Below are 115343 nucleotides of genomic sequence, written 5' to 3' on the forward strand. Positions count from 1 at the left end.
CGGTTCCGCTCTTGAAGGTCTTGGCGGGTGCCGCTTCGACTTTCTTCGTAACGGCCGTCTTGCCCTTGTCGTACAGCATGGCCTTGTGGAGCAGCTTGATGACCGATGCGTCGACGATATTGTCAACGTCATTGGCTTCCAGGCCCTGTGAGACACCGTATGCCCGGATGGAGCCGTAAAGCTCATCGGACCAATTCGGGATGTCCCGCTTGAGGGTCTCGACGGCTTCCATTGCGCGACGCTGGGTTTCAGCTGTCTGGCGCGTCTGGGTGTCCGTAGTGAACTCCTGGGCCTTGCCGAGCACCGTCTGGTACCGCTTGTTCGCCTCAACGGCCATTCCGCGGTATGCCTTGAAGTCTTCAGGCGACAATTCGGTCTGGAGAACCAGCCAATCTATGCCTTCAAATTCCTTCAGCTGTGACTGCGCGTCCTCGAGGGTTGCCTGAAGGGCTGCCGCATAGCGACCTCCGATCTCATCGGCTTCCTTGCGGACTGCCGCGACTTCCTGCGACTTTCGGGTGAGTGAGGCTTCCTGTCCGTAAAGGCGCTTGAGGTCCTTGATGGGAACGGTGACATCCTGGCCATCAACGGAAATCGTCACGATGTGGTCGTCGGTAGCCTGGGGCGCCTCTGACTTATCGGACTTCTCGTTGCCGGCGGGGTCTTCTTCGTTCGCATCGGTACCTTCGTCTTCCGGTTCCGTGCCGTCCTCGTCGTTTGCATCATCGGCCTGGATGGTGCCTTCGTCTTCTTCGTCCGTTTCGGACTCAGTGGCCTTTGAGGTCTTCGAGCTTCCGGTGGTGCTGGTGGCCTTTTCGGCGCCTTCCCAACGGGCTGTCAGTGCTTCAATTGCAGCATCCTCTGAGAGGGCGCTGTCGTTCGTGTTGGTGTCGTCCAGTGAATGGATAGACATTTAATAGGTATCGCTTTCTTGTTCGGCCGGCTCCGTCTGGAGTTGGGCCACTATGGAATCCTTCAGGGCAACGCGGGCTGTTAGCTCCGCTTCGATCGCCTGGAGGCCTTGGTGTTTGTAATAGAGACGCTCACGACCTTGCGGATCGTCAGGCGCCGTTTCGAGCATTTGCACCGCTATCTCGAAGGACAAATCCTTGAGGAGCTTTGCGAAGAAAGGAGTGTCAAGCAGGACCTGGGCTTCAAGTCCCGCTTGCACATCCCGGCTCTCACTTTCGGAGAACGGGTTCATTTAGTTCCTAGCTGTTTGGCGAAATGATCGTCGCGACCTTCTCGTTTGCGGGATCGGCCTGTGTGGCCACATTCGTCGCAATCTCGAGTTCGGCCATTGCCACGTCGATACGGTTCTCGGTTTCCTTGTCCTTCCGATCTTCAGCACGTCCAGCAAGTGCCAGGCGAATATCTTCGATCTTCTGGTTCATCTCGAACTGCATGGTTTCCATCTGGGCCTGATGCGCCAGCTGTTGTTCACGCAGAGCAACCTCCTTGTCCTCACGAGCCGTCTTCTTGATGAGGGCATCGAGTTCCGCCTGGGCCTTGGGGTCCGGAGCGGGCGGTTGGAGTGTCGTGGGATCCACCAGGTAGTCCTGGAAGTTCTTGATGTCCTTCAGCTTGAAGACCGTCGACATCAGGTTGTACTTCTGTTGCTCGCCGTACATGCGGGCCATAGACTCGTCGGAACCCATGATCTTATGGGCCGTGAGGTATTCCTCGACGACCTGATCGCGTTCACCGAAACCGAGCTTCAGGTCCACTGTGACATGGCGCCTTGAGGTCCACTGGCCAGGAGTGACCGGAACGAACTCGCCGGCCAACTCGAAGACCTTTTCGGACTTCTCGTTTTCGATGACCAGCTCGTACACCTTGAGGTACAGCTCCCTGAGGAACTGGATGGCAAAGTGCCTGGCGACGACCTTCTGGCGAACCTGTGAGTTCGACGTCAGTTGCTCCACGAGGCCCTGTGAGTTCTGCTTGGACATGGCGTCCTTGCTGAGACCCTGGGAGAGCCTCGAGATGCCGGTAATGTCCTCACGGTCGCTGTCCGTCATCTGAAGGACCTGGAATGCCTGGGGAGGCAACTGGCCTTGAGGCATCGGGAGGATGCTTTCACGGTCCTTCACGTTCACGATGCCACCGTTACGGGGATCGAGAAGTTCGCGAGGGTTCGTTAGGCCACCTTTGACCACCTGCCACCGCGGATTAGCTGCGTTGACTGTGAGCTCGAGGATCGAACGTGTCAGCACGGTCTTGGCGTTTGCGATCGGCATCACGTTCTGGGCGTAGTTGGTGCCGTAGAACGTGTGAGGGATCGGCAAGGGACGGAAGGCGCAGAAGGGGTGAGACTTCACCTTTTCCTTGTGGAGAATGACGCCACTTGCATGGACCACACGCCACAAACGCTGCACGCCGGCACCTTCAAGGTCGATACGGAGATAGCTGTCGTAAACGGTGACCTCACGGCCCGCTTCGTCTTCAGCATCATCGCTGCCCCAAAGGACACCGTCTTCCGTTGCCTCATGGCGCTGTGTGCGCTCCATGTTGACGTTAAGGTCGTCATCATCGCCACCGATGGAATCCACCAGGTCCTGATCGTAACCTTCTTCGACCAACTGGCCGAGCGTCTTCAAGGCCCGATGGGCGCAATAAGATGCCCTGCGGAGGTCCTTGGTCCGGCTGGCCACAATGAACTCTTCCGGCGGAATGGTATCAATGCGGACCTGGCTCGTGTCGACCATCTGGTTCGCAAAGCCCGTATAGAGCTTGGAGCCGTCGGGGCCGATTGTGACTTTTGGCTTCGCTTGGAGTTCGAACCCAGGGTGCTGCATGACACCGATAAAGTGCTCTTCAGGCATCTGTTCGAACGCATGTTCCGCTTCGATCTCTGAGGACTTTTCCCAGTAGACCTTGGCGACACCGACACGCGCCGTAAGGCCATCGTGCATAACGTCACCGAAAATCTCCAGGCCATCGTTCAGCCGGAAAATCTGATAGTCCGTGTAGGACGATGCGATGCGGGCCATTGCGGTGTCGTTGGCATTCTGCGGGGAGAACTGGACGATGTTGTTGCCGGCGGCAAACGTCTCGAGCAGCTGGCCCTTCATGGCCTCTACGGCGTTGTAGACGTCCCTGGAGATGTACTTCGAGCCGCCTTCGCGGACCGGGAGCGGCTTCTTGCCGTTGTAGGCATCCGTGATGTCCTGGCGTTCGCGTGCCAGCTTGCTGTCGAGAATTCCGACACCCTGGGATGCCTGACGTTTACAAGCTGACAGCAGCTGAGCGTCCGATATTGCTTTACGCTTTGACTGCGCCATTAAATTGATCCGAAATATGAATCCTCCGGGACCTCGATGGGATCGAAGCGGCCTTCATGGATGTGATTGGTGATTGCCAGGGCCATGACGGTATCGTCGTGGGAGCCGTACTCAGCCTCCATGCCACCCGTGTTTGGGTTGACGACGAAGGTCATGAGTTCCTGGATGGTTTTCTGGTCGTTCAGTTCGATGGTGCCGTCACGGATGGCTGCACGCAGTTCGCTGATGATGAGGGGTTTTGATATCTGATCGGTTTTGAAGCCGACCTTTGCGACCTCTTCGTCACGCATCTTGTCGTACTGGAGGCGCCGATAAAGGTTCGGATAGTCGAAGTCCTTTTCGAGCCTGGTGTTCGGCAAGATACCCTGGTTGTTCACTTCAACGGCCAGAAGGGCGTCATTGTAGTAAAGGCCCAGGTGGTAAACCGTGGTGGCCCAGAAGTCCGGATCGACGTGTCCGCGCCATACGGCAACCTGACGTTTCCGACTGTCGAAGACCTGAGCGACCGTATAGTCGCCTTCGAATTCCCCATTGGACTTGCGAGCCCCAGGGATGCCTTCAGCGACGTCGGAACCGATGGTGTAACTTTCGGCCGGGTTGTGTTCCCGATAGACCAGGAGCTCACCGCGAGGGTCCGGCATGAATTCCGGCTTGGGACCTAACTGAAGGCCCAGACGGTGAATGATGTTCGGACAGACTGCCAGGCGTTCGTGAAGCTTCTCGAGGTTGAACACAGGGCGACCTGAGGTCAGGAAGGCTTCCATCGCGTTCGACGGGTATTCCTGCTTGAACAGATCGAGACCGTCGGCCGCAACCTTCCGTCGGCGCCACATGAGCTGTCCGTCCGAAAGGCCATGCTTTTCCGCCAGTTCCTCTTCGTCCAGGGTGCGCGTGAAGCCCTCGATGGGTTCCTCACAGTATTCGTCCTGGATAAACCACGGGAGGAAGACCTGAATGAACCCGTTGCCTTCAGGGTCCAGGGGATCCAGGCGGGCGCCTTGCCAGTATTCGTAGAAGGGACCTGAGGTACCTCGAGCGGTCGATTCGATCGCAACGAACGTGTCGTCATTCTTTGGGACGGCCTGGAGGAGACCGTTCAGGATGTCTGCGGCTTTACCTTTAGGCCAAAGGCCCAATTCGGACGCATGGACCAACTGGAGGGTTTCACCGCGGCCAACCGTATCGGAGCCGGCAGTACCCACCATGTACCCAGAGTCCAGGATGTCGAACTTGAGTTCCCGTACGGACGATGCGCCACTTGAGGGCTTGCAGGGGTGGCCAGGCTCGATGCTGTCGTAAAACCGCTTGGTCATATCGAACAGCGCCTTGGTGCTATCCGTCTTGTGCGTGATGACCATGGCCTTTTGGCCTTTGTGCTGGGTGGTCCACCAGAACATGAAGGCGCCCCAGAGTGTCGACAGGCCCATCTGGCGGGCCTTGAGGACAACCACGCGGACCCTGCCGGTCTTCTGCCACTGGTCCAGGATTTGTTCGAAGAACTGCCTCTGGGCACGGTTAAGCTTGAAGGGGAGGGTCTCGCCGGTTTTCGTTCTGATCTTGAGGATACGCGGGGCGTAATACTCGAAGTCGTTCAGGAGCCTGAGGCGGGCGGCCTTGCGTTTCTTCTCGAGGGCCTTCTGGGCCAGCTCGTCTGCAGTCAGGGGCGCAACGGCCATAAATTACTCGTTGTCTGTGGCCTCATCGTCATCGTCCAGGAGCTCGTCGAGGATATCCTCAGCGGTCCGTACGGTAACTTCCTTGATGGCGACGGGTTTGGATTTCGTGAAATCGAGGATCAGCCGGGCTGCGGCGATCTTGTTCGCGTCGGCTGTCTGGCTCTTCATGACCGTCAATGCGGTCTCGAGTGCCTGGACGGCGCGTGTGTCCTCAGGGAGAATGCCCTGCTTCTTCATTTTGCTCATGATAATCTTGACCTCGGGGCGAGCCTCTTGAAGCACGATGGCGTGCTGCTTGGCTGTCAGGTGATAGGGAACGCCCGGTTTACGGCCGCAGTTCTTGAATGATTCCGGAGTGCGCTTCGCGGCGTTTGCCTTTTGGGCTGCCGAGCGTTCCTCTGGTGACATATCGGTGTATTGGTTCCGATAGTTTCCTTGTCGTCTCTTCGGTTTCACAACCACCGGTGCAACTCGAGGCTCCTTGAGCGCCTCTAGGGCGAATAGGACCACGGTCTTCGGTTTGTTCTTCACGCCAGGCGGGCGACCGCGAGGGTTGCCGGTACGCTTGGTAGGCATGAGGTATCCTTGAAATTCTGTGGGGTCTCAGGGGCCAGGCAGGTCTGTTGGGAGCCTGCCTGGCCTTGAGGTTTCGTTTAGTATTGCCCGTTGGGGACTTGCTGATCGCCCTGGGGCCCGTAGGCGCTAGGGTCCTTGTTCCCAAGGAACGCAGGCGCCAGAAGGTTTGTCTTCTGGGACATACGGCGAACCATCTCAGCGGCACTTTCGGCACCGGCTGGACGTGAGGTCATTGCGTGACGCAAGGCTTTTTGACCGGCCTGGCTGTAGGCCATACGGCCCGCAATGATTGTTGCTGCAAGGGTCGGATTGACCATACCGGTAACGGCGCCAATTCCGGCCGCAGGGGCCGCGCCTACGCCGATAGCCTTCATGATTGCTGCGTTCAGAGGGGTGCCGCTATCTCCGACTTTCATCGGAAGAACATCCTTACCGGCATCGGCCAGGTCAGACATCAAGGCAACGCCTCGCGCTGTGGCGTTGTGGCGCGAACTTCTGTCGCCGGCTTTCACCGCAGCTTGAAGGCTGTTTGGTGTGAACAGCCCGTTAGTGGAGCCTGTTCTGGAAGCAGCATCCTCAACGCGTGCGAGCATTGCAAAGCCGCTTCTGGCCTTCTGAAGTGCAGCAGTTGTCTCAGGTGAGTTCTGACGCTCCATAGCGTCGCGGACGGCGCCTTGAGCTTCTTGCAGATAGTCCTTCTGCACAATCATGTGCGGATCGGTGGTTACACCACGGGCACTGATATGTTTACCAAGCGCCGAGTCAACGCGATTGGCGTCAGCACCGGAAAGGTGATTTCCCGCCCGTGTGAGCGAACCATCAACTGCCTCTGTGACAATCTTGGTTAGGTGCTGGGCTTGTTCCGGCGGGAGGTCGATAGCCGCCCGATCGAAAATATCTGCGAGATGTCCGTACAATTCGCTATCCGGCTTCAGTTCAGCATGAGCCAGAGCTTTGTCGTATGCGCTGGAAACGACATCATGAGCGCTCTGGACGTTCGTTCTATCGAAGCCAGGCGTATACTCCAGAGGGGCTCCTACAGCTGTGCGTACACGGTTAGTTGCAGCACGAGCGTAGGATTCTGCGCCACGATTGTATGCATCAGCCACACCTGTTCCAGGAACACGGCTAAGGGCATTTTCGACTTTCTGCAAAGCTCCGCCGGCGATCTGACCTGGTGTGAGCTCGACGCCTTCAGCCAGCAGTTTTTTGACGTTCTCTCGGGTTTGGGGACTGACGACACGCGATAACGCACCCATCGCCTTATGGCCCACACCGCTCAATGCGCCGCCTTCGAGTGCAGAAACTGCACGGTCCTTCAGGTCACCTTCACCGGACCCTAAACCGTATGCAGCACCATCAAGCACCGCAGTGCCCAACTTGCCGACGGCTGCAACGGCCTTGGCGCCTTGGAGAGCCCTTGAGGCAGGATTGATGAAACCGCCGGCCAGTTGGCCAACAAGCCTCCCGGCGCCTGATTCTGCATCACGCTTCCGGTAGACCTTCAGGTTGTCGTCGTAACTTGATGTGCCACCAAGGGCCCCACCGGCGACCGATTGGGCACCTGCAGCGATCTCATCGGCAAAACCAAAAGTTGCACCATCGGCAACCCCACGCACCACATCGACCGCAGTGTCTCCCCAGGTGCGGGAAGGCTTTTCGGTTTCATGTGGTGCCGTGGAGTTTTGCTCTTGGGCTTGAGGGGCGCCCAGGTGACGGTCGTGTACGTACCTAATGGCATCTTGCGCTGTAGCGCCTTCCGGAACGTTCACTTTGAAATTACGTCCGTCCGGTGACGTTACGTTGAAAGATGGCATTATGTGTTATCCAGGTGTTGCTGAGTACCCAGCGTATGGGTCGTTTGTGTTGGTGGATGTCGCTGCGTCCACACCCGTTTTAGAATAGCCAGATGCTTTATAAGTCGCCGCAAGGCGATCTCTCACACGCTGCGTTATTCTCGTGCGGGCTGCGATGTTTGCTCTGATGACAGAGGGCGACATTCCAGGATCGATTGAGGTTTTATCCCATTCTGCGGCTTCGACAGGTGTTAGAGCGCCACCAAACAAGACATTACGATCCACGTTGTTTAGTGCATCTGCGCTCTGCCAGAATTTGGCCTGGTCTTCCTTTTTGTCGACCCCATGGCGCCCCATGAAGTTGGCGATTCTACCTGTGCCATATTGGCCGGCGAAGTCGTCCCTAAAAGTTCCTGTCAAATCTTGCAGCTTCGCGACAGTTTCCGTCGGACCTGTCAGTTCCTTAATTGCACCAGACGTGAGTCTTGCACCAGCATCCGCGGGGCCCCCAGGAATTGCTTCCATGTTCCCGTTGGGAAGCATGCGGTATCCCGAGGGAGCATCTTTGTGATATGCATTGTACCTTGAGATCGCGGTGTTTTCACGAGCATTAGCGTTTTGAGCATTGTCGTTTTGAACAGTATGGACAAACCTACGATCACCATCCATGTGACTGTACTTCTGGTCATCCTCACGGAGACTGAAGTCCCTATTAGAGTTAATGACGTTTTGATCTGAGTTTATCTTCAGTAGACCGTAGTTACGATCCCCGTTGGATTCGACGTAGTCCTGACCACGCTCGGCTAGGCCAGCTGCGCGATCACCATTCTTCTCGACGTAGTTCTGACCGCGGTCGAGACGAGACTCTTGGCGGTTGAAATGCTGTTCATCGCTTGCGACCTTCTTGGCATCAATCATAGCCCTGCTGAAACCTGCACCACCCTTTGAAAGGCCGTCGGCAAATCCGTTGCCGGACAGAAGCCCAGAGCCCAAGGCAATAAGGCCTTCACTCACACCTGGACGGTGCAGAAAGCCCTTGATGCCGCCTTCAGCCTTAATGCCGCTGGTATCCTGGAGTATGGAGGCCGTGTTTAAAGCGCCGCCTTCAGGACCTACCGTCACGAGGGGTTGCGACTTGAGAATACCATCCGACAGGTGGGGGACTTCTGGTGTTTCCGGCAGACCTGGGGCCGTTGAGACATTGAGGTCCGCCGGGTTTCCCGGTGCATATGCGAGCGCGTCGGTCGAAAGGGAGCCTTGTCCAATCCTGGGATTGCGGCCGATCATGGACAAGATTGCCATTTATATTTCCTTGAGATTGTTATTTGAAGCCGCCGTAGATACCGGCAGCGGTCGAAGCAGCTCCGAGGAGACCACCAACGAGACCAGGGTTCTTGGTCGCCTTCTCGGTGCCCGTGGTGTTGACCTTTTGGCCCCACTGGTTTGCGCCAATTGTGCCGTAATAGGCATCGAGCAGTTTCTGCTGACGAACGTCGTTTTCGTCCCACTGGCTCTTTGCGGCCGTGTCGTAACCCTGACGATCCGCCTGGCCCAAAGCAGCTGCCTTGGTGGCTTCGTCATAGTTGCCGTACGTCGCATCAAGACCTGCACCGATAGTGCCGGCGCCTTGCGAGACCTGGTTGCCGAAGATGCCGGCAGAATTGCCCATAGCGGACAGATTGGTGCCTCGAGCCTGTTCGGCCAGAGAGAGACCACGGTCGTATGCCTGGCCCCGAATGTTCGCCGAAACGTCCGCGATGGAATCTGCAGCACCGCGTTGAGCGATACCGGCAGCCACACCGGCTCGGCTGGAGTTGATGTTGCCTGAAGCCGTTGCCTGGCGATCTATGCCCGGGAGCGTGCCCTCATTGAGATTGCGGGTGACATCGCGTGTTGCCGCGGTGACCATGCCGTCAATTTCAGGGTTATTCGCATACGCCCTTGCGGCCGCAATGTTCCCTGCAGTGGCATCGGTACCGGCCATGCGTGCATAGGCATCCGCAGAGCCATGAGCGCCTTCAGCTGCACCATCCAGGAGCGTTGAGCCTGCCTGGCCAATCCGGCTAGCAGCACCCATACCGGCGCCTGTGGAATACTTACGGAGGGCATCAAGCGTCTGCTGAGCCTGGCCGTCCATACCGGCATAACGTTCGCCGCCATAGGCAGCCGAGCCGGACTTCTGCTTGAAGAGGTCCTGAGCGCCGTTGAAGGCGGTCTGCAGGAAAGGCTTCTGGAAATCGGAAACCTGGGAGTCTGAAGTGCCTGTTGAAGAGGTCTTCGAGGTCGACTGGAACATTTTGCCCATGGGCGTGAAGTCTTTCTAAAGTGCCCGATGGATTTCGGTGAGTTCGCCGGAAACCCGGTCGGTATAATTGGTGACGTATGTGAACCCGCACATCCCAAGGAACTTGAGGTGCTTTTCGTCGCCTGGTTCATGAAGGGCGTAAATGGGACCACCGTGGAGGTCCTTCAGGACATCAAGATCGCGCAGGAACGCCTTCTTGACCGTCGCGGACCATCTGACACGCATGGTGCAGTGAATGAACGTGAGGTGCGGAGCCGCTTGCTCGAGGTACACGGTGTACTCATGCCGGCGAACGACTGGGACTTTGAATTGGTGGTCTGAAACGAAAGGGATCACTCAAGGCCCCTCTCGTTTCTAGATGTTTGGTTATGGTGACGTTAGTTGAGCGTCCAGGTACTGGCGGACGACGTAGAGGTCGCTGACGTTGCCTTTGGCCATCCGTTCGATTGCACTCATGCCTCCGAAAGGCGGTGCCTTGTTCGGCCGGCGCATCCACTCATCGGCCCTATCGGTGACCGGCAGGATCGTGTTGATCGCCTTGAAGACACCGATGACGTACGAAATGCGCTCGAGGGTGTCCCGGCTGATCTTTTTGATCTTACCGCTCTTCCAGTAGGTCACAGTCGAAATGCTGGACTGTCCTAGGATGCGCATCTGCTCAGCCCTGGACAATTTCCAAGCGGCGGCGATGTTGAAGAACGTACGCAGGGCAGGGCCGGTGAGTTCGGCTTCAGTCATCAGGAGCTCCGTTATGGACCCTCTAGAACCGCGATGCGGGCCTCGAGTGACGCTATGATAGCCTCATAGTTCGCGAAAGCGTAAGCGATCTTGATGAGCTCATCGTCGACGAATTGCGGGAAGCTTTGAGGCATCGCGGGCCTTATGCCCTTACGATACCCCGCAGCCATTTTGATTGTAGGTTCCACGCTCATCGCCGGCCCCTAATGGTCATTTCGATGTCAAAGCCCGAAAGCTTGAAGTCCGAAATGCCCCTAACGCCGAACCGGTACCCAAGGTACTTGCCGGCTTCGTTGATGTCGATTTTGCCGTCAACATCTGGGTCGAAAGGCATCTCAACGGACCACTGCGGCTCTTTGCCCACAAGGTCGTTGGCGCCGAACTGCCAGTAGATGTCCTTTGCGTCATCCGCATAGACCTGAGGCCACATGGCCTGCAGGCGAACGTACTGGGTCAGGTGCTTCCCGAGGGCGTCGAGGTCTAGGCCGGTACGCTCGAGGAACGCAGGGCGCAAAGCCTCAGGTTCCGGAGGGATCGGCAACCGACCACCCGTCAACGTGTCGAATCCGTAGAGACGATCAGCCGAAAGGCCCTGGTTGGTGTCCATACGGCTCACGAGGAGCATATGGGACGCCTCATCGCCGCTAACCGAAGTCCAGGAGCCCCCAAGGTCATCCCAAGAGGTATCGCCGGCGTCTTCCCAGGTCTTCCCGCTGATGATGGCGGCCTTGGTTCCTGAGGTGACGTTCGGTACGTCGTAGAAGCTCCAGGTCTTGGAGCCATAATTGTAGACAGCAGCACGGTTGCAACCGGTTTCCGGGTTCGCAAAGCCAACCAGGCGGTCAACCGACGGGTACATGAAGCGCACTTCGGTCAGCTTGGCGTCGTGAGACACAAAGCACAGATTGGCCTTCGAGTAATCCAGGGCGTCGAAGATGAAATTCTTCACCTTCTGGTCCGCTATGGACGTCTTGGTAGCACCGTCATGAATCCAAATGTCGTTCTTGTCGAAAACGTAGTGCATCCCATCGACCTGGACGACGCAGTTCGTGTTGATGACACCGCATTCGTCGTAGAGTTTCCGGAAGTCGAACAGGAGGTTCCCGCCGATGTAATTCATGGTCCACACCGAGCTGGTGCAGTACAGAATGAAGCTGTCGCGCAGGGACGCACCGTCGACGATGGCGTGTTGCATTTCGTTGACGATGTTTTCGCCAGCTGAGTTTGTTGTGATCGTTGAGTCCCATGAGGCCGGCGGTGCGCCAAAGCCTGTAAGGTCGGACCATTTGACCATCGTGGGATAATAGGCACCGCCCTTGGTCACCCCGAGGGCGATCAGGAAGTCCTTGTAGGCTCTCAGCGACTTGCAGCGCCATTCCGGAGCCCAGTCGGGCAGCGAAAGGTACGTGCCGTCACCTGGGGCCTTACCCACTGGGGCGTGAGTGTCCCGATTGATATACGAGACGCCACCCAGGTACGTGCTGGTGAACGTGGAGAGCCCATCGATACCTGTTTGACCAGGAGGCGTGAGGTCCTCGTACACTAGGCCATTTAGGTGCAGGATGGATCCGAAATCGTGCGAAACGATAACGATCTCATCGTACCCAGCGGCGCCAGGTGGGATCGTGAGGACGTGCCCGGGACTGATCGGCAACGTGGCGACCGTGCGAGCAACTGGAGCCCTTGAGGCCCTGCCGTTACTGAAACGCACGTTGACGCCTGCCGTGAAGACCGCGGGCTCCTCGATGTCTGCAGGGTGCATATCGGCGACGATACCAGCCGAACCGAGCCGGCGGACTGGAATGGTCGCCATATGTTTTAGACTTTCATGATGTAGTTCAAGGCCATTGAGGGCTGAACGGAACTTGTGGTGACCGAATGGCTATGGCCCGCAACGCCCGTGACGGTAACCGCATGGTTATGGGCGCCGGCCGGTGTCTGATCGATCGTATGGGTATGAGCCGTGCCGGAACCGACTTCGGACGTGTAGCCCTGGAAGCCGCCATGCGTGTTCGTATCGATACCGACAGCCACAATGGCCGTCTGGGCTTCTCCGCCGTAAACGAACAGGCTTGAGGCGCCTGCAGCACCATCGTCCGAAATGCCGTTGAGATGCTTATGGGCCGGCAGTTCCGCTTCGGTCAGCGAGTGACCTACGGCCGAAACGCTATGCGAGTGGTTTGCTGCATCCGCCAGGTCGACGTCATGCGTATGGCCACCGCCGGCACCTGCGGTAACCGTGTAGCTTTCCTGGCCGAACATATCGCCAAGCGCATGGGCCACTGAGGCGCCAACAGGCACACGGTTCTGCATGTCCGGCGTGGTGACCGTACCGGAACCATCGGACTTGGCGACCGTACGGCCATCGCAGATCGCCCAGCCCGTCGGAGCCGTATCGCCCGAAAAGAGCATGATGGCGCCAAACGGAACCAGGTGGACCGCGATGTCATTCAGGAAGGTCGACGTCAGGTTCATGGCGCCCGTGAAGTTCGGGAAGGTCGCCTTGATGGCTGCCTTGAGGAGCCGAATGTGGTCGTCACCTTCACGCTGCATGTCGGTGCCGGAAGGATACGAGGGGTTTAGTTGATGAAGATAAGAGGCAGTCTCGAGGGACATCTGGTTTCCATGAAGGCGACGTACAGGCCTGGTGGTTGCCCAAAGGCCCTTGCGGGCTTGAGGACACTCCACCAGACGGTACTTGAGGTTTTGTGAAAGTTTCCATCGAGGGAAACACTATTAGGACTTTGGGAAACGAGAGGTGCCTTCTTGCCTAAAGGTACCTTTAAGAACCTTAAGGTTTCTTCTTTAAGTAACTACTACAAGGTACCTTAAGGCACCTATAGGAGGACCGGGAGGAAACCAGCCGTCACCGCATCTGTTCACATATGGGCAGTTTAGAAACCAGATGGGTGATACAGTAAGGAAATCAAGGGCTTACAGGCGAAATGAACCATGGGCGAAAAGGTGCCTGAATGGTTATGAAATGTGTCCTCGAAAATGATCCAAAAGGCAGCGATCCGGCCAACTGGTACGGGGGGTACCTGGGTGAAAACAGGGGACGCCGCACGGTGTGCTTGCTGGTACCATTTCGGCATAAAGTTTCCGGGCAGAAACCTGGGGTGGGGGTATCTGAGGGAAAACCACAGGGCCTCTTTTAGGCACCGATTGGGCTTGGAGGCGTGGTGCGCCCTGGGTTTTCTAAAAGTCGACGAGAAGGGCCTTGTGGGGCCGGAATGTGCCAAAAATAATCGGGTAGGTACCTGGGGAAAACTTGGGGCTTTAAGGCCTGTCTGACCATAAAAATCAAAGGGTCAGCGAAGCCGTCACTTTTGAATTCTCTAGGCTAATCAGTGCCTTATGGTACCAGATCGCCCTGGGAGGGACCCTAAGATTGACCTTCGTCCCCCACGACTTCCCGCCCCCACGTCCATAAGTCCTTGAGTTCGCTAGGTTTCCTTCAGGTGTTACACCTGTTGCACCTGCTAGTCACCCCACGACCAGGGACATACAGTGCCTCGAGTGTACTATCATGGCAACACATTGGGACATTAGGCGACATTCAGGCCATGCGCTCACACACGGCGCATTTGGCGTCATTTAGGCGGGTAGGTCATCGGGCCGCAGGGCTGCAAACAGGCGACGATATGGGCCGTGTGGTGCGATTGCGGGGCCTTCTAGCTGCTAGCGGGCTGCCGATCGGTGACTTTGCGGACATATCGGTCCGTGGGGCCGGGGAGGGCGAGAGGCGCGGGAGGGACAATAGGAAACCCTCAAGCGCCTGGGAGACCGACTGGCCTGGGAGTATCCTCGACGCACCACCTGGCCCTCTCGGCAACCTTCTAGTTCACCATCGGCGCATCAGGCCGGGAAGCCCAGTCGGTTGCCTTATAGTCTCTAGTCACCTTCTAGTTCACCATAGGCGCACTAGGCCCTGATCGCCGTGGGGAGCCTTCAGTTGACGTATAGTGGCCTTATGGCCTGGGAGGACACCACGGCATGCAGTTGCCTCGAGGTGCCTCCAGTCATCGTTCACGTATAACCCAACGACAGCCCCATGGCGCCTCAACGCCTTCATGCCTGGTAGTCCTCAACGCCAGCCGGCAGCCGTTGGCATTAAGTTCCAGGTGACGATTGGCGACGATATCGACCGGACCAAACAGCCCTTAAGAACAAATCGTGGTTAACAAGTAATTTATTTCTGCAAGTCCCCAAAAATGCACCGTTGTACCATTCATGGGCGGCACGATGCCGGCCAGTAACTGAAAGGAAACAACATGACCAACGGACACTTCATCAAGTTCGGCCTGTCCCGTGAGACCTCGCAGGAAGTCCTGGAGGCGATCTTGCAGGTTGCCGCAGGTAACGAGACGGTTGCCGAACGTATCTGGGAGACACCCACTGCGGCCGAAACGCTTGCCGTTTGGAACATCCTGCAGACGAACGGCACCGACGAGAGTGGCTACCACTGGGGCGCTGAGGGCATCAACTGGGCGCCCAAGGCCTAACCGAAACAAACCGAAACCCAACCAGCACCGAGAGGAAAACATCATGAACACACAGTCAATCAACAGCAACCCTACGCCCCGCGGTTACATCTCGGACGCATCGTCCGACGCAGTCCGCACGTTCCTGTTGGACCTCTACGCACAGCCTGGCGTCAAACGGGACGTCATGATGGCCTTCTACACGTCCGCATCGCCCAACGAGGCCTTCACGTACCAAATGCCGATCGCCAATCGGTTCTTCCAGGCAACCCTGCAGGTCAACCGCCGGAACGCATCGGCCGCCCAGTTCGCCTTCGAGACCGAGCTCGCTGGGATGGCCGTGCGCCGCTTGGGCCTGGAGAGCTGGGAGGCCGCAATCGACGCGGGCATCGAGACCAACTGGGACGAGTGCCGTTACCGTGTGGCCGGCGAGATCGTCGAGGTCGAGTTTGACTCCTCAGAGACCCTGACTGGGCCAGTTCGCACCGTCGAGTTCGAGGGCCGCTGAGCCTTGCTGCAACCATTTTGACCTAGAAAGGAACGCATCATGAACACCACAAACGTCGTCAACATCCTCGAGGCACCCTCAAAGCGCCTCAACGTCGCCGCCTTGCTCCCGCCAGACTTTCCGTTCCAAGAGGATTTCGGCGGGGCCTCGAGCCTCCTGGCATCTATCGCCAACGAGAATATCGTCGAGCACCTGGGGCTGATTGGCGGTGAGCTGGCAGTCCTGGCAGACCTCAGGCGCCAACGGGCATCGAGTGACTGCACGCCTGGCGCGTTTATCACCCTGGCCCTCGACGCAGACATCAAGCGCTCTCAGGAGAACGTCACGCTCCTGCAGACCTCTATTGCCGAGATGACCATCTGGGCACGTGAGGCAGTTAGATTGATGCATGAGGCGACTGATTGGGCATATAGCGCCGCATGAGTTTAGCCGCTAAAACGAGATGGCTCGAGGTGCCCTAGAGGCGTTTCGGGCCATTTTTTTTTGTGTAATTGAGGAATTAGTTATCACTAGCGTAAATTCGGACGGGTTCACGATCCTAGAGCGCCTACCGCGTATCGTCACCATTGAGACTAGTGGCCGCGACGCCGACGACAGGACCAAACGGCGCCTGGAGTCAGCTGCAGGGGCGTTTGATGGCGCCGATCTGGTCATGGCGTGGGCCCTGCAGGACGCCGTCTGGTCCGTTGCTGATAGGAACACAGGTGACGTCAAGATCACGATCAGCGGTTTCGAGTTGAGCGTCACCGATTTACTATCTCTGCGCCAGTGGGCACACCAGGAACTAACTGGAGAGTCTGATTTTGGAGCAGTTGCCAATCGTGTGAGCGCTAAAATGAACTCACGATTGAGCCGGGTTGAGCCGCACCAGGCGGGCCGTGACCTGACGACTATTGCTCGCCTGGAGTTGTCAGCTGCTGACCTGGCTACGTTGCCGGTTCCGTATCTGCGTGAAATCCTCGTTCGCCTGGCGGAGCAGCTCGAGGAGGATCAGGCACTCGATATCAATACGCCACTGCCTATCGATGAGCGTGATGTTTACTCCGACGTGGTGACGATTTCGACGGTAATTGAGGCCTTGAAGCGCCCGGCAGACGCCATTAAGCCGAATTATTTGCGATATTAACGGGAGTCTGTTGAATTTAAGGGCTTTTCAGTCTACATTAACACCATAACGCCACTGAAAGGCCCTTAAATGTTCGACGATATGTTCAAAATATTCGATGCCAGGTTCGCGATCTTCACGTTCCTGCTGGTCCCGATGATCGTGCTGGGCTTAGTTGATCCGACGAAGTTCTACTGGATTATCGGCATCCTGTCGGCGTGTGTCGTGGTGGCCAGCGGCGGCCTGGCGTTCGCCTGGTACCGCTCGCGCTATTAAGGCGTTCACGCGTTACACCGATGGCGGGAAATCAGGTTAATTTTCGCTAATAACGATTTTGAAAATAAATACTGGTCGAATTAAAACCACGTTCCTATAATGTTCCCTAGGCCATAAAAACATGTGGCGACGAACCGGGGCAGGGCCGGAAAGCCGCGCAGGAACTAGCCTGTGTCGCATGGTAGGCGAGAAGCCGACCAGGACCTGAGGTCTAAACACCCTTTGTGACCTGAGAGTGCCTATATGACCCTGCCGGATACCGACACGACAGTTTTGTTTTCCTGCCCTGAGAGTGGCGTGGTTCATATCACGCAGCGCGATGATGGCGGCGACCGGAATGACCTGGTCCTCACCCGTGCAGACCTGGTCGCGCTGTTAGCCCTGATCGACGCCTGAGCCCGCTACCAGAGCCTCAGGAAATAAATTTCTTGTTAACCAACAATGTTGCCTAAACATTTCAATTAGGCCTTGAGCCTCGTAGAAATACGGTTTACATGTGTGGACGTTCTGGTGTCGGGTATAGTCCCCACTGGTTGATACGAGAGGAGTTTAGCCATGACTGACGATTACAAATCAGCGCTGGTGAAAGCCGATAGAATCCTGAGTTTCTTGCGTACCGCGATTAGCCCGTTGCTGCCTCTCCAGGTGGCTCATACGTTCGTGATGGTTGCCCGAAACGAAGGAAAAAACCTCACGGAGATCACCGAGTTGATGTCCTCGAAAGTGTCGACGGTCAGCCGTCACCTTTTGGACCTGGGAGACTACACCCGCAAGATGGAACCCGGTTACGGACTTGTGGAATCCAAGACGGCCCCTACGAACTTGAGGACCAAACAGTTCTACCTGACGTCGCGCGGGAAACTGGTGGCCCGTGAGCTCGCAACAATCCTGCAAGAATCGTGAGGTGCCATCATGGCCATTTACGCCGACAAGAATTCGAAGGGTCAGTTGACAGGCCGGTGGCGCGTTGAGCTCCAGTCGGGTGGCAAGCGCTATCGGGAACGTCACGATACCGTCCAGGCCGCCAAGGCCGATGAGGCTCGTGTGTCCGCCGCTTGGGCCGCAGGGCTCGAGGTCGGGAAGGTCGTTAAGCGTATCGATACCCGCCAGGGCACCAAGGCCGTCGAGACGCTCCAGGAAGCCCTCAAGGCGGCCCGTGGGCATCTCTGGAGGGGTATTGCGTCCGAGCAGGGTTGCTGGGCTCATGTGGAGCGTATCGTTCGCCTTCTGGGACCTAACCGGAAACTCAACGACCTGGTGACCACTGATATCGATGACCTGATCGTTTCCCTGGAGATCGGCGGGGACGTGGCGCCTGGGCGAGTTTCCAAACAGAAACCTTTCGTCTTCAAGCCGGCGAGCCAGTCGACCATCAACCGCTACCTGTCGTCATTCCACACGTTTATCGACTGGTGCACCTCGCGGGGCATGCGGCCCACTGGTGCCAAGCTGGAGTTCGCCTGGCGCGATGAGGATGCCGGCCGTATCCGCTGGATCACTCCGGACGAAGAGGCCTTGCTTTACGAGTTGCTGCCGCCGGCGATCGGTAAGTTCGTTCATGTTGCTATTGAGACTGGATGCCGCCGTGGTGAACTGAGGACCGCGCAGGCCCACCAGGTGCAGCTGAACCGCTTGAACTTGTGGGATACCAAAACGGACAAACCCCGGCCGGTGCCCATCACGCCTGCCGTCTCGCAAATCCTGCACGAACTTATCGCCACCGGCATGCCGACTTTCAGTGAACTTCGGTACCACTGGGATATCGCCAGGGAAGCCATGGGCCTGAAGGATGACCCTAATTTTGTCCTCCACGCCTGCCGGCATACCTGCGCCACAAGGCTCGTTGAGGCTGGCGTCAACATCAGGGTCATTCAGGCCTGGCTGGGACACGCTCGGATCGAAACGACCATGAGATACACGCAGGTTCACGACACGATGCTGAATGGCGCCCTCGAGGCCCGTTTACAGCACTCAGGTGCAATCTGTGCGCGTAAAAGTGGGGGCGCAATGGCGTGGGGTAGCAAGAGGGCCAAACGGCTCGACAACAGGCGTTCAGGCAACTATGTGACCTCACGATTCCCTGCGGGCGTGGCGGAACTGGTAGACGCGGCAGGTTTAGGTCCTGTTGTTGAAAGACGTGGGGGTTCGAGTCCCTTCGCCCGCACCAAGTTATTGAATACGAACTGTTTTTTGACATTTGAACATTGAAAGACTTTAACGATGCGTATTGCCGAAACGATGAACGATGGCCTCAAGCGCGCCTATAGCGTGTCGATTCCCGCGAGCGAGCTCGCAGCGCGTGTCGACAAGCAGCTGGCGACGGTCGCCAAGCAGATCCGCATGCCGGGTTTCCGCCCCGGCAAGGTGCCGCACAACCTCGTCCGCAAGATGCACGGCGCGCAGCTGCGCAGCGACGCGCTCAACGAGGTCGTCCAGGAAAGCATGAACAAGCTGATGGCCGACCACGCACTGCGTCCGGCGACGCAGCCGCAGGTCGACCTCGCGGCGATCCCCGACGAAGGCCAGGACGTTGATTTCAACGTCACGCTCGAAGTGCTGCCGACCATCGAAACGCCGAACATCGAAGGCATCACGCTCGAAAAGCTGACCGTCGAGCCCGGCGATGCCGAAATGACCGCGGCGCTGACGCGCCTTGCCGACCAGCAGAAGTCGTTCGAAGCCGCCGGCGCCAAGCACAAGGCCGCTGCCGGTGACCAGGTCGTCATGGACTATGAAGGCCGCGTCGACGGCGAAGTGTTCGAAGGCGGCAAGGGCGAAGGCATGAAGATCGAGCTCGGCTCGGGCCAGCTCATCCCCGGCTTCGAAGACCAGCTCGTCGGCGTCAAGGCCGGCGACAAGCGCACCGTCAAGGTGACCTTCCCCGACGATTACAATGTCGCCTACCTCAAGGGTAAGCCGGCCGAGTTCGCCGTCACGGTGACGGCGGTCGAAACCCCCAAGCCTGTCGTCATCGATGACAGCCTGGCCACCGGTTTCGGCATCGAAAGCCTCGAAGCGCTCAAGGAAATCCTCAAGGATCAGGTCGCTGCCGAACTCGGCCAGCTGACGCGCACCCACATGAAGCGCAAGCTGCTCGACAACCTCGCGTCGAGCCATGACTTCGCCGTGCCCGAATCGATGGTCGAAGCCGAATTCGGCCAGATCTGGGCGCAGATCGAAGCCGAAGCCGAAAACCTCGATGCCGAAGACAAGGCCAAGCTCGAAGGCGATCGCGGCGAATACCGCCGCATCGCCGAACGCCGCGTCCGCCTCGGTCTGCTGCTGTCGGAAATCGGCCAGGCCAATGGCGTGCAGGTCACGCAGGCCGAAATGAACCGCCTGATCAGCCAGGAAGCCAACCGCTATCCGGGCCAGCAGCAGCAGGTCGTGAAGTACTTCCAGGAAACCCCGATGGCCGCCGCGCAGCTGCGCGCGCCGCTGTACGAGGACAAGGTCGTCGACTTCCTGCTGTCGAAGGCATCGCTGGTCGAACGCATCGTGACGCGCGAAGCGCTGGTTGCCGAAATCGAGAACGAGGACGAGACCCCGGTCCACGTCCACGGCCCCGATTGCGACCATGACCACGATCACCACGGCCATGACCACAAGCCGGCGAAGAAGCCTGCCAAGGCGAAGGCTGCCAAGGCCGAAGCGCCAGTCGAAGCCGTAGCCGAAGTCGCTGCCAAGCCCGCCAAGGCTAAGCCGGCGGCCAAGAAGGCTGCACCTGCCGAAGCTGCTGCCGCACCTGCCAAGGCTGCTGCTGCCAAGCCGGCCGCTGCCAAGGCTGCAGCAAAGCCGGCCGCCAAAAAGGCAGCTGCCAAGCCCGCAAAGTAAGCGGCACCAACGCATTATCCCGCCCCGGCACCGCGCCGGGGCGGCAAATGCGCGCAGTTCGGGGACGCGGCTCCAACTCTCCCCTTGAAACAAACTGCAAAACGTCCGACCTAGGGACGGTAGCTTAGGGAGCCAACATGATCGATCCAGTCGCCGGCCTCGTGCCAATCGTCATCGAGCAATCGAACCGCGGTGAACGCTCGTTCGACATCTTCTCGCGCCTGCTGCGCGAGCGCATCATTTTCGTGACGGGGCAGGTCGAGGATCAGATGGCGTCGCTGATCGTCGCGCAGTTGCTGTTTCTCGAATCGGAAAATCCGAAAAAAGACATCAACATGTACATCAACTCGCCCGGCGGCGTGATTACCGCGGGCATGGCGATCTACGACACGATGCAATACATCCGCCCGCGCGTCGCAACGACCTGCATCGGGCAGGCCGCGTCGATGGGCAGCTTCCTGCTCGCCGCTGGTGAACCCGGCATGCGCACCGCGCTGGCGAACGCCCGCATCATGGTCCACCAGCCGTCGGGCGGCGCGCAGGGCCAGGCCACCGATATCGAGATCCAGGCGCGCGAAATCCTCCGCGTCCGCTCGACGATGAACGACCTGTACGTCAAGCACACCGGACAGACGCTCGACACCATCGAACGCGCGATGGAACGCGACAAGTTCCTCAATGCCGAGGAAGCCAAGGCGTTCGGGCTGATCGACGCGGTGGTCGACAAGCGGCCGACGACGCTTGAAGGCGACGCAGCCAAGGCCGCGTAGGCGGACAAAACTGAAAGCGTCCGCTTAAGGACCGTTTTTTACGATAACGCGCGCTTGTGGCACGCGGGCTTGCAGCATCCCCCACTTGCCCGTTAGACTGTCACAATCGCTCTGAAAGGAAGCCCATGACCAAGTTGACGGGCGGGGACTCGAAGAACACGCTCTACTGCAGCTTCTGCGGCAAGAGCCAGCACGAGGTGCGCAAGCTGATTGCGGGCCCGACGGTGTTCATCTGCGACGAGTGCGTCGAACTCTGCAACGACATCATCCGCGAGGAAACCAAGACGGCTTTGGTCAAGACCAAGGACGGCGTGCCGACCCCGCGCGAGATCTGCAAGGTGCTCGACGATTATGTCATCGGCCAGAGCCACGCCAAGCGCGTGCTCGCGGTCGCGGTGCACAACCACTACAAGCGCCTCAACCATGGTGCCAAGGGCGCCGAGGTCGAACTGGCGAAGTCGAACATTCTTCTTGTGGGCCCGACCGGCTGCGGCAAGACGCTGCTGGCGCAGACGCTGGCGCGCATCCTCGACGTGCCGTTCACCATGGCCGATGCGACGACGCTCACCGAAGCCGGCTATGTCGGCGAAGACGTTGAAAACATTATCCTCAAGCTGCTGCAGGCAAGCGACTACAACGTCGAGCGCGCGCAGCGCGGCATCGTCTATATCGACGAAATCGACAAGATCAGCCGCAAGGCAGACAACCCCTCGATCACCCGCGACGTGTCGGGCGAGGGCGTCCAGCAGGCGCTGCTCAAGATCATGGAAGGCACGACCGCGAGCGTCCCGCCCCAGGGTGGCCGCAAGCATCCGCAGCAGGAATTCCTCCAGGTCGATACGACCAACATCCTGTTCATCTGCGGCGGTGCCTTCAACGGCCTTGAACGCATCATTGGCGACCGCCTGCAGGGCAAGTCGATCGGTTTCGGCGCGCATGTCGCCGGCCCCGACGAGCGCCGCACCGGCCAGATGCTGCGCCAGTGCGAGCCCGAGGATCTGCTCAAGTTCGGCCTGATCCCCGAGTTCATCGGCCGTCTGCCGGTCATCGCGACGCTCGAAGACCTCGACGAATCGGCGCTGATCACCATCCTGACCGAACCGAAGAACGCACTGGTCAAGCAGTACGCCCGGCTGTTCGAGATGGAAGGCGTCAAGCTCGAGTTCTCGGTCGATGCGCTGTCGGCAATCGCCAAGCGCGCCATCGAACGCAAGACCGGTGCGCGCGGGCTGCGCTCGATCATGGAGAGCATCCTGCTCGACACGATGTTCGAATTGCCCGGCATGGAAGGAGTCAGTGAAGTCGTCGTCGACAAGGACGTCGTCGCCGGCATCAAGGAACCGATGCGCGTGCTGGCGAAGGAAGAAGCGGCCTAAGCCCGTCGCGCAACGACACCAACCTTCAAGCAAGGGCGGGAGCGGCAACGCTTCCGCCCTTTGTTTTGCGCGGTGTCGGCGGACGACATTTGCGACACAAACCGTGCAAATTTCTGCTTGCAATCGCTGCCCTCTGGGATGATCCTGCAGATCCCTGAAACAGGCGAAAGGAGGTGGTCTAGTGTCTCATTGTTCCACGTTGTGCACTGGTAACTTGGGTGTTGTGGTCGAGATCGCAACGGAATAGCCCATCTCCGGTTCGCAACCGGCAATGTGGGAGCCGCCCGGTCAAGCCGGGCGGCTCTTTTCATTTCAGTGGCTTAGTCAGGTGGCGCTTAGCGACCCTTCCACTCCGGCTTGCGCTTCTGCGCGAACGCCAGCGGGCCTTCCTTGAGGTCTTCCGACTTCCACAGCGCCTGCACCGCCGGGTGCTTCATCTGGCCCGAATAAGCTTCTTCGAGCGACGGCGTATCGAGTCCGCGCATCACCACCTGCTTCGACGCGCGCAGCGACAGCGGCGACAGCGTCAGCATCGTATCGGCGAGCGCGCGTGCGGCAGCGGCGAGTTCGGCCGCCGGCACGACCTGGTGGACAAAGCCGAGTTCCTTGCCCTCGGCCGCGGGCACGCTGCGGCCGGTCAGGATCATGCCCATCGCGCGCTTGAGGCCGATCTGGCGCGGCAGCCGGTGCAGCCCGCCGGCGAGTGCGGCCAGCCCGACCTTGGGCTCGGGCAGCGCGAAAGTGGCGTTGTCGCTGGCGATGATGATGTCGCAGGCCAGCGCGATTTCAAAACCGCCGCCCATCGCGACGCCATTAACCGCAGCAATGACCGGCTTGTCGAGGTCGTAGCGCGAGGTGATGCCGGCAAAGCCCGACGGCGGCACCGTCACGGCATTGCCTTCGGCCTGGTAGCGCAAGTCGTTGCCCGCCGAAAACGCCCGGTCGCCGGCGCCGGTCAGGATGGCGACCCACAAGTCGGGATCGGCAGCGAAATCATCGAACGCCTGCGCCAGTTCGGCGTTGGCCGGCGGATGCAGCGCGTTCATGCGGTCGGGACGGTTGATGGTGATAGTCAGGACGTGGCCGTCCTTTTCGACGGTGCAATGTTCATAGGCCATGATGGCACTCCCCGGTGAAGGCCGCGTTTTGCGGCGGATTGGACCGACGCGGTTTCGGGCAATTCTCCGCGCGGTGCAAGCGCGAAGCCAATTGCAGTGCGGCATCTTCGGACGGTGACGCGCGGCGTTCGACTCGCTAGGTTGCGGCGATGACCGTAGCCGCACTTGCCGACACCGACACCATCGCGCTGATCGAGCGCCTCGACGAGCGGCTGCGCTGGCTGAGTTCGTGGACGATCCACAATGCCAACCATCTGCGCAACAGCGACGACGGCCTCAAGGTCGGTGGGCATCAGGCGAGTTGCGCGTCGATTTCGGCGATCATGGCGGCGCTGTATTTCCACGCGCTCGGCCCCAACGACAAGGTCGCGGTCAAGCCGCATGCCGGGCCGGTGCTGCACGCCATCCACTATCTGCTGGGCCAGCAGAGCCTCGACCAGCTGCAGCGCTTCCGCGGGCTGGGCGGCGCGCAGAGCTACCCGAGCCGGACCAAGGATCAGATTCCCGTCGATTTTTCGACCGGCAGCGTCGGGCTGGGCGTTGCGGTCACGGCGTTCGCGTCGCTGGTGCAGGACTATCTGATCGCCCATGGCCAACTCGCCCCTGCCGACGCCGGGCGGATGATCGCGCTGATGGGCGACGCCGAACTCGACGAGGGCAACATCTACGAATGCCTGATCGAAGCCTATAAGCACGACGTCCGCAACTGCTGGTGGGTGGTCGATTACAACCGCCAGTCGCTCGATGCGACGACCGCCGACCGCATGTTCCGACGCTTCGACGACATCTTCGAAACCTGCGGCTGGCGCGTCATCACCTTGAAGCATGGCAAGCTCCAGCAGGCGGCGTTCAAGCTGCCCGGCGGCAAGGCGCTCGAAGACTGGATCGACACCTGTCCCAACGCCGAGTTCGCGGCGCTGACCTATCAGGGCGGCGCGGCGTGGCGCGCGCGGCTGACGCGCGACATCGGCAGCAAGCGCGGCGTGGCGGCGCTGCTCGCCGGTTATGACGACGCCGCACTGGCGCGGCTGATGACCAACCTCGGCGGCCATTGCATCGCCAGCCTGATCGAGGCGTTCGACAGCGCGCAGGACGACACGCCGACGCTGTTCATCGCCTATACCGTCAAGGGGCAGGGGCTGCCGTTCGCCGGGCACAAGGACAATCATTCGGGTCTGATGAACCCCGGCCAGATCCACGGGCTGCGCGACGCGCTGGGCATTGCGCCGGGCGACGAATGGGCGCTGTTCGGCGGGGTCGGCGACAATGAAGCGGCGCGGCTGCAGGCGTTCGTCGCGGCGTCACCGCTGGCGCGCGCGCACCGTGCCGCGCCCGCTGCAGCCGTGCCGGTGCCGGCGCGGCTACCGGTGCCCGACGGCGCCGAACAATCGACGCAAGCCGCCTTCGGGCGCATCCTGCTCGACCTCGCCAAGGCCGAGGATGCCGACAGCGCAGCGCTGGCGGCGCGCATCGTCACCACCTCGCCCGATGTCACCGTTTCGACCAACCTCGGCGCCTGGGTCAACCAGCGCGGGCTGTTCCGCCGCGCCGACATGGCCGATGTGTTCCGCTCGGCCGGCATCCCCAGCCCGCAGAAATGGTCGGGGCATGCCGCCGGCCAACACATCGAACTCGGCATCGCCGAAAACAACCTGTTCCTGCTGCTCGCCGCGCTGGGGCTGAGTGCCCCGCTTTTCGGCACGCGGCTGCTGCCGGTCGGCACCGTCTATGACCCGTTCATCGCGCGCGGCCTCGATGCGCTCAACTATGGCTGCTACCAGGACGCGCGCTTCCTGCTGGTGGCGACGCCGAGCGGGCTGACGCTCGGGCCCGAAGGCGGCGCGCACCAGTCGATCAACACGCCGCTGATCGGCATGGGCCAGCCCGGGCTGACGGCGTTTGAGCCAGCGTTCGCCGACGAACTGACCGCGATGATGCGCTGGAGCTTCGACCATCTGCAGGCCGACGACGGCGGCTCGGTGTATCTGCGGCTGACGACGCGCAACATAGCGCAGGTGCCGCGCGACACTGCCGACTGGGAGGCGCAGGCGCTCGCCGGCGCCTATTGGCTGCGCGCCCCGGCACCGGGCGCCAGCGCCGCCATCGTCTATTGCGGTGCGATTGCACCCGAAGCCATCGCCGCGTGGGAAATGCTCGCCGATGACCTGCCCGGCCTCGGCCTGCTCGCGGTGACCTCGCCCGACCTGCTGCATCGCGGCTGGAGCGCAGCGCGGGCGTCACGCTGGGGCAGGGGTGCGCATACGCTAAGCCATATCGAAACGCTGCTCGCTGACCTCGCACCCGGCGCCGGGCTGGTCACCGTGATCGACGGCTCGCCCGCGGCGCTGTCATGGCTTGGCGGGGTGCGCGGGCAGCGTGTCAGCCCGCTCGGCGTCGACCGCTTCGGGCAAACCGGCACACTCGCCGACCTCTACAGCCGCTACCGCCTCGATGCCGACAGCATCGTCGAGGCCATGGCCGAACTGCTGCTGCCAATCTGACCCTCACAGGAAAACACGCATGACGACCCCCAAGGGCCTGTGGCTGATGAAGTCCGAGCCGGTGAAATACAGCTTCGACCAGCTGGTGCGCGACGGCCGCACGCTGTGGGACGGTGTCCGCAACAACCAGGCGGCGCTCTACCTGAAGGCAATGCGCGTCGGCGACCTCGGGCTGTTCTACCATTCGAACGAGGGCCTCGCGGTGGTCGGCATCATGAAGGTCGTGCGCGAGGCTGAAATCGACCCCGGCGATCCCAAGGGTCGCTTTGTCGCTGTCGACGTCGCGCCGGTGCGGGCGCTGGCGCATCCGGTGACGCTCGCCGCGATGAAGGCACATCCGGGCCTCGCCGACATGACGATGTTCCGCCAGTTCCGCCTGTCGGTGACGCCGGTCACACCCGCTGAGTGGGCGATAATCGAGGGCCTCGGCGCCTGAAGCGCTTGCGTGCGCGGCCAATCCCCTCTACGGCAGCCCTCGTCGGGGAGTGGCGCAGCCTGGTAGCGCATCTGGTTTGGGAGCAGCTATCTGACCACCCTGTAAGTCCTTGTAACAGTTGAAACTTCTGCTGAATCGTGGGGATTTGGTTCGGGAATAGTTCGGGATTCCGTCGTTACCATCGCTGCAAGTACGTCGTCGCCTGTAACGTGTGCATACCGCGCGGTTGTGTTGATGGTCGAGTGACCCGCGAGCTTCTGGGCGATCTTCAGGTTGCCGGTGGCGCGTGTAATACGAGTGAGCGCGGTGTGCCGCATGTCGTGAAATCGAAAATCCTCGATCTCGGCGTTAGACAATGCCTTTTTCCATTTACGTTCCCAACCCTGAGGGGTCATGGGATAACGCTCGCCCTTGATCCTGCGTACCCTATCTAGGCGGGGTGGTGCCGACCTCTCGCACATATAGGTGAACACCTGAGGACAAACTTTCGGCCGTCCCTTGATGATCGCTATCAGACGAGGTGGTAAAGGAAATGAATGCCAATCGTCTGATTGTGCTTTCAGTTTGATCTTGGCCGTACAGTTGTTGAAATCTACGTTTCGCCATAGCAGCGTAACGACAGCAGTCCGACGTTGGCCCGAAATCATGGCAAACTCTGCGACCGCCGCGATGTCTTCTGGTAGCTCCGCAAAGAGCCGCAGTTCCTCGTCGGCCAGGAGTTCGCGCACCCGCTCCTTGGGTTCTGGAAGCATCAATTTGCCCCATTCGATGTCATCGCCGACATCGAATTTTCGCCGAGCGGTGTAACGCCAAATTTTCCGTGCATGTTCGATTTCGCGGTTAACACTCGCGTTAGACACGGCCTTTCTCCGGAGGGCGACATAGTCGTCGAGTTCGGCAAAGCCGACGTCTGAAACTCTGTTTGATTTACCCAGTCCATCGACCAGGTTCGCTAACTGGTATCGTGTGGTTTTGGCGCTACGCTGATACTGCCCTTTGTTCGCCCACCACGTGCCAATCGCGTCATCGATTGTAACCTGGGGTTTTGCCGTATTGCCAAAAATTATATTTCGCCGCGCCTCGGCTTCGACGCGTTCCGCATCTCGCTTATTCGTGCAGCGCGTCGAATCTGCGTACCGCTGGCCATCGATTTGAAAATCGTAGTGCCAGTATCGAGATCGCTGATGCTTGTAGACGGTCATCGAGGCACCTGCTGCGACGTGAAGCTTACGAGGCCACTTGATCTTGCCCGCGCACGACGTGGCTTCACAGGCGGATTGTATTCACTCGGCGGCCCAACGCTGCCCTCCTGTCGGCTTGCAAGGAATGCTGCGACATCTGACAAACGCATACCCCAAATTCTTGGTGTGATTCTGACCCACCTGAAAACGCGAGCAGCCTTCATTCGGCGCAGCGTTCGTTCTGATACTCGCATTGCCCTTGCGGCCTCGCGCGGGATCAAGACAGGGTCATCGATGAAATCGCTGACGTCGCTTCGATCGCATCCGCCACTGGCGGCGTCCTGGCATCTGATCTGCTGGGCCGGCAAGTTGCGCTGCGCTAACTGATGGGACATCGCCGGCAGTTTATCGTTTGTGCTGGGCGGTCCCAGGGTTGAAGGTAAATTGTTCATTTGGGGCTTGAGGCTACGTTGTTTCTTACCCGCATTATGATTGTTTGCGGGCGTCAAAGTCGATTTGATTCGCGCGGCCGGCTCGAACTTTATTTCTACAAGCCTCTGAAAAAGATATGGACTTTTCGCAAAACTAGGGCAGGCGTCTGCGACGCAAATACAATTGTTGACCGGCTGGCGTCTCCCCATCACCGAGAGTTGGCTTCCTACGTGGACCTTCCTGAAGGTGTACGTCGCTCACCAACCTGACACTCGCCGGCGGCAGAAAATGGCGTTCCGCCGGCCTCGTCGGTTGACGCAGCACGCATTGATCGCACATTGGCTGGCTTCGACCTGATCAGTGCCGGCTTGGCGAGTAGGAGGGTCCTGCAGGACCTCTGCTGGCGGCCGGCCGAATCATTTCCAACCCACTCGCCGACCGACAGCCATGCCGGCCGGCGCCGTTCGCGTCCGGGCCGGCCGCGAACTTTCACGATGGCGGCGCCGAAGTTGCCTGCGCTGGCCGGCGCGGTAACGGCATGCCCTAGGTGTTTGACAATGCTCAAAAAACGACGTGAAATACATTATGATATCGATTGCCAGCCATCAAATCGCTAATGTTGCTGTCCGATGACCGACGAAATTGATCTCGATGAAGACGCCGTTGCTGCATGGCTCGCGGTCCATGGTGATGCGATGGAGAGTATCATTGCCGAGATCATTTCGACCGAAGGCAGCACCCCCTATGAATTGGATTGTGGCGAACGACCGTTGGTAAATTTCCTGGCCGTCCAACTGCCACCTTACCCCGGTACTCACATGATCGATGATCTCTTTAGCTTGTCAGGACAGACTATCCATTGCGTCCGATCAATCCCCGAACTCGCCGGCCCTTCTGTGCTTGGTAGGAGAGAACGCGCTACCATTCGTTCCAGAATTTGCTAAACGCGTCCAAGTAAGTTTGGAGATTTTCTGCTCTCCATGTCACTGGAGAAGTCGGGTTCAAAAGATAATATTGTTCATTTGCGCAGAGAAGTTTTGATCTATCGGATTTCATAATCCAGTTAATAGTATTGGCTATAGTTTCCGCATATGATTTGCCGAATAAATATGTCGGTGCGTTGTAAAGCATGCCTTCTAGAAAATATGATGGGGCAATTCCTTCCGACAAATATCCACCCGCTATCATCGAATTACGTGAATTTTTAAGAATTCGTACAGACGGCTTATACCATCCTGATGCAGATTGGTGCTTTGCAGTGCAATTTGCAGAGTGTTGCTTTGGATAGTTAACAATCTTCGTACCATCTGTAGTCCAAAAGCATATACCGGTATCGTATGAATTATCAGTCTGACTGTTGAACTTTCTATAGCGACGAAATTCTACCGCAGGCAGTACGTCTGCATCGCGACGATTGCCAGAACCTTCGATAAAAATTGCCTTGTTACCGGGTTTTACTGACGATCCGAATTTGTTTATCAAATGGTTCGAAACTTGATTTTTGAAGTCGCCATAAGAAAAGCCTCCCTTGATAAAAGCCGAGGCGTAAGAGGCGCGTTCAGTCTCTGAGAGATCGCTCGTATCATCGTAGTAGATTGATTCAGTTGATATAACAACATCGACATCGCTATCTGCATAAATATTTGTATCATTTCCGTATGAACCTTGTAGAAAAATTGACTTAGATTTTTCTGCGAATGGAGATTCGTTTGCTTCCAAACAGGACTTTATCGAGGCATATGTGTCTTTGGATTGAGTGATCGAGCCTTGTTTTGCCCAAACATCCAACTGTTGTTCCGGTATTGCCATCGTCTATCCTTGGAGAAGTAATTTTATGTCTGCTTCCCGAGAAGCAAACGACTCGACACCTCGTTGACGCAATAGATTCAGCTTGCTCAGATCATATTCGAAAAGATCGGTAGCCATTTCAGGACGCTCAAATGTATCGCTGATTCGAATGGTCGGCACATGCTTGAAAAGGATGGCTCTGAGCTGGTCCATCGAGTGCGTGTTGATCTCCAGAGTTTTTTGCAGAAGCTGAACGCTCATAAGGTACTTTGCCCAGCGCATCTTACTAAGCATCGACGCATGTGGCTCAGGGTAATTCCCTACACCCACGCTCACTACCCGAAGAGATTCAGGTGGGTGCCCGAGCGCTCGGGTGGCATCTGCAATGGCGTAAAGGGTCGGATTATTCGCGCAATAACCGCCATCCACCAGTTCCACGTCATCACCGGCCGCCGTATGTACGATCTTTCGATCGAAAAAAGGATAGGCAGAGCATGAAGCTTGGACCGCATCGGCTATCGATACCCCGAAGCCAGGCACGAAGGTTCCAACTCGACCATGAGCCTGCTCCACACTGCCCTTGAAAATCATAGGTCTTTCAACGACCCATTTGGTTGCCACAATCCCTATGCCGGTCTTCACACTACTAAACGCAGCGTCGTCAAAAACTTCCTTCGCCAGTTCAGCGAGCGCCTTAGATTTTTCATCGGGCCGCTTGCGGCGCATGATGCGGGGTACATGCTCCTTATACAGCCGATGAATTTCGTCTACCGAGTAACCTTGTGAAATCAGCGCGGCGATGATCGCGCCCGTGCTCGTCCCGAACACTAGATCGAAAGCTTCGTGGAGCGGCTTCGCAAGCATACCTTCTATTTCACGAAGCACGCCAAGGCTGTAGAAACCTTTGGCACCTCCACCATCCAGGCTCAGTATTCGGAACGGCTGGGAAGGCGTGGGCGAGCTATGCACGCTTTTCTGCGCGCTGAATTGCTGCCCGCGAAACACGGTACTGCTTGGCAAGCGTTCCGAGAGACAACCCTTCTGCGCGCCGGTCACGGATGGCAGCTTGCTCGAAGGCGTTCAGCTTCGAGGGGCGGCCAAGAATCTTCCCTTCGGCCTTTGCCCGAGCGAGACCTGATTGAGTTCGTTCGACGAGTAGATCGCGTTCAAATTCTGCCACTGCCGCAATCACGGACATTGTCATTTTTCCTGCCGCACTGGTCAAGTCAACGCCGCCGAGCGCTAGGCAATGAACACGGACGCCAGTTGATTCCAATCCCTCAACGGTAGCGCGCACGTCAATCGCTGATCGACCGAGCCGGTCAAGCTTGGTTACCACCAACACGTCACCAGATTCGAGCTTGTCAATGAGCCGGGCAAATCCCTTTCGCTGCGATGCAGATACTGAACCCGACACAGTTTCCGAAATCAGGCGCTGCTCCTCAATAGCGAAGCCGGCCGCCTCGATTTCCCGGCGTTGATTGTCAGGGTTCTGCTCTGTTGAAGAGACGCGGCAGTACGCAAATGTTCGCGCCATCTCAATCTCCGCATCGAAAACCTGCATCTTTAAGCAGCATGTATCGTAACTATGTCAAGTATATTATTCGATACAAACGAAATAACAGCATCGAATACGTTCGTTTCCGATACAAGGCAATCGCCGGCTACCGTTGCCTTTTGGGCGGATTGGGTGTCGACCGATAATCCTTCCTCGTGATCACCGTGGTGTCATTTGACTGGTGGTCTCGTCGGGGATCGATTGATTGCCCCAGACGGAAATCTTTGACGCGTTAGAGTGCGCGACCTGCTTTGAACCCCAGTACACAGATCGTCACTCTTCGCGTTTGAACCACGGATTGCCGTTCGATTCCGCCTCGACCTTGATTGATTTCACCCGATAGGGCGCACAACTCGCAACCTCGACCGCATTAAGATCGAAAATGGCGATGTTGTAGCCAAGTCGCTCGCCGTCATCGCCGAAGTGGCTCTTGTAGGCGATCGCATCGTAGCCAGCGCCCCTGAAGAGTTCGGCAAGGATTTGCGTCGGTGCATAGTCCGCACGGTCGTCCGACGTCGTCACAGGCTCAGAGAAGGCATTGTCGATATCGATCCAGACGGCCTTTTCCTTCTCCTCCCGAGTTAATTCGTGTCCGCCCATCAGATGCCTGAAAATGGGGCCGGCGAATGACGACTTTCCATGCCCCACGGAAAGATCGAGTACGCGCAACGGCCGCAAAACCTTGCATGTAGCAACAGATACATCCGCACCGACCCAGGGACGCACTTCTGAGATTGCCGTTAGTTTGCTCGTGCCAACGTACAGAACGGGGATGCCAGTTGGGTTGGCACGCCCTTGTTTTGCACGGTCGGTAAGTGGCTTCATACGCGAAGCGCTGTATCCCCATGTGTTCTCGCCAATCCAATTCCCGTCGTCATCAGTTTGATCAACGCAGTCGACCCCGAGTTGGGCGCGATAGAGATAACTTCCTCGTTTCAATTCCGCGTCGCGATTCCTGATTGTCGCCAACACCGTCTCCAGGAAGGAGCGAACCTCGTCGTCCCATACGAACCGACCGGAAAACCGCACGTGCTTTGCGAACCGCGAGTAGCTGTTCCACGCCGCGAATTCCGGTTTGGAAGCCTCAAAATTGCCCATTGGTCCCCGTGATTTCCTTCAATATTCGTACGATATTCGTTACGCGATCATTGGCTACAAATTGACGGACAGCTCGCACCCGTTCCACCCGGCCCGGAGTAACAAGGACCACCGGGGCCCGCGTAACAAGCCCCACCGGGCCCCCGATTTGCAGGCCCACCAGGCCCACCATGAGCGGGACCACCTGGCGCCTTAGAGCTGGGTCCGCCTGGGCCACTATATCCCGGCGCTCCTGGGGCGCGGCTCGCCGACCCGCCTGACCCAGTGTAACAGACCCCGCCTGGTCCTCGATATGCGGGACCACCAGGGCCATCATACGCCGGCCCACCGGGGCCGGAATAGCAGGCCCCGCCCGGCCCATCATAGCCTTGGCAATTGCAAATCGCCGGCGTCTGTGCGGCCGCCGACACATGCACGGTCATCGCGAATACCACGGTGGGAAAAGTCGCATTCAACTTGTTAACCATATGCACCCCCAATACCGCGAATGGGAATTCACGGAAGGATTCACCCATCGGCCGGCGAGTGCCCCTTTCCCGCAGAAAATGCCGCCACATAGGCCGTATCAATTGCCGCCATCTGGTCGATCGTGAATGCCAGCACGTTCACGACGTTCTCGACATTTTCCATTTCGTCGAGCGTCAACACGCGGCCTTTCCGTGCCTTGAGATATTGACGTAGCACTTGGTAGCCGCCGATGGTGAATGCCCAGATTTCCGGTGATACCTTCCCGAAATATTGCGTTGCATTGATCCTAATTCGCGCGCTGGCCGCGTCATATTCGAAGAATTCGACGTGATTGTCGCCTTTGCCGTCGAAGCCGCCAACGCCACCCTTGGGCACCGTCTTGAGTAGATGTGCCGCAACTAGTGCTTCCCCAAGGTCGGCGAGCGCAACGAATTCGGTGTAGTTCTCGGGGAACGGTATGCGCGGAAAATCGCTGCTCAGGAAATCCGAGTATACATTGCGATATGCCGGCGCATGAAGCACTGCATAGATATAGCCGAGCAATGCCTCGGGTTCGAAATGTATCTTGAATCGTCCTTCAAGCCACGTTCGAAATTCGGGTGCGATGTTTTCGACGCGGTCCTTGTCGGCGAATGGGTCAGCGGCTTTCTCACCCATTATACTGTGAAGGCCACCTTCTTCGGCATGTCGCCTAGATTTTGAAACCTTGGGAGCACCATATAGGTACAGTGGAAAAATAATTTGCCCACCTCGACGAAATGAATTGAAATCTGCTGGAAGATTCAGCGCCAGTGCGGCATCAAAGGTTGGGCTTCCCAATACAGCGGACTGTGGGCTCACCGAAATTGCGAGATTCGGTTTAACAAGATGCTTTGAAACACGCTCTCGTAGATGCACAGCGATTTGTGAATTCCATATCGTCCAACGCTTGTCAAAAGGCCTATACAAGATTTCTTGGGCAAGACTATTCAAGTCCATTCTGGGAATTTGTGACTTGGCGATTTCGTATGACCACTGCTTTTGTGTGCATAGGCGAAATTTGCTTCGTGCCTGTTCCTCGTCGGACGTTGCTGCGAGAAATTTTGCCTTTCCGATTGCTTCGTCCTTGGTGTGTGAAATCGCAAACTCGTCGTGCGTCGTCACAATGCCGGGCGCAGCGTCACCCTGTACGTTCAGGATGTCGCTTATCGACCAAAGCAGGTTGTAATGTGCGGCAAGGTGGTTATCGCGCGGTCGAAGTAGCCTCTGGGGAGGCAGAGGGTTTAGCCGCTTCCAATCTACCGATTTCAATGCAGTTCTTGCTGACCATTCATATTTTTCCTGTCGAGAACCCCAGACGTCGACATGCCAAATTCCACGCTCGATGCCCTTCTTTTTTACCAGCAGGCTAATTGCCACTCCCTGTTCAATATCAAAGATATTTTTGTCATCAGACCCACCAGGCGCTTTCTCCTTCTTTTTCGTATTACCGTGCAGATCGATGACACGGATTTGATCAAAGCTTTCCATCAACGATTGGCGCATACCGCGAAACGTGGGGTTATCGAGAAAGCTGTGACTGGTTATGATCGCGACTATCCCCACGCCCGCTGCATCGACCTTTTGTTGGGCGAATCGTATAAATTTAACGTAGTCGTCTTGTAGCCATTTGCCCTGACCTGGCTTCGACAACTCGGGGAAACCTTCGCGATAGGCAGCGACCGACCCCGTCGCCACCGGGCCATTATTTTTGCTATGCCCGGCGTATGGCGGGTTCCCGGTAATCACCAAAATAGGCTTCGTCTTGATTATCTGCGCTGCTTCGGTCTCTTTTGAAAGCGCGGGCAGCAGGAAATTCGATTGCGCCGCCATCGGTTCGACTGTGTTGGTAAGATACACTTGAAAGCGCGCGCCGTCTGGGATGCTGAGCTGCGCTTCCTTGAGATACTGCGAGAGCTTGAGATGCGCGATTGTGTATGGCGCGACAAGATATTCAAAGCCGTAGAGGTTCTTGAGCAAGTGCTCGTCGACATAGGCTTGCGCTTTGCCGCCGCCGGCACCACCGATTTCAGCGAAGATTTGTTCCATGACCTCGACCAGGAACGTACCGGTACCACAGGCGAAATCGAGCAGGGTCACGCGGTCCTTGTCTGCTAGACCGGTGGGAATATCGAAAGTGTCTTTAAGGATGTCGTTGACCGCGCGGACGATGAAATTGACCACTGGCGGCGGTGTGTAAAAGACGCCGCGCGCCTTTTTCGTCGCCTTGTCGTATTTTTCGAGGAAGTCTTCGTAAAAATAGATGAACGGGTCACGGCTGAACAGCCGCCATTCGGCCTCGCTACGGCTCTTGCTGCCGCGCCGGTCAACCTTGCGGTTGCGGAAGCTCAAATCTTCGTGGATCGCTGCGAGCTTGATGCCATTGACGATCGACAGCACTTCATCAACGACCCATTTGATATCGACGTACGCCGGCGCATCGAGCTTGCCGAGAAAGCCAACCAATTCGCGCAAAAGAGGTACGGCTGCAGGGATGAAATCCTTGGCATTGTGCAACGTGACCGTGATGGTTTCCGCGTTGAGCTTCGCAAGGAAAAGCCCGTAGGCCAGCGTCTGTGCATAAGCGTCGGCGAACTCCTGAACCGTCAGGTCGCGACTGACTTGTTCCTTGAATGCGTGATACAGCCCGGTCAATTCGTCGCCGCTACCGCTTTTCGCCTGGGCGATTAGCGTCTCGGTCAGAAACTCACGCAACAGATGCGCACGCACTGCAAGTGCCTGCGCCAAATCGCGCGCCCGGCCGATGCCCTGGGGCGCCTCACTGAGCATGCGTTTGAGCAGTGACGACAACTGGGAGACATTGTCGGCCCTCGGTGGGTGTGGCTTGCCTTGTAGCAGCGCCGTTTCGCCCAAGCGCACGGTCGTTGTGTCGAGTTCGGTTATCCAATCAAAGCGCAGATAATCGGTCAGCAGCACATTGGGGCAGAGCTGGCGATAGCGCTTGATTTGGTCAGATTTCGCCACCGCATCCAAGTTTGCGCCAATGGCTTTGGTCTCAACATAAGCGATGATCTGGCCGTTCACCGAAATCTTGAAGTCGGGTGCATTGCCCTTCACGTGCTTGGCTTCGTGGGTAACGACCGCACCCTTTGGCCCGTAGTCGGCAATCATCGCGTTCAGTAGTGTTTCCAACGCACCGCGACCTGTCATCTCCGTATGATCGGAAAGCGGAGTTTTTCGCAGTGCGAGGATGTATTGATCAATCATGTAGCCATCGTAGTGGGTGCGTTCCGACACGCAAGATGTGACTGAGCATTCCACATCTTCTGCCCACCCGGCCAATTTTGCCGGAATCCGAATATGCGTTCGCCGGCGCAGATTTCACGACGCCGGCGAAGGCAATTCATTCTAACGGGCAATAGATGGGACGTCCTCTATGCCGCTTCGCTAGTGGGCCAAAGCTGTGACCGGGGGAGTTCGATACGTGTGAGCAGATTGGCAACCCGCGTAAAAATGTCTTCGTCAGACCGGGTCAATCCTCGCGTGGCACATGCACCATACTTCTTGTCATCAACAGGTATGCCCCTTGGTCTTCGCAGCATGTCGTTGTCGGCCATAATCGCCCAGATGGTGCCATCTGGCAGCCGGACTTGAAACATCTCCAGTCGGCCTACCGGGTCTGCAAAGTCAGGAAGACCACGGTCTTGTCCGAATACCACGGGGACAGCATACACCAACGAATGATGAACGACCGATGCGGCGCTTACCACCGACCACCCGTCAAGCACGAGTGCTGCTGTTGCTAGAACGTCCTCATAGTCGAAGAAAAGCTCCGGAATATGTTCGTAGGTATCGTGGCACGACCATACGCAGAGTCCGATCTCCGTTCTATTTGCGAATTCAATATTCATAACGCGAGATATTTGCTTTGTGCTTAATGACATAAATTATCCTTTCTAGATAGGTCATGAACCTATGTTAGCGGATCGCATTTCACGAAATCTATATCTTTCTTCCGTTCCACATGAATTCGCAAAGATTCGGTTTCGGCCACATCGCAGAACCGGCCTGCCAGAAACTTCGATCATTGAATGAAGGAAGCGAACAACAGCACAATCTATCTATCAGCGTGTATCTGACTTAACCTATCCTGGCTGACAATTTGTCGATCAATTGCTGGCGAAATGATGGCGACAAATCGTCACGCGCTAAAAGCCTTTTGTAGACCTCAATGAAAAAATCGTTCCAATTCAATTTATGTCTCCTTTGTAATTGGCCGGCTATTCTGCCAATGGTATCCGAAGCAACCGCTTACTGCGGCGATGCGGCCAGCGGACGGCCGGCATGGTCGAGTTTCGCGAGCATCAGGGCGTCTTCCCGAAGCGATCTGAGAGCTATTATCGTTCTAATGTCGGCTTCCGTTGGCAGAGGATTTCGTAGATGATCTGAAATCTTTTGGAGACGCTCTGCGAGAAGTTGCAAAGACACATTGCAGCATTTCACTTGCGTTGACCGCATCCATGCGAAATATCCAGACGAACGGCCGAGCCAATTGATTGAAAAGTCAATTTGATTTTTACACAATCCGCGACAATGTAACTCATTGTAAATATCATTTAAATCCATTGAACTCCTGTTTTCGTGTATGATGTACGCTAACACTATTTATAATTTGCATGTAACATCAGCTTCTTTATATTTTCATTTGCAAATTTGGCATTAATAATACTTTACCCAAAATCGTAATGATGGATATATTTGTGAACTGCAATATTCGAATCGACTATTGTTCCTGCTGAATGCAGCCCGGTCAACAATTGTCGGTATCGCCAGATTTATACCAACTGGGGGTAAAACAATATTTTTTCGCTGAAGTCCGGGCGCCAGGATTCTTTCGTGATGTAGTCTGCCCACTCGCTTGCGTCTCTGAGAAGATTTACCTCGTACGTGCCGCCTGGTGATATCCTTGACCAAGGATCGGGGCGAGCATCGTCACTTGATGCAGGAAATGCGTCGGTGACACGGGTCCAATATTTTTGAGGCACCTTGAACATTCCATGGAGATGGCCCGCGTCAGGCAACCCCTCGACGACTGCGACCGCCGTGATCCGATCGTCGATGCGTGACGGTCGGTGGTAATGGCTGCCGAGCACCCGGCGGTTAAAATAGACCATCAGTCGCATAAACAGCGATGAAAGGCGGACAATGCCAATTGTCGGCGCCATTAGATACTTCCCGGGTACGATTTGCGTTACCGGTGACACCTCTCCCGTTTTCGGCTCGATCCGCATCGGACGCAAACCACGCGGTCGACCGGGATGATTTGGCTTGAGCGTGAACACGTGAGTTGCATCAAATTGCTCGAAAAATTGTCGGAAGTTTTCTCGGGTAGGTTTCAATTCGTTCTCCTAATGGGATTATTCAGTAGCCGGATAACGAAGGTCTTACGCCGTAATCCGAATGTATTTAGTCAGACGCCGAAATGTGCACGGGCCACACCGTTAACTGTATTGCGGTGCCGACCAAAACGGCGCGTGACCGCTTCAGGAGCCCGCCACGGTTCCGGACGAACCCCTGGTAGTTTCATCTGGGTGACCCCTGGGACACCCCGACGTGTGTCGTACTTTCCGTTCCTTGCTGACATTGGGATCGAAAGGAGAACAAAGTTCGGGGATAGTTCGGGATTTCTCTGTCCACCACATGTCATCGGTGACCGGCAGTGGCAGGATCGCGCGCATTGTCCTTGCCCTTACCTTGGTGTTCCCGTAGGGGAAACTCTGTTCGGGGAGTGGCGCAGCCTGGTAGCGCATCTGGTTTGGGACCAGAGGGTCGCAAGTTCGAATCTTGTCTCCCCGACCATTCAAAAAATCCCAATCGCCACGCAGCCATGATTTGCGGCTTGTAGCTGGTGCCGTCGTTGCGGCATGGCAATCGGCATGAGCGACACCATTCCCTACACGCAACTGCTGGCCGGCGCGCAAGCGCGCGACGGGCGGCTGCATATCGACATCCCCGCTGACTGGGCGCAGGGCCGTACCGCCTATGGCGGGCTGACGGCGGCGCTGTGTGTCGAGGCGGCCGGTCTGGCGGCCGCTAACCTGCCGCCGCTGCGGTCGGCGCAGTTCGCGTTTATCGGCCCGGCGGCAGGGCAGTTGCATGCGACTCCCACCGTACTGCGGCGCGGCAAATCGGCCACCTACATCGGTGTCGATCTGGCGGGCGACGATGGTATCGCGACACGTGCACTGCTGTGCTTCGGCGCCGCGCGGCCGTCGCGGCTGACCTATGACGCATTGCCCGCACCCGAGGTGCCGGCGCCTGAAGCCTGCGCTGAATTCTTCCGGGGCGGCATGGGGCCGGCATTCGCGGTGCATTTCGAAAGCCGGCTGGCGGGCGGGGCGCGGCCGTTCTCGCCGGGTGAAAAGCCCGAAATGATGTTGTGGATGCGCCACCGCGACATCGGCGCGCGCGACAGCGTTTCAGGGCTGGTGGCGCTCGCCGATGCGCTTCCGGCGGCGGCACTGGTGCTGTTCCCCGAACGCGCGCCGTTCAGCACCGCGACCTGGTCGGTCGACCTACTCGTTGATGCCCCGCACAGCGACAGCGGCTGGTGGCTGCTGCACAGCGTCGCCGACAGCGCTGGCAACGGCTATTCGACGCAGGCGATGACGATGTGGAACGACCGCGGCGAAGCGGTGCTGGTGGCGCGCCAGAACGTCGTCGTCTTCATTTGAAACGGCAGCGGCGGGACTGCGCAAGTCGTGCTCTGCCAGTAGACCGGCGATTTTACGGGTGTATAGTCACCCCGTTTCATCCCTCTTCCAACAGAAGGCACATAGCAGATGCGTGAAGCTGTCATTGTTTCCTACGCCCGCACCGGGCTGGCGAAGTCGGGTCGCGGCGGGTTCAATATTACCCCGCCGATGACGCTGGGCGCGCATGCTGTGAAGCATGCCGTCGCCAAGTCGGGCGTCGAAGCCGATTTCATCGAAGATTGCTACATGGGCAACAACGCGCACGGCGCTGCCAACATCGGCCGCCAGGTGGCGCTGCTCGCCGGCATGCCGGTGACGACCGCGGGTGTGTCGATCAACCGCTTCTGCTCGTCGGGGCTGCAGTCGATCGCGATGGCGGCGAACCACATCCGCGGTGACGGTGCCGATTGCGTCGTCGCCGGCGGTGTCGAAAGCATCTCGATTCCCGGTGGCGGCATGCCGCGCGAGGCGATCGATCCCGAACTGGTGAAAATCGCGCCCGCCATCTTCATGGCGATGATCGACACCGCCGACATCGTCGCCAAGCGCTACGGCGTCAGCCGCGAAGCGCAGGATGCCTATTCGCTCGAATCGCAGCAGCGCATGGCGGCCGCGCAACAGGCCGGCCTGTTCAAGGATGAGATCGTGCCGATGGCGACCAAAATGAAGGTCGTCAACAAAGAGACCAAGGAAGAAAGCATCGTCGATGTCACCGTCGACCGCGACGAATGCAATCGCCCCGACACGACGCTCGAAGGGCTGGCAAAGCTCGCGCCGGTGATGGGGCCGGACAAGTTCATCACCGCCGGCAACGCCAGCCAGCTATCGGACGGCGCCGCTGCGGTGGTGCTGATGGAAGCCAAGGAAGCCGAACGCCGCGGTCTCGAGCCGCTCGGCCGCTTCGTGTCCTGGGCGGCGGCGGGCTGCGAGCCCGACGAAATGGGCATCGGCCCGGTGTTCGCCATCCCCAAGCTGCTCAAGCGCCAGGGGTTGACCGTCGATGACATCGACCTGTGGGAACTCAACGAGGCGTTTGCCAGCCAGTGCCTCTACAGCCGCGACAAGCTCGGCATCGATCCGGCAAAGTACAACGTCAACGGCGGCTCGATCGCCATCGGCCACCCGTTCGGCATGACCGGCGCGCGACTGACCGGCCACATCCTGCAGGAAGGCCGCCGCCGCAAGGCAAAGTGGGGCGTCGTCACCATGTGCATCGGTGGCGGGCAGGGCGGCGCCGGGCTGTTTGAAATCTACAGCTAGAGCTCAGCGCGCCAGCCGGCGATAGGCGGGTGCCGTCAACGCCAGTGCGGCGGCGACGGCAAACGCCGGTGCGGCACCGTACAGCATCACCATCCGGCACGTCGCAAGCGCGTCGGGCGATTGCAGCGCGCGCCCGGCGCCGCTGACAAAGCCGCCCGACGCCAATATGCCGGCGACGACGGCGGGGCCGAGCGCGTAGCCGATGCGTTCGCTGGCGGTCCACAGCCCGGTCATCGTGCCGCCGAGCGCCACGCCCTGCTGTTCGGTCAGCCGGTCGATGGCTTCGGTCAGCCCGGCGAGCCCGGTGATCTGGATGCCGCCCGCGCCGATGCCGAACAGCGCGCCGCCGCCGAGCACCAGCGGCCAGCCGCCGTCGTGCGCGCCAAGCGCGACCAGCAACGCGCCGCCGATGCCGCTGCCGAGCGCTGCTGTCAGCGTCACCGGAAAGCCGAGCCGTGGCAGCAGCCGCCCCCAGGCCGGCATCGACACAAACGACGCGGCGAGCTGCGCGACAAGGAGCGCCGCGACATCGACTTCACTGCGGCCCAGCCCCTGCACGATGAAATAGGGCGCGCCCGACATAAACGCGCTCATCCCGATGACCGCGAGCAGGTTGAGGCCGAGCGTCACCGCGAAGGGCGCAAACCGCGCGATGACCGGCAGCGCGGCACGCATCGCAACCGGCGCTGCCGGCGGTGGTGCGACTGCCGAGCGCGCCACCCGGCGTGCGGTGTACGCCGTGACCGACATCGAGATGGCAAGCACCGGCGCTATGGTCAGCGCCATGCCGACATAGCCCGGTGCGCCGCCGCCCAACTTCGCCACCAGCACCGGCCCGCCGGCGGCGCCCAATATCATCCCGCCAAACACGAACATCATCCGCCAGCCGAGCAGGCGCGCGCGCTCGGTGGGGGCGGGGGTGATTTCGGCGGGCAGCGCCGTCCACGGCACGCCGAACATGCTCCACGCCAGCGACGCCGCGAGATAGGCGGCGCTGACCGCGACGAAGGTCGCAGCGTCGGTCGCCAGCCGCGGCAGGCAGAACAGCGCCGTGAAGCTCAGCGTGCACAGCAGCGCGCCCGCCGCCATGAACGGCGCCCGCCGGCCCCAGCGCGACCGGCTCTGGTCGGAGCGGCGGCCGATGTACGGGTCGAAGAAGATGATCACCGCCTTGGGCAGCAGGATGGCGATCGACGCCAGCCCGACCGGCAGCACCAGGATCTGCGTCATGAAATACAGCAGCAGCACGCTCGGCACCATCGCCGACACGCCGGCAGCGATGCCGCCGCTGGCATAGCCGGCGAGCAGGGGCGGGCGCAGCGCCGCAGGTACGCTCATGCGACCGGACGCGTGCCGACGATCGAGACGCGGTGGCCGGAACGGCTGAGCGGGAAGTAATCCCAGACCGCGTGGTGCTGCGTGCAGCGATTATCCCAGAAAACCAGTGTGTTCGGTGTCCAGCGGACGCGGCAGCTCAGCGCCGGCTGGGTTTCGATGACGCGGTAGAGCATTTCGAGCAGCGCGTTGCTTTCAAACCGCGCCAACTGCGGGATGTGCGAAGTGAAGCCGCGATTGACATACAGCAGCTTGCGGCCGGTTTCGGGGTGGCGGACGACGATGGGGTGTTCGTTCTTGGCGAATTCCTGGCCCTGCGGCGCATAGCCATAGCCCTGGATCCACGGAATCGCACCGTCATGGACAGCGGTCAGCCCTTCGAGCATCGCCTGCATCGGCGCCGACAGCATTTCATAGGCGAGGTGGGTGTTGGCGAACAGCGTATCGCCGCCGAAGCCGTTCTGGCCGCCGATTTCGGGGGTTTCGGGGAGGTAGAGCAGCGACCCCATCGGCGGCTCGGCGTCGCAGGTGACATCGGTGTGCCAGCCTTCGCCGGCGACGAACTTCGATTCGGCGTCGGCGACAATCTCCAGCCGCTCGATGTCGCCGCCCTTCATGCGCTGCAGCGGGTGGACGTGCAGCGCGCCGAAGCGCCGGGCAAAGCGTTTGTGGTCCTCGCCGCTGAGGTGCTGGTCGCGGAACACGATGACATGGTGTTCGAGCAGCGCGCGATGGACTTCGTCGAACTGGTGGTTCGACAGTTCTCCCGACAGGTCGACGCCTTCGATTTCGGCGCCGATGACCGGCGTCAGCGGCCGCACCGAAATTGCCTCATACGGGGCAGGGCGGTTGAGCACGAGCTTGCTGACAGCTTCCAAACCTTCGCGGTGCATGATCGGTCCCCTTGGCATGTGTTTATTGATGTTGCCTCTCATACGCTTGCGCTGACACCGGTGTTTGACATTTGGGGCCATGCATTTGATAGTTCGGGCCATGCCGCAAACGCCCTCAACCCGTGTGCCGCTGGTGCGCAGTGCCGCGCTGTCGGGCTATGCCGACCTGGCGCGGACGCTGGGACTCGATCCGGTACGCATGGTCGCCGCCGCGGGACTGCCGCTCGCCTGTCTCCATGACCCCGACCTGCGTATTCCGGTGCCGCAGGTTGGCCGGCTGCTGACCGCGTCGGCGGAACGCACGCAGCGACGCGATTTCGGGCTGCTGCTCGCCGAAAAGCGCAGCCTCGCCAATCTCGGCCCGCTGGGGTTGCTGGCGCGCGAGCAGCCGACGATGCGGCAGGCGATCGCAACGATGGCGCCGTCGATTGCGATGCACAACGAAGCGCTGTCGCTGCAGGTTGAAAGCGCCGGTGAGGTGTCGATCCTGCGCATCGTGCTGCAGCAGGGTGAACCGGCGCAGATGGAGCAGCTTGCCGAACTGGCGCTGGCCGCGACGATGCGCATGCTGCGGCGGCTGAGCGACGGCGCCTTCATCCCCGAATCGGTGCATTTCATGCATCGCGCCCCGGCCGATGTTGCGACGCACCGCCGGCTGTTCGGGGTGACCCCGCGCTTTTCGCAGGATTTCGACGGCGTCGTCGTGGCGACGCGTGCGCTCGATGCGGTACTGCCGCAGGCCGACCCGCTGGCGGCGGCACAGCTGGCGCGCCATCTGACGGTGTGGACAGGCGGCCGGGGGCGCGATCCGGTGCGCGCGACGCAGGAACTGGTGACGTCGCTATTGCCGACCGGCCATGCCACAATTGCCCGCGTCGCCAGCGACCTTGGCACCAACCGGCGGACGTTGCACCGCCAACTCGCGGCGCACGGCACCAGTTTCACGCAAATTCTCGACGCCAGCAGGCGCGCACTGGTCGAAACCTATCTCGCCGATGGTTCACGGTCGCTGACCGATATTGCCGGCCTGCTCGGCTATGCCAGCCTTAGCGCGTTTTCGCGGTGGCGCCACCGCCAACCAAACGCCGAAGCCGTCAGTGAACGGCGGTCGAAGCGCGGGGTGACGTCGTTGAAAAATGGAACGTTGTAGTGGGCCTGCGTGGCCTGCCGGATGGATATTAACTATTGTACAGATGTAACGAGCGTAGTTTAATCATTGGATATCGTTTCAGAAAGGGAATGCGGCCATGGCAAAAACTCCCGCATCGAAGCGCATCCGCTCCAAGGAGGAGCGCCGCACTGCCGGCAAAACCCTTCGGGTAAATTGCCCCCGCGACGCCCATGGCAAGGTCATCATCGGTTCCGACCCCGACCGCGATATCGTCAAGCTGATCAAGGCGCAGAACAAGGGCCGGCTGGAAAACTTGCTGCCGGTGCGCCACGGTCGCATGTCCCAATCGGCGTTCGCATTCTTCCGCGGCACCGCCGGCCTGCAGGCGCATGACCTGGCCGGCACGCCGCACAGCGGTATCATCGTCCAGGCTTGCGGTGATTGCCACCTGATGAACTTCGGCGGTTTCGCCACGCCCGAACGCACCCTGGCGTTCGACATCAACGACTTCGATGAAACGCTGCCAGCGCCGTTCGAATGGGACATCAAGCGGCTCGCCGCCAGCTTCGTCGTCGCGGCACGCTGGCGTGGCTTCAAGGCCGCCGACGCCCGCCGCATCACCGTGCGCATGGTCCGCGCCTACCGCGAGTCGATGCTTGAACGCGTCGACGCCGGCGTGCTCGAGGCCTGGTACTCGCGCATCTCGTTCGAAGATATCAAGAAGATTGCCGGCGATGATGTCGAAGCCGTCAGCCGCATCGAGGCACTTGAATCCGCCGCGCAGGAGCGCACGCACGAAAACGTCTTCGCCAAGCTGGTCAGCAGCGACGGCGGCAAGGTGCATATCTTCGACGAGCCACCGCTGATCTATCACCCCGATGACCGCGACCTGTCGCGCAATGTCGTGATCAAATTTCTCGAAGACTACCGCGCGACGCTGCCCGAAGAACGGCAGATGCTCTACGACCGCTATCATTTCGTCGACCTGGCTCTGAAGGTTGTCGGCGTCGGCAGTGTCGGGACGCGCTGTTTCATCGCGCTGCTCCTCGCCGATCCCGACGATCCGCTATTCCTGCAGATCAAGGAAGCGCGGCCGTCGGTGCTTGAGCCCTATGTGCCCAAGGCGGTGCGCGCCGCCAGACATGCCGGGCACAACGGCCACCGCGTCGTGCTCGGGCAGCGGCTGATGCAGGCGGCGAGCGACATTTTCCTCGGCTGGGCGACAGGGTCGGGCGGCGGCTATGAATTTTATGTCCGCCAGCTCCGCGACATGAAGGTCGCGCCGATGATCGAAACGCAATCACCGGCAATCATGCGCAGCTATGCCAAGCTCTGCGGCCTCGGGCTGGCGCGCGCGCACGACAAGGCCGGCGACGCCGCGCAGATTGCCGGCTACCTCGGCAAAAGCGACGCCTTCGACGAGGCCATCGGCGACTATGCCGAAGGCTATGCCGACCAGGTCGAGCGTGACTATACGGCATTCGTCACCGCCATCCGGACGGGCAAGCTGGTCAGCGACACGATGCCCGGCGCGCTGGAAACGGCGCTGGGTTGATATGCTCGCCGCCGGTATGATGGGTGCGGGCATGTTGCTGGCCGGTGCGGCAGGCGGCGACGTTGCCGGCAGCACCATGGGCGCCGCTGCCACCGGCATTGCGCGGGTGCGCGCCTTTCCGGTCATGCAGGTCTTTACCTTCCTGTTCCTGATGCTCGGGCCGATCAAAATCATCGGCCCGTTCGCCAGCCTCACCCGCACGGCCGATCCGGCGCTGACTCGCCGGATCGCGTTTCGCGCGACGCTGTTCGCCAGCGCCGCGCTGCTGCTCGCGGCCATCCTGGGCGAACATTTGCTGCGCAATTTCGGCATTCCCTTGCCGGTGCTGGCGCTGTCGGGGGGCATCATCCTGTTCCTCACCGCGATAGTTTCGGTGATGCAGCAGTTCCTGCCGCCGGCGACGCATGACGATAGCGCCGCCGGCCCGCCGCCGTCGCTCAAGGTGGCGATGTCGCCGCTGGCATTCCCGACGATCGTCACGCCCTATGGTATCGCGGCGCTGGTGGTATTTCTCGCGGTGAGCCCCGATCTGGCCGGCCGGTTGAAAGTCGGGGCGATTTTGCTGGCGATCATGGGCCTAAACCTTCTCGTCATGATCGCCGCCAAACGCATCCTGCCGCTACTGAGCATTGTCCTGCCGATCATCGGCGCGGTGCTGGCAGTCGTTCAGGTCGCGCTCGGCCTGCAGATTATCCAGAACTCGATCAAGGTTATCGTGGCGCTCTGACGGCGCGGTACGAAAACAGGGCAGGGCGCAACAACGTCAGCGCTGCTTCTTGGTCAGCGTCGCGGTGAAGTCGGGTTCCTTCTTCGCCACCCAATCGACAAACTTCCGCACCGCCGGATTGTCGAGTAGGCCCTGCACATCCATGCCGTGGCGCTGCAATTCGGAATTGGTGAAATTGGCGATCAGTGTCTGCTGGCAGATCGGGTGCATCGGCACGACATCGCGGCCGCCGCGGCTTTTGGGCACGGGATGGTGCCAGACGATGGTCGTGCCGGTCGGCCGTCCGCACAGCCAGCACGTCGGCGCTACTGCCGGCGCGGCTTCCTCGCGGTCGGTATCGTCGTAGGAGTCATACTTCGAATGCTTGCGGGCCATGGGTCTGCCTGAATTGCCTGTTGCCCCGCTGTAGCGCCTGTGGCCCGCCGCCGTCTACGCGTCGTCGCCAACCGCCCAGGCCCCGACATCGGGCTGCGCGCCGATCAATGCGAGGCCGTTGGCGATCGAGGTGAGTTCGTCGCCGGCGGCGATGCGGTCGGCGCCGAAGCGGCCGTCGAACAGCTGCCGGACGGCGGGGATCAACGAGGAACCACCGGTCAGGAAAACGCGGTCGATGGCGGCAGCAGTGGTGCCGGCGGAATCGAGCGCGCGGGTGATGGTGGCATCGATTTCGGCGAGGTCGGGGGCGATCCAGGCTTCAAAGTCGGTGCGGCTGACCGGTTCATCGATGGCCAGCCCGCCGCCGCTGAAGCTGAAGCGCGCGGCAGTGTCGGTCGACAGCGTGCGCTTGAGGCGGGCGACGGCATCATAGAGCGGGAAGCCGAGTTCGTTTTCGATGACCGAAATGAAGCGGCTGATCGCGGCGCGGTCGGTGGCGGCATGCTCGAGCTGCGCGAGTTCGGCCATGGTGCGGCGGTTGCGCATCAGCGCGAGCCGCGACCAGTTGCCGAAGTCGCTGAAATAATTGGCGGGAATGTCGAGCATCTTGCCGAACGACCGGTAAGTCCCGCCCTTGCCGAGCAACGGCAGCACGAGGTGATCGACGATGCGATAGTCGAAGCGGTCGCCGGCAATGCCGATACCCGCCTGGCCCAGCGGTGTGCAGCGCCGCGCCGTGCCGGGCTCACCGACACGCACCACCGAAAAGTCGCTGGTGCCGCCGCCGAAATCGGCGACGAGCACGGTCGCGGCGCCGTCGAGCCGCGCGGCATAGGTGAAGGCAGCGCCGAGCGGTTCGTGGACATAGTGGATCTCGCTGCCGAACCCGCCGAACATCAGGTCATAGCGCTGGCGTGCCAGCCGCGGATTGGGGCTGGCACCGGCATAGACCACGGGGCGGCCGACGATGACGCGGTCGGGGCGCGTTCCCAGCGCATCACCGGCGTGACGTCGCAGCCGGTCAAGGAAGATGCGCCCCAGCTCCTCGAAGCGGAAGCGGCGTTCGAAGATCGACGCGTGCTCGAAATTGGTGCTGGCGGCGACCGACTTGAACGACTGGATGAAGCGGCTATCCTGCGGGAAGGCGAGGTATTCGGCAATCGCCCAAGGCCCGGCCTCGACCGACTGGCCACCGGAAACCGCCTCATCCTGCCAGAAGCACAGCGCCGAGCGGAAGACGTCAACGCTGGAGCCGCCGGGCGCGGCGAAGTTGATCAGATGCGGTTCGCCGCCGCCCACGCCAAGCGCGACAACGCTGTTGGTCGTGCCGAAGTCGAGCCCAAGCACGCGCGGTCCGGTCTGGGCAGGCATCAAGGTTCCAATCGGTGCAACGCGGCCCGCGCCTTTGTCACAAATGCCCCGGCAATGCCAACCCAAGAATGGCGGCAGTATTGCGCTCTAGTTATCGAAAGTGACGGAAATGTCGCCTTGATTGGTCGCCACTAAATTCTAAGAAAAGCGCGTCAAGCTACTCTACTGTAACGCTTTTTGCGAGGTTGCGGGGCTGATCGACGTCGGTCCCCTTGGCGACGGCGACGTGGTAGGCGAGCAGCTGGATCGGTACAGCATAGACCAAAGGCGCGATCAGCGGCGCGACCTTGGGCATTTCGATGGTGGCGATGCAGTTGTCGCCCGCCTGCGCGATGCCCTCCGCATCCGAGATCAGCACGACCTGCGCGCCGCGCGCCTGGGCTTCCTGCATGTTCGACACGGTCTTGTCGAACAGCGGGCCGGCAGGCGCCAGCACGATCAGCGGGACGTTCTCGTCGATCAGCGCGATCGGGCCGTGCTTCATTTCACCTGACGCATAACCTTCGGCGTGGATGTAGCTGATTTCCTTGAGTTTCAGCGCGCCTTCGAGTGCCATCGGATATTCGGGCCCACGGCCGAGATAGAGCACGTCGCGTGCTGTCGAGATGGTCTTGGCGACCGCGGCAATCGCCTCGTCGCAGGCCAGCGCGGCGTTCATCGCGGCGGGCGCTTCGGTGAGCTGGTGGACGATGTAGCGCTCGGCTTCGGGCGTCAGCTTGCCGCGGGCCCGCGCCAGATTCGCCGCGAGTGCCGCCATGACCGCGAGTTGGCAGGTGAACGCCTTGGTCGAGGCGACGCCGATTTCGGGGCCGGCGTGGGTCGGCATCAGCAAATCGACTTCGCGCGCCATCGAACTGGTCGGCACGTTGATGATTCCGGCGGTGGTGACGCCGTTCGCCTTCATGTGGCGCAGCGCGGCCAGCGTGTCGGCGGTTTCGCCCGACTGCGAGATGACGACGCCGAGGATGCGGCCGTCGAGGACGGGTTCGCGGTAGCGGAATTCGGAGGCGAAATCGACTTCAACGGGCAGTCGCGCCAGGCTTTCGATCCAGTATTTGCCGACCATGCCGACATACGATGCGGTGCCGCAGGCGACGATGACGACGCGTTCGACGGTGGACAGGTCGAAGTCCATCTGCGGCAGTGCGACCTGCTCCTCGACGGGGCGGAGGTAGGATTGCAGCGTCTGCGCGACGACGACCGGCTGCTCGTGGATCTCCTTGAGCATGAAATGGCGGTAGTTGCCCTTGTCGATCATCGCGCCCGACACGCCCGAAATGGTGATCGGGCGCTTGACCGGCTTGTTGTCGCGGTCGAAGATTTCGACGCTGCCGCGGCTGACCGCGGCCCAGTCGCCTTCTTCGAGATAGGCGATGCGCTGCGTCAGCGACGCCAGCGCCAGCGCGTCCGAGCCGAGGTAGTTTTCGCCGTCGCCGTAGCCGATGGTCAGCGGCGCACCGAGACGCGCGCCGATCAGCAGGTCGGGTTCGTTGCGGAACATGATGGCGAGCGCGAACGCGCCGTGCAGGCGCGGCAGCACGTTGGCGACCGCCGCGCGCGGGGCGACGCCGCGTTCGATCTCGCGCGCCAGCAGGTGCGCGACGACTTCGGTGTCGGTCTGGCTGAGGAACTTGCGGCCGTCGGCGATGAGCTCGTCGCGCAGCGGCTTGAAGTTCTCGATAATGCCGTTGTGGACGATGGTGACATCACCCGCGGTGTGCGGATGCGCATTGTCCTCGGTCGGCGCGCCGTGCGTCGCCCAGCGCGTGTGCGCGATGCCGGTGTGGCCGGGCAGGGGGTCTGCCGCCAATCGCGCGACGAGGTTGTTGAGCTTGCCCTCGGCACGGCGGCGATCGATGATGCCGTCATGGATGGTGGCGATACCCGCCGAATCATAGCCGCGGTATTCGAGCCGGCGCAGCCCTTCGATCAGGCGGTCGCTGACATCGCTGGAACCGAGGATGCCGATAATGCCGCACATGGGTCAGGCTTTCTTGCCGGAGGATTTCTTTGCCGTTTGCGCCGCGCGGAAGCGCGCCGCCCAGCCGGGCTTCGTCGCCTGGTCGCCGCGTGCGGTCGCCAGCGCATCGGCCTCGACATCGCGGGTGATGACGCTGCCGGCACCGACAATCGCACCAGCGCCGATGGTCACGGGGGCGACCAGTGCGCTGTTCGAGCCGATGAACGCGCCCGCGCCGATGACGGTGCGGTATTTGAAGTAGCCGTCATAGTTGCAGGTGATCGTGCCCGCGCCGATGTTGGCACCGGCGCCGATATCGGCATCGCCGAGGTAGGTCAGGTGGCTGGCCTTGGCGCCGTCGCCGAGTTTCGCCTTCTTGATTTCGACGAAGTTGCCAACCTTGGTGTTGGCGCCGAGTTCGGCACCCGGGCGCAGCCGCACGAACGGCCCGACTTCGGCGTCGGTGCCAATGGTGGCGCCGCTGATATGGCTGAACGCGTGCACTGTCGCGCCGTCGGCGATGCGCACGCCGGGGCCGAAGAATACATTGGGCTCGATCGTCACGTCGCGGCCGATTTCGGTATCGAACGCGAACCACACCGTTTCGGGCGCGATCAGCGTGACGCCGTTGTCCATCATCTGGCGGCGGCGCACCGCCTGCCACGCCGCCTCGACGCCCGCGAGTTCGGCGCGCGAGTTGATGCCGGCGACTTCCTCGGGGGTGGTTTCGATGACGATGGCGCGCTTGCCGTCGCTGGTCGCCAGCCCGACGATGTCGGGGAGGTAATATTCCTTGGCAGCATTGTCGTTACCGACTCGCGCCAGCAGCGGCCACAAATCGGCAGAGCGCACCGCCATCAGCCCCGAATTGCACAGCGTGATGGCGCGTTCGGCGGGCGACGCATCCTTGAATTCGACCATCTTGGCGATGCGGCCCGTCGCATCGGCCTCGATGCGGCCATAGGCGGCGGCGTCGTCAGGCCGGAAGCCGAGCACCACCACTGCGGTCGCGTCATCCAACTGCCCGAGCATCGCCGCCATGGTCGCGGTCGAAACCAGCGGCACATCGCCGTAGAGGATCAGCACGTCGCCGTCGAAGCCCTTGAGCGCGGTTTCGGCCTGCTGGACGGCGTGCGCGGTGCCGTGCTGCGGGTCCTGCACGGCAATCGTCGTACCGGTGCCCGCGACCGCCGCCTCGACCTGTTCGCGCTGCGCTCCGACCACCACGACCTTCGCCGCCGGTTCGAGCGCATCGACGCTGGCGAGCAGGTGCAACAGCATCGGCCGACCGGCGAGCGGGTGCAAAACCTTGTGGAGGTCGGATTTCATGCGCGTGCCGCGCCCGGCGGCAAGGATGATGGCGGCGACGGGCTGGTTGGTCATCATCGCTGCCTCTGCCACAACCAGCTTGCCTTTTCCAGCGCGCCGAACGACCTAAGGCCATGGTTCACGCATATCCCCGCACATTGGTCTTCGACCTTGATGGCACGCTCGTCGATACCAGCGCCGATCTGTGCGCATCGCTCAACCATGTGCTGCGCCGCTACGCGCGGCCCGAGGTCGATCCCGACACCGTGCGCCACCTCGTCGGCCACGGCGCGCGGGCACTGATCCAGCGCGGGCTGGCGCTCGCCGGCGAGGATGATCCGGCGCTGGTCGAGGAGGCGGTGCCGTATTTCCTGCGCTATTATGCCGACCATATCGCCGACGGTTCGCAGCCCTATGCCGGGGTCGAGGCGGCGCTCGATGAGCTGGCCGACGCGGGCGTCGTGACAGCGGTCTGCACCAACAAGCCCGAAGCGCTGGCGCGGCGGCTGATCGGTGCGATGGGCTGGGACCGGCGCTTCGCGGCGATCCTCGGCGGCGACAGCCTAAGCGTCCGCAAGCCCGATGCCGCGCATGTGCTCGGCACCATCGAGGCAGCCGGTGGCGCCGCCGACAGCAGCGTTTTCGTCGGCGATTCGTCGGTCGATGTCGCGGCAGCGCGGGCGGCGCGGGTGCCCGTCGTCGTCGTCAGCTTCGGTTTTGCCGATATTGCGCCTGCCGACCTCGGCGCCGATGCCGTGATCGATCATTATGACGCGCTGCTGCCACTGCTGCGCCGGCGGCCGTGGTAGGGGCAGTCGAACTGATCGGGCTGCTGCTGGCGGGCGGCGGCATCGGCTATGCCGGCTACCGGGCCGGCATCGGTGCAGCAGCCGAGGCGCCACCCCCGCTGCCGCTGCCACGTCTGCCGGCACCCGCGGTGTCGCCGTCGATTGTCGATATCGAAGCGCTGGGTGACCCGTCGCTGCTGGTCGATGCCAATCTGCGCATTCTGGCGTCGAACGACGCGGCGCGTGACATTTTCGGGACGCAACTGACCGGCGCCGACTTGCGGCTGTCGCTGCGGCATCCGGCCATTCTTGACATCATCGCCGAGGCCGCGACCTCTACCACGGCGGTCAGCAACGAAATCAACGGCATCGGTGCGGCCGAAGGCGCCTACCGCGTCCGCGCGGTCAGCGCCGGAGCTGGGCGCATCCTCGTCACCTTCGCCGATGTGACGCAGGCGCGGCTGACCGAGCGCATGCGGGTCGATTTCGTCGCCAACGCCAGCCATGAATTGCGGACGCCGCTGGCCACGCTGATGGGCTTCATCGAAACGCTGCAGGGCCCGGCGGCCGATGACACGGTGGCGCGCCAGCGCTTCCTCGACATCATGGCGAGCGAGGCCGGGCGCATGGCGCGACTGATCGACGACCTGCTGTCGCTGAGCCGCATCGAGCTCGATAAATATGTCCGGCCGCAGACCGCGACACCGCTGGCGCCGCTGGTCGCCGATGTGGCGCGAACGCTGGCGATGCGGCTCGAATCGGACGAGCGCCAGCTGCACATCGACTTGCCTGCCGACCTGCCCGACGTCATCGCCGACCGCGACCAGATCCTGCAAGTGCTGCACAATCTGATCTCGAACGCGCAGAAATACGGCCGCACCGGCACGCCGATTGCCGTCGCCGTGCAGCATGAGCCGGGCGAAACCCCGCGCGTCCGCATCAGTGTCACCGACCAGGGCGAGGGCATCCCGCCCGAGTTTCTGCCGCGGCTGACCGAGCGTTTCTACCGCGTCGATACCAGCCGTTCGCGGTCGCTCGGCGGCACCGGGCTCGGGCTGGCGATTGCCAAGCATATTATCGAACGCCATCGCGGCGTGCTCGAAATCACCAGCGAAGTCGGGCAGGGCACGCGTGTATCGTTTACGCTGCCCGCGGTCGCATGACCTTATTGGCTGCCCCCGCACTCTGTCATCAAACTGACATATAAGTGTAACATAAGCCACACGCGCAGCGGCTAACCCGCCGAATGTCGAAAGGGGCAGTTCGTGTCCCTTTGAACAGCGGAAGAGACCGGACAGCGCCGCAGGCGTTCCCGGTCGGGCAAGGGAGACACATTGTGTTGAAGTCAGCAATCACCACCCTCGGTATCGCAGCGGTCGCACTGGGCAGCGCCGGCGTGGCCGAAGCACGCACGCAGATTCGCATCGTCGGTTCGTCGACGGTCTATCCGTTCACCACCGCGGTCGCCGAAAGCTTCAAGCGCAGCTACCCGCAGTTCCAGGCGCCGATCGTCGAATCGACGGGTACCGGCGCCGGCGTCAAGCTGTTCTGTGCCGGCGTCGGCCAGCAGCACCCTGATTTCGTCAACGCCTCGCGCCGCCTGAAGGCCAGCGAAGCCAAGACCTGCGCCGAAAATGGCGTGACGGGCATTCTCGAATTGCAGATCGGCCTTGACGGTCTGGTCATTGCGCAGGCGCGCGGCGGGCAGTTCGTGAGCCTGAGCGAAGTCGATGTCTACAAGGCGCTGGCTGCCAACCCGTTCGGCGGCGGCAAGAACAAGGCGCAGACCTGGAAGGACGTCAATCCCAAGCTGCCGAATATCAAGATCTCGGTCATCGGGCCGCCGCCGACGTCGGGCACGCGCGATTCGTTCAAGGACCTTTACATGATCAAGGGTTGCGAATCGAACGCGGCGATGCCGGCGCTCAAGAAGGCCGACGAAGCCAAGTACAACCTCGCCTGCGGCAAAATCCGTGAAGACGGCGCCTATATCGAAGGCGGCGAAAACGACAATCTCATCGTCCAGAAGATTGCCGCCAACCCAAACGTGCTCGGCATCTTCGGGTTCTCGTTCCTTGAAGAGAATGGCGACAAGATCAAGGATGTGCCGATCAACGGCATCGCCGCGACCTATGACACGATTTCGTCGTTCAAATATCCGGCGTCGCGTCCGCTGTTCATCTACGCCAAGCTCCAGCACATGCGCGCCGTCAAGGGCATGAAGGAGTTCCTGACCGAATACACCAAGGAAAGCGTCTGGGGCCCCGGCGGCATGCTGGCCAAGCGTGGCCTGGTCGCCGAACCGACGGCGGTTCGCGCCAAGAACGCGGCGATTGTCCAGAACATGACGCCGCTCGACATCTCGACGCTCAAGTAGCATTGGAAATTGCGGCAGTGCGTTGCCCGCACTGCCGCAATTATGTCTAAGGTAAGCGTTGCATGTCACTGACTTTCATCAGTTTACTGCTCATCGGACTGGCGCTGGTTGGCTACTTCATCGCACGCGCCAAGGGCCGTGCGCTGACGGCGCTGCCAGGTGGTACCGCACGTACCGGCACTGCGGCCGTCCATTCACGTCCAGCCTATCACGGCGCGTTTGTCGCGCTCTGGGTGGCACTGCCGGCGCTGGCTTTGCTCGCCGGCTGGGCGGTGGTCAGCGAAGGCGTCATCGCCAGCCGCGTTCTCTCGACTGTGCCTGCAGCAACACGCCCCGCAACACAGCTCGACCGCGATGCCTTCATGTCCGAAGTCCGCGGCGTGGTGAACGGTGAAATCGAAGAAGCGTTCAATCCCGACGCCAATCCGGCCGCCAAAGTCTACGTGGCGACCAAAACGAATTACAATCTGCTCGCCGGCGCTGCTGCGGCCGCACTTGCCGCACTCGGCGGCCTGTGGGGCTATTCGCGGCTGCGCCCCGATTTCCGCGCCCGCACGGCGGTGGAAAAGGTCGTCATGTGGACGCTGATTCTGGCGTCGCTGGTGGCGATTTTGACGACATTCGGCATCGTGCTGTCGCTGCTGTTCGAAAGCATCCGGTTTTTCCAGAAGGTCTCGATCGTCGAGTTCCTGACCGGCACCACCTGGTCACCGCAGACCGCGATCCGCGCCGACCAGGTCGGCTCGTCGGGGTCGTTCGGCGCGGTGCCACTGTTCTGGGGTACGATCTTCATCGGCGCCATCATCGCGATGATCGTCGCGATCCCGCTCGGCCTGATGGCGGCAATCTATCTGACGCAATATGCCCATGCCCGCGCCCGCCGCATTTTGAAGCCGCTGCTCGAAATCCTCGCCGGCGTACCGACCGTTGTCTACGGCTTCTTCGCGGCGCTCGTCGTCGCGCCTGCCGTGCGCGATTTCGCGGTCTCGCTCGGCATGACCAACGCCAGCTCCGAAAGCGCGCTCGCTGCCGGTTTGGTGATGGGCATCATGATTATTCCGTTCGTGTCGTCGATGGCCGATGACGCGATTACCGCGGTCCCGCAGGCGATGCGCGACGGTAGCCTCGCGATGGGCGCGACAACGTCGGAAACCATCCGCAAGGTGCTGGTGCCGGCGGCATTGCCCGGCATCGTCGGCGGCGTGCTGCTCGCGGTCAGCCGCGCCATCGGTGAGACGATGATCGTCGTTATGGCGGCTGGTCTTGCGGCAAACCTCACCGCCAATCCGTTCCAGTCGGTGACCACCGTCACCGCGCAGATCGTCCAGCTGCTCACCGGTGACCAGGAATTCGACTCGGCAAAGACGCTGTCGGCGTTCGCGCTCGGGCTGGTGCTGTTCGTGATTACGCTGCTGCTCAACATTTACGCGCTCGCCGTCGTGAAGCGCTACCGGGAGGCTTATGAATAGCGCCCAAGTCGCGTCGCGCCCGCCCACCGACTGGGCGTCGCCGAAGATGCGCACGCGCATTGCGCGTCGCTACCGCTCGGAATCGATTTTCCGCAACCTCGGGCTGTTCGCGCTGGTGCTGGCGGCGTCGTTCCTGGCATTCCTGCTGTTCACCGTCGTCCGCGACGGCTGGCAAGGCTTCCTGTCGACCGACGTCAAAATCAGCATCACCTATGATCCGGCCGTGCTCGGTATCGACCCGGCAGCGACCAAGGGCCCGAACGCGCAGGCGGCGCTGCAGGCAGGCGATTTCCAGGCGGTGATGGCAGCCGGCGTCGCCAAACTGGGCGACGAAGCCGACACCGTCAGCGAAGGCGCGTGGCTGGTGTTGCGCAAGCAGTTGATGGAAGACCCGGCGTTGCTCGGCAAGACCGTGTCGGTGTGGGTACCCGCCAAGAGCACCATCGACCTGCTCGCCAAGGGCAAATTCGACCTGTCGAAGCCCGAACTCGAGCGTGGCGTCAGCGACGCCGATGTCGCGCACTTCAACGACCTCAAGAAAGCCGGGCTGCTGCGCACCGGGTTCAGCCGGATTTTCATTACCGGCGCCGATTCGACGAGCCCCGAACTCGCCGGCATCTGGGGCGCCACCGTCGGCTCGCTGCTGACGCTGTTCGTGACGTTGAGCCTGGCATTCCCCGTCGGCGTGCTGTCGGCGATCTATCTCGAGGAATTCGCCAAGCGCAACCGTTGGACCGACCTCATCGAAGTCAGCATCAACAACCTCGCGGCGGTGCCGTCGATCATCTACGGGCTGCTCGGGCTTGCGGTATTCCTCAACTTCCTCGACATGCCGCGCTCGGCGCCGGTCGTCGGCGGGCTGACGCTGGCGCTGATGACCTTCCCGGTCATCGTCATCGCCGGGCGGGTGGCGATCAAGTCGGTGCCGCCGTCGATCCGCGACGCTGCACTCGGCATCGGCGCGTCGAAGGTCCAGGTGGTGTTCCAGCACGTGCTGCCGCTCGCCTTGCCCGGCATCCTGACCGGCACGATCATCGGCATGGCGCGCGCGCTCGGCGAAACCGCACCGCTGCTGATGATCGGCATGCGCGCCTTTGTCAGCGACACGCCGGTCGGGCTGACGTCGCCCGCCACCGCGCTGCCGGTGCAGGTGTTCCTGTGGTCGGATGACGTCGCACGCGGCTTTGTCGAAAAGACCTCGGCCGCCATCATGGTGCTGCTGGTCTTCCTGCTGCTGATGAACAGTCTCGCCATCTATCTACGCAACAAATACGAGAGGCGCTGGTGACCGTCATGGACCTGTCCGCACAAAATGTTCCGGTCGCGCGCGGTATCGCCGAGACCGATGTCACGACCAAGATGACGGCGCGTCACGTCAACGTCTTCTATGGCACCAAGCAGGCGATCAAGGACGTCTCGATCGACATCACCCGCGAAAACGTCACGGCGTTCATCGGGCCGTCGGGCTGCGGCAAGTCGACGTTCCTGCGCTGCCTGAACCGCATGAACGACACGGTGGACAGCGCGCGGGTCGAAGGCGAAATCAAGCTCGACGGCACCGACATCTACACCGGCGACATGGACGTCGTGCAGCTGCGCGCCCGCGTCGGCATGGTGTTCCAGAAGCCCAACCCGTTCCCCAAGTCGATCTACGACAACGTCGCCTATGGCCCGTCGATCCACGGTCTCGCCAGCAGCAAGGCCGACATGGACAGCATCGTCGAAGGCAGCCTGCGTCGCGCCGGCCTGTGGGACGAAGTCAAGGACCGGCTCACTGAGAGCGGCACGGCACTGTCGGGCGGCCAGCAGCAGCGCCTGTGCATCGCGCGCGCGATAGCCGTCGACCCCGAAGTCATCCTGATGGACGAACCCTGCTCGGCGCTCGACCCGATTGCCACGGCGCGCATCGAGGAACTGATCGACGAGCTGCGCGGCCGCTATGCCATCGTCATCGTCACGCACAACATGCAGCAGGCGGCGCGTGTCAGCCAGCGCACGGCGTTCTTTCACCTCGGCACGATGGTCGAATACGGCAACACCTCGGACATCTTCACCAATCCGGTCGAGCAGCGCACCCGCGACTATATCACCGGCCGCTACGGCTAAAAGGAGACCATCATGGCTGAAGTGAGCGGACATACCGTCAAGGCCTTCGACGCCGACATCAACAACATGCGCACGCTGATCAGCCAGATGGGCGGGCTGTGCGAAAGCCAGATCAAGGCGTCGATCGAGGTGCTGACGCGCCGCGATGCCGCCAAGGCGATGGACATCATCGCCATCGACGAACGCATCGATGCGCTTGAAATCGAATGCGAAAAGCTCGCGGTGCAAACCATCGCGCTGCGCGCCCCGATGGCCGGCGACCTTCGCGAAATCATCGCCGTGCTCAAGATCAGCTCGGTGCTCGAACGCGTCGGTGACTATGCCAAGAACATCGCCAAGCGCGCCACCGTGCTGTCGCAGAACCCGCACGCGCAACCGGTAGTCATCATCCCCGAAATGGGCACTTTGGTCGCGAAGATGCTCAGCGACGCGCTCGATGCCTTCGTCGCGCGCGATGTCGAACTGGCGAAAAACGTCGTCGCCCGCGACCAGGTCGTCGATGACTATTACGCCGCGCTGTTCCGCTCGCTGCTGACCTTCATGATGGAAGATCCGGCGCACATCACGCCGTCGATGCACCTGCTGTTCGTTGCCAAGAATCTCGAACGCATCGGTGACAAGGCAACGAGCATCGCCGAAATGGTGTTCTTCGCCGCCACCGGCGAGCAGATCCTGCACCGGCCCAAGGGCGATGACGTCGCACTCGCCGCACTCAGTGACCGCTCGAGTTGAACCCGATACGCGATCAGGAGACCCCGATGAAGCCGAAGATCCTGCTGGTCGAAGACGACGCCAACCTCGTCGAACTGCTGCGCTACAACCTCGAATCGGCGGGCTTCGACGTCGTTCAGACCGGCGACGGCGAAGAAGCGCTGATGCTGGCCGACGAGGAAAAGCCCGACCTCGTCATCCTTGACTGGATGATCGCCAACCTGTCGGGCATCGAAGTCTGCCGGCGCCTGCGCCGCGCCCCCGAAACCGCCAGCCTGCCGATCGTCATGCTCACCGCGCGCGCCGACGAGGCCGACCGCATCCGCGGGCTCGAAACTGGCGCCGACGACTACCTCACCAAGCCATTCTCCCCGCGCGAGCTCATCGCGCGCATCCACGCCGTGCTGCGCCGGCTGCGTCCTGCACTCGCCGGCGGGGCGCTCGACTATGCCGGCATCAGCATGGACACCAGCGCCCACCGCGTCACCCGCGACGGCCAGGCCGTGCCGCTCGGGCCCACCGAGTTCCGGCTGCTGCGCCACTTCCTCGAACACCCCGGCCGCGTCTTCTCGCGCGAACAGCTGCTCGATGCCGTCTGGGGTCGCGACGTCTATGTCGAACAACGCACCGTCGACGTCCACATCCGCCGGCTGCGCAAGGCCATCAACGGCGAAGGCGAGGGCGCTTCGGCACTCCCCGATGTCATCCGCACGGTGCGCTCCGCCGGCTATGCACTCGACCGCGAAGCGCATTAAGGGCCTCCGGCGGGCAGGGGTGACCCCTGCACCCAAATGCTTGGCGCACTTCAATCGGGTGCAGGCCTCAGGCCTGCCCGCCGGAGGCTCTTTAGTCTCACCAACTGTCATAACGGCGCATTTGCCGCACCATCATGCGAGTCGGGGTCTTTTCACGCGGCGCAGTCTGCTTTAAGTCCCGCCTCGCATAGATGCTCGCAGAACTAGATAGGGCCAGATTCAATGACCATTCGTTTCGACAATCGTGTTGCCATTGTTACCGGTGCCGGCGGCGGCCTCGGCCGCGCCTATGCGCTGGCGCTTGCCGCGCGCGGCGCCAAGGTCGTGGTCAATGACCTCGGCGGCGCGCGTGACGGTTCGGGCAGCTCGCTGTCGGCCGCGCAGCTGGTGGTTGACGAAATCACCGCAGCTGGCGGCGAAGCGATGGCCAATGGCGCCAGCGTGTCGGACGAAGCCGCGGTCGAAAAGATGGTGGCGTTCGTCAAGGAACGCTGGGGCCGCATCGACATCCTGATCAACAACGCCGGCATCCTGCGCGATAAGACCTTCGCCAAGATGACGCTCGATGACTTCCGCCAGGTTGTCGACGTGCATTTGATGGGCTCGGTGACCTGCACCAAGGCGGTGTGGGAAGTCATGCGTGAACAGGCCTATGGCCGCATCCTGATGACCACCAGCTCGACCGGCCTGTACGGCAACTTCGGCCAGGCCAACTACGGCGCTGCCAAGCTGGCGCTGGTCGGCCTGATGAAGACGCTCAGCCTCGAAGGCGCCAAGTACAACGTCAAGACCAACACCATCGCGCCGCTCGCCGCGACGCGCATGACCGAAGACCTGATGCCGCCCGCCATGCTCGAAAAGATGGGGCCGGAAACCGTGGCGCCCGCCGCGCTCTACCTCGTCAGCGAAGAAGCGCCGACGAACGTCGTGATGAACGCCGGCGGTGGCGGCTTCGAACGCGCCTATGTCACGTTGACGCGCGGCATCCATGTCGCTCCCGAAGACATGACGCCTGAAACCATCGCCGCGCGATTTGAAGAAATCAGCGACCGCAAGGGCGAAATCGTCCCCGACACCGGCGGTGCCCAGGGCGGCATGGCGCTCGGCGCACTCTAAGCCAGAACAAGGCCTCCGGCGGGCAGGGCTGAGCCCTGCACCCAATTGTCGGGTGCAGGGTCTAGACCCTGCCCGCCGGAGGCTCTTTGGTCTACTTGACCGTCACTACCGTCAGGTGTATTGCGACAGCATTACAGTTGGAGACGGTGATGCTCGAAGAACGTGATCTCGACGCGGCGGTGACCGCCGGCGTCCTCGACGGGGCGACCCGTGACGCGCTGGTCAAGTTCGCGCGCGACCACCGCCGCGGCGAAGTCGGCCCCGACGAGGAGCAGTTCCGGCTGCTCACCGGTTTCAACGACATTTTCGTGACGATCGCCGTCGGGCTGCTGCTGACCGCGGTGGCGATGCTCGCCGGCGCGATGTCGCCGGTGGCGGGCGCTGCCGGCGTTGCCGCAGTCAGCTGGGCCCTCGCCGAATACTTCACCCGCATCAAGCGCATGGCGCTGCCGAGCATTGCGCTGCTGCTGTCGTTCGTCGGCGGCGTGTTCGCGACCTGCGTGCTGGTCGCCGCGCAGGGCGCCAGCCTGACGGTTAACCCCGAACATGCGTTGCCGCCGGGCATCATTGTCGCCGCCATCGCGACTGTCGGCGCGGCATGGCTGCACTGGCGACGGTTCATGGTGCCGATTACCGTGGCCGCCGGCGCTGCGGCGCTGACCATCCTCGCGGTCGCCAGCGTCACCATCCTGACACAGGGCGCCACGGGCGCGGTGCTGCTGACCACGGCGCTGTGCGGCATCGCGGTGTTCGCGCTGGCGATGTGGTTCGACACCCGTGACCGCGCGCGCGTCACGCGCCGCACCGACGTGGCGTTCTGGCTGCACCTGCTCGCGGCGCCGCTGATCGTCCATCCGGTGTTCAAGCTCACCGGCCTCACCGATGGCGGCGTGCCCGCCGACGGTGCGGCGCTGACCGTCATCATGGTCTATCTCGCGCTCACCGTGCTGGCGCTGGCGATCGACCGCCGCGCGCTGCTGGTGTCGGCGCTGGCCTATGTCATCTACGCGATCCAGGCGCTGGTCAGCAGCGGCAGCACGCCGGGTGAGGGCGTCGGGCTGACGACGCTGGTGCTCGGCCTGTTCCTGGTGCTGCTGTCGGCGGCATGGCGTCCGATCCGCCGGCGCGTACTGGAGTTGCTTCCGCACGGGCTGACGATGAAACTCCCCGCTGCCGCGTAGCGTAAGCTCTTTGCCTCCTCTCCCCATCGGGGAGAGGGGGCCGCGTGCGTGATTTTACTTGACATTACGAACCGAATCGGTTAGTAGGTTCATCAAGGCGACGGGAAATGGGTGTTTCCCGTTCAACCTGTCCGGGCTCACGATCGCCACTTGCGTACCCGGACGTGACGTCTCACCGCCGCGCTTTTCAGCCCCGCGCTCTGTCAGGTCGAGGACTTCAGCTCAAAGTGTTCCAAGGAGGGCACGTCTACCAAACGCGTACGTCAACCGCGTCAAACACGCGTCCAAACCGCGTATGCGGCCTAAGAAACCGCAAAACGCCCTCCGCCCCCGGCTACCTCGACCAACGACACAAAGCCTGCCTCTTCCCGATGACCCAGCAACCCTCCCAAGGACGCCGTCATCGGGAAGAGGATTATCTCCACCGTGGCGGTGGGGGTCAGTACCCAAGGACGATGGACCGGGGGCAGGACCAGCGCTGGCCGGAAATTCGTCGTGGCTGTCAGTCACCCACCAGCTTGAGCAATTTACGCTCGAGCGGCGCCAGCACCGTGCCGAGCTCGGTGCCGCGCTTGAGCACCGCGCCGGCCTCGCCGATCAGCGCGTACATGCCTTGCTTGTGGCGCAGCTCGGGGCGCTTGACGACCTGGAACTCGGGGCGCTCGCTGGCGCGGCGGAATGCCGAAAACACCGCGGCGTCACGGCCGAGGTCGAGCGCATAGTCGCGCCAATGCCCCGCCGCGACCATCCGGCCATAGATGTTCAGAATGGCATTGAGTTCGAGCCGGTCAAAGACCGTTTGCGGCACGGCACGCGGGAAGGCGGCAATGTTCGATGTCGCCTCCGCCACGGTGCGCGGCTCAGCCCTTCTTCGACTTGGCGACAGGCACTTCAGCCGTCAGCGCCGCGACCTGCGCGCGCAGCACTTCCATCTCGCAGCGCAGGATTTCGAACTTCTGCGTTTCGGGATCGAACAACTGGCTGCACGGCGTGCCGTACGGCATGAACGGCCGCGCATAGTCGGTGGCATCGACCAGCGTCGATTTCGCCGGAATGCCGACCATCGTCGCGCCTTCGGGAACGTCGCGCGTCACCACCGCATTGGCACCGACGCGGGCGCGTGTGCCGACGATGATCGGCCCGAGCACCTGTGCGCCCGAACCGATGATGACGCCGTCCATCAGCGTCGGGTGGCGCTTGCCGGCGATGCCGTTGGCGGGGTCGGTGCCGCCCAGTGTCACGCACTGGTAGATGGTGACATTGTCGCCGATTTCGGCGGTCTCGCCGATGACCACAAAGCCATGGTCGATGAAGAAGTTGGCACCGATGCGGGCACCCGGATGAATATCAATAGCGGTCAGGAAGCGGCTGAAATGATTGACGATTCGCGCCAACAGGAATAGCCGCAGCTTGAACAGCGCGTGCGCAATGCGGTGGAATCCAAGCGCCCAGACGCCGGGGTACGTCAGGATTTCCCAACGCGACCGCGGCGCCGGATCGCGCGCCTTGATCGAATCGAGATACTTGCCGAAGCTGGCAATCATGGAGCCTCCCCGGGACATGAGTCCCACTTAATTCTCCGCCATATACGCGACTGCGGGGCAATATGCCAGCACTGGCGACCTATGTCGTATGCGATGAAACGCACGGCAACGCGATGGGTTGCGGAACTGTCGCTGGCCCGGTCGGTTGACGCTGATACCCGCACAATGGGTGCAAGAGGAGATTGACCATGACCAATGACATGCAACCCGTTCACCCCGACTATGCACAGCCCGAAACGCTGGGCCAGAATACAGATGGTATGGGACGCGACCAGACGATGGCGGTGACCACCGAAGAAACCAAGACGCTGATTTCGGCGAACAAGGTGCAGGGCACCGCCGTCTACAACGTCGCGCAGGACCGGCTCGGCACCATCGATTCGATCATGCTCGGCAAATACTCGGGCAAGGTTGCCTATGCGGTGATGTCGTTCGGCGGCTTCCTCGGCATCGGCGAACGCTACCACCCGCTGCCATGGTCGGTGCTGACCTACGACACTGACCAGGACGGCTATTGCATCAACCTGTCGCCCGATGCGTTGAAGGCGGCGCCGAACTACACCCGCAGCGAAGTCGATACGCTCGACTATGGCACGCAGGGCCCGGCGATCGACAACTACTATGCCGACCCTGCCGAATACGCCAAGGGCGGTGCCGCGATCGACACCTACTACAGCGACCCGAACAAGGTGCGCGGTTTGATGTAGCCGTTACGCCGCCGCGGCAACGGTTTCGGCCGGCGCCAGGCGGATCAGATGGTCGAAGGCCGAAAGCGCCGCTTTCGAGCCTTCGCCCATCGAAATGACGATCTGCTTGTACGGCACCGTCGTCACGTCGCCTGCGGCAAACACGCCGGGAATCGAGGTCGCGCAGCGTGCGTCGATCTCGATCTCGCCGCGCGGCGACAGCGCGACGGTGCCCTTGAGCCATTCTGTGTTGGGCACCAGCCCGATCTGCACGAAGATGCCCTCGAGCTCGATATGGTGCGACGCTTCGGTCTTGCGATCGGTGTAGCTCAGGCCGGTGACCTTCTCGCCGTCGCCGTGGACTTCGGTCGACAGCGCCGACACGATGACGGTGACGTTGGGCAGGCTGCGCAGCTTGCGCTGCAGCACTTCGTCAGCGCGCAACTGATGGTCGAATTCGATCAGCGTGACGTGCGCGACGATGCCGGCGAGGTCGATTGCCGCCTCGACACCGCTGTTGCCGCCGCCGATGACCGCGGTGCGCTTGCCCTTGTACAGCGGGCCGTCGCAGTGCGGGCAATAGGCGACGCCCTTGTTGCGGTACGCGTCCTCGCCCGGCACGTTCATCTGGCGCCAGCGCGCACCGGTGGCGAGCACCAGCGTCTTCGCCTTGAGCGAGGCGCCATTGTCGAACACGACTTCGTGCAGGCCATCGGCGCCGGTCGCCGGGATCAGCTTGGCGGCGCGCTGCAGGTTCATGATATCGACGTCATAGTCGCGGACATGGCGTTCGAGTTCGGCCGCCAGCTTCGGGCCTTCGGTGTGCGGGATCGAGATGAAGTTCTCGATGCCCATCGTGTCGAGCACCTGGCCACCGAAACGTTCGGCAGCGATGCCGGTGCGGATGCCCTTGCGCGCCGCGTAAATGGCGGCGGCAGCGCCGGCAGGGCCTCCGCCGACGACGAGTACGTCATAGGGCGCCCGCGCATCCATGTCGGCAGCCGCGCGCTTGGTCGCGCCGGTGTCGAGCTTGGCGACGATCTGCTCGAGCTCCATGCGGCCCGAACCGAACACCTCGCCGTTGAGGAAGACCATCGGCACCGCCATGACCTTGCGCGCATCGACTTCGGCCTGGAACAGCGCACCGTCGATCGCGGTGTGGTGGATGTTCGGGTTGAGCACCGCCATCAGGTTGAGCGCCTGCACGACATCGGGACAGTTCTGGCACGACAGCGAGAAATAGGTTTCGAAGTTGAAGTCGCCCTGCAGGGCGCGCACCGCATCGAGCAGCGCCGGCGCGGCCTTCGACGGATGGCCGCCAACCTGCAGCAGCGCCAGCACCAGCGAGGTGAACTCGTGCCCCATCGGCAGCCCGGCAAAGGTCACGCCGATATCGGTGCCGGTGCGGCGGATCATGAAGCTGGGGACGCGCTTGTCGGTGCCGCCGGGGACGACGGTCACCTTGTCCGACAGCACGGCAATCTCGTCGATAAGTTCGGCGAGTTCGCGCGACTTCGGGCTGTCATCGAGCGTCGTCACAAGCTCGATCGGCTGCGTGATGTTGACCAGATAGGCCTTGAGCTGCTGCGTGAGATTGGCGTCGAGCATGGCGAGTTCCCGGGGAGGATATGTTAGTGGGGCAGGGCGGGTCGCAGTGTTGCGACCCGCCCGCCAGTCAGTTGGCTTTAGATCTTGCCGACGAGGTCGAGCGACGGGGCGAGGGTCTTTTCGCCTTCCTGCCACTTCGCCGGGCAGACTTCGCCAGGGTGCGAGGCGACATACTGCGCGGCCTTGACCTTGCGCAGCAGTTCGCTGGCGTCGCGGCCGATTCCACCGGCATTGACTTCCACGATCTGGATCTTGCCTTCGGGATCGACGACGAAGGTGCCGCGATCGGCGAGACCGGCTTCTTCGATCATCACGTCGAAGTTGCGAGTGATGGCGCCCGTCGGGTCACCGACCATGACGTACTTGATCTTGCCGATGGCGGGCGACGTGTCGCTCCACGCCTTGTGCGCGAAGTGCGTGTCGGTCGAGACGCTGTAGATTTCGACGCCGAGCTTCTTGAATTCAGCATAGTTGTCGGCGAGGTCTTCGAGCTCGGTCGGGCAGACGAAGGTGAAGTCCGCCGGGTAGAAAAACACCACCGACCACTTGCCCTTGAGATCGGCTTCGGTGACGGCGAGGAACTTGCCGTCCTGATAGGCCTGCGCGCTGAACGGCTTAACCGCGGTATTGATGAGGGACATGGATGCTCCTGTGGCTGGGTTGAAACGGGTTGATCGATGCCCGAATATGCGGTGCGCGCCGACAAATCCAATTGCTTTTTTGCGGCATGCTCATTGACTGAAGCGATTAAAGCCGCATCTTAGATTGAACGCGGCGATTTTGGGCGCGTTCCATCGAGAAGGCCATCATGAGCTATCTGCCGACCATCAAGCAGCTGCAATACCTGACCGCGCTGCACGCCCACGGCCATTTCGGCCGTGCCGCCGACGCCTGCTTTGTCACGCAATCGACGCTGTCATCGGGCCTGCGCGAACTCGAAACGCTGCTCGATGTCGTGCTGGTCGAACGCACGCGCCGCGTCGTGCGCTTCACGCCGCTGGGCGAACGCATCGCCGCCAAGGCATTCATCGTGCTGCGTGAGGCCGACGAACTTGCCGCACTTGCGCACGCCGCAGCGAAGCCGTTGGGGGGCGAACTGCGCCTCGGCGTCATTCCGACGATTGCGCCGTTCCTGCTGCCGCGGCTGCTACCCAAGCTGCGCGCGGCGTTCCCCGACCTGAAGCTCTATCTGCGCGAGGAAATGAGCGCGCAGGCCTGCGAGGCGCTGTCACGTGGCCAGCTCGATTGCGTACTGCTGGCGCTGCCCTATGCCTGCGGCGATGTCGTTGCCAAGCCGCTGTTCGACGACGCTTTCAACCTTGCTTTCCACCCGGACGACTTTATGGACCCGCCGCCGACCATCGCGCCGCAGCGCATCGACGCCAGCAGCCTGCTGCTGCTGGAAGACGGGCATTGCCTGAAGGACCAGGGCCTAGCCGCTTGCGGCCGCCCCGAACTTCGCGCCGAATCGGTCCACCTCGGCACGTCACTCCACACACTGGTGCAGATGGTCGCCAACCGGCTCGGTCAGACGCTGCTGCCGCAAATGGCCATCGATGCCGGCATCCTCGCCGGCACGCCGGTCATCGCGCGGCGCCTCGACGGCGCGCACGCCAGCCGCCAGATCGCGCTGGTCTGGCGTGCCTCGTCACCGCGCGCGGCGGAGTTCGAGATGCTCGGTGACGCGTTGATTGCGGCGGCGGCTTAGCAAGACCCTCCGGCGGGCAGGCCTGAGGCCTGCACCCATCTATTGCCAGTGACACATAACCAACGCCCGTGATTGCAGCACCGGCAGCAATCGGGTGCAGGCCTCAGGCCTGCCCGCCGGAGGCCCTTAGCGCTTGCTCAGCGGCACGTAATCGCGCTGCGTCGCACCGAGATACAGCTGGCGTGGGCGGCCGATCTTCTGTTCGGGATCGGCGATCATTTCGTTCCACTGCGCCACCCAGCCGACGGTGCGCGAGATCGCGAACAGCACGGTGAACATCGAGGTCGGGAAACCGATCGCCGACATGACGACGCCTGAATAGAAATCGACGTTCGGGTAGAGCTTCTTCTCGATGAAGTACGGGTCGTTGAGCGCGATCTTTTCGAGTTCGCGGGCGACGTCGAAGATCGGATCCTTGAGGTTGAGCTCGTCGAGGACCTTGCGTGCGGTCTGGCCCATGACCTTGGCGCGCGGGTCGTAGTTCTTGTAGACGCGGTGACCGAAGCCCATCAGGCGGAACGGGTCGTCCTTGTTCTTGGCGCGCGCGATGAATTCGGGGATGCGGTCGACGGTGCCGATTTCGCGCAGCATGTTGAGCGCGGCCTCGTTGGCGCCGCCATGTGCCGGGCCCCACAGGCAGGCGATGCCAGCGGCGATGCACGCAAACGGGTTGGCGCCTGACGAACCGGCCAGACGTACCGTCGAGGTCGAGGCGTTCTGTTCATGGTCGGCCTGGAGAATCATCAGCTTTTCCATGGCGTCTTCCACGACCGGATTGACGACATAGGGCTCGGCCGGAACGCCGAAGGTCATGCGCAGGAAGTTGCCGGTAAACGACAGCGAATTGTCGGGGTACACGAACGGCTGGCCGACGGCATATTTGTACGCCATCGCGGCGAGCGTCGGCATCTTGGCGATCAGTCGGTGGCTGGCGACAATGCGCTGGTGCGGATCATGGATATCGGTCGAGTCGTGATAGAAGGCCGCCATCGCGCCGACGACGCCGCACATGATCGCCATCGGATGGGCGTCACGGCGGAATCCGCGGTAGAACATCGCGAGCTGTTCATGCACCATCGTGTGGCGTGTCAGCGTCTGCGTGAAGGTCTTGTATTCAGCCTGGGTCGGCAGCTCGCCGTTGAGCAGCAGATAGGCAACTTCCATGAAGTTCGACTGTTCGGCGAGCTGGTCGATCGGGTAGCCGCGGTGCAGCAGCGTACCGACATCGCCGTCGATGTAGGTGATGCGCGATTCGCACGACGCGGTGCTGGTGAAGCCTGGGTCATAGGTGAAGCGGCCGGTAGCGCCGTACAGCTTGCGGATGTCAATGACATCAGGGCCGACCGTACCCGACAGCACGGGCATCTGGACTTCGGTGCCGTCGACTTCGACCTTGGCGAAAATGCTCATTACTGCTTCCCCTTCGCGAGCTGGATTGCATCGGCAATCCGGCCCAGACTTTCCTCACGACCCAGTTGCTCAAGAACCTCGAAGATCCCCGGCGAGGTCGTACTGCCCGATACAGCCGCACGCAACGGCTGTGCGAGCTTGCCTAGCCCCAGTTCACGGGACTCGGCGATGGCTCGAACGGCCGCCTCGGTTGACTGGGTGGTCCAGGAATCCAGCACGACAAGGTCGCGATGCACCTGCGCCAGCAAGTCGCCCGCTTCGGGTGTTAGCAAACTCGCCGCGCGCTCGTCTATCGGAATTGGGCGGGTGCGAAGATAGAAGATTGCGGAATCTGCCAACTCGTTGATATTTTTGGCACGAATCTTTAGCCCAGACATGCTGCGAAGCAGCAAATCCTGGTCTGCGGCGGTCAGGTTGCGGCCGATTGCAGCGGCAATGCGCGGTGTGACGAGTGCCACCAGTCGCGCGTCGTCGGCCAGCCGCATATAGTGGCCGTTGACGTTTTCGAGCTTCTTGAGATCGAAGCGTGCCGGTGCGCGGCCGACGCCGGCGAGGTCGAACCATTGAATGGCTTGCGCGCGGTCGATGAATTCGTCGTCGCCATGGCCCCAGCCGAGGCGCAGCAGGTAGTTCTCGACCGCTTCGGGCAGCATGCCGAGTTCGTCGCGATAGGCATCGACGCCGAGCGCGCCGTGGCGCTTCGACAGCTTGGCGCCGTCCGACCCATGGATCAGCGGCACATGCGCATAGACCGGCTCCTCCCAGCCCATCGCGCGGATGAGCGCGAGCTGGCGGAAGGCGTTGTTAAGGTGGTCGTCGCCGCGGATGACGTGCGTCACGCCCATGTCGTGATCGTCGACGACGACCGCGAGCATGTAGGTCGGCGTGCCGTCGGAGCGTAGCAGCACCATGTCATCGAGTTCGGCGTTGGCCACGGTGACGGCACCCTGAACGCGGTCGTTGATGGTAACGCTGCCCTCGCGCGGCGCCTTCAGTCGGATGACATAAGGCTGGTTGTCGAACTCTGGCCCGGCGACGCGGTCACGCCAGCGCCCGTCATAGCGCAGCGGCGCCTTGGCCGCGCGCTGTGCGGCACGCATCTCCTCCAGCTCTTCGGCGGTAGCGTAGCATTTGTAGGCGTTACCGTTCGCGAGCAGCTCGCGTGCCACTTCGGCATGTCGGGCTGCGCGCTCGAACTGATAGACGATCTCGCCGTCGTGGTCGAAATCGAGCCAGCCGAGCCCATCGAGTATCGCGGCAATCGCCGGCTCGGTCGAGCGCGCGCGGTCAGTGTCTTCGATGCGCAGCAGGAACTTGCCGCCGTGGTGGCGCGCGAACAGATAGTTGAACAAGGCCGTGCGCGCGCCGCCGATGTGCAGGAAGCCCGTCGGGGAGGGGGCAAAGCGCGTCACCACCGGGCGGTTCTCGGCCGGGTTCTTAGGCGGGCTGGACGCTTCGCGGGTTGCACTCATCGACAAACTATCCAATGGTTGGAGCGGAGGGACGTGGAAAGGCTTCAGGGTCGGTTCGAAAGGCGCGCGTGTCTAGCACAGCGGGTTTGCCGGTTCAAACTGCCCCAAGCGCGCTTTTCGCGGCGTGTCGTCGTGGGCGTGATACCGTTGAAACCGCACTCGCGGCGGAGGCGTCGCAGCTTCCGCTGTGGATACCCGTTGCCTTCGGAATCGGCATCGCGGCATATCTGGTCATTCCGTGGAGCGAGCAGCGCCTGTGCGCGGCGGCGGTTATGGCGACGCTTGTGGCACTGGCGCCGGCGCTGCGCGGCGCGGCAGCACGCGTCGCGGGCTGGGCCGGCGTTTTGATGCTGTTGGGTTTCGGCGTGGCGTGGGTGCGGACCACGATGGTCGCGGCGCCGCGCCTTGAACGCCCGGCGATCGTCCAACTCGTCGGGACCATTGCGGCGGTAGAACTGCGTACCTCCAGCGGCCAGATCAGACTGCGGATCGTACCGTTCGACCCGGCACTGCCACCTGCCGTACGTGTCGCGGTCGCTGACAGCGCCAATGCCGCCGATTCGCAACTGCGGCCCGGCGCGCGCGTTTCGGTTACGGCAAGGCTAGCGCCGCCGTCGGGGCCGGTGATGCCGGGTGGCTACGACTTCGCGCGCCACGCCTGGTTCGAACAGTTGGGTGCCTCCGGTAGTGCGCTTGGCAGAGTTAGCATTCTTGCCCCGGCACCGCCTCCGACACGCTTTGCGGCGCGGCTGGCGGCCTTGCGCGCAGACCTGACGGCACGGCTCAAGCTCAAGGTTCCGGGCGTACCGGGCAGTTTTGCCGCAGCGTTCGTTACTGGCGATCAGGGCGCGATCCCCAAGGCGGTGGCGCAAGCGATGCGCGATTCGGGGTTGGCGCATTTGCTTTCGATTTCAGGGCTACATATCGCCATCGTTGCCGCCGGCACGCTGTGGACGTTACGCAAGCTGATGCTGCTTTGGCCGTGGCTGGCGCTGCGCATTCCGGTGCGGGCAATTGCCGCAACGTTCGCGGCGGTTGCTGCCATCGGCTACACGTTGCTTGCGGGCAGTGACATTCCGACGGTGCGCGCCTGTCTCGCCGCAATCATCGTACTGCTTGGCGTCATTATCGGGCGCGAGGCGCTGACGCTGCGAATGGTCGCGGCGGCGGCATTTCTGATCTTGTTGCTCAGGCCCGAAGCACTGCTTTCGCCAAGTTTCCAGCTGTCGTTTGCGGCCGTGACGGGGTTGGTGGCACTTTACCAGTCTCGCTTCGGCACATGGCTCAACACCGGCCAGCCCTATGACGGCTGGTTTGTCCGGTTGGCGCGCGCCACATTGGCGCTGGTTGTGACGGGTCTGGTGGCCGAGACAATGTTGTCGGCAACCGCGCTCTACCATTTCAACCGCACCGGTGTTTACGGGGTCATCGCTAACATTGTCGCCATTCCGCTGACGAGCTTCGTGATCATGCCACTATAGGTGGCTGCGCTAGCGCTCGATGCCGTCGGGTTGGGCGCGCCGGCCTATTGGCTGCTCGGTCATGCCTATGGTTGGCTGATCGCATGGGCACTGGAAGTCGCGGCGTGGCCGGGCGCGGCACTGCGCATGCCCAGCATGTCGGCTGCGGCCTACATGCTACTTGTCGGCGGTGGTTTGTGGCTGTGCCTTTGGCAGAGCCGGATGCGGCTTTGGGCACTGGTTCCCGTTGCTTTAGGGTCGATGCTAGCCATGACCGCGCAGCCGCCAGATTTGCTGGTCAGCGCCGATGGGCGTGAGGTCGGCATCCGGATCGACGACAACGGACTTGCGCGGCTGCGTTCACGTCAAGCTAGCTACGCCGCGACTAATTGGCAGACGGCAAGCGCCGCGGATTCCAGCATCAAGCTGTCGCATTATCGTGGCGCGCGCTGCGGGCGTTTTGGCTGCATCGTTCGCGTCGGCACAGGTGCTGGTGCGGCCTTGGTGCTATTGACGACCGGCGACGAATTGCCGTCGCGCCAAGTTCTCGGCGCCGCTTGTCACGAAGTCGACATTGTCGTGACCAAACTGGCCTTGCCACCATGGTGTCAGCCGCGTCGGATGCGCATCGATAGGCGGACATTGGTGCAGACCCAAGCCATCGCAATCTGGCTCACTGCGGCGCGCACGGAGACGGTTGCGGCGCAACTCGGTGATCACCCATGGTTGCCGGTCAGGCGCTGATCCGTGCCCGGCAGCCATCCTCGCTCAGTGATAGCGGCGTAGCAATCCGGCGAGTTTGCCCTGCACACGCACTTGCTGCGGACTGTAGCGCTGTGGCTGATAGGCGCTGTTCGCCGGATCGAGGCGGATCATGTTGCCTTCGTGGCGCAGATATTTGAGCGTCGCTTCGCTGTCGTCGATCAGCGCCACGACGATTTCGCCGTCGCGCGCGGTGTCGCAGCGCTTCACCAGCGCATAGTCACCGTCAAAAATGCCGGCTTCGATCATCGAGTCGCCCGAGACTTCAAGCGCGTAATGGTCGCCCGGTCCCAGCAGCGCGGCCGGCACCGACAACATGCGGTCGCTTTCAAGTGCCTCGACCGGCATACCGGCGGCGATGCGGCCGTGGAGCGGGATGGCAATGGCGTCATTCGCGGCAACCAGCAGCGACGCAGGGCGGATATCGCTGCGCGGCGCAGACTCGGTCTTGCGCAGCGCCGGGCTGCCTGTTTCGGGCATGCGCAGTATTTCAAGCGCGCGCGCGCGGTTGGGCAGCCGGCGGATAAAGGCGCGTTCCTCGAGCGCGTTGATCAGCCGATGCACACCCGACTTCGACTTGAGATCGAGCGCTTCCTTCATTTCCTCGAACGACGGTGAAACGCCATCGGCGGCCAAACGTGTGTGGATGAAACGAAGAAGGTCATTCTGCTTGCGAGTCAGCATCGGTCACACTCCTGTTCCCAAACTACGTTCCGCGTGGAACTTATAGGGAACGTTTAGGCAACATCCCGCAGGCTGTCAAGCAACAAGAACGAAACGGGACCACCATCGCCAACCGCCGGCGCATCGATTTCGCGCACCAGCAAGGCGTTGGCGCTCGCGAGCGTGCGCAGCATCGAGCTGTCCTGTGTCGGCAGTGTGGTAATGCGCCAACCCCCGCTATCACGAACGGCCACGGCGCGCATATAATCCTGACGGCTGCCGTTGGCGGGCAGGGTGCCATTCAGGCGCGCCTGGTGGAGCATCGGCAGCGCCACCGCGGCGCCGCCGAGGCGTTGCAATAGCGGCTTGACGAATAGTAGCGCCGTCACAAACGCCGAAACCGGATTACCCGGCAGCCCTATGACATTCTGGCTGCCCAGCCAGCCCCGCATCACTGGCTTTCCGGGGCGCATCGCAACCTTCCAGAAATCGAAGCGTGCGCCCATCGATTCAAGCACCGGCTTGACGAGGTCGTGGTCACCGACCGAGGCGCCGCCGATCGTCACCAGCACATCGGCGTCGGCACAGGCTTCGACGGCGGCGCGCAACGCGCCGGGGCTATCGCGCACGATGCCGGCGTCATGCACATCGGCACAGTCACCAAGTAACGCCGCCAGCATCACGCCATTCGAGCTGACAATCTGGTCCGGTCCGGTTACTGCGCCGGGCAGCACCAACTCGTCGCCGGTGGCGAGCAGCGCGACGCGTGGGCGGCGGTGGACGCGAACCGCAGCGTGTCCGGCTGCCGCGATCAGCCCGATATGCGGCGCCAGCAAGCGCGTGCCGGGCGCCAACAAGGCTTCGCCTCCACTGAAATCGAGCCCGGCGCGGCGGATGTGCGCGCCCTGGCGCGGTGGGCCTTCGCCGGTCAGGCGCAGATTGTCGCCGTCGCGCGCTACGTCTTCCTGAACGATCACCGTGTCTGCGCCGGTGGGCACGGGAGCGCCGGTCAGGATGCGTGCAGCTTCGCCTGCGCCGACGCTGCCATCGAATCCCGCGCCGGCAAACGCCGTACCGATGATGCGCCACGGGCCGGCGCGGTCGGTCCATCGGATGGAATAGCCGTCCATCGCCGAGGCGGCGAAGGGCGGCTGGGTGCGCAGGGCGGCGAGCGGTTCGGCGAGGATGCGACCGGCAGCGGCGGCAAGCGCAACAGACTCGGCGGCCAGCGGCACAACGCCGTCGAGCAAATTCGCCTGCGCCGCCTCGACGCTGATCATGCAGGCGTTTCAGCGCGGAAATCGCCCGAGCGGCCACCGCTTTTGGCGAGCAGCCGCACACCGCCGATGGTCATCGTCCTGTCGAGCGCCTTGGCCATGTCGTAGACCGTCAGCAGTGCCACCGAAACTGCGGTCAGCGCCTCCATTTCGACGCCGGTCTGGTGCGTCGTGCGGACGCTGGCGGTGACGCGAATTTGCCCGGTTTCGAGTGCCAGATCGAGCGTCACGCCGCTCAGCGGCAACGGATGGCACAGGGGGATCAGTGCTGCAGTCTGCTTGGCCGCCATGATGCCGGCGACACGCGCCACCGCGAGCACATCGCCCTTGGCGACCGCACCCGCGGCAATCGCTGTCAGCGCCTTGGCGCTCATCGTGATGACACCTTCCGCGATCGCCTCGCGCGCAGTCGCGGTCTTGGCGCCAACATCGACCATGCGCGCGGCGCCCTTATCGTCGAGGTGCGTCAAGCTCATGCCGCCAACCCGAGCAGGCGCTGCGTGGCGTGCGTCACATCGGCCTCGAGCATCAGTGATTCGCCGACGAGGAAGCTGTTGATGCCAGCGTGGGCCAGCCGCAGCAGATCGCCGTGCGTCTTGAGCCCGCTTTCGCCAACGAGCAGATAATCATCGGGCAAGCCAACCGAAAGTTCTATCGACGTGGCGATATCGACTTTCAACGTCTTGAGATTGCGGTTGTTGACGCCGAGCAGCCGCGATTTCAGGCGCAATGCGCGGTCGCGTTCAGGGGCGTCATGCACCTCGACAAGCACATCCATGTTCAGCGCCTGCGCGACGCTTTCGAGTTCGGCGGCCTGAGCATCGGACAACGCTGCCATGATCAGCAGGATGCAATCGGCACCGAGCGCGCGGGCTTCGACGACCTGATAGGGGTCGATCATGAAATCTTTGCGCAGGCACGGCAGCGTCACCGCGGCGCGCGCTGCCTGCAGATAGGCGTCATCGCCCTGGAACCATGGCACGTCGGTCAGCACCGAAAGGCAGGTCGCACCTCCTGCAGCATAGGCGCGCGCCAGCGTTGCCGGGTCAAAATCGTCGCGGATCAAACCGCGCGACGGGCTCGCCTTCTTGATTTCGGCGATGAGTCCGAAGCGACCGGCCGCGCGTGCCGCTTGCAACGCCGCCGCAAAGCCGCGCGGCGGTGATGCAGCTGCGGCGCGTGCTTCCACCTCGGCCATCGGCGCACGCGCTTTACACGCCGCGACATGCTTCGCCTTGTCGGCAAGGATAACGGCCAGAGTGTCGGTCATTGAAAGGCTTTCCAGCGGTCGAGCAAGGCGCGTGCCGCCCCACTGTCGATAGCGTGTGCCGCCTGCGCAGCGCCTGCGGCCCAGTCTGAGGCACGACCGGCGACGATCAATGCGCCGGCGGCGTTGAGCAGCACGATGTCGCGGTAGGCCCCCGGCGTGCCGTCCACCAACGCCAGCAGCGCCGCGGCATTTTGTGCGGGTTCGCCGCCGGTCAGTTCTGCAGCGATGTACGTCTCCAGCCCGGCGTCGGCGGGGGTGACGGTGGCTTCGGAGATGTGGCCGTTGTCGAGCAGCGCGATCTGGCTCGGGCCAGTGACGGTCAGTTCGTCGATGCCGTCACTGCCGTGGACGATCATGGCGCGCTTGGTGCCCAATTCGCGCAGCACTTCGGCGAAAGGTCGCAGCCAGCGCGGATCGGCGACGCCGATGAGCTGGAACGACACCCCCGCCGGGTTGGCGAGTGGCCCGAGCAGGTTGAAAATCGTCCGCCGTCCCAGCGCCTTGCGGACGCCGGCAACGCGCGCCATCGCGCCATGGTGGCGCGCCGCGTGCAAAAAGGTAATGCCCAGCGTATCAAGGCAGCGCGCCACGGCCCCTGCTTCGAGCGCGACCGGCACGCCCAATTCGGCAAGTACGTCGGCGGCACCCGAGCGCGACGAGGCCGCACGGTTCCCGTGCTTGGCGACCGGCACGCCGCAGGCGGCAACGACAATGGCGACCGCCGTCGAGACGTTGAGCGTGTGCTTGCCGTCGCCGCCGGTGCCGACGACATCGATGGCGCCGGCGGGGGCAGTGATGGTGGTGGCCCGGTCGCGCAACACCGCCGCGGCGGCGGCGACTTCGGTGACGGTTTCGCCGCGGTCGGCGAGCGTCACGAGGAAGTCGGCGAGCGTTGCGTCAGGGATGGCGCCGTCCATAATCGCGGTGAACGCTGCGCGCGCGGTGGCAGCATCAAGCGGCGCGCGCGCGTTCGGCAGCAACGTCGGCATCCTGGCGGCGGTGGCGGTCATGCCGCCTGTTTGGGCGCACTGTGCGCGATACCTGCGATGTCGAGGAAGTTCGCCAGCAGCGCATGGCCGTGCTGTGTGGCGATGCTTTCGGGGTGAAACTGCACGCCGTGGATCGGCAGCGTCTTGTGGCGCAGCCCCATGATGGTGCCGTCGGCGGCGGTGGCATTGACCGCGAGGCAATCGGGCAGGTCGCCGGGATGCACCACCAGTGAATGATAGCGCGTCGCCTCGAATGGCGAGGGCAGGCCGGCAAACACGCCGGTGTCGTCATGGCTGACGGCGCTTGTCTTTCCGTGCATGACCGCCTGCGCGCGTACAACACGTCCGCCGAACACCTGGCCTATCGACTGATGGCCGAGGCAGACGCCGAACAGCGGCAGCTGCGATTCAGCGGCGGCGCGGATCAGATCGAGGCAGATGCCGGCGTCATCGGGCGTCTTGGGACCGGGCGACAGCAGCACCGCTTGTGGACGTTTGGCGAGCGCCTCGGAAACTGTCAGCGTGTCGTTGCGTACGACATCGACGGAGGCGCCGAGCTCGAGCAGATAGTGCACGAGGTTATAGGTAAAGCTGTCGTAGTTATCGATGACGAGGATCATGCAAGCCCTGTAGCGCGCGCGACCCGGCGCGTCACGCATTTCGAGCGTTTCCGACGCCGCCGTCGAAGCGGCACTACTGTCCGAACCCGACCTCTCCGGCAATACGGATTGCCTCGCGTGCCGCAGCCATCAATGCGCCGGCCTTGGCCTCGCACTCGCGCTGTTCGTATTCGGCGACGCTGTCAGCGACAATGCCGGCACCGGCCTGGACATGCATGACGCCGTCCTTGACCACCGCAGTGCGCAAGACGATGCAGCTGTCCATGCTGCCGTCAGGCGAGAAATAGCCGACGCCGCCGGCGTAGGGTCCGCGCTTTTCGCTTTCGAGCTCGTGAATGATTTCCATCGCGCGGACCTTGGGCGCGCCGCTGACGGTTCCGGCGGGGAAGCCCGCGAGCAAGGCGTCGATGGCGTCCTTGTCGGGGCTGAGATGACCGCGGACGTTCGAGACGATGTGCATCACGTGGCTGTAGAATTCGACGCCGTACTGGTCGGTGACCACCACCGAGCCCGGCGCACTGACGCGGCCGACGTCGTTGCGGCCAAGATCAAGCAGCATCAGATGCTCGGCAAGTTCCTTGGGGTCCGCCAGCAGACTGTCGCGATTTTCGGCGTCCTCGACGGCGTCGCGACCGCGTGGGCGCGTACCGGCGATCGGCCGGATGGTGACTTCCTCGTCGCGCACGCGCACCAGAATTTCGGGTGAAGAGCCGATCAGCGCGAACCCTGGCAAGTCGAGGAAATATAGGAACGGCGAGGGGTTGATACGGCGCAGCGCACGATAGAGATCGAAAGGCGGCAGCGGGAAATCAACGGTGAAGCGCTGTGCAAGCACGACCTGGAAAATGTCGCCGGCGAAGATGTAGTCACGGGCGCGTGCCACCATTTCGGCGTAGCGGCCCCGCGGCAGGACGTGGTGTGCTGCACCATCGGGTAGATCTGCTGGCGTCTGTCGTGCTGCCGGCACCGTTTGCGCCAGCCGCGCGGCGGCATTCTCGATCCGGTCAAGCGCAGCTGCATGCGCAACTTCCGCGCTGCGTGCATCTGGAAACACCGGGGCAACGATAAACAGTTCGTCCCGCAGCCGGTCAAAGACCAGCAGCAGCGTCGGCCGCACGAACAGGAAATCGGGGACGCCGAGCGGGTCGGCCTTTGGCTCGGGCAGTTTTTCGGCCAGCCGCGCAGTTTCATAGCCCATGTAGCCCACGAGGCAGGCGAGCGCGCGCGGCAGTTCGGGCGGCACGTCCATTCGGCAACTCGCGACCAGTGCGCGAAGTTCGGTCAGCGTATCACCAGCGCACGCCACAAACGCGGTGGTGTCGGTCGCCCATTGCGTGTTGATTTCTGCCGAATTGCCGGTCGCGCGCCAGACCAGATCGGGCTCTAGCCCAAGCAGCGAATAGCGGCCGCGCACCGCGCCACCTTCGACCGATTCAAGTAGAAATGCGCCCGAGCCGCCACGCCCGAGCTTGAGCATCGCCGACACCGGCGTTTCGGTGTCGGCGATGATCCGGTTCCAGACGAGCTGGGGCCGGCGCTGGGCATAGCCTAGCGCGAAGCTTTCAAAATCGCTCATTGCGCTGGTGTGTTGCCCTCGCCGAGCACACGCTTGGTCACCGCAGCGAGTGCAGCCGGGTTGCGCTTGACGCCGACTTCACGTTCGGCGGCGCGCGCGAACGCCCCGCTGAGCTCTTCGGGCGCCAACTGGGCGAACTGCGCGCGCGTCGCATCGAGGAGCTGCGGCACGGTCGCGAGGTCACCAGGCGTGATGCTGTCGACCTTCATGACAAAATAGCCGGCACCGTTAGGGGCCGCCAGCGACTTGGCGACACCCTTGGGCAGGCCAAGGAACATCTGCACCGGTGGCGGTACCTGCGCCTGCTGCGCGACATCGATGCGGCGACCGGCAATCGGCTGCGGCGCGGGCAGGTTGTTCGCGGCAAGTGCGGCACCGAGCGTGCTGCCTTTGGCAACCGCAGCGAGCACCGCATCGACCTTTGTCTTGAGCGTCTTCATCCGCGTTTCGGCTTCCCAGGCGGCGACAACGGCGGGGCGAATCTTGTCGAGCGCCGCCGGAGTCGGTGGGACGATTGTGCCGAGTTCGAGCACCGCGTACTGGCCCTTGCCAGCACCTTCGCCAAGTTCGACGACACTACCGGCATCGGCCGGATCGGCGTTGAACGCCTTGGGGAGCAGCGCTTCGGCGCCGGGCGCGAAAATGAAACTAGTGTTGTCCATCGTGCGGCCATCTGCGGTCATCGGTGGCACTGCTACAACCGTCAGGTTGAACTTCTTGGCAAGCTCGGCAAAGCTGGCACCGCTGCTAAAGCCGTCTTCGATCTGTGCGACTGTATCGGCGAGCGCAGTTTCGATCTTCTCGCGGCGCAGTGTGGCGGTGATTTCATCCTTGGCCGCAGCCACACCATTGGGGTTGACCGGGGTGATCGCCTCGACCGCCACGACGTGCCAGCCGAAGTCCGACTTGACCGGATCGGTCACTGCCCCGACCGGAATGCCGAACGCCGCATTGGCAACAGCGGCGTTGGTCGCATTGGCGAATTTTGCCTTGCTTTGGACGCCGAGCGCGATGTCGGTAGCGCTGAATCCGCCCTTGTCGGCCGCAACGCGCGCAAACGGCGCACCTGCACGTACCGCGGCGACTATCGCCTTTGCCTTGGCTTCGTCATCAACGACGACCTGCGCCAGACGGCGGGTTTCGACGCCGCCGAACTTCTCGCGGTTGGCCTCGTAATATTTGTTGATGTCCGAATCGCTGACCGAAACACCAGCGGCAATCGCCTCGCGGTCGATCATCGCGTAACGGAAGCTACGGCGCTCGGGTAGCGTGTAGCGGGTCTTGTTGGCCTCGTAGAACGCCTTGATTTGCGCATCAGTCGGTGCAGCCGGCGCCGGCACCACACTGACTGGCAGCATGGCAATCTGGCCTTCGCGACGCTCGAGCAGCAGCGCCGCATAGGGCTCAGCCATCCCGCGCGGGACTTGCGCGGCAGCAGCGACGGGCACCAGCAGCTGGCGGCGGATCAGCCCGCCGTGCAGGTCGGTGCGCAATTCGCGCTCGCTGATGCGCTGTTCGGCGAGGATGCGCTTGAACGTCGCCTGGTCGAACTTGCCGTTGACGCGGAATGCCTCGATATCGGCAATCTGGCCGTCCACCGCACGGTCGCTGATCGAAATGCCGAGCTGGGCGGCATATTGTTCAAGCGCGGTCGAGCCGATCATCTGCTCCAATACCTGGCCGACCCCGCCTTCCTGCGCGGCGGCCTGTGCGGTCAGGGTCGGGTTCTGAGCGCGCGCGCTCTTGATGGTGCGGTCGAACTGCGACAGCAACGCCGCTTCGCTGATGCCGGACTTGCCGACCTTGGCGACATCGCCGCCGGCAACGCCCGCAGGCCCTCCAAAGGGATCCTTCACGCCGGTCACCACGAACGCAATCAACACCAACGACAAAAGGACAAGCACCGGCCAAGAGGTCAGCCACTTGCGGAAAAAAAGGAGCATGGGGGTTCGCTTGCAAACAGGAGGTCGGAAATCTGCGGGGATCATAGGGAGGGGGGCGCGCACGGGCAAGCATTTGGATCGCGGCCTGTAAATCGCGGCACTTTTCGTGACTGCGCAGCTCTGCTACCGCGGCGCCAGTTCAATGACTGGAGGCAGACATGGCCGCAGCGCGCAAGATGATCGTGGGTAACTGGAAAATGTTCGGTACGGCACCGATGCTTGCCGAAATTACCGCGATTGCCGCTGCCCCCGCCGGAAATGCCAAGCTGGCGATTTGCCCGCCGTTCACGCTGATTGAGCGCGCCGCCCGCGCAGCGCAGGGCTCGGCGCTGGCGATCGGCGCGCAGGATGTTCATGCGGCCGACAAGGGCGCTCACACCGGCTGCATCTCCACAGCGATGCTGATCGATTCGGGCGCGACACTGGTCATCGTCGGCCATAGCGAGCGCCGCGCCGACAATTTCGAAACTGATGCGCAGGTCAAGGCCAAGGCGACGGCGGCTGTCACGGCGGGCCTGGAGGCGATTGTCTGTATTGGTGAAACCGAGGCGCAGCGCGATAACGGGCAAACACTCACGGTCATTGAAACGCAGCTGGCAGGCTCGCTGCCCGACGCCGCAGACCGGCTGGTCGTGGCGTACGAACCTGTCTGGGCGATTGGCACCGGTCGCACGCCGACCGAACCGCAGGTTGCCGAAGTCCATGCAGCAATCCGTGCGCACCTTGAAAAGCGCTTCGGCGCACCAGGCGCGGCGACACCGATTCTCTACGGCGGCTCGGTGAAGCCCGAAAATGCCGCAAACCTGCTCGGCCTGCCCAACGTTGACGGGGCGCTCGTCGGCGGCGCCAGTCTGACTGCGGCATCGTTTCTGGCGATCGCAGCAGCGGTCTAGACAGCCGAACTGCGGGACGTCCGGCGGCGCGGTTGCGGAATCGCGTGCCAATCGCTACATCGCCGCCAACGGACCCGCCAGCCACCCTTCCTTTTATCGAAAGCCGCCCGTCGATGTTGACGACCTTCATCCTTGTTGTTCACGCGCTGATTGCCATTGCATTGGTGGCGGTCATACTGCTGCAGCGGTCGGAAGGCGGCGCACTTGGTATCGGCGGCAGTGGCGGCGGCTTGATGAGCGCGCGTGGCGCGGCCGACTTGCTGACACGGGCGACGGCGATTCTGGGCACCTTGTTCATCGTGACGTCGATCTTGCTCGCCGTGCTCGCCGCCGGCATGCATCGTGGCAAGGAAATCGACACAAGTCTCGCCAAGCCGGTGACGGCCCCCGCCAGTGGCCCTGGAGGTATCAGCATCGTTCCGCAGGTAGCGCCGACGACAGCACCGGCACCGACCGCCGATGCTCCGGCAGCACCTGGTGCGACCACGCCGATCGATCAGGTTCCCGTCGCGAAGTAACCGGGTGGCGCCGCGGCGTCGCATCCAAATCTCGTTATCCACAGCGAAATTACGGTAATCCGCCAGCTTGGGCTGGCGGAGTTCCCGCAATTCGGTCTATGAAGGTCTCCCATGACGCGGTTCATTTTTATCACCGGCGGCGTGGTTTCCTCGCTCGGCAAGGGCCTGATGGCCGCCAGTCTCGCAGCGCTGTTGCAGGCGCGCGGCTACCGCGTCCGCATCCGCAAGTTCGATCCATATCTCAACGTCGATCCGGGCACGATGTCCCCGTACCAGCACGGCGAGGTCTACGTCACCGATGACGGTGCCGAAACCGACCTCGATCTTGGGCACTACGAACGCTTCACTGGTGTCGCTGGGCGCCAGTCGGACAATATCACATCGGGCCGCGTCTATTCTGACATCATCACCAAGGAACGCCGTGGCGACTTCCTGGGGGCGACGGTGCAGGTCATTCCGCACGTCACCGATGCGATCAAGGCGTTCGCGCTGGCCAACACCGACGATGTCGATTTCGTACTCTGTGAAATCGGCGGCACCGTCGGCGACATCGAAAGCCTGCCGTTCATCGAAGCCATCCGCCAACTCCGCAACGACCTCGGGCGCGGCAACAGCGTATCGATCCATGTGACCTTGGTGCCGTACATCGCGGCCGCCGGCGAGCTCAAGACCAAGCCGACGCAGCATTCGGTGCGCGAACTCGCGGCGCTCGGCGTTCAGCCCGACGTGCTGGTGTGCCGCTGCGAACACCCGCTGCCCGAAGGCGAGCGTGCCAAGATCGCACTGTTCTGTAATGTGCCGAGCAGCGCCGTCATCGCCGCGCTTGATGCGACCAGTATCTACAAGGTGCCGCTGCAATATCACGCACAGGGACTTGATGATGCCGTCCTCGATGCGTTCGGCACCTCGCCCAAGGGGTTGCCCAACATCACGCGCTGGGAAGAAATCGAGGACCGGCTGGCAAATTTCGAGGGCGAGGTCACCGTCGGCGTCGTTGGCAAATATGTCGGGCTGCCCGATGCCTACAAGTCGTTGAACGAAGCCCTGGTCCATGGCGGCATAGCCAATCGCGTAAAGGTCAACATCCAGTGGATTGACGCCGAGTTGTTTGCCGGTTCCGAAGACGAGGTCGCGGCCAAGCTCGAACCTATGCACGCCATTCTGGTACCCGGTGGCTTTGGCGAACGCGGTTCGGAAGGCAAGATCGCCAGCGTGCGCTTTGCCCGCGAACGGAATGTGCCATTCTTCGGCATCTGCTTCGGGATGCAGCTTGCCTGTGTTGAAGCGGCGCGCAACCTCGCGGGCATTGAGGGTGCATCGAGCACCGAATTCGGTCCGACCGACGAGCCCGTGGTTGGCCTGATTACCGAATGGACTAGCGGCGGCGTCACCGAAACGCGCAGCGAGGATGACGACAAGGGCGGCACGATGCGGCTCGGTGCCTATCCGGCGGTGCTGGCCGGCAACAGCCATGCCGCGGCAATTTACGGCACCAGTGAGATCAGCGAACGCCACCGCCACCGCTACGAAGTCAACAACCACTATCGCCCGGCGCTCGAAGCCAAGGGGTTGATGTTCACCGGTATGTCACCCGACGGCGTGCTGCCCGAAATCGTCGAGCGCCCAGACCATCCCTGGTTTGTTGGCGTGCAGTTTCATCCCGAGTTGAAATCGAAGCCATTCGATCCGCATCCGCTATTCGCCAGTTTCATCGCTGCCGCGCTCAAGCAGAGCCGCCTGGTCTGACCGTGCGCGGGGGTTGGCTGGCAGGATTGGCGCTGGTGCTGGCACTGTCGGCCGCGCCGGCCCGGGCGCTCGACGACGAGCACCATTCCCTATTCGATCCTGTGCCCGAAGACGAGTTGCGCCCGCTATGCGCCGACAACCCTGGCTTTGGCCTGCCGCCATGCATTGTCGACGCGGGGCATGTGATGTTCGAATTCACCGCTGTCACTGCTACCTTTGCCAATATCGGCGGCGTCCGGACTCAAAACTATGCCATCGGCGATGTGCTGTTGCGCGTCGGGCTTACCGAAACGCTCGAGACTTTTGCGAGCTGGACGCCGCTGAACATCTACACCGAAAAGTCGGGCGCCAGTCCGCAAAGCGATAGCGCCACTGGCAGCATCGGATTTGGCTTCAAGCAATCACTGCGCAATCCCGATGGGGAGGGGCTGTCGATCGCCGCCGAGCTGGCGATAGAAATACCGACTAATGGCGAGAATATCGCCTGGACACTTGCCTTGCCGGTGTCGCAGGCATTTGGTGATGACTGGACGCTGGGCTTCACGCCGGAACTTGCACTTTTGCCCAACACCCTCGACGGCGGCCAGCATCTTGGCGGTAGCATGGCCGTGTCGCTAAGCCGCGCGATTGCCGACTTCAACCTTGGCGCAGAAATCTATGTTGCCAAGGACGATGAACCCACTGGTGCCATCCGCTACGCCACAGCCAATTTCTCTGTGAGCTGGCAGCCGCCGAAGAATGAGAATCTCAGCTTTGATATTGGCGCCGATTTCGGGCTCAACGCGGCAACTGCCGATGTTGAAATCTACTGTGGTCTGTCGCGGCGGTTTTAGCGTCTTGTCCGGGCCAAACGAAAACGCCCGGGGTTTAACCCGGGCGCTCGTGGTGACGAGACCTACCTCTGCGTTGATCCGTGCCGAACCAACCCCCCGGTCGAGTGCACGTCAACGATGACTTCGCTGCGATCTTTTTGGTCGCTATCTCTTCCCTGAACCCTGGCCATTCAGCCTCGGGCAATGTTGAGACGCTAGGGTGAACCACTTGAAATGTCATCGGCAAATCGCCGCAACCGGCTGCGGGGATGACGCTTGTCGTGCGACTGTTGTGTCCTTGCCACAGTTGCTTGGAAGGCGGCTGCCTTGCGCGTGCAGGCACGCATGCTACACAGCCGCGCCTGCCGGTCGCGGGTGTGAACTCGAATCCATAAGGTTTATCTATGCGTCTAAGCCGCTACTTCCTACCCGTCCTCAAGGAAACGCCGGGTGACGCGCAGATCGTCAGCCACCAGCTGATGCTGCGCGCCGGGCTGATTCGTCAGACCGCGGCGGGCATCTACGCCTGGCTCCCGATGGGGCACCGCGTGCTGCGCAAGATAGAACAAATCGTCCGCGAGGAGCAGGACCGTGCTGGCGCCATTGAACTGCTGATGCCGACAATACAGTCCGCCGACCTGTGGCGATCGTCGGGGCGCTATGACGCCTATGGCCCCGAAATGCTACGCATCAAGGACCGCCACAACCGCGAGATGCTGTTTTCGCCGACCGCCGAGGAACTGTTCACGCAGATATTCGAGAACGGCGCACGCAGCTACCGCGACCTGCCGCGCATGCTGTACCAGATTCAGTGGAAGTTCCGCGACGAAGTCCGCCCGCGCTTCGGCGTCATGCGTGGCCGCGAGTTCCTGATGAAGGACGCGTACAGCTTCGACATCGATTTCGCCGGCGCGCGCCACAGCTACAACCGCATGTTCATGGCGTATCTGCGGACGTTCGCGCGGATGGGCCTGCATGCCATCCCGATGCGCGCCGATACCGGACCGATCGGCGGCGACCTCAGCCATGAATTCATCGTGCTCGCGCCGACCGGCGAGAGCGAAGTCTTCTACCATGAAAATTGGGAAAAAGGCCGCGATACCAGTGGTGTGGATGCCGATGACCCCGCGGCACTTGAAGCCTTCATCGACGCGCTCAATGCGGATTACGCTGCGACCGACGAAAAGCGCGACCTCGCACTCGAGGCCGAAGCCGGCAGCGCGCTCAAGCAGTCGCGCGGCATCGAAGTTGGGCAGGTGTTCTACTTCGGCGACAAATACACCAAGGCAATGGGCGTCACCGTGCAAGGCCCCGACGGTACGACGATCACCCCAGAAATGGGCAGCTACGGCATCGGCGTTTCGCGGCTGATGGGTGCGATCATCGAGGCGAGCCACGACAAGGATGGCATCATCTGGCCCGACGCCGTCGCACCGTTCAAGGTGGCGCTGCTCAACCTGCGTGCCGATGACGCGGCGTGTGCCGCCGCCGCCGACGCACTCTATGCGCGCTTGGAAGCTGCTGGCGTCGAAGTGCTCTACGATGACCGCGATGAACGCGGCGGCGCTAAGTTCGCCACCGCCGACCTGATCGGGGTGCCGTGGCAGCTCGTTGTCGGCCCCAAGGGCGTGGCGGCGGGCACCGTCGAACTCAAGCGCCGCGGTGCCGGCACGCGCGAGGAACTGTCGGTCGATGCAGCGGTGGCGCAATTGACCGCATGATTACCCGCTACGAGCGCATGATCGCCGGGCGCTATTTGCTGCCCGGGCGCGGTGAGGGGTTCATCTTCCTCGTCGCCTCAATCTCGCTGGTCGCGGTCGCGCTGGGTGTTGCAGCGCTGATCGCGGTAATGAGCGTGATGAACGGCTTTCGCGCCGAGTTGTTCGACAAGATCCTCGGCCTTAACGGCCATGCCGTCATCCAGGGCTATGGGGGTCGCATCCCCGAATGGCAGCCGCTAATGGCGAAGGTGCGCCAGTCGCCGGGCATCGTTTCGGCGACGCCGTTGATCGAACAGCCGCTGATGGCGAGTTACCGCAGCCGCGTCGAAGGCGTGCTGCTGCGCGGCATGACGCTGGCCGATATCCACAACACGCCGGTCATTGCCAACAATGTCAAGATGGGCACGCTCAAGGACTTGCAGCCGGGCACCAATAACGTTGCCATCGGTGCGCGGCTGGCCGAGGCATTGGGCGCTACGCTGGGCGACAGCATCGCGCTGATTTCGCCCGACGGGCAGGTGACGCCGTTCGGGTCGGTGCCGCGCATCGTCTCGTACAAGATTGTCGCGATCTTCGAAGTCGGCATCTACGACTATGACAAGGCGTTCGTGCTGATGCCGATGGAAAATGCCCAAACGCTGCTGCGTATGGATGGGTCGGTCGGCATCATTGAACTAGTGACCAAAGACCCCGACAAGATTGAGGCGATCATGGAACCGGTGCGCACCGTGGTCGGCGGGTCGGGCGTCACCACTGACTGGCGCTCGATGAACGCCGCGCTGTTCCAGGCGCTGGTGGTCGAGCGCACGGTAATGTTCTGGGTGCTGTCGATCATCATCCTCGTCGCGGTGTTCAACATACTGAGTTCGTTGATCATGCTTGTGCGTGCCAAAAGCCGCGACATCGCCATCCTGCGCACTATGGGTGCTAGCCGGTCGAGTCTGATGCGGATTTTCGTCACCGTCGGCACGCTGATTGGCGCGCTCGGTATCGGGCTGGGTCTGGTGCTCGGCTTCACGATTTTGGCGTTCCGCGCGCAGATCGTGTCGGGCGTGTCGGCGCTGACCGGCGCCAATCTGTGGGACCCGTCGGTGCGCTATTTGACCGACCTGCCGTCGAAGACCGATCCGGTTGAAGTCATTGGCATCGTCGCGCTGGCGCTGCTGCTGTCGTTCCTCGCGACGCTCTATCCGGCGTGGAAAGCGGCGAACACCGATCCGGTCCAGGTGCTGCGCTATGAGTAATGTGCTGGTCGTTGAAAATCTGACGCGGTCGTTTCAGCAGGGCGGCGTCACGATCGAGGTACTACGCGGCGTCGACCTGACCGTCGGCGCTGGTGAAATCGTCGCGCTGCTCGGGCCGTCGGGGTCGGGCAAGTCGACGATGCTGCAAGCCGTTGGCCTGCTCGAAGGCGGCTTCGGCGGCAGCATCAGCATCGACGGCGTCCGCGTCGAAAAGCTCGACTCGGTAGGGCGTACCGGAGTGCGCCGCGACAAACTCGGCTTCGTCTATCAATTCCACCATCTGCTCCCCGACTTCGACGCCCAGGAGAACGTCGTGCTGCCGCAGCTTATCAAGGGCGTGCCGACCGCTGAGGCGCGCGCGCGTGCTGCCGCCCTGCTCGGCGATCTCGGCCTGTCCGAACGCCTGACACATCGGCCATCGCAGCTTTCGGGCGGTGAACAGCAGCGCGTCGCCGTGGCTCGTGCTCTCGCGAACCAGCCGGTTCTGGTGCTCGCCGACGAACCCACCGGCAACCTCGACGAAGCCACTGCCGCCAGGGTGCTCGCCGAATTCCTGCGGCTGGTGCGCGGCCGCGGCTCGTCGGCGCTGGTCGCCACGCACAATATCGCGCTGGCGCAGCAGATGGACCGGGTAGTGACGTTGCACGAGGGCCGACTGGCTTAAGGCCCTTCACCTCAACTTATCCCCATCAAAATTTGCGCCTGCCGCTGGCCCGAATCGGGTAACGCGCGCATCATTTGCGAATGGCCTTTGCACCTTTCGTCCATCTTCGCGTCCAGTCGTCCTATTCGATGCTCGAAGGCGCGGTACAGCCGGCAGAGCTCGTCAAGCGCGTCGCCAAGGCGCGGATGCCGGCGATGGCGCTGGTCGATCGCAATAACCTGTTCGGCGCGATGGAGTTTTCCGACTACGCGTTCGGTGCCGGGGTCCAACCGATTATCGGCGTCACCATCGCCGTCGAGCGCCCCGGTCCGCGCGGGCCGCTCGCCAAGCGCGTCGATGACTGGCTGGTGGTGCTCGCGCAGGACGAAGCGGGCTATGCCAACCTCATCGAACTCGTCAGCAAGGCGCATCTTGAGGCTGAAGGCGCGCCCGCATTGCGGCTGGCCGACTTCGAAGGCCACACCGACGGCCTGATCGCTTTGACCGCCGGCCCAGAAGGGGCGCTGGCGAGGCTGCTCGCCGAAGGCCAGGACGCAAACGCCTATGCCGACACGCTGCAGTCGCTGTTCGGCGACCGGCTCTATGTCGAAGTCAGCCGCACCGATGACCCGATTGAACGCAAGTCCGAGGCTGGGCTTATTGCGCTGGCACATGCGCGCGACTTGCCGCTGGTGGCCACCAATCCGGTGCGCTTTGCGGAAAGCAAAGGCCATGCCGCGCATGACGTGCTGTTGTGCATCGCTGAGGGCGCCTATGTTGATACGCAGGAACGCAACCGCTCGAATCCGCATCATTGGCTCAAATCGCCATCCGAAATGGCGGTGCGCTTTGCCGACCTGCCCGAAGCCTGCGCCAACACGCTCGTTGTGGCGCAGCGCTGCGCGGTCAAGGCGCCGAGCCGCGCGCCGATCCTGCCGAGCCTCGCCGGTGACCCGGAGGCCGAGGGGCGGGCGCTCGCGGCGGACGCTGCCGCCGGTCTCGAAGACCGTTTGGCTCGACTGGGCGTCACCGGCGATGCGCGTAAAGTCTATGACGAACGGCTGGCGTTCGAAATCGGCGTTATCAACACGATGGGCTTTGCCGGCTACTTCCTCATCGTTGCCGACTTCATAAAATGGGCCAAGGCCGCCGATATTCCGGTCGGGCCGGGCCGCGGCTCGGGTGCCGGTTCGCTGGTTGCCTGGTCACTGACCATCACTGACCTCGATCCGATTGAGCAAGGCCTGCTGTTCGAGCGCTTTCTCAACCCCGAACGCGTGTCGATGCCCGACTTCGATATCGATTTCTGCGAAACTCGCCGCGATGAGGTCATCCGCTATGTCCAGCAGCGATATGGCAGTGCGCAGGTCGCCCAGATCATCACCTTCGGACGCTTGAAGGCGCGAGCCGTGCTTAAGGACGTTGGCCGCGTGTTGCAGATGCCATACGGGCAGGTCGACCGTCTGGCGAAGCTGGTGCCGAACCTCCCCGCCGATCCGTGGACGCTCGAACGCGCGCTCAACGGCATCAGCGAAATGGTCGCGGAGCGCGAGCGTGACCCCAAGGTCGCGCATCTGCTTGAAATTGCGCTGCAGCTCGAAGGCTTGCCGCGGCATAGCTCAACGCATGCGGCGGGCGTGGTGATCGGCGACCGGCCACTGTCGCAGCTCGTACCAATGTACCGCGACCCGCGTTCGGACATGGGGGTGACGCAGTTTGACATGAAGTTCGTCGAAAAGGCCGGGCTGGTGAAGTTCGACTTTCTCGGGCTCAAGACGCTGTCGGTTCTCGACCGCGCGGTCAAGTTGCTCAAGCGGCGTGGTATCGAGCTCGATTTGACGACCTTGCCGTGGGATGACGAACCCAGTTACCAGCTGATGGCACGCGGTGACACTGTCGGGGTGTTCCAGCTCGAATCCGAAGGCATGCGACGCACGCTGGCACAAGTGCGCCCCGATCGATTCGGCGACATCGTCGCGCTTGTCGCGCTGTATCGTCCCGGCCCGATGGACAATATCCCGCAGTTTGCGCGCCGTAAGAACGGCGAGGAAGCACCCGACTATCTGCACCCGTCGCTCGAGGAGTTGCTCAAGGAAACCTACGGTGTCATCATTTATCAGGAACAGGTGATGCGCATCGCGCAGATCCTCGCGGGCTACAGCCTCGGCGAAGCCGATCTGCTGCGGCGCGCCATGGGCAAGAAGATCCAGGCCGAAATGGACGCGCAAAAGGCGCGCTTTCTGGAGGGCGCCAAGGCCAATGATGTCGACGCCAAGCAGGCGAGCGGTATCTTCGATCTCGTCAACAAATTCGCCGGCTACGGCTTCAACAAGAGCCACGCCGCCGCCTATGCGCTGATTGCCTATCAGACGGCGTTCCTTAAGGCGCACCACCCGACCGAATTCTTCGCTGCTTCTATGGCGTACGACATTTCAAATACCGACAAGCTGGCACAGTTCGTCGACGACATGACGCGCAGCGGCGTCAAATGCCTGCCGCCGTGCATCAACGCCAGCAGCGCCGATTTCGCGGTCGAAATCCATGACGGCAAGCCCGCGGTGCGCTTTGCGCTGGCCGCACTCAAGGGTGTCGGCGAGAAAGCCATGGAGTCGATTGTCGCCGAGCGCACTGCGAAAGGTCCGTTCACTTCGCTCGCCGATTTCGCACGGCGCATCGACCCGAAATTGCTCAACAAGCGCCAGCTCGAAAGCCTGATCGGTGCGGGCGCGTTCGACAGCCTCGATACCAACCGCGCCGGTGTTTTCGTGCTCGCCGAAGCGCTACTCAACACCGCGCAGGCCGCCGCGGCCGCACGCGCCAGCGCCCAGGTTGCGTTGTTCGGTGACGGCGAAAACGCGCTTGCCGACCGCAGCACCGCGATGCTGGTACCGCCAGGCAAGAACTGGACGCTCGCCGAGCGCATGGCCGCCGAAAAGGACGCCTTTGGCTTCTATTTCTCGGGCCACCCAGTCGACAGCTGGCGCCACATAACCGAAGCTAATGGCGCTAAAACCTATGCCGCCCACGCCGCGAGCGAAGGTCCTCCGGGTGGCGGCCGCTTGCCGGGCGTGCTCGCCGGGCTGATCGAAGCGGTGCAATGGCGCACGCCGCAGTCGGGGAAGGGTGGACGCTACCAGCTAGTGACGCTGTCAGACAGCAGCGGTGTGTACACTGCAAGCTGCTTTGACGAAAGCGCGCAGGCAGGCGTCGACCTAGCGTTGGCCGCGGGCGATGCCGTACTCATCGGTGGCGACCTGCAGTGGCGGCCGGGCGAGGATACGCCGCGCGTGTCGATCCGCAGCGTCCAGCCGCTCGAGCAGTTGGCGAAGCGGACGCGGTCCCGGCTGATTGTCGATGTTGATGGCGCGCGCACAGCATGCGCTGCAGCGATCGAGGACCTTGCGGCACTACTGCTGCCTTCACTGGGTGGACGCGGCGAAGTCATCTTGCGCATGAAGCTCGCCGACGGGCGCATCGCGGCGGTCAGCCTGGGTCGCGAGTACAGCATTGACGGCGAGCTGCGCGGCAGCGTTGAGCGCGTCGCGGGAGTCAATTCAGTCGAACTACGCGCTGTTTCGGCCTAGCGCGTCGCGCACCTCAGGTTTGGCACGCTGCTGCGATTGGGTTATGATTACAGGCCAATTGTCGGAGTTGCCATCATGTCGTTTGTGCTGAAATCCGCAACCGCAGCCGCACTGATCGCGCTCGTCGTTCTCGCCGGGTGCGACAAACAGCCCAACCCGCCAAAGGTCGGAGAGGCCGAAGCAATTGCAACGCAGATACGTCTCGATGAAGCGCGCTGGCAGGCTGACTGGAAGGCACGCGATGCGCAGAAGTTGGCTGCACATTACACCGATGATGCGGTGGTTATGATACCCGGCCGCGCCGTCGCGAAGGGTAGCACCGAAATTGCCGGCGCCATTGCCGGCGCGCTGACCGATCCACAATTTACGCTGGTCTTTGCAAGTGATGCGATCAGCGTCGCGGCTTCGGGCGATCTGGCGGTTTCGCGTGGCCGCTACATCGAAACCGACAGCGACCCGGTGACCAAGGCGCCGCTGACGACGCGCGGTAGCTATGTGACCGTCTACAAGCCGCAAGCCGACGGCAAATGGCGCGCGGTCTGGGATATCAACACCCCGTCAGCGCAGCCAAGTGATGCCGCACTTGTCGAGGCCGTCGATGTTCCGGCAGCGCCGCTCGCGGCGCCTTCACCGGCACCAAAGACGTCTGCCGTAACGGCACCTGCACCGTCGAGCGCTGACCGGCTCTGATGGCCAGTGCGGCAAAACCCCGGTGATTGCGATTGTCGGCAATGCCCTTGCTGGTTATGGGAAGCCATTCAATCGTCTTCGAAAGCTTGTGCCATGACCGCGCCCGAAACTGATGCCGACAAGGATGCGGTTGCTGCCGCGATCACCGATACGCCGCCTGACCATCTGTCAGCGACGCCGGGTAGCCCGTTCTATGACGAGGCAGTGCTGGCGCGCGGCATCGGCATCCGCTTCAACGGCGTTGAGCGCACCACCGTCGACGAATATTGCGTCTCCGAAGGCTGGGTGAAGCTCAGCGTTGGCAATGCCCGCGACCGCTATGGCCGCCCGATGACGATCAAGCAAAAGGGCATCGTCGAGCCTTACTTCAAGAGCTGATGCTTGCAGGTCATTTGACCGCCAGTTCCATCTGAACATCGTCGCCCTTGGCGGTAACGCTCTTGCCTGTCGCGACGAACACCCGCGCCGGATCGATCGCGGCGTCCGCCAGCAGTGCCTGCTTGACCGCATCGGCGCGCGCCTGGCCCAGTGCGGCAAGTTGCGAGTCGGTGGGCGCGAACTTCGGCCGTACCGCAGTTTCGAGCCAGTCCACTTGCGCGGTGGCGGCGGCCAGCTTGGCCTCCTTGCCCGAAATCAGGTTCGCGGTGGGCAGGTCCTTGGGATAGTCGGGCTTCTTGCCAAACTTGGTCTTGTAGATTTTTGCCAGCCGGTCGCGCTTCTCGCCCATGTCAAGCGTCGCATAATCGGCGGGCTTCTTGCTAGCTCCCGCCACCGCAGCTTCGATTGCGGCCGTGGTCATCGCTTCGGCGTCTTCGCGGATGCCGGGGCCGGCGGGGATGTCGAGGTTGACGTCGGGCTTGTCGGCCAGTCCCTTGGCGAGCTTGGCGAGGCTTGCCGACGCATCGGGGGCGAGTGCCGCCGAGCCGGCATCGAACACCACGAACTGCGGTTGCTCGTCGCTGCTGAACAGATCGCCGAGCATCCGGAATGGCGCGGTGATGATTTTGGTCAGCACATTGCCGACGACCTTCCACACGACCGGCCAGACATTGAACTTCGGGTCATCGAGCGAGCCAGTGACCGGAAGGTCGAGGTCGATGACGCCATTCTTGTCCTTGAGCAGCGACGTCGCCAGCCGAACCGGCAACGAGACCTTTTGCTTGCTGTCGGTGGCGGCGCCCCATTCGAGCTGGTCGATGACCACGTGGTGTTGCGCATCGAGTTGGCGCGCGCTGATCTTGTAGTGGAAATCGGTACTTAGCTTGCCCTTCGATATATTGTAGCCGGCGTATTGGCCTGAATAGGGGTTGAACACTGGCAGCTCGATGTTCTTGAAACTCGCAGTGATGTCGGTGTTGGCATCGTAGGCGAACGGGTTGGCACGGCCGGTGATGGTAACTGGCGAGAAGCGGTCGATGACGTAGCCCTTCAGGTTGAACTTGGCCTGTGCGCCCGGTGTCGTCGACAGGTCGGTAATAGTGCCCGAAAAGCCCTGGATGCTGGCGCGGAAGTTGGGCTCAATCGAATAGTCCGAAAAGCCGATCGTGCCGTTTTTGAATACCACCTGGCCGATATGAATCGGCATCGCCGCGCCAGCGGAAGCCAGCGTGTTCGACATGACCGCCTTGACGCGGACGTCGCCAATCGCCTGCTTGCTGCCGCTGATCGGCAGCGGGGCAGGGGTTGGGCCGGTTTGATTGACCTTGGCGATATTGAGTTCGGCGTTGCGTGTAATGGCGATGTTCGACACCGGCTTGTCGAGCGTAATCGTCGCAATCGCTAGCCGGTCACCGGCATATTGGATGCCGGTGACGTCGAGGCGCTGCCACGCCAAGAGGTCGGTGCCGGCTTCGCGTTCGAGCAGCTTGAGATCGATGACACTGGCGTTGCCGGCGAAATCTATGCGCGGCGTCTTGGCGTTCGGCGTGATGCGCGCCTTGCCCTTGACCCCGAGCAATCCCGACTTGACGATAACGCCAGGCGGCGTGGGTGCGAACGCCACGAAATCGGCAATCGGCAGCTTTGCCATGTCGAGCGCCATCGCGGCACCACCGGTTTGCGGATCGACACGGCCGACGGCGCTGATGGTGGCGCTGCGGTTTATTGTGGCCGAAAAGCTGACCGGCAGCGGCGCGTCGCGCTTGTCGGTGATGGTGCCGATGTTGAGCTTGACCGGCGCGATATCGAGCACCTTGGCGGGCGTGACACGCGCCAGCGTCAGCTTGACCGCAGCGTCTTCGAGATTGAACCCGGCGAGGCTGTAGTGCCAGGCCGGCGCATCGGCGGCGGGCGCCGACTTGGGCAGCTTCATGGGGTAGAGCCCCGGAATGCTGACCGAATTGTCGGCGGCGACCAGCGCCTGCGCCTTGAGCCCGGCGACGGTCACTGCGCCGATGCGCGCCATTTGGGCCTTGGCATCGATCCGGCTGGCATCGAGCGCGATGCTGCGCAGCGCCACAGCTTCGGGGGCCTTGCCGCGACCCTTGACGGCAATTCCTTTGACTGACAGCGCGCCAATGTCGGCGACCTGCGCCGACAGCTTATAGCTCGACCCGGCGAGCGCGACACTGTCGATTGCGACGCTCTCGCCGGTGACACGGCGGGCGCTGATGCCGCCGATGTCCAGCGCGCCGATCGCCGCATTGTCGCTACCCAGCGAGAGTTGCGTAGGTGCCAACTTGAGCGTCTTGACGGTGACATCATCGCCGTCCTTGGTACGTAGCGCGAGGTCGGCGACGGCAAGACTTTCGAGATTTGCCTCGAACATATTGGCAGGCGGGGTAACGGCGGTTTTGGGTGCGGCAGCGAACTTGTAGCTGCCCGCCATATCGAGGCTGCCCCCAAGCAATGCGACCGGCGCCAGATCATCGATGAAGCGGTACAGCGACGTCAGCTTGAGCGCGTCGATGCTGAACTTGCCGGCTGACGCCAGTGGCGCCATCGAGACCGTCCCGGCCCAGTGGAACGCCTCGCCGTCCTTGCTGGCGGCATCGAGCTGGTAGTTGCCGCCAGCATCCATGTAGGTGGCGAAATCGCGCAGCTCAAATGTGATGGGGGTCAGCGTCTTTTCGCGCGAACCGGCGCGGCGCTGGTCGCTGAAATTGGCGGTGCCGTCACGCACCTCGAGGCGGCCTATCCAGACCGCCGGGGTCGGTTTGCCGTCATCGGGTGGCACCAGTTCGGACAGGTTGAGCGTGCCATCCTTGCGCAACACCGCGTTGACCAGCGGCGCGTCGATGCTGACAGCGTCTAACCGGGGGGTCATTTTCCAGATTGACGAACTGCTGACGTTGACGCCGACATGGCCCACAGCAACCATCGGCGCGGGCGCCTTACTGTCACCAATGGCAATCTTGTCGATGTCGAGCGTCAGCCGCAGCGGGTTGAAGCGGATGTCACCGAGCGCGAGATCCTTGCCCGGCAGGTTCTTGCTCACATAGTCCTGTGCCGCCGAGCGGATCAGCCGCGGCGCCAGCCAGAACCCGGCCGCAACATAGGCGCCGAACAATAGCGCCAGAATCAGCGGAATCAGGACGAACGGATTTCGCAATACTACGCGCATGGTGCCCCCAAACGGTCGAACACCTACAATGACAATTTCCGCCACGCGCGGCAAGTTGCGGGTGGCTAGATCCAGCCAGCAGTCTGTGCGAGCAGCCAGACGCCGATCACCGCGAATAGTGCGGCGGCGATATAGCGCACTGTCGCCAGCGGCACGCGCTTTAGCAAGGCATCGCCGAGGAACACTGCCGGGACATTGGCGATCATCATACCGAGCGTCGTGCCGATGGTGACCGGCACGACCATCTGGAAGCGTGCGCCGAGCGCGATCGTCGCAATCTGTGTCTTATCGCCCATTTCTACGAGGAAGAAAGCGACAAGCGTCGTCAGGAAGGCGCCAAAGCGTGGTGGCTTGGCATCAAGATCGTCGACCTTGTCGGGCACCAGCGTCCACGCCGCCATCGCCAGGAACGATAGCGCCACAGCATAGCGGAAGGCCTGGCCGTCGAGCAGGGAAGCTACTTGGGCCCCGACCAGTGCGGCGAGGAAGTGGTTGGCGATGGTCGCAAAGAAGATGCCGGCGATGATCGGCCACGGCGTGCGGAATCGCGTCACCAGCAGGATGGCGAGCAACTGCGTCTTGTCGCCGATTTCGGCGAGTGCGACGACGGCGGCGGAAGTCAGCAGGGCTTCGAGCATGGCGAGGGCATAGGCGCACGCTACTGCCATTGGCAAGCCGCGCTCCCGCACTGTCGCGGGAGCACGGCAAATCGGTCAATTTTAAACGCGACTAGTTCGGCATGCCGAGGCTGATGCCGTCCTTCGCCAACGTGTCGCGCAGATACTGGAATTTCTGGTAATTCGTGATTGTTATCGGGCCAGTGTAGACCGCGCTCTGCAACTTGCGCGGCGGATACTGGACATAGGTCTTCATCAAGGAGCTGATTTCGGGGTTCATGATCGCCGCCACCCAGGTATTGTCGCCCCAGGCGTTCATCACGACGTCATAGCGCTCCTGCGGATCCTGCCACAGGTCGAAGAGTTGCGGCACGACTGCAACATATTTTTCGGGACCCTTCCAGCCTAGGTTCGAATCGACTGCGAGCCCTCCGGTTGCGGCGCCGTTGTCGCCGCGCAGGTTGAACACCATCTTCAGGTGACCAAGCCGGATGGCACCCGGCGACAGCTCGTTCTCGGTGAAGTAGAACCAGCTCTTGCGTGGTGATTGCGTCACCTGGCCGGTCAGCATGGGCATCATGTCGAAGCTGTCGAAAATGGTTGGCTTGCCTTCACGGTCGTTGACGGGAAGCTTCGCACCACCGGCGGCGGCAAACGTCGCCATGAAGTCCGTACCGGCGATGATCTCATGGTTCTTCGCGCCTGCCGCAATATGGCCGGGCCAAACTGCGATCATCGGCACACGGTTGCCGCCTTCGCGCACTGTGCCCTTGGTACCTCGGAACGGTGTGTAGCCGGCATCGGGATAGACATCCTGCCAGGCACCGTTGTCGGTGGTGAAGACCACCAGCGTGTTGTTGTCGAGGCCAAGTTCCTTGAGCTTGGCCATGATGCGACCGATACGCGTGTCGACTTCGACGACCGAGTCGGCGAACTTTGTCTTCGACGGTGACTTGTCCTTGAAATCAGGGTCGGGAAGGTTGGGTTGGTGGACCTTCATGAAATTGACGCTGATGAAGAATGGCTTTCCGCCACGTGCTCCGGCAGCCGCCTTGTCGAGATACTCGATTGCCGATGACTCGATGTAGCGGTCGAGATAGGGAATGCCAACGACCCCGGGCTTGCCGTTAATCGTCGGGGTATTCACATATTCGCCGTTGATCTTGAACATTTCGGTTGCCGGGCTGCCCGCCTTGCCTTCGAGCGCTCCCTTGGTGACGCGGTTGAACATGGCGCGGGTTTCGGGATCCATTGCCGGGAACCACGCCGGATCGCCGTAGGTGTAGGCGTTTAGATGATAGAGGCCGACGGCCTTCATCTCGTCAAAGCCTTGCGCCGTCGGCATGGCATAGTCAGCTTCGCCCAGATGCCACTTGCCGGTGAAATAGGTGGCATAGCCCGCGGTCTTGAGCACCGACGCCAGCGTCCACTCGGCTGCCGGCAGGCCGCCGCCCTGGCCCTGGAAAGCCACCGTGGTCATGCCAGAGCGGTTGGGAAAGCGGCCGGTCAGCATCGCAGCGCGGCCGGCGGTGCAACTCGGTTGGGCATAAAAGTCGTAGAATTGCATGCCTTGGCTGGCAAGTTTGTCAATGTTCGGAGTCGGCATGCCGCGGCCTTCACCGCCACCATAGGCGCCGCTGTCGCCGTAGCCGAAATCGTCGACGACAATCATCAGGATGTTGGGCTGCGTCGCCGCATAGGCAATGCTGGAACCGGATAGCAGCGCCGCCGCCAATGTCGCAGACCGAACGAACCGAGCAAGTTTCGTCATGTTGGCATCCCCCAAAGATCGGCCGCTATGTGGCCATTGTTTGCGGATTCTATACCCCGCGCGAGTGGCGGGCAATGCCACGTTGCTTCGCCGGCGCGTAGGGCCGGACGTGGTGTTACCGAACACAGGGTTGCATTTGCGCCAAACCCCCGTTAAAGGCCCCGCATCACTCACGCAGAGGGAAACCTTCCGGTGCCGTAGGGAAACCTACGATACTCCTCTGCGGCGGATTAACCGGTATAAGGAGAATAGGTTATGGCGGCTCCCGTCGTCACGATGGCGCAGCTTTTGGAAGCAGGCGCCCACTTCGGTCACCAGACTCACCGTTGGAACCCGAAGATGAAGCCGTACATTTTCGGCGATCGCAACGGTGTTCACATCATCGATTTGTCGCAGTCGGTGCCGCTGTTTGCGCGCGCGCTCGATTTCACCCGCGCCACGGTTGCAGCCGGCGGCAAGGTGCTGTTCGTCGGCACCAAGCGCCAGGCGCAGGACCCCATCGCCGAAGCTGCCCGCCGTTCGGGCCAATATTACGTCAACCATCGCTGGCTGGGCGGCATGCTCACCAACTGGAAGACCATCAGCGGTTCGATCAAGCGCTTTAAGATGCTCGAAGAACAGCTGTCGGGCGACACGCACGGCTTGACCAAGAAGGAAATCCTCAAGCTGACGCGCGAACGCGACAAGTTTGAGCTGTCGCTCGGCGGTATCCGCGACATGAACGGCCTGCCCGACGTTATCTTCGTGATCGACGTCAACAAGGAAGAGCTGGCGATCAAGGAAGCCAACGTGCTCGGTATCCCGGTTGTCGCCATCCTCGACACCAACACCGATCCGAGCGGCATCGCCTTTCCGGTGCCGGGCAACGATGACGCCAGCCGCGCCATCCTGCTGTATTGCAACGCGATGGCCGACACGATCCTCGACGCTCGCCGCGGCCGTCAGGCCGAGCAGGGCATAGACATCGGTGCGCTTGAAGAGCAGCCCGTTGAACCGGTCTTCACCGCACCTGTGGTCGAAGAGTCGGCGCCCGCGACGATGGCTGATGCCGTTGCCGACGAAGCTGCTGCTGTCGAAGCACCTACTGCGGAATAACCGTATTGCCCTTTGAAACAAGCTCAGGGGGCCGGTGTTCGCACCGGCCCTTTGTTCAACACCGCCAAACATGAGGAGCCAATCATGGCTGAGATCACTGCAACGATGGTCAAGGAGCTGCGCGACCGCACCGGCGCCGGCATGATGGACTGCAAGAAGGCCCTGAACGAAACCGCCGGCGATTTCGAAGCGGCGATCGACTGGCTGCGCGCCAAGGGTCTTGCCTCGGCAGCGAAAAAGGCGGGCCGCACGGCCGCCGAAGGTCTGGTCGGCGTGGTCGTCGTCGGCAACCGCGGCGCGGTTGTCGAGGTCAACTCGGAAACCGATTTCGTCGCCAAGAACGCGCAGTTCCAGGAATTCGTCCGCATCGTCACCGATATTGCCGTGGCGCAGGGCACCGATGTCGCCAAGCTGCTGACCGCGAGTTATCCCGAAAGCGATGGCAGCGTGCACGACCGGCTCACGCACAACATCGCCACGATTGGTGAAAACCAGTCGCTGCGCCGCGCCGGCATTGTCGAAGTGTCGCAGGGCGTCGTGACGTCGTACATCCACAACGCCACCGTTTCGGGCCTCGGCAAGATCGGCGTGCTCGTCGGTCTCGAATCGGCCGCACCGGCGGACGTGCTCGAAGCCCTCGGCAAGCAGATTGCCATGCACATCGCGGCCGCGAACCCGCTTGCGCTCGATGTCGATGGCCTTGACCCGGCGATTGTCGAGCGCGAGCGTTCGATCGCCCGCGAAAAGGCTGCCGGCTCGGGCAAGCCCGCCGACATCATCGAAAAGATGATCGAAGGCGGCGTCCGCAAGTATGCGCAGGAAAACGCGCTCCTGACGCAGGTGTTCGTCATTGACGGCAAGACCAAGGTTGGCGACGTCGTTGCCGCCGCCGCCAAGGCCGCCGGTACGCCGATCACGCTCAAGGCGTTCGAACGCTTCCAACTCGGTGAAGGCATCGAGCGCGAAGCCAGCGACTTCGCGGCCGAAGTCGCAGCTGCTGCCGGCGCCTAAGCTACAACTTCTCCCCGGCTTCCGCTTGGCAGCCGGGGAGGGGCTGGCTATGGTGACGGGAATGACCGGGCAAAGTTCCGGATTGGCGAATTAGCGGGAAGGGTGTCGAACATCATGGCGCGACCGGCGTTCAAGCGCATCCTGCTCAAATTGTCTGGCGAGGCCCTGATGGGCTCGGGCCAGTTCGGCATCGATACCGCCGAAACCGACCGCATTGCCGGCGAAGTCAAACGTGCCCGCGACGCCGGCTTCGAGCTTTGCCTCGTCGTTGGTGGCGGCAACATCTTCCGCGGGTTGGCGGCAGCCGCCAAGGGCTTCGACCGCGCCAGCGCCGATTATATGGGCATGCTCGCCACGGTGATGAACGCGCTGGCAGTGCAGAACGCGCTCGAACGTGCCGGGGTCGATACTCGCGTCCAGTCAGCAATCCCGATGGCGACGGTTTGCGAGCCCTATATCCGCCGCCGTGCAGAGCGCCACATGAGCAAGGGCCGCGTGGTGATTTTCGCCGCTGGTACTGGCAACCCGTTTTTCACCACCGATACTGCCGCCGCTCTGCGTGCTGCCGAAATGGGCTGCGACGCGCTGTTTAAGGGCACCAGTGTCGACGGTGTCTATGACGCCGATCCCAAGCAGGTCGCCACCGCCAAGCGTTACGAAAGCCTGAGCTTTTCGAAGGTGCTGAGCGACGACCTCAAGGTCATGGATGCGAGCGCCGTGGCGCTATGCCGCGACAATGGCATTCCGATCGTGGTGTTTAACATCCGCGAGCAGGGCAACCTCGCCAAGGTGCTCAAGGGACAGGGCGTTTCGACCACCGTTGGTGGCAAGGCCGCCAAGACGCCTGCCAAGGCATCAGGCAAGACAACTGGCAAATCCGGGAAATAGACATGGCTGATTTTGATCCCGCCGGCTTCAAGGCCGATATCGACCGCCGCATGCACGGCGCGCTTGAAGCCTTCAAGAGCGACCTCGTTGGCCTGCGCACCGGCCGTGCGACGGTGTCGCTGCTCGATCCGGTGACGGTCGAGGTCTACGGCGCACACATGCCGCTGGTCCAGGTAGCGACAGTGACTGCACCCGAGCCACGCATGCTGTCGGTGCAGGTCTGGGATAAGTCGAACGTCCAGATGGTTGAAAAGGCCATTCGTTCGGCGGGCCTCGGGCTCAACCCGATTACCGACGGCACGACGCTGCGCCTGCCGATTCCCGACCTGACCGAGGAACGTCGTAAGGAACTCGCCAAGCTCGCGAACCAGTATGCCGAAAAGGCCCGCATCGCAGTACGCAATGTCCGCCGCGACGGCATGGAGACACTCAAGGCCGCCGAGAAGAAGGGCCAGATCAACCAGGACGACCAGAAGCGCCACGAAGGTGAAGTCCAGAAACTGACCGATAAGGCCGTCGCCGACATCGATGTTGCTGCCGCGGCCAAGGAAAAGGAAATCCTCGGCAAGTGAGTCTGCGCCCGCGCATCGTGCCGGTGCCCAGCGCGGCACCCCTTGCCGCAACCGCATCGGGCGGCGGTGCCGTGCCGCGCCACGTCGCCATCATCATGGATGGCAATGGTCGCTGGGCCAAGGCGCGGCGCCTGCCGCGCATAGCCGGTCACCGCCAGGGCATCGAGGCGGTGCGGCGTACGGTTGAGGGCGCACCGACGCTCGGCATCGAGGTGCTGACGCTTTTTGCCTTCTCGACCGAAAACGCCAAGCGCCCCGAAGACGAAGTCAATGATCTGATGGGGTTGCTGCGCCACTATCTGCGCAGCGAAATCGGCACGCTGCACAAGAACAACGTCCGGCTGCGCTTTATCGGCGAATACCGCCGGCTCAATCCCGACCTCGTCGAGCTGCTCGAAAGCTCGGCCGAACGCACGCGGCTCAACACCGGGCTGACACTGGTCATCGCGCTCAACTACGGCGCGCAGGACGAGATTGTCCGCGCGATGCAGTCGATTGCCGCCGATGTTGCCGCCGGTCGGCTCGATGCCAAGACGATCGATGCTGCGTTGATCGACCGGCGCCTCGACACCGCCGACTTGCCGCCGCCTGATCTGGTCATCCGCACCAGCGGCGAACAGCGGTTGTCGAACTTCCTGCTATGGCAGGCAGCGTACGCCGAGCTGGTGTTCACCGACCAGCTCTGGCCCGATTTCGATACCGCGTCGCTGGCAGCGGCACTCGCCGAGTTTGCGACCCGCGAACGCCGCTATGGCGGCATCTGAGGCAGTGGCCGCGACGTCGCAACTTGGCGCGCGCGTCGTCGTCGGCGTGCTGCTGATTGTCGTGGCGCTTGCGGCGCTGTGGGCGGGCGGCTTTGGCTTCGGCGCGCTGGTCGCAGTCGCGGTATTGCTGATGTTTGCCGAATGGTCACAGATGTTCCGCCTGCCGCGCGCGCTGCGTCTTGCCGGGCTGGTTGTGCTGGCGGGCAGCGTCATGTTGACGATCATCGGCCAGCCGTTAATGGCAATTGCCGCGCTGGCCACCGGCGCGGGCGTATTGGGGCTCGGTGCGCGGCCTTATGTTCAGGCGCGGGCAAGCTGGGTTGCGATAGGGTTGCTCTATGCCGGTATGCCGGCGATCGCGCTGATCTGGCTGCGCGGCACGCAATATGGGCTGGCTTTGACCTTGCTGACATTGGTGACTGTCTGGGCGACCGATATCTTTGCCTATTTTTCAGGGCGCGCGATTGGTGGCCCGAAGCTGGCGCCGTCGATCAGCCCCAACAAGACGTGGGCCGGGCTGGTCGGTGGCATGGCCGGCGCGGCGCTGGCTGTTTATCTCGTCTACATGCTGCTTGACGGACGCATCGATGTGCCATCGGTGCCGGTGTTGTGGCTCGTCGCGCTGGCACCGGTGCTTGCCGTCGTGGCGCAAGCCGGCGACTTCTATGAAAGCTGGCTCAAGCGCCGCGTCGGCGTCAAGGATTCGGGCAATCTGCTTCCGGGCCACGGCGGCATCATGGACCGGCTCGACGGACTGGTGCCGGTGGCGGTAGTTGCAGCCGTGGGCGCGGCCACGCTGGGGCTCGCCGGATGAGCCGCGGTATCACCATATTGGGCGCCACCGGATCGGTCGGCCAGTCGACGCTCGACCTGATCGGCCGCGCGCCTAACGACTGGCATGTCCACGCGGTCACGGCCAATTCCGATGCTGCGGGGCTCGCCGCCATCGCGCGCGCCTGCAATGCCGAATTGGCGGTGGTCGGCGATGACGACGCCTATCAGGACCTCAAGGCAGCACTTGCCGGCAGCGGCATTGCGGTTGCCAGCGGCAAGGCAGCGCTGGTCGAAGCCGCCGAACGGCCTGCCGACATTGTCATGTCGGCGATTGTCGGCGCTGCAGGCCTTGCGCCGACACTCGCTGCAGTACGGCGAGGCGCTGTGATAGCGCTCGCCAACAAGGAAAGCCTCGTTTGCGCCGGCGATATCGTCACTGCCGCCGCGCGCCAGTCGGGTGCCCGGTTGCTACCGGTCGATTCCGAACACAATGCGATCTACCAGATTTTCGACCACGACCATCCCGAACGCGTCGCGCGCGTTATCCTTACGGCAAGCGGCGGGCCGTTCCGCAAGGCCTCGGTGGAGGCGATGCGCGTCGCGACACCGGGGCAGGCGTGCAATCATCCGGTGTGGTCGATGGGTGCCAAGATTTCGGTCGATTCGGCCACGCTGATGAACAAGGGCCTTGAGCTCATCGAGGCGCACCACCTGTTCCCGGTCAACGCCGACCAGCTCGGCGTCATCGTGCATCCGCAGTCGGTGGTGCACAGCTTCGTCGAGTATATCGACGGCTCGGTCCTCGCGCAGCTCGGCACACCCGATATGCGCACGCCGATTGCCTATACGCTGGCGCACCCAGAACGCATGGCGACGCCGTGCAAGCGCCTAAGCCTGGCTGAAGTCGGCAAGCTCGAGTTCGAAGAACCCGATCTGGAACGCTTTCCCGCGCTCGCGTTGGCGTGGGACGCACTGCGTGCCGGCGGCGCGATGCCGACGGCACTCAACGCCGCCAACGAAGTTGCGGTCGCGGCGTTTCTTGCCGGCGAAATCGGCTTCCTCGATATCGCGGCGCTGGTGCGCGACGTGCTCGATGCGCTTGACGGCGGCGTGATGACGACGCTCGACGATGTCATGGCTGTCGATACGGCCGCACGCCGGGCCGCGACGCAGCGGCTGAAAACCTTGGTGCCGGCATGATCGCGCAACCGGGCTTCCTGTTCACGCTTGCGGCATTCATCGTCGTCATCGGCGTGCTGGTGTTCATCCATGAGGCCGGCCACTATCTGATGGCGCGAGTCTTCGGCATCAAGGCCGATACCTTCTCGATCGGCTTCGGCCGTGAAATCGCCGGCTGGACCGACAAGCGCGGCACGCGCTGGAAGCTTTCGGCACTGCCGCTGGGCGGCTATGTCAAATTCGCCGGCGACCTTAACGCCGCGAGCGAGCCCGACCCCGACGCGGCGCAGATGCCGCCCGAGGAGTACGCCAAGACCTTCCAGGCCAAGCCGATGTGGCAGCGCGCGCTGGTCATTCTGGCGGGACCATTGACCAACTTCCTGTTCGCAATTCTGGTTTTTGCGGTGTTCTTCATGACCTACGGTCATGCATTTACGCCGGCGATCATCAACGGCGTCCAGCCCGGCAGTCCCGCCGCGGTCGCTGGCCTGCAAACGGGTGACAAGATCATCGCGTTAGACGGCCAGACCGTCGAGCGGTTCGAGGACGTGGTTCGTGTCGTAACCATCAATCCTGGCACGCCGATCGACGCGCGCATCAGCCGCGACGGTGTCGAGAGGCAACTGACCATCACCCCCAAGGTCGTCGCCGAGACCGACCGGTTCGGCAATGCCTATACGCGCGGCATGCTCGGCGTCACCAGTGCGGGCCGCATCGTCGAGCGCCGGTCACCGGTAGCCGCGGTCTATTTTGCGGTGCAGGAAACCTGGCTGCTGACACGCACGATGGCCGATACGCTGGTGCAGGTCGTCACCGGTCGGCGCGCCGTCAACGAGCTCGGCGGGCCGCTCAAGATCGCCCAGTTCACCGGCCAGCAGGCGACGTTGGGGCTGCCGAATCTGGTACAATTCATGGCGTTGATCTCGATTAATCTCGGATTCATCAACCTGCTGCCAATCCCGATGCTGGACGGCGGTCATCTGTTCCTTTACGCGGTCGAGGCTATACGGCGCCGGCCGCTTGAAGCGAAGGTTCAGGAATGGGCCTTCATGTCGGGTTTCGCGGCGCTGTTGACGCTGATGCTGTTCCTCACCTGGAACGATCTGGCATCGGTGGGCGTGTGGAAGCATTTGTCCGCACTGCTGGGTTAGGTAAGTATGTCTTGCGGAATGCAGCAGTTGTTTTTGTGTCGAAGGGCGGTTTGAGCGTGAGCGAGTATCGAGCAGAGAGCGGCCACGCTTTTCGCCCCGTCACCGCGGTGACGCGTGCGCGCCTGCGGACGTTGCTGGTCGGCACGGCTTTGGCCGGGCTGGCGGCACCAGTGTTCGCGCAGTTGCCGCAGCTGTCCGATCCGGCGATGGTCACGCCGCCCAACCCGGCGGATGCGCTACCGGCCGGCGCCAAGCTGCAGAATGTGCCCGGTGCACCGACGCCTGACCTCGCCGCCGTGCCGTCGGGCTCGGGCATTGTGCGCGGCATCACCATCAAGGGTACCGAGCGTCTCGAACCTGAAACCGTGCGTTCGTATATCGAACTCAACGTCGGTGATCCGTTCGACCGCAACCGGCTCGATACGGCGCTCAAGGCGCTCTACGCCAGCGAGCTGTTCGCCGATGTCACCATCGCCGACCAGGGTGGCAACATCGTCATCACCGTCGTCGAGAACCCGGTCATCAACCGCGTGATCATCGAGGGCGCGAAGAAGGTCAAGGAAGACAAGGTCCGCGAAGAAATCCGCCTTGCCCCGCGCCAGATCTTCACACGGTCGAAGGTCAGCGCCGACGTGGCGCGCATCCTTGAAGTCTATCAGCGGGCCGGGCGCTTTGCCGCCTCGGTCGAGCCCAAGATCGTCAAGCTCGACCAGAACCGCGTCGACGTCGTGTTCGAAATTTCCGAAGGCCCCAAGGCCAAGGTCGTCCAGATCAACATCATCGGCAACAAGGTGTTTTCGGACGGCGACTTGCGCGGCGCGATGGCGACCGAACAGGCACGCTGGTACAAGCTGTTCAGTTCGAACGACACCTTCGACCCCGACCGCATGGCGTATGACCAGCAGAAGCTGCGGCAGTTCTACCTGACCGCCGGTTATGCCGACTTCCGCGTCGCGTCCGCTAGCGCCGAGCTGACGCCCGACGGCAAGGACTTCATCATCACCTATGTTGTTGATGAAGGTAAGCGCTACAAGTTCGGCGAGGTGAACCTCGAAAGCCAGATCCGCGACATCAACGCCGATCAGTTCAAGAGCCTGATCACCATCCAGTCGGGCGACTGGTACAACGCCCAGAAGATCGAAAACGTCGTCAACGTCCTGTCCGAAACCGCGGGTATTCTCGGCTACGCCTTTGCTGATGTCCGGCCGCAGTTCAACCGCGACAAGGAAAAGTTGCAGATGAACATCACGTTCATCATCAACGAGGCGCCGCGTGTCTATGTCGAACGCGTCAGCATCAACGGCAACGTCCGCACCCGCGACAAGGTCATCCGCCGCGAGTTCCGTCTGGCCGAAGGCGACGCCTTCAACAGCATCAAGGTCAAGCGCTCGCGCGACCGTCTGCAGGGCCTGGGCTTCTTCCAGGACAATCTGACGATCGACCAGAAGCCCGGCTCGACGCCCGACAAGATCATCCTTGAAACCAATGTCCAGGAAAAGCCGACCGGTGAACTCCAGGTGTCGGCCGGCTACTCGTCGCTCGAAGGCCTGATCCTCAGCCTGTCGATCAAAGAACGCAACTTCCGCGGCAAGGGCCAGGAACTCAGCGCCGGCGTCAATATCTCGAGCTATTCGAAGTCTATCGAACTGGGCTTCACCGAGCCCTATCTGTTCGGCAAGAACCTTGCGCTCGGCTTCAACGTGTTCCGCCGCGACTACAACTCGTTCAACTACACCAACAGCAACCAACGCACCTCGACCTACTCGCAGACCACCACCGGCTTCCAGGTCCGCACCGGCTTCTCGCTGACCGAGTTCTGGGCCGCCTCGGTGCGCTACGGGCTGAGCTATGACCAGGTGACGCTCGATCCGGCGATCTACTACGGCCAGATCACCAACCCTGACGGCACCGTCACCATCCAGTGCGACCCGCTCAAGGCCGGTCGCTATCTGTGCGACGCCGTCGGTAACTTCACCACCTCGTCGATCGGCTACAGCCTGATCTGGGATAGCACCAACAACCGTGGCCGCCCGTCGGCCGGGCAGCGCTTCACTTTCAGCCAGGATCTCGCCGGTATCTTCGGCGGCGTCGACTATCTGCGGACGCGCGCCAACTACGACTGGTGGTACGCCATCAACGGCAGCGCCTGGGTCGTCAATGTCGGCGCCGAAGGCGGCTATGTGTTCGGCTATGGCGGGCAACCGGTCCGCATCGTCGATCGCTTCTACCTCGGCTCGCCGCGCTTCCGCGGCTTTGACATCCGCGGCGTCGGCCCGCGCGTCATCCGCAAACCGGTGCTGCCCGATGGCACGGTCGTTCAGGATGAATCGACCTGGGTCAACGACTCGATCGGTGGCCAGGCCTATTACCTCGGCCGCGTCGAGTTGCAGGTGCCGCTGGGCTCGAAGGGCGCCGAGCTCGGGCTGCGGCCGTCGGTCTATGTCGATGTCGGCAGCCTGTGGGATGCGCCGCCGCAGATCTTCATTACGCCGCCGCCGCCGGGCCAGTTCGGCTATAAGGAATTCTATTACGGCGACTCGCCCAGCCCGCGTGTTTCAATCGGTGCCGGTGTGTCGTGGAATTCGCCGTTCGGGCCATTCAGATTCGATCTTGCAAAGGCAATTGTGACGCAGCAAGGCGATGTTACCAAACTCTTCCAATTCAACGTAGGGACGCAATTCTGATGAAGAATCTACTCAAGTCGGCAGCTTTTGCCGCAACTCTGCTGGCCGCCAGCGTTTCGCCGGTTGCGGTTCAAGCGCAGACCTTGCCGCCGGCGGTTATCATCGTCGTCAACATGGACCAGGTCTTCAATTCTTCGGCCGCCGGCAAGCAGGCGCAGGCCGAACTCAAGGCGAAGATCGACGCGATGCAGGCACGTGCCAACACGCTGCGCACACAGTTCGGCGCGGAGGAAGAAGCCCTCGCCAAGTCGCAGCCGGCGCCGACCAACACCGCTGCGCGTCCGGCATGGGAAGCCAAGGTTCGTGACTTCCAGTCGCGCCAGCAGACGGCCCAGACCGAGCTGAGCAACCGCGAGAAGGAATTCCAGGCCAGCCGCACCTATGTGCTGAAGCAGATCACCGACGCGTCGAACCCGATCATCTCGACCTTGATGCGTGAACGCGGCGCTTCGATCGCCATGCCCGAAGGCGCAACGCTGCAGCATGCCGCGTCGATCGACGTCACCAATGACCTGGTGGCGCGCCTTGACAAGGCACTGCCGCGCGTTTCGACGACGGCTCCTGCCGGCGCCAAGTAAGATGACGGAAGGCGCCAGCTTCGCCACACCAGCTGATGTGCTGGCGGTGATGGCGCTGATCCCGCACCGCTTTCCGATGCTGCTCGTCGACCGCGTCGAGGATATCATCCTCGACAAGTCGGCGCGCGGCATCAAGGCGGTGACGATCAACGAGCCGTTCTTTGCCGGGCACTTCCCGGCACGGCCGATCATGCCCGGCGTGCTGATCATCGAGGCGCTGGCGCAGACCGCCGGCGTGCTCGCGGTCAAGTCGATGGACCTCGCCGGCTCGGGCAAGCTCGTCTATTTCATGGCGATCGACGAAGCCAAGTTCCGCTCGCCGGTCGAACCCGGCTGCCTGATGGATTTGCATGTCGAATTCATCCAGCGCCGCGCCACCGTCTGCAAGTTCGCCGGCCGCGCTGCCATCAATGGCAAGACCGTCGCCGAAGCCAAATTCACCGCAATGATTGCTGACGCACCTGCGGCCTGACCGCAGATGCTGACCTATCTGACGTGCTGACGTCGGCAATCTGGCTGCCCGCGACGCTTGCCGCCGGACTGTTCCAGGCGGCACGTACCGCCATTCAACAACGCCTTCGCGCGACGCTGTCGGTCAACGGCGCCGGGCTGGTGCGCTATCTTTATGGGCTGCCGGTGGCGCTGGCGCTGTGGTTCGGCTACGCCGCCGCCACCTCCGCGCACCTGCCACCGCTGTCGCCGACCTTCTTCGGTTTCGCGCTGCTCGGCGGTTTGCTGCAGATCGGCGGCACCAATTTACTCATCATGGCGTTCGGCGAGCGCAGCTTCGTCGTCGGTACGGCGTACGCCAAAACCGAGGCGGTGCAGGGCGCGGTGTTCGCGCTGTGGCTGCTCGGCGAGGTGCTGACGCCGCTGGTCTGGCTCGGCATCGCCATCAGTGTGGTCGGCGTGATGACGTTATCGCTCGGCGGCAAGGGGCTGAAGTTGCGCGATGTTTTCGGGGCGCTGTGGCAACCGGCGGCGCGCTACGGACTGGGGGCAGGGTTGTTGTTCGCGTTGACCTCCATCGCGGTCAAGCGCGCGACGCAGACGCTGGGCGACGGCGATGTTGTCCTGCGCGCGCTGACATCGCTCGTCGCGGTGGTGACGCTACAGCTGGTGATGCAGGGCAGCTATGTCATTTTGCGTGAACGCGGCCAGTGGCGCGCGGTGCTCGGCAGCTGGCGCACGTCGATGTGGGTCGGCCTGCTCGCGGCTGCGGGCTCGGCATTCTGGTTCACCGCCTTTGCCTCGGCACCGGTAGCGCTGGTGCGCACGGTCGGCCAGGTCGAGGTGATCTTCACGCTGCTGCTGGGGCATTTTTACCTGCGCGAGCCGCTCAAGCGCGCCGAGGCGCTCGGGCTGGCGCTGGTGGTCATCGGGGTGATTGCGTCGGTCGTTGGCAGCGGCTGAGACACGACGAATTTCCGGCCAGCGGATATCCCCGCCCCGGTCCATCGTCCTCGCAATCTGTTCCCCCGCCGCCACGGTGGGGGAAATCCTCTTCCCGGTAACGGCTTCCTTGGGTGGGTTGCTTGGTTACCGGGAAGAGGCAGGCTTTGTGTCGCTGGTCGAGGTAGCCGGTAGCGGAGGGCGACGGCTTCCAAGGCCGAACGCGTATATTACGCTGTAGTTCACGCGTTTTTTGGACGCATTTAGTGCAGACGTAAGTGCCCTCCTTGGAACACTTGGAGCTGAAGTCCTCGACCTGACAGAGCGCGGGGCTGAAAAGCGCGGCGGTGAAACGACACGTCCGGGTACGCAAGTGGCGATCGTGGGCCCGGACAGGTTGGACGGGAAACACCCATTTCCCGTCGCCTTGATTGATCTACTAACCGATTCGGTTCATGAAGTCAAGTGAACTCGCGATAACGGCTCAATCGCCGGCAGCCGCCTATACTTTGCCCTTCGGTTCCCACAGCTCGATCTTGCGGCCGTCGCAGTCGATAATCCAGCCGAACTTGCCGTAGCTCTCATCCATCGGCGTTCCGACCAGCGTGACGCCGTCGGCTGCCAGTTGCGCCAGCAGGCTATCGAGATCATCGACGGTGAAGTTGATCATGAATGCCTGTTCGGCGGGAAAATAGTCGCTGCCGGCGTTGAACGGGCTCCACACGGTTTGCGCCCCGTCGGTCTGTGCGAAGGTCGCGCCATAGTCATCGACCGCGACGCCGAGATGCTGCGCATACCAGGCGCGCGTCGCTGCCGGGTCGGCACAGCGGAAGAACACGCCACCAAGTCCGGTCACCTTCGCCATCGCTCACTCCAGCGCTGCCAGATCCTCGCGGCGATTGACGTTGATAATCAGCCCCAAGTCAATTGTCCGCGCCGCCGCGATGGTCAGCCAGGTCGACATGCGCCGGTCCTCGCCTGCAGCCAGATGCATCTCCAGCCGCCGCACCAGCTTGACCGGCCAGAAGCCGAGCAGCGGCTGGCCCGCCGCCACGCGCGCGCCGTCACCGGACAGTCGTTCGGCAAGGTCTTCGGGCAGATACGGCAAGTCGCAGCCGCTGGTCAGCACCGCGTCGAAGCGGTGTGCGGCCGCATGGTCGAGCGCCGCACACAGCGCGCCGAGCGGCCCCAGCCCCGGTGCTGGCCGGTCGGCGAGATCGGGGTAGGGCGGCCAGTCGCGCCCGCACACCACCAGCGTTTCGACCTGCGGCGCCAGCCGGTCGATCACGTGCTGAATCAAGGGCTTGCCGTGCAGTGTTGCCAGCGCCTTGTCGCCGCCGAAGCGCCGCGAGGTGCCGCCGGCGAAGATGGCGCCGAGCAGGCGCATCAGCGGAAAAGCGCCGGGAAGCTGGCCTGGCTTCCCGGCGCGAGCATCAGAAGCCGTAGACCAAAGTGAAGCGCGTCGTCGTGTCGGTCGCTTCGAGGCCGGGCTGCGGATTGCTTTCGTTCTGCAGGAAGAACGAAATCCGTGCCGACAGCGAGCCATAGAGCTTGGTGGTCAGCGCGGTGTCCGAGGTAAAGGTGTTGGTTTCGCCGCCGAAGAAGTACGACGCGGTTTCGGTGAACGCCGTAGTCGGCCCGATGTTCCAGATGAAATTGCCGGCGACGCGACCCGAGAAGTCCGACGAATTGCCGCCGATGACATAGCTGGTCTGGCGCAGTGCCGGGCCGCCTTCGAGCCCCAACACGACCTTCGGCGTGTCGATGAGCTTGTAACCGAGGCCGAGCGATTCGCTGAAGCGGCTGGTGAAGCCGGCGAAGGTGTCGCGTTCCCAGCTGACAATGGCGAGCGCGTAGAAGCGCGGCGAGAATTTGTAGTGCAGGTCATTGCCGATGAAATAGCGTTCCTGCGAGGTGACGCCGTTGTCCTTCTGGTAGTTGACCGCGCCGGCCAGCGTGTTCTCCCACTTCAGGCTCTGCTTGGTCAGCTTGGCGCCGATGGCGACACCGGTGCTCGACGTGTTGCCGCTCGAGGTGAACGCGCCGATCGTGCCTTCGCCGCTCCAGCCTTCGGTGAACGACTGGCTTTCGAGCTTGGCAACGCGGGCTTCTTCGGCCTTTTTGTTGAGCGCCGCGACCTGTGCGTCGATTTCGGCGGCGGAGCCCGGGTTGGTCTTCTTGGCGATTTCGGCAACGGTCTTGAGCGACGCCGGGTCAGCCGCGGCGGCATCGATCATCGCCGCGACCGACGCCGGGACGGGTTCGGCATGCGCCGCAGCGAATGGCACAGCGAGCGCCAGCGCCGGTACGGCGAATAGAATACGCATCGGAAATATCCCCATTTGAAGAGCCCGGCAGCCTGTTAGCGAAGCGGCTGCCGAGCGTCCACAAAAAGCCGATATGGCGCGACAACGTGCCGTCAGAAGAACGCCTGGATGCCGGTCTGTGCGCGGCCGAGGATCAGCGCATGGACGTCGTGCGTGCCCTCATAGGTGTTGACCGCTTCAAGGTTCATGACGTGACGAATGACGCCATATTCGTCCGAAATGCCGTTGCCGCCGTGCATGTCGCGCGCGACGCGGGCGATATCAAGCGCCTTGCCGCAATTGTTGCGCTTGATCAGGCTGATGGCTTCGGGTGCCAGCGTGTGGCTGTCCATCAGGCGGCCGGCATGGAGCGCCGCCGACAGGCCCAGCGTGATTTCGGTCTGCATGTCCGCCAGCTTCTTCTGGATGAGCTGCGTTGCCGCCAGTGGCCGGCCGAACTGCTTGCGGTCGAGCGTGTATTGCCGCGCCGCGTGCCAGCAGAACTCGGCTGCACCCATCGCGCCCCAGGCAATGCCGTAGCGCGCGTTGTTGAGGCAACCAAACGGGCCGCTGAGGCCGACGGCGTTGGGCAGCAGGCGCTCGGCCGGGATTTCGACATTTTCGAGCACGATTTCGCCCGTCACCCAGGCGCGCAGCGCGAACTTGCCTTCGATCTTCGGGGTCGACAGCCCCTTGTCGCCGCGTTCGACGATGAAGCCGCGGATCTTGCCGTCTTCGGTCTTGGCCCAGACCACCATGACATCGGCGAACGGCGACGAGGTAATCCACATCTTGGCGCCGTTGAGGACATAGCCGTTCGCGGTCTTGCGGGCGTTGGTCTTCATCGAGCCGGGGTCCGAGCCGGCATCGGGTTCGGTCAGCCCGAACGAGCCGATCCATTCGCCGCTCGCCAGCTTGGGCAGGTATTTCTGGCGCTGTTCTTCGCTGCCGTAGGCGTAGATCGGCCACATCACGAGGCTCGACTGCACCGACATCGCCGAGCGGTACGCCGAGTCGACGCGTTCGACTTCGCGCGCGATCAGGCCGTAGGCGACGTACGACACGCCGGGGCAGCCATAGCCGGTGATCGTCGGGCCGAGCAGGCCATAGTCGCCGAACTTCTTCATCAGGCCGCGGTCGCATTGTTCGTGGCGGTTGTCATTGCGGACGATCGGCGCGAGGTGCTCGGCGCAGAAGGCGCGAGCGGAATCGCGGATCATGCGCTCGTCATCGCTCAGAAGGCTGTCGAGCAGCAGCGGGTCTTCCCAGGAGAAGCTTGGCCAATGGACGGTACCGGTCATGTAACTGCCTCGTGCGAAATCATCTGATGCTGCGCTTTAGCCGCGCTGGCGGTCGCGGTCGATTGGTTTTAGGAGCGACATATGACCGCCACCGCCGATATCACGCCGATCCCGCTGACGCTTGCCGACCGTGATGCGGCGGCGGCATTCGGCGATGCGTTCGAACGCACCGGCTTTGCGGTGGTCACCGACCACGGCGTCGATGGTGCGCTGGTGGCGCGCGTGCAGGCGGCGGCAGCGGCATTCTTTGCGCTGCCCGAGGCTACCAAGCGCCGCTATCTGGTCGGCCAAGGCGGGGCGCGCGGCTACACACCGTTCGGCATCGAGACCGCCAAGGACGCTGACCGCCCCGACCTCAAGGAATTCTGGCATACCGGGCGCGACTTGCCGGCGGGGCATCCGGCAGCGGTTGCGATGCC

General features: G+C 62.1%; 104 protein-coding genes, 2 tRNA genes and 1 pseudogene (2 of these 107 only partly in view). 59 read left to right on the forward strand and 48 right to left on the reverse strand.

Annotation, left to right across the window (positions count from 1 at the left end):
* From EUV02_RS03910 to EUV02_RS03945, 8 genes are all read right to left on the reverse strand, one after another.
* A protein-coding gene (locus EUV02_RS03910) for a hypothetical protein (RefSeq protein WP_135244889.1) crosses the window boundary here: on the reverse strand, positions 1-913 show its 5' portion. It extends 128 nt beyond the left edge of the window; the window shows 913 of its 1041 coding nt (coding positions 1-913); its start codon is at positions 911-913; the stop codon falls past the left edge of the window.
* A complete protein-coding gene (locus EUV02_RS03915; protein ID WP_135244890.1) occupies positions 914-1204 on the reverse strand; it encodes a hypothetical protein in 291 nt (96 codons plus the stop codon).
* Between the two features lie 7 nt (positions 1205-1211).
* On the reverse strand, positions 1212-3284 hold the full coding sequence (locus tag EUV02_RS03920) for a portal protein (protein ID WP_135244891.1): 2073 nt from the start codon (positions 3282-3284) through the stop codon (positions 1212-1214).
* Positions 3284-4960, reverse strand: a complete 1677-nt coding sequence (locus tag EUV02_RS03925; protein ID WP_135244892.1) for a terminase large subunit — start codon at positions 4958-4960, stop codon at positions 3284-3286. Before EUV02_RS03925 ends, EUV02_RS03920 begins: the two co-directional genes overlap by 1 nt.
* A gap of 3 nt (positions 4961-4963) precedes the next feature.
* Positions 4964-5536, reverse strand: a complete 573-nt coding sequence (locus tag EUV02_RS03930; protein ID WP_135244893.1) for a hypothetical protein — start codon at positions 5534-5536, stop codon at positions 4964-4966.
* 77 nt (positions 5537-5613) lie between these two features.
* Positions 5614-7353 carry a hypothetical protein gene (locus EUV02_RS03935; protein ID WP_135244894.1) on the reverse strand — a complete coding sequence of 580 codons (1740 nt, stop codon included), beginning with the start codon at positions 7351-7353 and terminating at the stop codon, positions 5614-5616.
* 6 nt (positions 7354-7359) lie between these two features.
* Positions 7360-8634, reverse strand: coding sequence for a hypothetical protein (locus tag EUV02_RS03940; RefSeq protein ID WP_135244895.1), 1275 nt, complete (start codon positions 8632-8634; stop codon positions 7360-7362).
* 19 nt (positions 8635-8653) lie between these two features.
* Positions 8654-9637: a hypothetical protein gene (locus EUV02_RS03945; protein WP_135244896.1), complete on the reverse strand. Its 984-nt coding sequence runs from the start codon at positions 9635-9637 to the stop codon at positions 8654-8656.
* A gap of 27 nt (positions 9638-9664) precedes the next feature.
* On the opposite strand from EUV02_RS03945, the gene EUV02_RS03950 reads away from it, so the two are divergent.
* Positions 9665-9958 carry a hypothetical protein gene (locus EUV02_RS03950; protein WP_135244897.1) on the forward strand — a complete coding sequence of 98 codons (294 nt, stop codon included), beginning with the start codon at positions 9665-9667 and terminating at the stop codon, positions 9956-9958.
* A gap of 45 nt (positions 9959-10003) precedes the next feature.
* Here EUV02_RS03950 and EUV02_RS03955 read toward each other — a convergent pair whose 3' ends face one another.
* From EUV02_RS03955 to EUV02_RS03965, 3 genes are all read right to left on the reverse strand, one after another.
* Positions 10004-10375: an MbcA/ParS/Xre antitoxin family protein gene (locus tag EUV02_RS03955; protein WP_135244898.1), complete on the reverse strand. Its 372-nt coding sequence runs from the start codon at positions 10373-10375 to the stop codon at positions 10004-10006.
* Positions 10376-10565: 190 nt separating this feature from the next.
* Positions 10566-12188 (reverse strand): hypothetical protein, encoded by a 1623-nt coding sequence (locus tag EUV02_RS03960; protein ID WP_135244899.1) that lies wholly within the window; start codon positions 12186-12188, stop codon positions 10566-10568.
* A 5-nt stretch (positions 12189-12193) separates the two neighbouring features.
* The gene (locus EUV02_RS03965) at positions 12194-12991 is read right to left on the reverse strand and encodes a tail fiber protein (protein WP_135244900.1); all 798 of its coding nucleotides are present in this window, start codon (positions 12989-12991) and stop codon (positions 12194-12196) included.
* Positions 12992-14649: 1658 nt separating this feature from the next.
* Between EUV02_RS03965 and EUV02_RS03970 the strand changes: the two genes are divergently transcribed.
* From EUV02_RS03970 to clpX, 12 genes and pseudogenes are all read left to right on the forward strand, one after another.
* Positions 14650-14880 (forward strand): YccJ family protein, encoded by a 231-nt coding sequence (locus EUV02_RS03970; RefSeq protein ID WP_135244901.1) that lies wholly within the window; start codon positions 14650-14652, stop codon positions 14878-14880.
* 43 nt (positions 14881-14923) lie between these two features.
* The gene (locus EUV02_RS03975; RefSeq protein WP_135244902.1) at positions 14924-15367 is read left to right on the forward strand and encodes a hypothetical protein; all 444 of its coding nucleotides are present in this window, start codon (positions 14924-14926) and stop codon (positions 15365-15367) included.
* 39 nt (positions 15368-15406) lie between these two features.
* Positions 15407-15790 (forward strand): hypothetical protein, encoded by a 384-nt coding sequence (locus EUV02_RS03980; protein ID WP_135244903.1) that lies wholly within the window; start codon positions 15407-15409, stop codon positions 15788-15790.
* Between the two features lie 229 nt (positions 15791-16019).
* Complete coding sequence (locus tag EUV02_RS03985) at positions 16020-16493, forward strand: hypothetical protein (protein ID WP_135244904.1); 474 nt, start codon at positions 16020-16022, stop codon at positions 16491-16493.
* Between the two features lie 81 nt (positions 16494-16574).
* Positions 16575-16748, forward strand: coding sequence for a hypothetical protein (locus EUV02_RS15600; protein WP_166430488.1), 174 nt, complete (start codon positions 16575-16577; stop codon positions 16746-16748).
* 243 nt (positions 16749-16991) lie between these two features.
* The gene (locus tag EUV02_RS15605; protein ID WP_166430489.1) at positions 16992-17144 is read left to right on the forward strand and encodes a hypothetical protein; all 153 of its coding nucleotides are present in this window, start codon (positions 16992-16994) and stop codon (positions 17142-17144) included.
* Between the two features lie 159 nt (positions 17145-17303).
* Positions 17304-17651 (forward strand): helix-turn-helix domain-containing protein, encoded by a 348-nt coding sequence (locus EUV02_RS03990; RefSeq protein WP_135244905.1) that lies wholly within the window; start codon positions 17304-17306, stop codon positions 17649-17651.
* 525 nt (positions 17652-18176) lie between these two features.
* Positions 18177-18620 (forward strand): annotated as a pseudogene (locus EUV02_RS16100) (site-specific integrase); the annotation flags it as partial.
* A 210-nt stretch (positions 18621-18830) separates the two neighbouring features.
* Positions 18831-18915, forward strand: a tRNA-Leu gene (locus tag EUV02_RS04000).
* A gap of 53 nt (positions 18916-18968) precedes the next feature.
* The gene (tig, locus tag EUV02_RS04005) at positions 18969-20582 is read left to right on the forward strand and encodes a trigger factor (protein ID WP_135244906.1); all 1614 of its coding nucleotides are present in this window, start codon (positions 18969-18971) and stop codon (positions 20580-20582) included.
* A 137-nt stretch (positions 20583-20719) separates the two neighbouring features.
* Positions 20720-21352, forward strand: a complete 633-nt coding sequence (gene clpP, locus EUV02_RS04010; protein ID WP_135244907.1) for an ATP-dependent Clp endopeptidase proteolytic subunit ClpP — start codon at positions 20720-20722, stop codon at positions 21350-21352.
* Between the two features lie 125 nt (positions 21353-21477).
* Positions 21478-22728 (forward strand): ATP-dependent Clp protease ATP-binding subunit ClpX, encoded by a 1251-nt coding sequence (gene clpX / locus EUV02_RS04015; protein WP_135244908.1) that lies wholly within the window; start codon positions 21478-21480, stop codon positions 22726-22728.
* Between the two features lie 335 nt (positions 22729-23063).
* Here the strand turns inward: clpX and EUV02_RS04020 are convergent, their stop codons facing one another.
* Positions 23064-23846, reverse strand: a complete 783-nt coding sequence (locus tag EUV02_RS04020; protein ID WP_135244909.1) for an enoyl-CoA hydratase-related protein — start codon at positions 23844-23846, stop codon at positions 23064-23066.
* A 149-nt stretch (positions 23847-23995) separates the two neighbouring features.
* On the opposite strand from EUV02_RS04020, the gene EUV02_RS04025 reads away from it, so the two are divergent.
* Both EUV02_RS04025 and EUV02_RS04030 read left to right on the forward strand, forming a co-directional pair.
* Positions 23996-26347: a transketolase gene (locus tag EUV02_RS04025; RefSeq protein ID WP_135244910.1), complete on the forward strand. Its 2352-nt coding sequence runs from the start codon at positions 23996-23998 to the stop codon at positions 26345-26347.
* A gap of 19 nt (positions 26348-26366) precedes the next feature.
* A complete protein-coding gene (locus EUV02_RS04030; protein WP_135244911.1) occupies positions 26367-26783 on the forward strand; it encodes an EVE domain-containing protein in 417 nt (138 codons plus the stop codon).
* Between the two features lie 86 nt (positions 26784-26869).
* Here EUV02_RS04030 and EUV02_RS04035 read toward each other — a convergent pair whose 3' ends face one another.
* Positions 26870-27985 carry a tyrosine-type recombinase/integrase gene (locus EUV02_RS04035; protein WP_135244912.1) on the reverse strand — a complete coding sequence of 372 codons (1116 nt, stop codon included), beginning with the start codon at positions 27983-27985 and terminating at the stop codon, positions 26870-26872.
* Between the two features lie 1040 nt (positions 27986-29025).
* On the opposite strand from EUV02_RS04035, the gene EUV02_RS04040 reads away from it, so the two are divergent.
* Entirely contained in the window at positions 29026-29340 is a 315-nt protein-coding gene (locus EUV02_RS04040) for a hypothetical protein (protein WP_135244913.1), read from the forward strand.
* Here EUV02_RS04040 and EUV02_RS04045 read toward each other — a convergent pair.
* From EUV02_RS04045 to EUV02_RS04080, 8 genes are all read right to left on the reverse strand, one after another.
* Positions 29315-30205: a nucleotidyltransferase domain-containing protein gene (locus tag EUV02_RS04045; RefSeq protein ID WP_135244914.1), complete on the reverse strand. Its 891-nt coding sequence runs from the start codon at positions 30203-30205 to the stop codon at positions 29315-29317. The two genes, EUV02_RS04040 and EUV02_RS04045, sit on opposite strands and share 26 nt — an antisense overlap.
* Positions 30206-30208: 3 nt before the next feature.
* Positions 30209-31240, reverse strand: a complete 1032-nt coding sequence (locus EUV02_RS04050; protein WP_207790103.1) for a patatin-like phospholipase family protein — start codon at positions 31238-31240, stop codon at positions 30209-30211.
* The gene (locus EUV02_RS04055) at positions 31146-31748 is read right to left on the reverse strand and encodes a recombinase family protein (RefSeq protein WP_243445750.1); all 603 of its coding nucleotides are present in this window, start codon (positions 31746-31748) and stop codon (positions 31146-31148) included. Before EUV02_RS04055 ends, EUV02_RS04050 begins: the two co-directional genes overlap by 95 nt.
* A gap of 267 nt (positions 31749-32015) precedes the next feature.
* Positions 32016-32840 carry an RES family NAD+ phosphorylase gene (locus EUV02_RS04060; protein WP_135244915.1) on the reverse strand — a complete coding sequence of 275 codons (825 nt, stop codon included), beginning with the start codon at positions 32838-32840 and terminating at the stop codon, positions 32016-32018.
* 507 nt (positions 32841-33347) lie between these two features.
* Complete coding sequence (locus tag EUV02_RS04070) at positions 33348-36584, reverse strand: type ISP restriction/modification enzyme (protein ID WP_135244917.1); 3237 nt, start codon at positions 36582-36584, stop codon at positions 33348-33350.
* A 137-nt stretch (positions 36585-36721) separates the two neighbouring features.
* Positions 36722-37198: a hypothetical protein gene (locus tag EUV02_RS04075; protein WP_135244918.1), complete on the reverse strand. Its 477-nt coding sequence runs from the start codon at positions 37196-37198 to the stop codon at positions 36722-36724.
* A 400-nt stretch (positions 37199-37598) separates the two neighbouring features.
* Positions 37599-37913, reverse strand: a complete 315-nt coding sequence (locus tag EUV02_RS16105; protein WP_424022170.1) for a DUF6626 family protein — start codon at positions 37911-37913, stop codon at positions 37599-37601.
* 209 nt (positions 37914-38122) lie between these two features.
* Entirely contained in the window at positions 38123-38686 is a 564-nt protein-coding gene (locus EUV02_RS04080) for a hypothetical protein (protein WP_135244919.1), read from the reverse strand.
* Between the two features lie 383 nt (positions 38687-39069).
* On the opposite strand from EUV02_RS04080, the gene EUV02_RS04085 reads away from it, so the two are divergent.
* The 3 genes from EUV02_RS04085 (at position 39070) to EUV02_RS04095 (ending at position 41302) form a co-directional block, all read left to right on the forward strand.
* A tRNA-Pro gene (locus EUV02_RS04085) sits at positions 39070-39146 on the forward strand.
* Between the two features lie 77 nt (positions 39147-39223).
* Entirely contained in the window at positions 39224-40021 is a 798-nt protein-coding gene (locus EUV02_RS04090) for a thioesterase family protein (protein ID WP_135244920.1), read from the forward strand.
* Positions 40022-40129: 108 nt separating this feature from the next.
* Positions 40130-41302 carry an acetyl-CoA C-acyltransferase gene (locus tag EUV02_RS04095; protein WP_135244921.1) on the forward strand — a complete coding sequence of 391 codons (1173 nt, stop codon included), beginning with the start codon at positions 40130-40132 and terminating at the stop codon, positions 41300-41302.
* A gap of 3 nt (positions 41303-41305) precedes the next feature.
* On the opposite strand, the gene EUV02_RS04100 is transcribed toward EUV02_RS04095, so the two are convergent.
* Positions 41306-42640 (reverse strand): MFS transporter, encoded by a 1335-nt coding sequence (locus EUV02_RS04100; protein WP_135244922.1) that lies wholly within the window; start codon positions 42638-42640, stop codon positions 41306-41308.
* Positions 42637-43530 (reverse strand): TauD/TfdA dioxygenase family protein, encoded by an 894-nt coding sequence (locus EUV02_RS04105; RefSeq protein WP_135244923.1) that lies wholly within the window; start codon positions 43528-43530, stop codon positions 42637-42639. The genes EUV02_RS04100 and EUV02_RS04105 overlap by 4 nt, the downstream gene beginning before the upstream one ends.
* A gap of 100 nt (positions 43531-43630) precedes the next feature.
* Here EUV02_RS04105 and EUV02_RS04110 point away from each other — a divergent pair, with 100 nt between their 5' ends.
* The 3 genes from EUV02_RS04110 to EUV02_RS04120 all read left to right on the forward strand — a co-directional run bounded on the left by EUV02_RS04110 (position 43631) and on the right by EUV02_RS04120 (position 46923).
* Complete coding sequence (locus tag EUV02_RS04110) at positions 43631-44680, forward strand: AraC family transcriptional regulator (RefSeq protein WP_166430490.1); 1050 nt, start codon at positions 43631-43633, stop codon at positions 44678-44680.
* 97 nt (positions 44681-44777) lie between these two features.
* Positions 44778-46196, forward strand: a complete 1419-nt coding sequence (locus EUV02_RS04115; protein WP_135244925.1) for a DUF2252 domain-containing protein — start codon at positions 44778-44780, stop codon at positions 46194-46196.
* Positions 46197-46227: 31 nt separating this feature from the next.
* Positions 46228-46923 carry a MarC family protein gene (locus EUV02_RS04120; protein WP_166430491.1) on the forward strand — a complete coding sequence of 232 codons (696 nt, stop codon included), beginning with the start codon at positions 46228-46230 and terminating at the stop codon, positions 46921-46923.
* Between the two features lie 36 nt (positions 46924-46959).
* Here the strand turns inward: EUV02_RS04120 and EUV02_RS04125 are convergent, their stop codons facing one another.
* The 4 genes from EUV02_RS04125 to glmU all read right to left on the reverse strand — a co-directional run bounded on the left by EUV02_RS04125 (position 46960) and on the right by glmU (position 52012).
* On the reverse strand, positions 46960-47298 hold the full coding sequence (locus EUV02_RS04125) for a hypothetical protein (protein WP_135244927.1): 339 nt from the start codon (positions 47296-47298) through the stop codon (positions 46960-46962).
* Between the two features lie 54 nt (positions 47299-47352).
* The gene (locus tag EUV02_RS04130) at positions 47353-48669 is read right to left on the reverse strand and encodes an Hsp70 family protein (protein WP_135244928.1); all 1317 of its coding nucleotides are present in this window, start codon (positions 48667-48669) and stop codon (positions 47353-47355) included.
* 157 nt (positions 48670-48826) lie between these two features.
* On the reverse strand, positions 48827-50650 hold the full coding sequence (glmS, locus tag EUV02_RS04135) for a glutamine--fructose-6-phosphate transaminase (isomerizing) (protein ID WP_135244929.1): 1824 nt from the start codon (positions 50648-50650) through the stop codon (positions 48827-48829).
* Between the two features lie 3 nt (positions 50651-50653).
* Complete coding sequence (glmU, locus tag EUV02_RS04140) at positions 50654-52012, reverse strand: bifunctional UDP-N-acetylglucosamine diphosphorylase/glucosamine-1-phosphate N-acetyltransferase GlmU (protein ID WP_135244930.1); 1359 nt, start codon at positions 52010-52012, stop codon at positions 50654-50656.
* Positions 52013-52071: 59 nt separating this feature from the next.
* Between glmU and gph the strand changes: the two genes are divergently transcribed.
* From gph to EUV02_RS04190, 10 genes are all read left to right on the forward strand, one after another.
* Entirely contained in the window at positions 52072-52746 is a 675-nt protein-coding gene (gene gph, locus EUV02_RS04145; RefSeq protein ID WP_135244931.1) for a phosphoglycolate phosphatase, read from the forward strand.
* Positions 52740-53888, forward strand: coding sequence for an ATP-binding protein (locus EUV02_RS04150; RefSeq protein ID WP_135244932.1), 1149 nt, complete (start codon positions 52740-52742; stop codon positions 53886-53888). Before gph ends, EUV02_RS04150 begins: the two co-directional genes overlap by 7 nt.
* 173 nt (positions 53889-54061) lie before the next feature.
* Positions 54062-55102 carry a substrate-binding domain-containing protein gene (locus EUV02_RS04155; protein ID WP_243445751.1) on the forward strand — a complete coding sequence of 347 codons (1041 nt, stop codon included), beginning with the start codon at positions 54062-54064 and terminating at the stop codon, positions 55100-55102.
* A 62-nt stretch (positions 55103-55164) separates the two neighbouring features.
* On the forward strand, positions 55165-56571 hold the full coding sequence (gene pstC / locus EUV02_RS04160) for a phosphate ABC transporter permease subunit PstC (protein WP_135244934.1): 1407 nt from the start codon (positions 55165-55167) through the stop codon (positions 56569-56571).
* On the forward strand, positions 56564-57859 hold the full coding sequence (gene pstA / locus EUV02_RS04165) for a phosphate ABC transporter permease PstA (RefSeq protein ID WP_135244935.1): 1296 nt from the start codon (positions 56564-56566) through the stop codon (positions 57857-57859). Before pstC ends, pstA begins: the two co-directional genes overlap by 8 nt.
* 71 nt (positions 57860-57930) lie before the next feature.
* Positions 57931-58677 carry a phosphate ABC transporter ATP-binding protein PstB gene (gene pstB / locus EUV02_RS04170; RefSeq protein ID WP_243445792.1) on the forward strand — a complete coding sequence of 249 codons (747 nt, stop codon included), beginning with the start codon at positions 57931-57933 and terminating at the stop codon, positions 58675-58677.
* Positions 58678-58689: 12 nt separating this feature from the next.
* Positions 58690-59409 (forward strand): phosphate signaling complex protein PhoU, encoded by a 720-nt coding sequence (gene phoU / locus EUV02_RS04175; RefSeq protein ID WP_135244936.1) that lies wholly within the window; start codon positions 58690-58692, stop codon positions 59407-59409.
* Positions 59410-59435: 26 nt separating this feature from the next.
* Positions 59436-60143: a phosphate regulon transcriptional regulator PhoB gene (gene phoB / locus EUV02_RS04180; RefSeq protein WP_135244937.1), complete on the forward strand. Its 708-nt coding sequence runs from the start codon at positions 59436-59438 to the stop codon at positions 60141-60143.
* Between the two features lie 222 nt (positions 60144-60365).
* Positions 60366-61259 carry an SDR family NAD(P)-dependent oxidoreductase gene (locus tag EUV02_RS04185; RefSeq protein ID WP_135244938.1) on the forward strand — a complete coding sequence of 298 codons (894 nt, stop codon included), beginning with the start codon at positions 60366-60368 and terminating at the stop codon, positions 61257-61259.
* A gap of 149 nt (positions 61260-61408) precedes the next feature.
* Positions 61409-62440: a hypothetical protein gene (locus tag EUV02_RS04190; RefSeq protein ID WP_135244939.1), complete on the forward strand. Its 1032-nt coding sequence runs from the start codon at positions 61409-61411 to the stop codon at positions 62438-62440.
* A 502-nt stretch (positions 62441-62942) separates the two neighbouring features.
* Here EUV02_RS04190 and EUV02_RS04195 read toward each other — a convergent pair.
* Together EUV02_RS04195 and epsC are read right to left on the reverse strand one after the other, a co-directional pair.
* A complete protein-coding gene (locus EUV02_RS04195; RefSeq protein WP_243445752.1) occupies positions 62943-63290 on the reverse strand; it encodes a DUF2794 domain-containing protein in 348 nt (115 codons plus the stop codon).
* A gap of 10 nt (positions 63291-63300) precedes the next feature.
* Positions 63301-63984, reverse strand: coding sequence for a serine O-acetyltransferase EpsC (gene epsC, locus EUV02_RS04200; protein ID WP_135244940.1), 684 nt, complete (start codon positions 63982-63984; stop codon positions 63301-63303).
* A gap of 188 nt (positions 63985-64172) precedes the next feature.
* On the opposite strand from epsC, the gene EUV02_RS04205 reads away from it, so the two are divergent.
* Positions 64173-64691: a PRC-barrel domain-containing protein gene (locus EUV02_RS04205; RefSeq protein ID WP_243445753.1), complete on the forward strand. Its 519-nt coding sequence runs from the start codon at positions 64173-64175 to the stop codon at positions 64689-64691.
* A 3-nt stretch (positions 64692-64694) separates the two neighbouring features.
* Here the strand turns inward: EUV02_RS04205 and ahpF are convergent, their stop codons facing one another.
* Both ahpF and ahpC read right to left on the reverse strand, forming a co-directional pair.
* Positions 64695-66278, reverse strand: coding sequence for an alkyl hydroperoxide reductase subunit F (gene ahpF / locus EUV02_RS04210; protein WP_135244941.1), 1584 nt, complete (start codon positions 66276-66278; stop codon positions 64695-64697).
* 77 nt (positions 66279-66355) lie between these two features.
* On the reverse strand, positions 66356-66919 hold the full coding sequence (gene ahpC, locus EUV02_RS04215; RefSeq protein WP_135244942.1) for an alkyl hydroperoxide reductase subunit C: 564 nt from the start codon (positions 66917-66919) through the stop codon (positions 66356-66358).
* A gap of 164 nt (positions 66920-67083) precedes the next feature.
* Here ahpC and EUV02_RS04220 point away from each other — a divergent pair, with 164 nt between their 5' ends.
* The gene (locus EUV02_RS04220; RefSeq protein WP_135244943.1) at positions 67084-67986 is read left to right on the forward strand and encodes a hydrogen peroxide-inducible genes activator; all 903 of its coding nucleotides are present in this window, start codon (positions 67084-67086) and stop codon (positions 67984-67986) included.
* Between the two features lie 126 nt (positions 67987-68112).
* On the opposite strand, the gene EUV02_RS04225 is transcribed toward EUV02_RS04220, so the two are convergent.
* Entirely contained in the window at positions 68113-69396 is a 1284-nt protein-coding gene (locus EUV02_RS04225; protein ID WP_135244944.1) for a citrate synthase, read from the reverse strand.
* Positions 69396-70868 carry a glutamate--tRNA ligase gene (gene gltX, locus EUV02_RS04230; protein WP_135244945.1) on the reverse strand — a complete coding sequence of 491 codons (1473 nt, stop codon included), beginning with the start codon at positions 70866-70868 and terminating at the stop codon, positions 69396-69398. The genes EUV02_RS04225 and gltX overlap by 1 nt, the downstream gene beginning before the upstream one ends.
* An 86-nt stretch (positions 70869-70954) precedes the next feature.
* Between gltX and EUV02_RS04235 the strand changes: the two genes are divergently transcribed.
* A complete protein-coding gene (locus tag EUV02_RS04235) occupies positions 70955-72349 on the forward strand; it encodes a ComEC/Rec2 family competence protein (protein WP_166430492.1) in 1395 nt (464 codons plus the stop codon).
* Positions 72350-73072, forward strand: a complete 723-nt coding sequence (locus tag EUV02_RS04240; protein ID WP_135244947.1) for a hypothetical protein — start codon at positions 72350-72352, stop codon at positions 73070-73072. It abuts the gene before it with no gap.
* A 24-nt stretch (positions 73073-73096) separates the two neighbouring features.
* Here EUV02_RS04240 and lexA read toward each other — a convergent pair whose 3' ends face one another.
* The 8 genes from lexA to EUV02_RS04280 all read right to left on the reverse strand — a co-directional run bounded on the left by lexA (position 73097) and on the right by EUV02_RS04280 (position 81428).
* A complete protein-coding gene (gene lexA / locus EUV02_RS04245; RefSeq protein ID WP_135244948.1) occupies positions 73097-73774 on the reverse strand; it encodes a transcriptional repressor LexA in 678 nt (225 codons plus the stop codon).
* Between the two features lie 53 nt (positions 73775-73827).
* A complete protein-coding gene (locus EUV02_RS04250) occupies positions 73828-75033 on the reverse strand; it encodes a molybdopterin molybdotransferase MoeA (RefSeq protein WP_135244949.1) in 1206 nt (401 codons plus the stop codon).
* Positions 75030-75506 (reverse strand): cyclic pyranopterin monophosphate synthase MoaC, encoded by a 477-nt coding sequence (gene moaC / locus EUV02_RS04255; RefSeq protein WP_135244950.1) that lies wholly within the window; start codon positions 75504-75506, stop codon positions 75030-75032. The genes EUV02_RS04250 and moaC overlap by 4 nt, the downstream gene beginning before the upstream one ends.
* Complete coding sequence (gene trpC / locus EUV02_RS04260; protein ID WP_135244951.1) at positions 75503-76300, reverse strand: indole-3-glycerol phosphate synthase TrpC; 798 nt, start codon at positions 76298-76300, stop codon at positions 75503-75505. The genes moaC and trpC overlap by 4 nt, the downstream gene beginning before the upstream one ends.
* Positions 76297-77310, reverse strand: coding sequence for an anthranilate phosphoribosyltransferase (gene trpD, locus EUV02_RS04265; protein ID WP_243445754.1), 1014 nt, complete (start codon positions 77308-77310; stop codon positions 76297-76299). Before trpD ends, trpC begins: the two co-directional genes overlap by 4 nt.
* Positions 77307-77909, reverse strand: coding sequence for an anthranilate synthase component II (locus tag EUV02_RS04270; protein ID WP_135245371.1), 603 nt, complete (start codon positions 77907-77909; stop codon positions 77307-77309). The genes trpD and EUV02_RS04270 overlap by 4 nt, the downstream gene beginning before the upstream one ends.
* Positions 77910-77982: 73 nt before the next feature.
* Positions 77983-79485, reverse strand: coding sequence for an anthranilate synthase component I (trpE, locus tag EUV02_RS04275; protein WP_135244952.1), 1503 nt, complete (start codon positions 79483-79485; stop codon positions 77983-77985).
* A complete protein-coding gene (locus tag EUV02_RS04280; protein ID WP_166430493.1) occupies positions 79482-81428 on the reverse strand; it encodes a peptidylprolyl isomerase in 1947 nt (648 codons plus the stop codon). Before EUV02_RS04280 ends, trpE begins: the two co-directional genes overlap by 4 nt.
* A gap of 158 nt (positions 81429-81586) precedes the next feature.
* On the opposite strand from EUV02_RS04280, the gene tpiA reads away from it, so the two are divergent.
* The 10 genes from tpiA to EUV02_RS04330 all read left to right on the forward strand — a co-directional run bounded on the left by tpiA (position 81587) and on the right by EUV02_RS04330 (position 93657).
* A complete protein-coding gene (gene tpiA, locus EUV02_RS04285) occupies positions 81587-82321 on the forward strand; it encodes a triose-phosphate isomerase (RefSeq protein WP_135244954.1) in 735 nt (244 codons plus the stop codon).
* A 113-nt stretch (positions 82322-82434) separates the two neighbouring features.
* The gene (gene secG, locus EUV02_RS04290) at positions 82435-82839 is read left to right on the forward strand and encodes a preprotein translocase subunit SecG (protein ID WP_207790104.1); all 405 of its coding nucleotides are present in this window, start codon (positions 82435-82437) and stop codon (positions 82837-82839) included.
* Positions 82840-82950: 111 nt separating this feature from the next.
* Entirely contained in the window at positions 82951-84585 is a 1635-nt protein-coding gene (locus tag EUV02_RS04295; RefSeq protein ID WP_135244955.1) for a CTP synthase, read from the forward strand.
* A 2-nt stretch (positions 84586-84587) separates the two neighbouring features.
* Entirely contained in the window at positions 84588-85418 is an 831-nt protein-coding gene (locus EUV02_RS04300; protein ID WP_166430494.1) for a transporter family protein, read from the forward strand.
* 383 nt (positions 85419-85801) lie between these two features.
* Positions 85802-87118: a proline--tRNA ligase gene (gene proS, locus EUV02_RS04305; RefSeq protein WP_135244957.1), complete on the forward strand. Its 1317-nt coding sequence runs from the start codon at positions 85802-85804 to the stop codon at positions 87116-87118.
* Positions 87115-88362 (forward strand): lipoprotein-releasing ABC transporter permease subunit, encoded by a 1248-nt coding sequence (locus tag EUV02_RS04310; protein ID WP_243445755.1) that lies wholly within the window; start codon positions 87115-87117, stop codon positions 88360-88362. The genes proS and EUV02_RS04310 overlap by 4 nt, the downstream gene beginning before the upstream one ends.
* Positions 88355-89026, forward strand: coding sequence for an ABC transporter ATP-binding protein (locus tag EUV02_RS04315; protein ID WP_135244958.1), 672 nt, complete (start codon positions 88355-88357; stop codon positions 89024-89026). The genes EUV02_RS04310 and EUV02_RS04315 overlap by 8 nt, the downstream gene beginning before the upstream one ends.
* 80 nt (positions 89027-89106) lie before the next feature.
* Entirely contained in the window at positions 89107-92589 is a 3483-nt protein-coding gene (gene dnaE / locus EUV02_RS04320; protein ID WP_135244959.1) for a DNA polymerase III subunit alpha, read from the forward strand.
* A gap of 75 nt (positions 92590-92664) precedes the next feature.
* On the forward strand, positions 92665-93279 hold the full coding sequence (locus EUV02_RS04325) for a YybH family protein (protein ID WP_135244960.1): 615 nt from the start codon (positions 92665-92667) through the stop codon (positions 93277-93279).
* 141 nt (positions 93280-93420) lie between these two features.
* Positions 93421-93657, forward strand: coding sequence for a DUF3297 family protein (locus tag EUV02_RS04330; protein ID WP_135245374.1), 237 nt, complete (start codon positions 93421-93423; stop codon positions 93655-93657).
* A 10-nt stretch (positions 93658-93667) separates the two neighbouring features.
* On the opposite strand, the gene EUV02_RS04335 is transcribed toward EUV02_RS04330, so the two are convergent.
* The 3 genes from EUV02_RS04335 to EUV02_RS04345 all read right to left on the reverse strand — a co-directional run bounded on the left by EUV02_RS04335 (position 93668) and on the right by EUV02_RS04345 (position 99229).
* Positions 93668-96841 carry a DUF748 domain-containing protein gene (locus EUV02_RS04335; protein ID WP_135244961.1) on the reverse strand — a complete coding sequence of 1058 codons (3174 nt, stop codon included), beginning with the start codon at positions 96839-96841 and terminating at the stop codon, positions 93668-93670.
* Between the two features lie 65 nt (positions 96842-96906).
* Positions 96907-97479 carry a TMEM165/GDT1 family protein gene (locus tag EUV02_RS04340; RefSeq protein ID WP_135244962.1) on the reverse strand — a complete coding sequence of 191 codons (573 nt, stop codon included), beginning with the start codon at positions 97477-97479 and terminating at the stop codon, positions 96907-96909.
* A 91-nt stretch (positions 97480-97570) separates the two neighbouring features.
* Complete coding sequence (locus EUV02_RS04345) at positions 97571-99229, reverse strand: arylsulfatase (protein WP_135244963.1); 1659 nt, start codon at positions 99227-99229, stop codon at positions 97571-97573.
* Positions 99230-99484: 255 nt separating this feature from the next.
* Here EUV02_RS04345 and rpsB point away from each other — a divergent pair, with 255 nt between their 5' ends.
* From rpsB to EUV02_RS04405, 12 genes are all read left to right on the forward strand, one after another.
* On the forward strand, positions 99485-100324 hold the full coding sequence (gene rpsB, locus EUV02_RS04350) for a 30S ribosomal protein S2 (RefSeq protein WP_135244964.1): 840 nt from the start codon (positions 99485-99487) through the stop codon (positions 100322-100324).
* 84 nt (positions 100325-100408) lie between these two features.
* A complete protein-coding gene (gene tsf / locus EUV02_RS04355) occupies positions 100409-101335 on the forward strand; it encodes a translation elongation factor Ts (RefSeq protein ID WP_135244965.1) in 927 nt (308 codons plus the stop codon).
* A 114-nt stretch (positions 101336-101449) separates the two neighbouring features.
* The gene (gene pyrH, locus EUV02_RS04360) at positions 101450-102223 is read left to right on the forward strand and encodes a UMP kinase (protein ID WP_135245375.1); all 774 of its coding nucleotides are present in this window, start codon (positions 101450-101452) and stop codon (positions 102221-102223) included.
* 2 nt (positions 102224-102225) lie between these two features.
* Positions 102226-102795 (forward strand): ribosome recycling factor, encoded by a 570-nt coding sequence (gene frr / locus EUV02_RS04365; protein WP_135244966.1) that lies wholly within the window; start codon positions 102226-102228, stop codon positions 102793-102795.
* A 17-nt stretch (positions 102796-102812) separates the two neighbouring features.
* The gene (locus tag EUV02_RS04370; protein WP_135245376.1) at positions 102813-103559 is read left to right on the forward strand and encodes an isoprenyl transferase; all 747 of its coding nucleotides are present in this window, start codon (positions 102813-102815) and stop codon (positions 103557-103559) included.
* Entirely contained in the window at positions 103546-104373 is an 828-nt protein-coding gene (locus EUV02_RS04375; RefSeq protein ID WP_135244967.1) for a phosphatidate cytidylyltransferase, read from the forward strand. The genes EUV02_RS04370 and EUV02_RS04375 overlap by 14 nt, the downstream gene beginning before the upstream one ends.
* Positions 104370-105533 carry a 1-deoxy-D-xylulose-5-phosphate reductoisomerase gene (locus tag EUV02_RS04380; protein ID WP_135244968.1) on the forward strand — a complete coding sequence of 388 codons (1164 nt, stop codon included), beginning with the start codon at positions 104370-104372 and terminating at the stop codon, positions 105531-105533. Before EUV02_RS04375 ends, EUV02_RS04380 begins: the two co-directional genes overlap by 4 nt.
* The gene (rseP, locus tag EUV02_RS04385) at positions 105530-106663 is read left to right on the forward strand and encodes an RIP metalloprotease RseP (RefSeq protein ID WP_135244969.1); all 1134 of its coding nucleotides are present in this window, start codon (positions 105530-105532) and stop codon (positions 106661-106663) included. The genes EUV02_RS04380 and rseP overlap by 4 nt, the downstream gene beginning before the upstream one ends.
* Positions 106664-106719: 56 nt before the next feature.
* The gene (gene bamA / locus EUV02_RS04390; RefSeq protein ID WP_243445756.1) at positions 106720-109347 is read left to right on the forward strand and encodes an outer membrane protein assembly factor BamA; all 2628 of its coding nucleotides are present in this window, start codon (positions 106720-106722) and stop codon (positions 109345-109347) included.
* A complete protein-coding gene (locus EUV02_RS04395; RefSeq protein WP_135244971.1) occupies positions 109347-109925 on the forward strand; it encodes an OmpH/Skp family outer membrane protein in 579 nt (192 codons plus the stop codon). Before bamA ends, EUV02_RS04395 begins: the two co-directional genes overlap by 1 nt.
* Before the next feature lies 1 nt (position 109926).
* Positions 109927-110397: a 3-hydroxyacyl-ACP dehydratase FabZ gene (gene fabZ, locus EUV02_RS04400; RefSeq protein WP_135244972.1), complete on the forward strand. Its 471-nt coding sequence runs from the start codon at positions 109927-109929 to the stop codon at positions 110395-110397.
* Positions 110398-110420: 23 nt separating this feature from the next.
* A complete protein-coding gene (locus EUV02_RS04405; protein ID WP_135244973.1) occupies positions 110421-111338 on the forward strand; it encodes a DMT family transporter in 918 nt (305 codons plus the stop codon).
* Positions 111339-111819: 481 nt separating this feature from the next.
* Here EUV02_RS04405 and EUV02_RS04410 read toward each other — a convergent pair whose 3' ends face one another.
* The 4 genes from EUV02_RS04410 to EUV02_RS04425 form a co-directional block, all read right to left on the reverse strand.
* A complete protein-coding gene (locus EUV02_RS04410; RefSeq protein WP_135244974.1) occupies positions 111820-112182 on the reverse strand; it encodes a VOC family protein in 363 nt (120 codons plus the stop codon).
* A 3-nt stretch (positions 112183-112185) separates the two neighbouring features.
* Positions 112186-112704: a molybdenum cofactor guanylyltransferase gene (gene mobA / locus EUV02_RS04415; protein WP_207790105.1), complete on the reverse strand. Its 519-nt coding sequence runs from the start codon at positions 112702-112704 to the stop codon at positions 112186-112188.
* 46 nt (positions 112705-112750) lie between these two features.
* A complete protein-coding gene (locus EUV02_RS04420) occupies positions 112751-113644 on the reverse strand; it encodes a DUF481 domain-containing protein (protein WP_166430495.1) in 894 nt (297 codons plus the stop codon).
* 92 nt (positions 113645-113736) lie between these two features.
* Positions 113737-114924, reverse strand: coding sequence for an acyl-CoA dehydrogenase (locus EUV02_RS04425; protein WP_135244976.1), 1188 nt, complete (start codon positions 114922-114924; stop codon positions 113737-113739).
* Between the two features lie 81 nt (positions 114925-115005).
* Here EUV02_RS04425 and EUV02_RS04430 point away from each other — a divergent pair, with 81 nt between their 5' ends.
* Positions 115006-115343, forward strand: the start of a protein-coding gene (locus tag EUV02_RS04430; RefSeq protein ID WP_135244977.1) for an isopenicillin N synthase family dioxygenase. It continues 601 nt past the right edge of the window; the window shows 338 of its 939 coding nt (coding positions 1-338); its start codon is at positions 115006-115008; its stop codon lies beyond the right edge, outside the window.

It is taken from the genome of Glacieibacterium arshaanense, assembly GCF_004681125.1.
GTDB lineage: Bacteria > Pseudomonadota > Alphaproteobacteria > Sphingomonadales > Sphingomonadaceae > Polymorphobacter_A > Polymorphobacter_A arshaanense.

Excerpts from the sequence above, each read along its gene's own strand:
- EUV02_RS03915 (WP_135244890.1), bottom strand. The coding sequence starts at position 1,204 with ATGAACCCGTTCTCCGAAAGTGAGAGCCGGGATGTGCAAGCGGGACTT.
- EUV02_RS03920 (WP_135244891.1), bottom strand. The coding sequence starts at position 3,284 with ATGGCGCAGTCAAAGCGTAAAGCAATATCGGACGCTCAGCTGCTGTCA.
- EUV02_RS03925 (WP_135244892.1), bottom strand. The coding sequence starts at position 4,960 with ATGGCCGTTGCGCCCCTGACTGCAGACGAGCTGGCCCAGAAGGCCCTC.
- EUV02_RS03930 (WP_135244893.1), bottom strand. The coding sequence starts at position 5,536 with ATGCCTACCAAGCGTACCGGCAACCCTCGCGGTCGCCCGCCTGGCGTG.
- EUV02_RS03935 (WP_135244894.1), bottom strand. The coding sequence starts at position 7,353 with ATGCCATCTTTCAACGTAACGTCACCGGACGGACGTAATTTCAAAGTG.
- EUV02_RS03940 (WP_135244895.1), bottom strand. The coding sequence starts at position 8,634 with ATGGCAATCTTGTCCATGATCGGCCGCAATCCCAGGATTGGACAAGGC.
- EUV02_RS03945 (WP_135244896.1), bottom strand. The coding sequence starts at position 9,637 with ATGGGCAAAATGTTCCAGTCGACCTCGAAGACCTCTTCAACAGGCACT.
- EUV02_RS03950 (WP_135244897.1), top strand. The coding sequence starts at position 9,665 with ATGGATTTCGGTGAGTTCGCCGGAAACCCGGTCGGTATAATTGGTGAC.
- EUV02_RS03955 (WP_135244898.1), bottom strand. The coding sequence starts at position 10,375 with ATGACTGAAGCCGAACTCACCGGCCCTGCCCTGCGTACGTTCTTCAAC.
- EUV02_RS03960 (WP_135244899.1), bottom strand. The coding sequence starts at position 12,188 with ATGGCGACCATTCCAGTCCGCCGGCTCGGTTCGGCTGGTATCGTCGCC.
- EUV02_RS03965 (WP_135244900.1), bottom strand. The coding sequence starts at position 12,991 with ATGTCCCTCGAGACTGCCTCTTATCTTCATCAACTAAACCCCTCGTAT.
- EUV02_RS03970 (WP_135244901.1), top strand. The coding sequence starts at position 14,650 with ATGACCAACGGACACTTCATCAAGTTCGGCCTGTCCCGTGAGACCTCG.
- EUV02_RS03975 (WP_135244902.1), top strand. The coding sequence starts at position 14,924 with ATGAACACACAGTCAATCAACAGCAACCCTACGCCCCGCGGTTACATC.
- EUV02_RS03980 (WP_135244903.1), top strand. The coding sequence starts at position 15,407 with ATGAACACCACAAACGTCGTCAACATCCTCGAGGCACCCTCAAAGCGC.
- EUV02_RS03985 (WP_135244904.1), top strand. The coding sequence starts at position 16,020 with ATGGCGTGGGCCCTGCAGGACGCCGTCTGGTCCGTTGCTGATAGGAAC.
- EUV02_RS15600 (WP_166430488.1), top strand. The coding sequence starts at position 16,575 with ATGTTCAAAATATTCGATGCCAGGTTCGCGATCTTCACGTTCCTGCTG.
- EUV02_RS15605 (WP_166430489.1), top strand. The coding sequence starts at position 16,992 with ATGACCCTGCCGGATACCGACACGACAGTTTTGTTTTCCTGCCCTGAG.
- EUV02_RS03990 (WP_135244905.1), top strand. The coding sequence starts at position 17,304 with ATGACTGACGATTACAAATCAGCGCTGGTGAAAGCCGATAGAATCCTG.
- tig (WP_135244906.1), top strand. The coding sequence starts at position 18,969 with ATGCGTATTGCCGAAACGATGAACGATGGCCTCAAGCGCGCCTATAGC.
- clpP (WP_135244907.1), top strand. The coding sequence starts at position 20,720 with ATGATCGATCCAGTCGCCGGCCTCGTGCCAATCGTCATCGAGCAATCG.
- clpX (WP_135244908.1), top strand. The coding sequence starts at position 21,478 with ATGACCAAGTTGACGGGCGGGGACTCGAAGAACACGCTCTACTGCAGC.
- EUV02_RS04020 (WP_135244909.1), bottom strand. The coding sequence starts at position 23,846 with ATGGCCTATGAACATTGCACCGTCGAAAAGGACGGCCACGTCCTGACT.
- EUV02_RS04025 (WP_135244910.1), top strand. The coding sequence starts at position 23,996 with ATGACCGTAGCCGCACTTGCCGACACCGACACCATCGCGCTGATCGAG.
- EUV02_RS04030 (WP_135244911.1), top strand. The coding sequence starts at position 26,367 with ATGACGACCCCCAAGGGCCTGTGGCTGATGAAGTCCGAGCCGGTGAAA.
- EUV02_RS04035 (WP_135244912.1), bottom strand. The coding sequence starts at position 27,985 with ATGACCGTCTACAAGCATCAGCGATCTCGATACTGGCACTACGATTTT.
- EUV02_RS04040 (WP_135244913.1), top strand. The coding sequence starts at position 29,026 with ATGACCGACGAAATTGATCTCGATGAAGACGCCGTTGCTGCATGGCTC.
- EUV02_RS04045 (WP_135244914.1), bottom strand. The coding sequence starts at position 30,205 with ATGGCAATACCGGAACAACAGTTGGATGTTTGGGCAAAACAAGGCTCG.
- EUV02_RS04055 (WP_243445750.1), bottom strand. The coding sequence starts at position 31,748 with ATGCAGGTTTTCGATGCGGAGATTGAGATGGCGCGAACATTTGCGTAC.
- EUV02_RS04060 (WP_135244915.1), bottom strand. The coding sequence starts at position 32,840 with ATGGGCAATTTTGAGGCTTCCAAACCGGAATTCGCGGCGTGGAACAGC.
- EUV02_RS04075 (WP_135244918.1), bottom strand. The coding sequence starts at position 37,198 with ATGAATATTGAATTCGCAAATAGAACGGAGATCGGACTCTGCGTATGG.
- EUV02_RS16105 (WP_424022170.1), bottom strand. The coding sequence starts at position 37,913 with ATGGATTTAAATGATATTTACAATGAGTTACATTGTCGCGGATTGTGT.
- EUV02_RS04090 (WP_135244920.1), top strand. The coding sequence starts at position 39,224 with ATGAGCGACACCATTCCCTACACGCAACTGCTGGCCGGCGCGCAAGCG.
- EUV02_RS04095 (WP_135244921.1), top strand. The coding sequence starts at position 40,130 with ATGCGTGAAGCTGTCATTGTTTCCTACGCCCGCACCGGGCTGGCGAAG.
- EUV02_RS04100 (WP_135244922.1), bottom strand. The coding sequence starts at position 42,640 with ATGAGCGTACCTGCGGCGCTGCGCCCGCCCCTGCTCGCCGGCTATGCC.
- EUV02_RS04105 (WP_135244923.1), bottom strand. The coding sequence starts at position 43,530 with ATGCACCGCGAAGGTTTGGAAGCTGTCAGCAAGCTCGTGCTCAACCGC.
- EUV02_RS04110 (WP_166430490.1), top strand. The coding sequence starts at position 43,631 with ATGCCGCAAACGCCCTCAACCCGTGTGCCGCTGGTGCGCAGTGCCGCG.
- EUV02_RS04115 (WP_135244925.1), top strand. The coding sequence starts at position 44,778 with ATGGCAAAAACTCCCGCATCGAAGCGCATCCGCTCCAAGGAGGAGCGC.
- EUV02_RS04120 (WP_166430491.1), top strand. The coding sequence starts at position 46,228 with ATGTTGCTGGCCGGTGCGGCAGGCGGCGACGTTGCCGGCAGCACCATG.
- EUV02_RS04125 (WP_135244927.1), bottom strand. The coding sequence starts at position 47,298 with ATGGCCCGCAAGCATTCGAAGTATGACTCCTACGACGATACCGACCGC.
- EUV02_RS04130 (WP_135244928.1), bottom strand. The coding sequence starts at position 48,669 with ATGCCTGCCCAGACCGGACCGCGCGTGCTTGGGCTCGACTTCGGCACG.
- glmS (WP_135244929.1), bottom strand. The coding sequence starts at position 50,650 with ATGTGCGGCATTATCGGCATCCTCGGTTCCAGCGATGTCAGCGACCGC.
- glmU (WP_135244930.1), bottom strand. The coding sequence starts at position 52,012 with ATGACCAACCAGCCCGTCGCCGCCATCATCCTTGCCGCCGGGCGCGGC.
- gph (WP_135244931.1), top strand. The coding sequence starts at position 52,072 with ATGGTTCACGCATATCCCCGCACATTGGTCTTCGACCTTGATGGCACG.
- pstC (WP_135244934.1), top strand. The coding sequence starts at position 55,165 with ATGTCACTGACTTTCATCAGTTTACTGCTCATCGGACTGGCGCTGGTT.
- pstA (WP_135244935.1), top strand. The coding sequence starts at position 56,564 with ATGAATAGCGCCCAAGTCGCGTCGCGCCCGCCCACCGACTGGGCGTCG.
- pstB (WP_243445792.1), top strand. The coding sequence starts at position 57,931 with ATGACGGCGCGTCACGTCAACGTCTTCTATGGCACCAAGCAGGCGATC.
- phoU (WP_135244936.1), top strand. The coding sequence starts at position 58,690 with ATGGCTGAAGTGAGCGGACATACCGTCAAGGCCTTCGACGCCGACATC.
- phoB (WP_135244937.1), top strand. The coding sequence starts at position 59,436 with ATGAAGCCGAAGATCCTGCTGGTCGAAGACGACGCCAACCTCGTCGAA.
- EUV02_RS04185 (WP_135244938.1), top strand. The coding sequence starts at position 60,366 with ATGACCATTCGTTTCGACAATCGTGTTGCCATTGTTACCGGTGCCGGC.
- EUV02_RS04190 (WP_135244939.1), top strand. The coding sequence starts at position 61,409 with ATGCTCGAAGAACGTGATCTCGACGCGGCGGTGACCGCCGGCGTCCTC.
- epsC (WP_135244940.1), bottom strand. The coding sequence starts at position 63,984 with ATGATTGCCAGCTTCGGCAAGTATCTCGATTCGATCAAGGCGCGCGAT.
- EUV02_RS04205 (WP_243445753.1), top strand. The coding sequence starts at position 64,173 with ATGACCAATGACATGCAACCCGTTCACCCCGACTATGCACAGCCCGAA.
- ahpF (WP_135244941.1), bottom strand. The coding sequence starts at position 66,278 with ATGCTCGACGCCAATCTCACGCAGCAGCTCAAGGCCTATCTGGTCAAC.
- ahpC (WP_135244942.1), bottom strand. The coding sequence starts at position 66,919 with ATGTCCCTCATCAATACCGCGGTTAAGCCGTTCAGCGCGCAGGCCTAT.
- EUV02_RS04225 (WP_135244944.1), bottom strand. The coding sequence starts at position 69,396 with ATGAGCATTTTCGCCAAGGTCGAAGTCGACGGCACCGAAGTCCAGATG.
- gltX (WP_135244945.1), bottom strand. The coding sequence starts at position 70,868 with ATGAGTGCAACCCGCGAAGCGTCCAGCCCGCCTAAGAACCCGGCCGAG.
- lexA (WP_135244948.1), bottom strand. The coding sequence starts at position 73,774 with ATGCTGACTCGCAAGCAGAATGACCTTCTTCGTTTCATCCACACACGT.
- EUV02_RS04250 (WP_135244949.1), bottom strand. The coding sequence starts at position 75,033 with ATGATCAGCGTCGAGGCGGCGCAGGCGAATTTGCTCGACGGCGTTGTG.
- moaC (WP_135244950.1), bottom strand. The coding sequence starts at position 75,506 with ATGAGCTTGACGCACCTCGACGATAAGGGCGCCGCGCGCATGGTCGAT.
- trpC (WP_135244951.1), bottom strand. The coding sequence starts at position 76,300 with ATGACCGACACTCTGGCCGTTATCCTTGCCGACAAGGCGAAGCATGTC.
- trpD (WP_243445754.1), bottom strand. The coding sequence starts at position 77,310 with ATGACCGCCACCGCCGCCAGGATGCCGACGTTGCTGCCGAACGCGCGC.
- EUV02_RS04270 (WP_135245371.1), bottom strand. The coding sequence starts at position 77,909 with ATGATCCTCGTCATCGATAACTACGACAGCTTTACCTATAACCTCGTG.
- trpE (WP_135244952.1), bottom strand. The coding sequence starts at position 79,485 with ATGAGCGATTTTGAAAGCTTCGCGCTAGGCTATGCCCAGCGCCGGCCC.
- EUV02_RS04280 (WP_166430493.1), bottom strand. The coding sequence starts at position 81,428 with ATGCTCCTTTTTTTCCGCAAGTGGCTGACCTCTTGGCCGGTGCTTGTC.
- tpiA (WP_135244954.1), top strand. The coding sequence starts at position 81,587 with ATGGCCGCAGCGCGCAAGATGATCGTGGGTAACTGGAAAATGTTCGGT.
- secG (WP_207790104.1), top strand. The coding sequence starts at position 82,435 with ATGTTGACGACCTTCATCCTTGTTGTTCACGCGCTGATTGCCATTGCA.
- EUV02_RS04295 (WP_135244955.1), top strand. The coding sequence starts at position 82,951 with ATGACGCGGTTCATTTTTATCACCGGCGGCGTGGTTTCCTCGCTCGGC.
- proS (WP_135244957.1), top strand. The coding sequence starts at position 85,802 with ATGCGTCTAAGCCGCTACTTCCTACCCGTCCTCAAGGAAACGCCGGGT.
- EUV02_RS04310 (WP_243445755.1), top strand. The coding sequence starts at position 87,115 with ATGATTACCCGCTACGAGCGCATGATCGCCGGGCGCTATTTGCTGCCC.
- EUV02_RS04315 (WP_135244958.1), top strand. The coding sequence starts at position 88,355 with ATGAGTAATGTGCTGGTCGTTGAAAATCTGACGCGGTCGTTTCAGCAG.
- dnaE (WP_135244959.1), top strand. The coding sequence starts at position 89,107 with ATGGCCTTTGCACCTTTCGTCCATCTTCGCGTCCAGTCGTCCTATTCG.
- EUV02_RS04325 (WP_135244960.1), top strand. The coding sequence starts at position 92,665 with ATGTCGTTTGTGCTGAAATCCGCAACCGCAGCCGCACTGATCGCGCTC.
- EUV02_RS04335 (WP_135244961.1), bottom strand. The coding sequence starts at position 96,841 with ATGCGCGTAGTATTGCGAAATCCGTTCGTCCTGATTCCGCTGATTCTG.
- EUV02_RS04340 (WP_135244962.1), bottom strand. The coding sequence starts at position 97,479 with ATGCTCGAAGCCCTGCTGACTTCCGCCGCCGTCGTCGCACTCGCCGAA.
- EUV02_RS04345 (WP_135244963.1), bottom strand. The coding sequence starts at position 99,229 with ATGACGAAACTTGCTCGGTTCGTTCGGTCTGCGACATTGGCGGCGGCG.
- rpsB (WP_135244964.1), top strand. The coding sequence starts at position 99,485 with ATGGCGGCTCCCGTCGTCACGATGGCGCAGCTTTTGGAAGCAGGCGCC.
- tsf (WP_135244965.1), top strand. The coding sequence starts at position 100,409 with ATGGCTGAGATCACTGCAACGATGGTCAAGGAGCTGCGCGACCGCACC.
- pyrH (WP_135245375.1), top strand. The coding sequence starts at position 101,450 with ATGGCGCGACCGGCGTTCAAGCGCATCCTGCTCAAATTGTCTGGCGAG.
- frr (WP_135244966.1), top strand. The coding sequence starts at position 102,226 with ATGGCTGATTTTGATCCCGCCGGCTTCAAGGCCGATATCGACCGCCGC.
- EUV02_RS04375 (WP_135244967.1), top strand. The coding sequence starts at position 103,546 with ATGGCGGCATCTGAGGCAGTGGCCGCGACGTCGCAACTTGGCGCGCGC.
- EUV02_RS04380 (WP_135244968.1), top strand. The coding sequence starts at position 104,370 with ATGAGCCGCGGTATCACCATATTGGGCGCCACCGGATCGGTCGGCCAG.
- rseP (WP_135244969.1), top strand. The coding sequence starts at position 105,530 with ATGATCGCGCAACCGGGCTTCCTGTTCACGCTTGCGGCATTCATCGTC.
- EUV02_RS04395 (WP_135244971.1), top strand. The coding sequence starts at position 109,347 with ATGAAGAATCTACTCAAGTCGGCAGCTTTTGCCGCAACTCTGCTGGCC.
- fabZ (WP_135244972.1), top strand. The coding sequence starts at position 109,927 with ATGACGGAAGGCGCCAGCTTCGCCACACCAGCTGATGTGCTGGCGGTG.
- EUV02_RS04410 (WP_135244974.1), bottom strand. The coding sequence starts at position 112,182 with ATGGCGAAGGTGACCGGACTTGGTGGCGTGTTCTTCCGCTGTGCCGAC.
- mobA (WP_207790105.1), bottom strand. The coding sequence starts at position 112,704 with ATGCGCCTGCTCGGCGCCATCTTCGCCGGCGGCACCTCGCGGCGCTTC.
- EUV02_RS04420 (WP_166430495.1), bottom strand. The coding sequence starts at position 113,644 with ATGCGTATTCTATTCGCCGTACCGGCGCTGGCGCTCGCTGTGCCATTC.
- EUV02_RS04425 (WP_135244976.1), bottom strand. The coding sequence starts at position 114,924 with ATGACCGGTACCGTCCATTGGCCAAGCTTCTCCTGGGAAGACCCGCTG.